This is a genomic window from Aureivirga marina (assembly GCF_015767265.1).
GTDB classification, from domain to species: Bacteria; Bacteroidota; Bacteroidia; order Flavobacteriales; family Flavobacteriaceae; genus Aureivirga; species Aureivirga marina.
Genome location: NZ_JADPIB010000003.1, coordinates 346,028 through 461,370, shown reverse-complemented (window position 1 = coordinate 461,370; position 115,343 = coordinate 346,028). Strand labels below are relative to the sequence as shown.

The window sequence follows — 115,343 nt, the reverse complement described above, 5'->3', positions numbered from 1 at the left end:
ATATTAAAGTTTATCAAAACACAAATTTTAATATTCAAAAAGAAGCACATGGAGAATCGATTGTTTATTTGAATTCTTATTCTGGAAATATTGGAACACACGTTGAACTTTCTCCTGCGGATGTTGGATTAAATGCTCCTGAAGATTCGGATGAAGATGATAACGATGAAACAGAAAATGAGGATACCAATAATTCAGATTGTACTGGTGAACTTTCTGAATTTCAAATTTGGAAAACGAAATCTTTTAATTCTCAAACAGATAATTTTTCTGCCTCTTGTAATGTTACAATCACAGGGAATTCAGTAAAAGGAGCAATTACTCTTGCTGATGGAAATCCAACTACTTGGTCTGAAAATGCTTGTATTATTAAGTTTACAAATCAAGTAATATCTGTGTATAATGAAACTAGTTACACAGATATTGGAACTTTCGATGATGGAGATTCTTTTGATATTAAATTTGAAGTGAACGTTCCTTCAAAAACATATAATGTTTATATCGATAATGCTTTAAAAGCAAGTAATTTGAAGTTTAGAAATCAAGCTCCAACAGAAACACAAATTAATCATTGGGGATTATTTAATAATATTCAAAATGAAGGACTTTGTATTAAAAATAGATCTATTTCTGGTAATTCTAATGAGAATGATTCCGTTTTTAATGAAGAAAATGGACAAGTAGTTTTTGAAGCAGAAGATTATTTTCAAAAAAATCAAAGAGAAGATGATGTTAATTGGCAAATTAAAAATTCAATTTCAGGAGCAGTAGGAGAATATGTAGAAACAACAAATAATGCTTCATTAAACAATAGCTCTTGGGAAAATGCTTGTGAATTAACTTATAAAATAAATTTCTCGACAACTGGTAATTATAAAATCTGGTTTAGAGGTTATAGTATAAACGGTGGAAGTAATTCTGCTTATGGAAAAATTGACGGAACAAGTGAAAAAACAATCGGAACTTCTACAAATAATTCTTGGCAATGGAAAGCTGCAAGTGGTACAATAAATGTAAACAGTTCAGGTGTAAAAACATTTAGAATTCGAAGGAGAGAAGCAGGTTTTAAAATTGATAGAATTGTTATTACTAAAAATGGAAATAATCCGAATTCTTTAAATAATTAAAAAGAATCCAATAGAAAATTAAATCATTCAAATAGGTTTTAAATAAAATTAATTTTTAAAATGCTTTACAATAACGTAAAGCATTTTTTTATTTCTTTTTTATATAAAATCATTTTGAAATAATTCTAAGTAAAATGTATAAAACATCCGATGAAATATATACTTTTTTGAAGTTACTTCAAGCTAATTTTGTTTTATTAAAATGAAGATAATGAAACAAGTAGTAATTATAACAGGAGCCTCTTCTGGAATTGGTAAGGCAACTGCATTAAAATTAATTCAAAATGGATTTCAAGTTTATGGTCTAGCAAGAAGAAAGCAGAATATGAAAGAAATTGAAAAGGCTGGAGGAAAAGTTTTCGCTTTAGATATCACAAATTTTTCGGAAGTGAAATTGATAATTGAAAAAATTTTTGAACAAGAAAAACGAATTGATATTCTTATAAATAATGCAGGTTTTGCGATTTATGGCGCTGTAGAAGAAACAAGTTTTGAAGCGGCAAAAAAACAGTTTGATGTAAATCTTTTTGGTTTAGCAGAAATTACAAAAGCAGTTTTACCAATAATGCGTAAACAAGAAAAAGGAAAAATAATCAATTTATCCTCGATTGGAGGAAAAATACACAGTCCATTAGGAGCATGGTATCATGCATCGAAACACGCTGTTGAAGGTTGGAGTGATTGTTTGCGAGTAGAAGTGAAGCAGTTTGGAATTGATGTTGTGATTATTGAGCCAGGAACGATTAAAACAGAATTTGGAAAAATTCGAAATCAACATTTTATGCAAAAGAAAGATAGTCCTTATCAAAATACAATTGATTCGATGAGAGAAATAATAGGAAATGTCTATAAAGAAGGTAATTATTCTTCTCCAGAAATTGTAGCGGAAATTATTTTAAAAAGTATAAAAGCTAAAAATCCTAAAACAAGATATTTAGTTGGAAAAAAAGCAAAACAAACTTTATTTTTTAGAAAAATTTTAAGTGATAAAACTTTAGATAAAGCTATCTTTCGAATGTTAGAAAAAAATAAAAGTAATCGGAAATAATTTAAAGCAATTTAAAATGAATTCAGGATCTATTTTAGAAATAAACTCTATCACACAATTACATCAAATTCTGGGATTAAAACCTCCAAAACATCCTTTGATTTCTGTGATTTATTACAAAGATATTAAGGATATTGATTTTGATGGAATGCGAGCTATTTTGAATTTATACATGATTTCTTTAAAAGAAAATCATTCTGGCTCTTTTGGTTATGGTCGAATTTCCTATGATTTTACAGAAGGAGTAATGGTTTTTACAAAACCTAATCAGATTTTAGAAGGAAAAGGAAAACGTGTAAAGCAAGAATCTAAAAGTTGGATGCTAGTTTTTCATCCAAATTTGATAAGTCGTTCTCATTTAGCAAAAACGATTGATTCTTATTCGTATTTTTCTTATGATGTTCATGAAGCTTTGCATTTATCCGATGATGAAAAACAAACATTGAATGATTTGGTTTCAAAAATTCAGAAAGAATATAGTATGAATTTGGATAAACACAGTCAAAAATTGATTATTTCTACAATTGAATTACTTTTAGATTATTGTAATCGTTTTTATGATCGTCAGTTTTTTATTCGCACCAATCATCATCAAGAATTGGCGAGTAAATTTGAGAACATTTTAAAAGCTTATTATAACTCTGAAAAACCGATGACTTTAGGAATTCCATCTGTCAAATATTGTGCAGAAGAATTGCATATTTCTCCAAATTATTTGAGTGATTTATTAAAAAAAGAAACAGGGAAAAATGCTAAAGAACATATTTACTTTTTCTTAATTCAAAAAGCGAAAAACTTACTTTTAGGAACTTCTCTTTCTATTAGTGAAATTGCTTATGATTTAGGGTTTGAATATCCGCAACATTTTAGCAAACTTTTCAAACAGAAAATTGGAATTAGCCCCGCAAAATATCGCTCTTTGAATTGAAATTTAATATCTCTGATGAAATAACTTTGGTTTTCTTAAAAATGCACAGAAAATCGTTGCAATGACAATTAATAAAGCAACTTCATGTGGTTTTCCTTTATAGATGTGAATGCAAGTGATAAACGTCATATATAAAGCTAAAAGCGTTGTTCCAATTAAAATAGTTCTATTATATAAAAATAAAATGGAAGAAATTATAAGAAAAATTCCTGTAGCAATCATAATTCCTCTGTTTGAAACTATTTTACCAACTTGTTCTTCTTCAAAAATTTTAGATAATGCGTTTGGAATGTAAATTAACATGATTACCAAAGATGGTAACCATGTTAAAAGTGTTTTTAAAAAATTATTTCTCATTTGATATTTCTTCGATTATTTTTCTTTTTCTATTTTCTGTAATTCGTTTCACCCAGAATCCAATAATTATATCATAATCTCCTGATTTTAATTTTTCTTCTTCCGTTAATTTTAAAATTCTAACGGAAACAGGTTGATCTTTATACTCTTTTACACTATTAAAGAAAGAAGTTTTATCTGAAATAATATTTCCAGAATTTCCTTTGACAAAAATTACTTTTTTTTCAGTAAAATCATAGTTTAGATTTAAATGTGCTAGATAATTATTTAAAAAATCTGCTTCTACATTGGTTAATTTTGGATTATTATCTATTCTAATTTCTTTGATTTGTTGTGCAGAAAGATTAAATGTAAATAGAATTAAAAATGTTATTAAAATTGATTTCATGTATTTTCATCAGTTGATTTAGGAATATTATTTTCAATTGTGTTTTTAAATAAAATTTTATCGTCTACATGAATTGCTAAACTTTTATATGTTTTTTTTATTCCGTACAAACTCAATAATTGATTTTCTTTTTTTAGATGAATAATTAAATTATGACTATCCATTGCTCCAAAAATAGATAAACTTCTAATTGTTTCATCAAACTCAATATCTTTTGAAGAAATTTCGATGCTTTCAATTGAATTTATATCGATTGTCGTTTCGCTCATGATTCCATGACGAAGAAAAATTGTGTTATTTTCAATTATATAAGGTCTTTTATACATAGATTTTAAGAAACCAAAAACTTGTAAACTAGTATAGATACTTAAAAAAGTTATAATCCATGCAAGGATATAATTCCATTTTTCTAAAAGTATATGAATTGCAATTGTTTCGATGAAAATTAAAAATAGGAATGTGATTAATAAAGCTATAATTCCACTTTCTTTATGATATGAAAATTCATTTTCTTTTAATTTTCGTTTTCTCCAATAAATAAATCCATAATAAATCACAGAAATTTCCGTAACGAATGGAATTACAATTCCTTTTGGAAGAATTTTATTACAAGTTGTTTTTAAAGCAATGAAAAAATCATCTGACTCTGTTTTATTTAATTTATATTGTTTTATCAGCTTAACAATAGTATAAACAATGTAAGAGAAAACAGAAATTTCGACAATTGGCAATATCCAATATTTAAAAAAAGAAAGATATTCTTGGTGTTGTGATGGAAGAATATAAGTTCCGATTACAATTCCCAAAACAGTTAAAGGAATAACAGTTGTTTTTGGAATTTTCGTTTTTCTAATTAATAAAAAATAAATTAAAGGAGTCGTTAATAATAAATCAAAGGTAATTCCTATAGAAAGTAAATTTGGATTTGCAGCAAAAACAGAAGATTTAGAAAGTAAAATTGTACATCCGTAGAGCAAAATAGGAATCCCAAAAATGAGGGAAATTTTCTGAAGATTTAGCGTTTGATTCATAGTTAGATATTTTTAGTTAAACTTTTTTTCAAAGAAAGTTCTTAGAACTCTATCCCAACCAACATGTATAAATTAAAAGACGAAAACTTTTAATATTTCTTCCTTTAGAGTTATTTGTAAATTTCCTTTAAACTGTAAGAAATCTTACAAAAACAGATATCTCAAAGATACTTCTATTTAAAATTAAATGCAATGAAATTTGGAGTTGTTTTCATTTTCAAACACAAAAAAAAGCATATAGAAAATTATAATTCCATATGCTTTAGAAATATTCAAATATAGACTTACTATTGTTTGATTGTAAACAGTTTTGAAAGTTTATAAAGACCGATTGCTGGTAAAATAATTCGGAACATATTTAAAATTGCCCAAATTACGATTTTAGATTCTTGTGCTTCTCCAGATAAAGTTCCCATATCAATTACAGGAACGTTGATGAAAACAATCACATAAATGGTTACTAAAAAGACTGCTAAGAATAGAAATAAAGAATGTTTTACATTTTTCTTTTGCTCCACAGTTAAGATTGATTTTTTTCCTAATAACATTGCATGAGATATAATTGCAACAATTGTCAATGGAAAATAAAACATTCCTGGATCTGTTGTGTGTTTAAATTTTCTAAAATGCTCCAAATTTTCATCTACATTCCCGATTAACCAATTAGGAACAAAAACAATTTGCTCTAATAATTCCCCAAAAGTTAATGCACTAACCGTTAAAAAAGCGATTATAACAAGATTAGTATCTTTTCTTAAATTGTTCATCTTATGTTTCATTTTTAAAGCAAAGATACTTTCAGTTTATATGAAAACTGATACTAAAATTTAGGAGATATTTATCAAAAATTAGGTGTTTTGGTTTTTAAATTCCAAAGGTGTACATCCTGTTTCTTTCTTGAAGAAGTTACTAAAGTTAGAAGTTGCACTAAATCCTAAACTATCTGAGATTTCATCAATAGTTTTTAAAGATTGTATCAAAAGGGTAGAAGCTTCTAGAATTACATATTCTTTAATAATCTTTTTAGCTGTTTTTCCTGTGGTTTTTTTGACACATTCTGAAAGATAAACTGTACTGATGTTTAGTTTTTCAGCATAAAAATCAAGTGGCTTTCTTTTGTTGGAATATTTTTTTACCAAACTTTCAAAAGAAAAAGAAATTTGCTCGGAGCGAGAGGCTAAACTTGTTTTAATATTACCATCATAAAATGATTTTTTAGCTTCTAGTAGAAGAATGTTTAAATAAGAACGAATGATTTCCAAATTTTCATCAGAAAGTTCTTGAAACAAATCGTAAATTTTTCGAATGATATCTGGAAAAACTGTTTTCTTTGGATTAATAAAATAAATAGGCGAGTAGTTTTTATTGAAATATGGAAATTTCTGTTCAATCTCAAAGTTAGATTTTCCATTTTTTAAAAAACTCGATTGAAAAGCCATCATATATCCATTAGAAAGTTTCTCAACACTTTTTACATCTACGGAAAGAGTTTGCTGAGGTGCAAGAAATGAAATAAGTGTTTTGTCTTTTAATGAAAATGTTTTCGCATCAATTGTAACTTCTACATCATAATAATCGGAGAAAAAGATTTGAAAGAAATCACACTTTCTAGATTCTGTTTGAAATGGAATATCTTTTAGGTGATCATTAAATTTCAACACATGGAAATCATCACATTTTTGAAATCTCTCAACATTCATTGCCTGTAATAACGACTGTATATCTTTGATTCTATCCACCTTTTAATTTTTAAAGAAGCAATTATAAGATAAAAAGAAATTCTCTACAATTCTTTTTCTAATTATATTTTTTTATAGAGAAAAGTGATTTTAGAAGTCTGCATTTGCATAAAATCACATTGCATTCGTGTAAAACAGGTCTGCATTTGTATAAAACCATGCTGCATTCGCGTAAAACTGGTCTGCATTTGTATAAAACCACACTGCATTCGTGTAAAACTGGTCTACATTTGTATAAAACTACTCTTCATTCGTATAAATCAAAATCGCTTTTATATTTTAAAGGAGGAGTTAGAGATGGATTTTTGGGATTTTAGTTAACTAATTACTATTATTTTACCATCTCTTGTTCCTCCTTAAAAACAATTTATTTAAAAAATATTTTTGAATTTCAGAGTATTCTGCATCATTCATTTTACTCATTTCCTTTTATTTTTTAATTAGGTATTCGTGAATCTCGTACCTCGATTTGTTCTTGATAAAAAAACGAATCAAAAAAATCAAGACTTATATTTTTTAAATCAAAAACCTACAAAATTTGAAAAAGACTCAAAAAACTCGCTATCGCTCAAACAGTTTCTCGTCTATTTTTTTCAAATTTTTTGATTTTTACGATTAAAAAAATAGGTCAGTTATATTTGAACAAAACATTTATCATAATTATAAATGAAAGGTTGTTTTCCAATCAAAAAAAGTATTCTGAACATGTCAAAATACTTTTTAAATCAAAACTATATGAAACTTTCTGTAAATAGCTTTATTCCTTTTCTTTTATAGGACAGGTTTTAATTCCAAAAGGGGCATAAAGCGGACAAAAACTAATTAGACTAGTCAAAACAAAAATTCCTGCAAGTGCTAGAAGAACGATTCCAAGAGTTCCAGAAATAATATTCGTTAAATACAGAACTCCAACAATAATTGCAATGATGAATCGGATAATTCGATCAAGCGATCCCATATTTTTTTTCATTTTCAAAAAATTAATTATTACTTTTTCAAAGATAGGATTCGCTTAAATCCTATGCAGTGACTACGGTCACCACTGATTAATTATTTTTATTCCTTCTGAAGTTTGTTCTACTTTTCCTTCTGTTTCTAGCTTTTTTAAAACTCTAGAAATTACTTCTCTTGCAGTTCCTAATTCGTTTGCAATTTGGTTATGACTCATCTTAATAGAATCATTTTTAGTTAATTCCGTTTTTTTCTTTAAATGATTATACAAACGCTTATCCATTTTCTCGACTAAAAGATGTCCGATGGTGTCTAAAAGTTCTAAATAACGCAAGTTGAATTGATCGTAAAATAATTCATTAAAATTTGGATATTCTTTTAACCATTTTGGAATAAATTGCACTGGAATTAATAACAATTTCGAATTTTCTTCTGTGATTGCAAAAACTTTGCTTGGTGTATTTTTTAAAGAAGCATAGAAAGTCATAATGCAACTCTGAACAGGCTCAATATAATAGAGCAATAAATCTTTTTCTTCAAATCTTGAATAAACTTTTACCAAACCATCAATCACAATCGGTAGAACTTTTACATATTGTTCTTCTCTTAAAATTTGAGTTCCTTTCGGAATTTCTTGAATAGTCGATTCTTTCAGAATTTTATCCACTAAATCTGGTTGTAAAAAAGATAATGCTTGTTTTGCGAAATTCATTTTATTGGGGTTTGAAGTTTTGTCGAATTTACTAGAATTATTTAGTAAAAAATAGAGAATATCATGATTAATTTTGTATAATGATTTGTAGGTTAATAAACATCCTCTATAGAAGAGCTAAAGGTTTAAAAGCTTTCGATAATTTGTTAGGATTAAACACAAAAAAAATGTGACTTCGAGAACCTCAGTCACCAGTTATTATTTTGGAGATTGAGGTTCTCGAAATCGGTTTTTCATTCGAACGAAAACATTTAATAGTTATCGAATAAATCGTTAATTGAATTTAATAATTGAAACTATTTAATAAAAAGATGAATTTGATCCATCAAAATGTTTTTTGAGTGATTCAAATTCATCCAGTTATAAAAAGAATTATTAATTGATTTTTCTTCAATTTGTCCATTTTTTATTTTAAACAAATGTGGAAACCTTTGATATTCTTCGAAATTATAAAAAGCTTGCGAAATAAATTCTTTATCAAAAGAAGAATCAATTTCTTTTCCATTTAAATAAATAATTTCCACATTTTTTGGTAAAAAAGAAATCAGATTCTTTTCAATATAATTCTTAGAATCTTTCCTGTTATTATAGCAAAAGAAACTTTTTCCTTCTAACTCTTTTAAATTATTAGAATACTTTTCTACAAAAGTTTGTTGTGAATTCTGATTCGATTTAAACAAATCAATAAAATAAAAGATAATTAAAATTGGAAGAGATAAAATAATAATGAATCCAACTAAAATAATTTCAAATACAGTTTTCAACTTTCTTGTAGATTTCTAATTTTTCTTCAGCTCCTACTGTAATAGAATATACATTATTTTTTACAATATTATTAAATTGAAAGTGTTCTGAAGAAAAATGAATATGTCCAGATAGTTTTTCATAAATTGATTTAAAATATGGATAATATTCATTAATTTTTGTTACTAAATATGCATCAGTCATTTTTTTATTGTCTCGATCTTTTAGATTTCTCACTTTTTCGCCTTGTAATATTTTATTATAAAACTCTTGATCATTTCCATGTAAACTCATAGCAAATAATCTAAGACAATTGTCTATTTGTAATCTCATTAATGGAATAGCTGATTGATAATTATTAGTATTAGCTAATGTTATAAAACCTCTATTTAAATATATAGCTCGATTAACAATAGACATCATGTAATGATTAATATTTGAGATTTTTTTCTCTATTTCATGTATATTTTTTAATTCTTTAATGAATAATTTCTCTAATTGAAGTATATTATTCATAGTATGTTGTAAATCTTCTTCATTTACATTTTTATTAATTTCTTGTTTATTCATATTTTTTAAAATATTATTTTTATTATTCTCTTACAACCTCGGATCCACCATTTCACTTTCCATAGCTAAAATTCCAAAAACTCTTTCATGCGTTTTTCTTAAAGGTTGTTTTCTCACAAAATGTTGTAAAGCATCTATTCCCAAAGAAAATTCTTTTCTAGCTAAAGTTCTCTTTTTTGCTAAACCTCTATTTTTTAAACGCTTTAAGTTCTCTTGCAAATCATATTCTGGTCCATAAATGATTCTTAAATATTCTTTTCCTCTACATTTTATAGCAGGTTGCAAAAATTCATTTTTATGATAGGCGATAAAATCTAAAGGTTTTACAACAAATCCTTCTCCTTTTTTATTGGTCAAATCTCCCCACCAAGCAATAGCTTTTTCAATATCTTCTTTCTTTGTAGTATCTACAATTTGGAATTTTGTTTTCAGCATAATTTTCGAATCTGCATCACAAATTTTCGCAATAGCTTTCATATGCCACAAATGCGTTTTGTCTTCATAGGTTTTTCCTTCTGTTGCCAAAATATGAAATGGAGCCAATTTAAAATCATCCAAATAAGTTACATCCCAACAATAATTTTGATACGAAGAAATATATTTATCAATCGCTTTTGATTTATAAGAAACTTTCTCTAAAACAGCATTCAAACCTTCGATGTTTCTAGCTTTTGCTTTTTCCAATTGTTTTAAAGTTGTATTCAAAGATTGTTTTGCAGAACTTCCAACAGCCGCATATTGATTTTTCAATAAAAGTTGTGCTTTTGCCGACCAAGGCATTAATTCTGCATCCAAACAAACCCAATCAGTTTCAAATTCTTCCCAGAAATTCGCTTTTGTCAAAACTTCTGAAATTCTAAAAATAAATTGTTGCTCCAAAGTTTTATTTGAAAAGAAATTTCTACCAGTTCTGGTATAGCAAATCCCAGGATTTTTAGAATTTATTCCAAAACGTTTTTTCACTATAGAAGTATCTTTGCAAATCACTAAAATCGCTCTAGAACCCATGTGTTTTTCTTCACAAATAATTTTTGAAACACCTCTTTTTTGATAATATTGAATTGCTTCTTTTGGATGTTCTAAATATTCTTCCAAATCACTCGTTGCACAAGGCGACATGGTAGGAGGTAAATAAATCATCCAACGCGGATCAATTCCCCAACGCGTCATGGTTTCCAATGCAGGAATAGCATTTTCTTCTTTGATTAAAATATTCTTTTGTAATTCTGTATCTATGTATTTTTTACCTAAAAGATTATCAATTTCTAAAATTTCATCATTTATTTGTTGCGAAGAATTTTCCGATTCATCCACATCAAAAGGTCTTGCAGGTTTACAATACATTTTATTTGCAGAAACAGAAACCAATTTCGATTCTGGATAACGAAGCGCAGTCAATTTTCCACCAAAAACACAACCTGTATCTAAATCGATGGTATTATTAAACCATTCCGCATTTTTCACAGGTGTATGACCGTAAGCAACTTTTGCTTTTCCACGATATTCAGATGCCCAATTCAAACGAACAGGCAAACCGAATTCATCGATTTCTCCAGTAGTTTCACCATATAAACAAAAAGATCTCACTTCTCCAGAAGTTCTTCCATGCATTTCTTCTCGCAAACCAGCATGCGAAACCACCAAATTTCCATCATCAAAAATATAATGACTTGTCAAACCGTAAATAAATTCTCTGACTTGCTCTTTAAAAGCATCTGTTTCATTTTCTAATTGTTCTAAAGTTTCCTTCAGTCCATGTTTGGTTTGTACATTTCTTCCTTCCAACTTTTTCTTCAATTTTTCATCATGATTTCCAGGAACACAAAAAGCAGTTCCATTTTTTACCATGCTCATTGCAAGTTTTAAAACCGCAGGAGAATTCGGGCCTCTATCTACCAAATCTCCAAGGAAAATAACTTTTCTATTTTCAGGATGTGTAACTTTTATTCCAAAATTTTCTTCATCTTCTAGATTAAATTCTATTTGATAATTTAATTTTTCTAAAAGCGAAATCGTTTCATCATAACAACCATGAATATCTCCAATAATATCAAAAGGACCTTTGAATTCTTTTTTGTCATTATATAATTTATCTCTAAAAATCCCTTCAATTTCATTGATCTCATCTTCTGTTTTGAATTTATAGATCTTTTTAAAACCTTCTTTTTTCAAAAACTTTAAAGAATGTCTCAAATTACGTTTATGATTTCGAATCACATGATTTCCGAAATTACGGTCTTCTCTAGTTTCATTTCTTTGTATAGAAACTTCTTCTGGTAAATCCAAAACAATTGCCACAGAAAGCACATGATATTTTTTAGCAATTTTCAATAAATTCTTTCGTGAATCCGAATGAACATTTGTTGCATCAATAACAGTTAATAATCCTCTTTTCAAACGTTTTGAAACAATAAATTCTAACAATTCAAAAGTTTCTGTGTTTGCATCCATCGTGTTTTCTGCATTGGAAACCATTCCTCTGCAAACATCTGATGATACAATTTCATATTTTTCAAAATGCTTATTCGCAAAGGTACTTTTTCCAGCACCTGATGCTCCTATCAATAGGACTAAAGCATTCTTTGGTATATTTATATTTTTCATTTTTCTTTTCTTAATTTTAATTGGTGACTGTGATTTAATTTACGGTGACTGAGCGGAGCCGAAGCCACGTCCGATTTCGACTCCGCTCAATCTCCGTGTTTTTTTCTGGTGGCTGAGGTTCTCGAAGTCACGCCCGATTTCGGCTCCGCTCAATCTCCGAGTTTTTTTCTGGTGGCTGAGGTTCTCGAAGTCACGCCCGATTTCGACTCCGTTCAATCTCCGAGTTTGTTTTAATAATGGCTGAATAATTTCGATTGGTGGCTGAGCGGAGCCGAAGTCACACTTTTATTCAACCAAACTAAAAATTCCCATTTGAGAAGAAGCTCCAACTTTCTCATCAATTTCTCCGATTGGAGAAAACTCTACATTATAATTATTGTTTTTAGCAACTTTTTTTGCCCAATTTTCAAATTCATTTCTTGTCCATTCAAAACGATGATCATTGTGTCTGAACTTTCCATTTTCCAAACCTTCATATTTGATGTTATATTCTTTATTAGGTGTAGTAAGGAAAACTTTCTTTGGTTTTGCATGTTTGAAAATTGCTTTTTCAAAATGTCCCAAACGATTTTCTTCTAAGTGTTCTATAACTTCTACGATTGCAGCAGCATCATAACCAGAAAAACGAATGTCTTTATATAAAAGAGAACTTTGAAAAAGAGAAATTCTTTCCAATTGTCTGGAATTTAATTTATCAAAATAGATTCTTTCTTTAGTAATAGAAAGTGCGTTGAAAGAAACATCTGTTCCAGTGATTTTTTTGAATTGTGGTTCTTTGATTAATTTCTTTAATAACTTTCCTTCACCACATCCTAAATCAATGACGCTTGAAACATTGCTTTCTTTCATTTTTCTTAAAACAACATCCAGTCTTTCTTGGTGTAAAGTCTTTTTACGAATTTTTTCTTCTTTCGAAATTTCCTCTTTTTCTTCTTCCGATTCTTCTTCTAAAATCTGATACATTTTATTTTGTAAGGATTTAAAACCAAGAAAATATCTATTTGAAATTAAATCTTTTAAAGGATGATTTGGAAGCCATTTTTTTCCTTTTTCTAAAAGTTTTTTCACTTCTGCTTCACCAACATAATAATGCTTGTCAAAATCTAAAACAGGAATTAAAATATAAAGATGTATCAACAAATCTTGAACTGTAATTTCATTTTTTAAAATCACAGAATAATATTTGCTTTCTCCCCAATTGGTGAATTTTTTATCTAAAATATGTCGTTCGATTTCTAGAGAATAACCAAGAGGTTCAAACAAATCACGAATCAATTTTTCGCCACCTTTTGGAGCAGAAACCACAGAAATAGAAACTTCAAAATTGTATTTTTTTGAAACTAACTCGGGTTTATTATTACATTTTCCATTCAGAGCTGTAGAAAACATTTTAATAATTGCTGAGCTTAAAAAAGAGGAAGCGATATAAGGTTTATCGTTTACATATTGTTGAAGCGAGAAACCTTTTCCGGAAAGATTTCTTTTTCCACGAACCATTTCAATTGGATCAATATCCAACATTAAAGCGATTGTAGTTTGTTTTTTACTTACTTCAGGATAAAAAACATGCGTTTTTCCAACAGTGATTTCCGAAGTTTGAAATTTATCAGGATGTTTATGAAATAAAAAACTTATTTCTTTTGTATTTTCATCTTTAGCTGTTATTGTTAATAACATAATTCTTTATTTTTTGACAAAGCTAAAGACGAAGTATGCAGTGTTTTTGCGTAGTGAAATTTAAATTATTTTAAAACTCAAAATCATATCCAATTTCAAGTAAATCTATTTTTAACTGTTTTAAATCTTTATAATTTGGATTTATTTGAAAAATTAAATCTTTTGTGATTTTTTCTCCATTATAAATCTTTTGAACAAATTCTAATCTTAATTCAAAATCTTCAAATTCATCTTCATAATATTCTTCAGCCCACTCTTTGAAAGTAAACGCATTTCCATCTAAAAGAAATAGAAGTTCATCTGAAAAATCATTTTCTTTGGATAAATTTTCTGCACAAATCCAATTTTTATTTTTCTCTAATTGCCAAAAACAAAAAGTAGTTCCAATAGTTTTTATTGGTTCACCAAAAATAAATTCATGGAAAATTTCAGGTAATTTTTTTAGATTAGCTTTTGCAGAACTTTCAGAAGAAAAACCATTGATACATATGTTTTTATCTTTAAATAAAATCAATAAATGATTTCCTTCTCCATTTCGCATTTCGCAAAATTCCTCATTTTCGCTCCAATTTTTTTGATATGAAAAATATCGATATTCCCATTCAGGACAAATAATTGCTTCCAAAGTCGAAATAGCTTTACAAAGATTTTGTAGTTTTTCTTGTTTTGGTAGATTCTTTAAATGTTTTGTTGAAAGTAAATTCATTTTCATTCTAATTAAATTTGCCAAAAATAGTTTTTTAATTACTATAAAATTTCATTTTCTATCATTTTTCATAATCCAATTTTCTAAATAATTCTTCAGAAATATTATGTTTTTTAATTCAAAATAAAATTGAAAATCTATAATATTGCTTTTCAAATAAAAGAGAAGAATCACTAATTAAATTAAAAATTGTAAAAATGACAATACATCATAAAGAAATTGAAAATGTTTTAAAATTAAGTCCATTTGAGAGATATAAATATTTTATTAAAAAAGTTGCTGATATAGAAGAACTGTGGACAATAGTTGATGAAAATAATAAGTTTTCAATTGCTGAAATTGATAATAAAAAACTTATTTCTTTTTGGTCAGCAAAAGAATATATTAAAAGTAATTTAGAAGAATCATGGGAAAATGAAATTCCTTTTAAGATGAATCTTGATTATTTTGAGTCAAAAATAATTCCATTAATTGAAGAAAAAGAACTATTAATAAATGTATTTTCTATAAATGGTAAATCAGGTTTTGTAGTTTCTTTACGAGAGTTTATAAGGGATTTAAATGAAGAATTAGAATTATATTATTAGAACAATTTATTCCAAAACTTCTACTTGTTCAATTTTTACTGCATTTTTATTTGGTTCAATTTGATATCCCATTCTTTTGGAAAGAACTTCGACAAAAGCTGCTCCAAGAAAAATAATTTGAGAAGTATAATAAACCCAAATCATAATTAAAGCTAAAACACTTGCAGTTCCAAAAGTAGAAGAAATATGACTATGACCAACATAAACTCCAATTCCGATTTTTCCAATCATAAAAAGGAATGCAGTGAAAATTCCACCATAAATAACAGGTTTCCAATGAATAATTGCATCGCCTAAATATTTAAACATGATTGAGAAAATGATGATTAAAACAAAAAGTGAAGTAATGTGTTCATAAATAAAAAGTCCACGATAATTAAAATTTAAAGAAGAAATATTAGAAGTTAAAAAACTACTGATAAAAGTACTTAAAATGATAATTGAGAATAAACCAATTAAAATAACAATGGAACCAAAATGAAGAATAAAATAATTCAGAATACTATTTTTAGGTTTAGATTGTAAACTCCAAATACTATTAAAAGCTTTGTGAAGTTGGCTAAACAATCCAGAAGCACTAAAAGCTAAAGTAATAAATCCGATAATTGCTGTCCAAATACTGTTATGACTAGTTTTTTGATTTCGAATAAAATTTTGAATTTGCAAAGAAGCCTGATCACCTAAAGTACTTTTTAATTGGTCATGAATTTCACCAGAAACAGCTTCTTTTCCGAAGAAAATTCCTAAAACAGAAGAAATAATCATAATCATTGGAATCAATGAAAAAACGGAATAATAAGCTAAAGCAGCTCCTTTTTGAAATGTATTATTTTTAAAAAAATGCTTAAAAACATCTTTAAATAATTTTATCATGGGGAATTGAATTTAAATCAAAATTAGTTTTACGAAAATACGTTTTTTGAAATAAAGAAAATAAGAGATTTATATTTAATGTGATAAAAATATGTTTGAAGTCGATTAAAAAGGTTTAAGAATAATGAGTAGGAGAAGTTTTGGTTTTAAAATTAACTATAAAATTTAAATATTTTTAAAATATCAATAATAAAATTACATTGTATCTAATGACTTTCGAGAGTGAATTTTCATATTCGTAATTTAAAAAAGAAAAACTCTCAATTTTATGAGAGTTTTTTATATTTTATCTTAAAATAAATCCATTTTTCATTGGATCATTTGGATCAATAACAAAAGTTTGCATTCCAGTAATATGCGCAGTTCCTTCCACTTCTGGAATAACAGCTTCAAACGGTCCGAAATCTATTTTTTCAACAATAGAACCAAAAAACACACTTTCAGTGATGCTTTCAATTTTCATTTTTGGACTTCCAACTTCCATTTCATTTCTAGCTTCATGAATTGCCATTCTTCCAGAAACTCCTGAGCCAGTTGGACAACGATCAACTTCTCCTTCTGCGAAAATGCAAACATTTTTACTGTCAATTCCCTCATTATTTGATTTATCAATAAAAATAGTTCCATAAAGGAAACTCAAATCGTTTTCAAAAGGATGTAAAATTTCATTGTCATTTTTCATGACAGCATGTTTAATATCCATTCCTTTTTGGATTAAAGTTCTATAATTTTCAGTTGTTAAATCGATTTTAAAATCATTTCTAGAAAAATCAACATAAGCATAAAAAGCACCTCCATAAGCTAAATCATAACGAACTTTTCCAATTCCATCGATTTCAACTTCTCTATCTAATCCAACAACAAAGGAAGGAACACAATGAAAACGAACGCCAGTTACTTTTCCATTTTTCACATTTGTATAAGAAACAATTCTACCACATGGTGCATCAATTTTTAAAATATTATCACCTTCTTTTACTTCAATCCATTCCATTTCAATAGCCAAAGTTGAAATTGCAATAATAGCATGACCACACATAGTAGAATAGCCTTCATTATGAAGAAATAAAATTCCAAAATCCGCTTCCTCATCATTTGGAGGAAGTAAAATACAACCATACATATCTGCATGTCCTCTTGGCTCAAACATTAAAGAAGTTCGAAGAAAATCGTAGTTTTCTTTTACATAACGACGATATTCCAAGACATTATTTCCTTTTAATTCAGGAAAACCATCTATAATTACTCGAAGCGGTTCTCCGCCAGTATGCATATCAATTGTTTTGATTTGCAACCAATCTTTAGGAACTTGAAATTCTTTTCTATCTATGATGTTTTGATATGTTGTTTTTCGCATCGTTGAAGTTGTCATAATGTTTTTGTTTTAAATTAAAAATAGTAGATAAAAGCTAGATATTTTAATGCAAATCGTTTTCCGAAAGTAGTTTTGAAGCAAGTTTACTCATGTATTTATCATAAAAATATGAAGCAGCTGTCAAGTCTTCTAGAGCGTGACCAACAGATTTAAAAACAGTGATTTCTTCATCAGAAATTCTACCAGGTTTTTCTCCAGAGCAAAGTTGACGCAAAGCACCTTTTATGTCTTTTTCTGTAATTACTTTTTCTTCAAGAGGAATAATTAAATCGCCACTTTCTTTTGTTGCACCTTCAAAAGTGTCTACAAAAATGGAGCTGATTTTCATTGTTTCATTATCAGCCTCGCGCATATTTTTTTTATAGGAACCTACTAAATCAATATGTTGTCCTTTTTTTAAATCTTTTCCATGAATTAAATACTCTACAGATAATGTAGCGCAAGATACGATATCAACTTGAGAAATTACGTCTGTAATTTCTTTTACAAAATGCATGTTAAAAGATTCATTTTCTAAGGATTTGCATATTTTTTGTGCCTTTCGAATATCTCGACCATAAACATATACATCTTTAATTGGACGAACACTAGCATGCGCTAAAATTAAATTCTTAGACAAAGCGCCAGTTCCTATCATTAAAAGAGAACTAGCATCTTTTTTTGATAAATATTTAGAAGCTAAAGCAGAAGCAGCAGCAGTTCTTTTGGAAGTTAAAGATTTTCCATCCATAATTGCTTTTACAGTTCCTTTATGTGCATCTAAATAAATATATGTTCCGTGAATAGAAGGTAAATTATAATTGGAATTATTTGGATTTACAGTTACAATTTTTACTCCAGCTTCTTCACTTGGAATGCAAGCAGGCATTAATAAAAGTGTAGAAGTTGTATCTGCTTTTGGGTTTGGAAAATCATGATGATGACGCATTGGAACTAAAGCAGAAAATTTTGCAAAAGCTTTTTCTAGATGGTTAATAAGTTCTGTAAAATTGGTTGTTGATTCAATAAAATTCTCATCAATTAATTGAACATTTTCCATGGTTGAGGTTTTAGCTTTAAAAAAGTTGTTCTCTAAATTAAAGAAAACAATTAGAAAAAAATGAAAATCAATTACACTTGCTAATTTCGTATTGGTTCTTGTTAAAATACTATAAGAAATAGAACATTTTAGCCGTTAAATTTACGCAGAGGTAAACAAAAACATTATAAACATGAACTTCAAAAAGCTATATATTCCATTTTTATTCGTTTCATTATTTTTTCTTGTAACATGTAAATCTACAGGTGTTTCTGAGGAAAAACAAGAGGAATTAACATTACAAGAACAGATTTTAAAACAATTTCCTACTGCAAAAATTACGCCTTTAAAGATTGATTCTCTATCTCATTTTGTAGAAAAATATGAAGTTTATATAGCGCAGCCTTTAACACATGAAAATATAGAAGAAGGAACATTTCAACATCGATTTATTGTTTCACATGCAGATTATGAAAAGCCGACTTTATTAGAAACTTCGGGTTATTGGATTTATGATAAAGATAGAGAATTGGCGAAAATTACGAAAGGAAATCAGATTGTTGTTGAATATCGTTTTTATGGTGGTTCTAGACCAGAAAATGTAGCTTGGAAATATTTACACAATAAAGAAGCAATTGAAGATTACCATAATATTGTATCAAAATTTAAAAATATTTATAAAGGAAAATGGATATCTTCAGGAGTTAGCAAAGGAGGAGAAAATACATTAATTTATAGAACAAAATATCCAAATGATATTGATGTTTATGTTCCATATGTTGCACCATTAATTCATACAACAGAAGATAAAAGAACAGATAATCATATTAATACAATTGGAACAGAAATTTGCAGAAAAAAAGTTAGAGATTTTCAACGAATGACTTTACAAGGATCCATTCGTGATTCTCTTTTAATCAGAGCAAAGAAATTAGTGAAAAAGAAAAAATGGACATTTAAAACGATGCCAATTGAAGAAGCATTTGAATATGCAGTATTAGAATATTCTTTTTCTTTTTGGCAATGGTCTACAGAATGTGAGAAAATTCCAGAAACTTCTGAAAATATAGAAGCTGTTTTTAATCATTTAATGGATGTTTCAGGTTTGTATTTTTATAGCGATCAAGGAATTCATTCGTATTTACCTTCTAATTATGAACATCAAACAGTTTATGGATATTATAAATTGGATGTTTCACCAGTAAAAGATTTATTGAAATATGCGCATAATCCAAGTTTTATGAAATTTATTCCAGAAGAAATTGAAGTGAAATTTGAACCAAATTATATTAAAAATGTTAGAGATTATATAGAAAATAAAGGTGATAGAGTTTTATATATTTATGGAGAATATGATACTTGGTATTCTTGTGCGCCGAATCCAAAAAAACATGTAGATGCATTAAAAATGGTTTTAAAAGGAGCACATCATGGAACAAGAATTAAAGATTTTTCAGAAAAAGACAAACAAAAAATTTACGCAAAATTACAAGAATGGTTAGGGAAAGATGTAAGAATTTTTCCTTTGAAATAAAAATTCTTTTAAGTGACACAATAATTTAAATTGCATAAACCGAAAAAATAATTAGAATTTAATTGAAAAAAAATATATTTTTAAGAAATAATTAGAAAATACGATTAAGAAGATTCAACAGATAGTAGCGTGATATGAAGAAAATCAAATGGATAATTATTTCTTTTTTATTATTTTCTTTAATTGCTTGTGAGGAAAAGAGAGACGAAGAAAGAGACAATGTGATATTGAATTCTTTCTTGCAAAAAATTAAAAACTCAAAAGAAGCATTAAAAGACAGTTTAGCACATTATAATGATACGAGCTTACGGTTGACAAAAACAGTTTTTGGTTGGCATCCGTCATGGCTTGGTGATTCGTATAAATATTATCATTATGATTTGCTTTCTTCTCTAGCATATTTTTCTTGTACTATTGATAAAACAGACGAAGATTTAATTTTTTATTATTTAAATGGATGGGATCAAGAAAGAGCTTCTGATTTGATTCGTTTGGCGCATAAAAAAGATTGCGAAGTACTTCTTGCTGTAAAATTTGAAACAATAAGTACGATGAATTATGTTTTAAAAGAAGAGCAAGATGCTGTTGTTGCGAAGCTAAATTCGTTGGTGACAAGTACACAAGATGCAGATGGAATTAATTTGATTATTTCTATTATTTCAGATTCGAATAGATTGTATTTTCAAGAGTTTGTGCAAAAATTAGCAACAGTTTTAAAGAAAAATAATAAGAAATTGACGCTTACAATTTCTGCGACGCCACATTTAAATTCGGTTGATTTTCAAAATTTAGATGCTTATGTTGAAAGCTATATCATGCAAGGATATAATTACCATTATATTGATAGTGAAGATGAAGGTCCGGTTGCACCATTATATTCTGGAAAAAAATGGAAAGAAAAGCGAAATATTAATAATTCGGTTACAGATTACTTAAATAGAGGAATAGCCAAAGAAAAATTGGTTTTAGCGCTTCCATATTATGGTGTTTTATGGGAAAAAGACACAGCTACAAATGTCTCGATGTATGTTCGAGCTTTTCGAATTAATGAAATTTTGGCTTCTAGTTATTATGAGCAAATACAATATGATACAATTTCTCACACAGCTTTTTATGAATATTATGAAGATGAGACACAATATATCTGTTATTTTGATGATACAAAAACATTGAATTATAAATATGATTGGATTAAAGAAAAAGGTTTAAAAGGAGTTGGGATTTGGGCTTTAGGTTATGATGAAGGTTATGAAATTTTGTGGAATTTATTAAAAAAAGATTTTACAGAACAGCCAGAAAAGAAAACATTAAAAGAAGAAGAGCAGACCATTTTAGCAGATATAAAAGCAAGTTTAAAAAAAATTATTTCTCAAAAATATTCCATTATTACAGCAATTGTTTTGTTTGTTTTTTTACTTTGTTTAGCAATAGTTGGAACTTTTGCTTCTTGGGTAATTAAACAAAAAATTGAATATGATAGTTGGTTCCGTTATATTTTTTCTTTAGTGATTTTATATTTATTATATCTCGCTTGTTATGGCGTAATCAATGCTGCTTTTTATGAAACTTATGATGCAATAATTTATTTACGATATATTTATTTGCTATCATTTTTGCTTCTTTCTACTTTATTCTTTTTACAGAAAATTCGTATAAATCAAGATAAACCATAATGTTAGATAAATTAAAGAAATTAATCGCAAAAGGATTTTTGAATTTTATCATCAATGTTATCCTTTCTTTTTTGCTAGGAATTATTTGTTTAATGATGTTAAATGACATTACTTTAGATCCAATAGATTATTTGAAAAACATACAAAATGCTACAGTTATTTTATATTTACTTTATGTTGTAGTAAGTTTTATTTGTATCATAATAATTCGATTAATATTATCTTCTGTAATTGTTTTATTAGAAAAAGAGTTCATAAGTAAAAAGAAAGCTTGATATTTTACAAAAAGTTAAAAGTTGTTAAAAAAATATATTAACTAAAAATTTTTAACAAAAAAAGAATAGTATAGTTGTATTTTGAGCTTATTTTTAGTTTCTTTATAAATCTAAAAAAAGATGCGATTTGTTAAACGATGTCATAAATATTATAACAGAAGAACTCAATCAATTCATTCGTCTTCAAAATAACCTGACAGAAAAGAAGGTTATTGCAACTACTATCAGTTCCCAAAATGGTTCTATTGCTATCAAAGAAGAGAATAAAATATTGCTAACATTGGTTGATATAAATAAAGAAACGGTTGTTGGAAATCAACGAGAATATATACGAACAGAAAATGGAGGATTTCGACCAAAAAGAAGAGATTTACATTTAAATTTGACTATACTTTTTTCTGCCTATTTTAATGAAACTAACTATTTAGAAGCATTAAAATATTTGTCAAATGTGATTTCTTTTTTTCATGCAAAACCAGTTTTTACTACAGAAAATACTTCACGAATGGCAAATACTTCCATTCAAAAACTAACATTTCATTTGCATCATTCTGATTCAAATACAAAAAATAATATGTGGTCGAATTTAGGGGCAAAATACATGCCTTCTGTGTTATATAAAGTGAGTATGGCAATCTTTGAAGATACAACAATTCGAGCTGAAATTCCTGAAATTAAAGATGTTAATGTTGATAAAGAAGTTTCTTCCTCATGAGTGTGAACGAAAAATATCAAACGATTTTAACAATTGAAATATCTCATGAATATTTCCAAGAACTTCCTGCGAATTTTATCTTTTGGTTTGTTTCTGATCAAACAAAAAAACGTTTGAAAAAACAGCATGTAATTTTTAAGCAAATTGGAAATAAATTACAATTAATTGCAAAAAAGGAAAATATTTCACTAGAAAATATCGTTTTTTATTTTAGAATTAATGATCGATTTTGGCAAAATTATACTTCACCAAAACTTTTTAATCATCAAAAACTTGGGTTTTTAGAAAGTGATGAAGAAAAAGATAATTTTGAATCTAAATTAGAAGCGGAAATTTTAAATGTTATTGGAAAAGAAGATGTAGAAAAAGAGCAAACATTTGAAAAAAATGAGAATTTTAACCAATTATATAAAAAAGAAGAGCAATTTTATTTACTAAATCAAACAAACAATTTTGATGGAATTTGTTTTTTGTCAAAAATTGATTTTTCTAAGGAAAAGCATTATAAAATTAACTTAGAAGAAAGAGCGATTTATTGGAAATATTTTATTCCTGAAAAATTGGTAAATAACTATGAATTTATAAATATAGTTGCGCAAAAAGAAACGGTTTTATTTGAACAATCACAAACGGAAATACCAAATATGATGTGTTTTGTTTCAAAAGAAAAAATTAAAAATTCAGAAATACAAAAAGAGATATTCCATTTAAAAAGAAATGTAAATCATACAAATAGACCATCAGGAATTATAATGGAATACTTGCCAACCCCAAATAGAGAAACAATCCGAAAAAAAGATACAGAAAATAACGAGTATATTGATATTTATGTTCAATTTTAATAAAACTGATTTATGGCACAAATGAAAACACCAGGGGTGTATATTGTCGAGAAAGATGCCTTTGGAAATGGTGTTGTTGAAGTAGCAACGGCAGTTCCTGCTTTTATCGGTCATACGGAAAAAGCAATGAATGGAGATAAGTCTTTATTAGGAAAACCTATGAGAATTTCTTCTTTAGCAGAATACATGAAATTCTTTGGAGGAACTCCAAAATATGAATTTGATGTAACACAAGGGCAGACAGATAATACTGCAAAAAAAGCAGATGATAAAGGGGATGCAGCTGAAGGTGATGCAACAAAACCAGCAGCGGATGCAGGAGCAAGTTCAGATGTTATTTCTATTTCTTTAAAAGGAGAAAGTTATAATCTTTTTAATTCGATGCGTTTATTTTTCCAAAATGGAGGTGGACCATGTTATATCGTTTCTATTGGAAGTTATTCTGATGAGTACGATCCAACAAAATTTGAAGGAGGAATCACACCATTATTAAAAGAAGATGAGCCAACAATGATTGTAATTCCAGAGGCTGTTAATTTAAAAGCGGAAGATTGTATTTCTTTACAACAAGCGGTTTTAATGCATTGTGGAAAAATGCAAAGTCGTGTTGGAATCTTAGATATTTATGATGGATATAAAGATCGACAAGACCCAAGTGGAGATGTAATTACAAATTTTAGAAGTGCTGTTGGTGTAAATAATTTAAGTTATGGTGTTTCTTATTATCCATGGTTACATACAAGTATTGTAGTTGATAATGAACTTGGAGTACAAAATGTTTCTTCGGATAGTGTTGCAGCTTTGCAAGGAATTATTATGAAGGAATTAAATATTCCTGAGCAAGCAGCAGATAATGAAGATGTAACAATTACGGATTTACGTAAAATGCTTCAGAATCTAGCAAATATAAATAGAGATGATTATGATAGTGGAACTGATGATGTTCCGTCCATTACTGAATACAATAAAATTCTTACTGCTAATTCTAAAAAATTCAATTCAATTATCAAAAATATTCGTGAGAAATTGAATTTATTACCTCCAAGTGCAGCAATGGCAGGAGTTTACACATTTGTTGATAGCAATCGTGGAGTTTGGAAAGCGCCAGCAAATGTTTCTTTAAATAGTGTTGTAAGTCCAGCTGTAAACGTTAGTCATGATGAGCAAATGGACTTAAATGTTTCTTTAACAGGAAAATCAATTAATGCAATTCGTCCTTTTATTGGTGAAGGTGTTTTAGTTTGGGGTGCAAGAACTTTAGATGGAAATAGTAAAGATTGGAGATATATTAATGTAAGAAGAACGTTAATTATGTTAGAGCAATCAATTAAACATGCTGCAAAAGCTTATGTATTTGAACCAAATGATGCGAATACTTGGACAACTATGAAAAGTATGATTGACAGTTTTTTAATTGGTCAATGGAAACAAGGAGCTTTAGTTGGAGCAACGCCACAAGAAGCTTTTAGTGTAGCAGTCGGTTTAGGACAAACAATGACAGGAGATGATATCTTAGAAGGAATTTTAAGAATAACAATATTAGTTGCTGTATCAAGACCAGCAGAATTTATCGAAATTACTTTCCAACAACAAATGCAAAAATCTTAAAAAATATAACTTATGGCAGATGATGGATCAAAACAATCGGCAACGATATGGCCTTTACCAAAATTTTATTTTAAAGTAAAATGGGACGATAAGGAATTATCTTTTCAGGAAGTTTCTGGGTTAGAAACAGAAACGCAAGTAATTGAGTATAGACATGGAAATAGTCCTGTTTTTTCAACAATTAAAATGCCTGGAATTGCTAAAACTGGAAATGTAACGATGAAAAAAGGTGTATTTACAGGAGATAATAATTTCTGGGATTGGTATAGTCAAATTAAGATGAATACAATCAAAAGAAAAACAGTGGTTGTAAGTTTATGTGATGAAGATGGAAAACCACAAATGACATGGACTTTATCAAATTGTTGGCCAACAAAAATTACTGGAACTGATTTAAAATCAGATGCAAATGAAGTGGCAATTGAAACAATTGAAATCGCTCATGAAGGAATTACTATAGCAACATAAAAATGAATATTAATACTTGGTATCCAGCAACTGGCTTCTTTTTTCAAGTAGAAGTTGCTGGATTTGAAAAAGATTCAGATTTACTATTTAAAGAAGTGACAGGTCTAAATGTAGAAGTCGGCTCTGAAGACTTGGTCGAAGGAGGAGAAAATACATTTACATGGTCTTTACCAAAACAACCAAAATCTGGAACTTTTTCTTTAAAAAGAGGTATGTATGCTGGAAGTTCCAATTTTACACAATGGGTTTTAGATACAATTCATACAAATTATACAGAGCCAATTACTCTAAGAGAAATTAAAATTAAGTTATTGGATATGACAGGGATTTCTTATGATAATTATAGTGTGGATTATATAAAACCAATTGTAATTTGGACTATAAGTAATGCTAGACCTACAAAATATAATGTTTCAGATTTAGATTCTATGAAAAATGAAGTTTTGTGGGAATCAATAGAATTTACTTATACAAATTATAGAAAAGAAATATGCCAATAGAAATTAGAGAATTACATATTAAAGTGAATATTAATTCTTCCAAAGATAAAATACAAGAATCTAAAGAAACTAGTAATGTTGAATTAAATAGTTCACTTAAGAAAAGTGTACAGAAATATTGCAAAAATTATATTGATAAAAAATTAAGAGAAGAAAGACGAAGATAAATTTTGGAAAAACTTAAAATAATTTCATACAAAGACGATTCTTATGATACTTCAGGGAAAAATGGTGAATTTACAGTAATGGTAAATCCATCTAGTTATAAACATAATTATACAGTTTCCTATTCTAAAGAAAGTGAAACATCAGGTGCATTATATGTCACTAAAAAGTTTTCTAATCTTGGAGAAGAAGAAATTTCTTTCGATTTCATGCTTGATGATACAGGAGTAATTCCGCGAAATGTTGAAAATGAAGGAAAAAGCGTGGATGATATGGTGGAAGAATTGAAACAATGTGTGTATTCTGTTGATGAAACTGAAAAAGAAATCAGTTATTTAGAATTGAATTGGGGAACCTTAAGTTTAAGATGTCGTTTGAAATCGTTAAGTGTGGATTATTTAATGTTTCGTCCTTCAGGAGAAGCAATTCGTGCAAAAGTGAATATTTCCTTCATGGGACAAACAGATCAAGATCAAAAGGTCGAAAGTTCCAGTAATTCTGGTAATATGACAAAAATTGTAACGATTGAAGAAGGAGATAATTTACCAATGCTTTGCTTCAAAATGTATAATAATAGTGGAATGTATGTGCAAGTTGCAGCTGCAAATGGATTATCCAGTTTGAGTGATTTAAAGGTTGGAGCGAGTTTAGTTTTTCCACCAATTATTTAATTTTTTACGAAAAGAATGGCAGCAGAATCACCAATTACAAAAGATATTGGAATTGTTACTTATGAAATCACTTCTAATGGAAGTGCAATTGATGAAAGTTATGAAGTAACATATATTGAAATAGAAAATGAAGTTAATAAAATACCAAAAGCCACTTTAAAACTTTTTTATACCGCAGAACGACAAGAACAATTTTCAATTTCAAATGCAGATACTTTTGTTTTAGGAAATGAAGTTGAAATTAAAGTTGGGTATAGAGAACAAAATAATTTACTTTTTTCAGGAGTTATTGTAAAACATGGAATGAGTTTTAATGATGAGGATTTCCCAACTCTAGAAATTTTTTTACAAGATAAATCAGTTAATCTATCAATAGGTAGAGTAAATAAATATTATGCAGAAAAAAAAGACTCTGAAATTATTGAAGAAATAATTTCTTCAGCAAGTTTGACTGCAGATGTAGAAGCGACAGATACGCAATATCAAATGCTTGTACAACATTATTGTTCTAATTGGGATTTTATGTTGTTAAGAGCAGATTTAAACGGAAAAATTGTTACCATTTCTAACGGAACAGTTTCTGTAAAAGCACCAAATATTTCTGATGATGCTAAACTTCTTCTTACTTATGGCGTTGATATAGTTAGCTTTAATTTAGAAATTAATTCAGAAACACAATACCCCAAAAGTCAAGGTTTTGGATGGGATTTAAGCACGCAAGAAATTATTCAAACTGAAAGTTCAAATCCAGATGTTAATGAACAAGGAAATATAACTTCTTCCACAATTTCCAGCGATTTAGGAACACAATCAGAAACTTTACAAACGTATGCAGAAGTTGAAGAAGCTACTTTAAAAAGTTGGGCAGACGCTGGACTTCAAAAATCATGGATGAATCGAATTACTGGAACCATTTCTTTTCAAGGAAGTACAAAAGTTGTAGCTGGAGATTTAATAGAATTAAGTGGAGTTGGAGACCGTTTTGAAGGTAAAGCTTTTATTTCAAAAGTTGAACAAATGATTGATAACGGTGATTGGATTACAACAGTTACTATTGGGCTTTCTGAAGAATGGTATGCGGAGAAAAATAAAGTAGAAGCTCCAAATACTTCTGGATTATTGTCTGGAGTTCAGGGTTTAATGATTGGTAAAGTAAAACAATTAGAACAAGATCCTAAAGAATATTATAGAATTTTAGTCACTTTTCCTTTAATGCAAGATGATACAAATGGAGTTTGGGCAAGATTATCCAATTTTTATGCAACCGATACAGCAGGAATCTTTTTCTTACCAGAAATTGATGATGAGGTTGTTGTTGGGTTTTTAAATAATGATCCTACTTCTCCTATAATTTTAGGTTCACTTTATAGTTCTAAATTAAAACCTGGAAATGATTATAATGGAGATGCTTATACAATGGAAAATACAAATTATACAAAAGCAATTCTGACGAAAGCGAATAATAGAGTAGAATTTGATGATGAAAATAAAATAATTACGATTGCTACACTATCTAAAAATGAAGTGATTTTAGATGAAAAAAATAAAGGAATTACAATTCAAGATATGAATAGTAATAAAATACTTTTAAATGAAGATGGAATTACAATTCAAGATAAAAATGACAATCAAATTGTGATGTCAAGTAGTGGAATCGAAATTAAAAGTAATAATGATATAAGTATTAGCGGACAGAATATTTCAGAAAAAGCTTCAGTTGGACTTTCGATGGAAGGCTCAAGTTCTGTTTCAACAAAAGGAGCGCAAATTTCAAATGAAGCTGATGCAGCATTTTCTGCAAAAGGAAATGCAAGTGTTGAAGTTAGTTCTTCTGGAACAACAACAGTGAAAGGAACATTAGTAATGATAAATTAAAAGAATATGATGGCAGCAAGATTAACAGATATGCATACTTGTCCGATGCAAACACCAGGAGTTCCACCAATTCCTCATGTTGGAGGACCTGTAATTGGTCCAGGAGTTCCAACTGTTTTAATTGGAGGATTACCAGCTTCTGTAGTTGGAGATAGTTGTACTTGTGTAGGTCCACCAGATTCGATTGTTAAAGGTTCATCTTCTGTGATGATTGGAGGAGTTCCTGCAGCAAGAGTTGGTGATACAACTGCTCATGGAGGATCAATTATAATGGGATGTGCAACAGTAATGATTGGAGGATAAGATGGATGATAATTCTTTTTTAGGAAAAGGATGGGCATTTCCACCAAACTTTGAAGAAGTAAATAAAACTAATGAAATGGTTGAAAAAGAAGTAGACATTCATCAAAGTTTAATCATTCTTTTAGGAACAGTTCCTGGTGAACGAATTATGCATTTTGAGTATGGATGTAATTTAAAACAATTTCTTTTTGAAAGTATTTCTCCTTCTTTATTTGCAAGAATGCGTATGGTAATTACAGATTCTATCGTGCGATTTGAAGCGAGGATAAAACTTGAAAAAATAGATTTTAAGTTTGAAGATTCTGTTTTATATATCACAATTAATTATAAAATTAGACAAACAAATGTAAGTCGAAATCTAGTGTATCCATTTTATATTATGGAAGGAGGAAATTTGTAATTAAGAATTAAGATAAAAAATGAAAAGATTTAATTTATTAAAAGGAACAAGTCAATTAACTAGAAATCTTACTTATTTGAATCCAAATTCGATTAAAATAAGTGAGCTTTCAGAAGAGGAATTGTTCTATTTTTTATCTGAATATGCAAAGAGAATTATTTTCTTTGGAAAGAATAAAACTTCTGATTGGAGTGATTTTTTTGAGGGTGATAATTTTATTCTTTTAATACGAATTGCACGTTTTGATGAATTTGATTTCGAAACAAATGTATTGCCAATTTTGGATAGAATTTCCATTTTAAATAATGAAGAAACAAATCAGAATTTAGTTCAGAATTTCGCAGAAGATATTGCAAATACTTCACTGATTATAAACGGAATTCGAAAGAAATTAGTGCGAGATTTTGAAACTTCTGAAATTATTAATGAGATTACAAATTCTATTGATACTAAACTTAAAAGTAGGCTCAGAATATTATATAGTTATAAATATTCTTGGTCAAAAGAATTAGATGATAAATTTCAAATTTTACTAAAAGATTGGAATGTAAATCCTGATATTGATTTTATGTTTTCAGAAGCTTTCTTAATGAATCAAAGACAAATTGATATTCTAAAGGAAGTTTACAATAGTTACTACAATTTAATTCACTTTTTTTCTACAAAAGCGAGAAAAATGTTGATTAAAAGTATGTCGCATTTTAAAACCAAAAAAACACATATTGGTTTAATGATGGCTTTTTTAAAATTGTACAATGAAAATCAAAATCAATTAAATACATTAACTAAGAAACATTTAGATTATTATTATAAAGATATTTTACAACAAAAAATAGCTTCTGCTGTTGTAGACGAAACTTTTTTAGTTCTTTCTTTAAAAGAAAAATTTCAAGAATTAAAACTTCGACAAGGAACTTTTTTTCAAGGAGCAAAAAATGAAAATAATCTTCCGATTTTATTTCAAACTAAAAGAAATGTTTCAATTGGAAATTATCGTGTAGAACGTGCCTATTTATTAGAAAAAACTAAAAATAATATTTATAATCAATCTTTAGATAATCAAATCATTACAGGTTTTTTTGTTTCTTCTTTCATTAGACCTAAAAAATCCGAATCTCTTTCTTTACAATTCAAAGAAAATATTCAAGCAATTACTGGATATTCTGTGATTTCAAAATTGTTGAAAATTGAGCCTGGAAATAATAAAATTTCTGCTGAAATTATTTTTTCTGAAGAAGCTTTTACATCTTTTTTGAATTATTTAAATATCTATGAAGAAGCGAATAAACAAAATAAAGATTATAGTTTATATGTGATTTTTCAAACGGCTTTTCATATTACTTATTTTGAAGGGAAAGAATTTTTATCTATTGAAAATTATGGTTTTTCTATAAATAATGAACGAAATTCGTGGATTTTTGATTTTGAAATTGCTTCAACAGATTTACTTCCTAATAAGAATATTACAAAAAAAGTATCGACGGATGAACCACAATTAGTTTTCGAATTAAAACAGGAAAGCGCTTTGTATTTATATTCAATTATGCAAGAAATGGATATTATTGATTATGTAATTTTTACAAATCGCCCAAAAGTGCAAAATATTCTTGCGAAAAATAATTATGGAGCAATTGAAATTGATAAACCTTTTGAGGTTTTTGGAACAATTCCGAAAAATCAAGATTACCTGATTATAAATGGAATTGATTTATTTGAAAAACCAATTACTAAATTGAATATCACATTTCATTGGCGAGAATTTCCTTTTCAAAGAACAGATTTTCAGACTTATTTTAAAGATTATGAATTATTGGAAGATGTTTCATTTACAGATGATTTCACGAATCAATATTATATAATTCCAAGTTTATATTATGAAAATGAATTGTTGAAAGAATTTAAAGATTTAAAAAATAATATTTTCTTGAATGATACTAATTTTTGCAGTTTTGATTTTCCAGATTTGACTTATTTTTTAAGAGATTTAGAGCCTGAAAAATGTTATTTTAAATTCGATTTATACATGCCAATTTTTGGTTTAGGTCATGAAAAATATACAGAAGTTGTTTCTTTAATTACACAAAAAAATGCTTTTGATCGTAAAAAAGAAAATCCACAACCTTTGCCAAATAAACCATTTTCATTATTCATTGATTACTTAAATATTTCAGTAGATTCTAATCAGAAATATTCTCAATTAACCAGAAAACACAAGGAATTTGAATTGATGCAATTTGTAGAAATCATGCCTTTTGGATATTTAAATCATCATATTGGAGCAAAGAAAAACTTGAAATCTCAATATGAAATGACGACAGAAATGTCAAGTTTAATGTTAGGAATAAATACAATTCCAGATTCAGGAATTATTTCTTTACTTTTTTTAATTGATGAAAATTTTGGAGATGGATATTTTACACAAGAAGAAAATTTAGGATGGTGGTATTTAGAGAATAATAAATGGGTGAAAATCGCAAAAGAAAATGTAAAAAACGATACGACAAATGGTTTGATAAATAATGGTGTTGTGATTTTAAAAATTCCAACGAAAATCAATAAAGAAAATACTATTTTACCAAAAGATTTTTATTGGATTAAAATTACTTCTGAAAGAGAATTTTGCTTTGATCGAATTACAGATATTTATGAAAATGCGATTGAAGTTGTTCGTGATTCTTATAGTGATGTTTCATTTCAAAATGGAATTTTGCCTCAAGGAACAATTCATAAAGCATTGGATTTTTATCCAGAATTAGAAACTGTTTTTCAGCCAATTCATTCTTTTAGAGGAAAACAAGAAGAATCAGAAACTTCTTTTTATCAAAGAGTTAGTGAACGTTTACATCATAAAAATAGAGCTATAAATGGTGTGGATTATGAGAAAATTATTTTAGAACAATTTCCGATAGTTTATAAAGTAAAATGTTTTTCTCCACAAATTTTTTCTGAAGAAGAACGAAAAAAATACCAAAAAGTAATTATTGATCCAGGTTGTGTGAAAATTGTATTAATTCCTGATGTTTTTAAAGCTGATAGTAAACGATTTCCAAGACTTCCAGTAGATAAATTATTAGAAATTAAAAAATATATTTCACAAAAAACATCTCCTTTTGTGCGCTTGGAAGTTTCAAATGCATATTATGAAGAAGTAAAAGTTTTTTGTAAAGTAAAATTTTATGAAAGCTTTGAAGATGTGAATCAAATTGAAAAATTAAATCAAGATATAATTGATTTTATAGAACCAACTCTTTCTGAAATAGATGAAGAAGAGTTTGGAAGAACAATTTACAAATCAGAGGTTTTGGCTTTTATTCAGAGTTTGTCTTATGTTAGATTTGTGACATCTTTCTCAATGATTAAAGTGTATGAAGATGTAAATAAAAGCTTTACGTTATTAGATACAGCTCGACAAGAAGTCGGAGAAGAAGAAATACATTCTGCTTTCCCATGGTCTGTGATGTTGTCAGTTCGTGAACATGAAATTGAAACACATGATCATTTAAATTATTTAAATGCAGAACCAAGAGGAATTGGAAATATGAATATAGAATCAGATTTTATAATAGGCTAAATTAGTTGAGATATGGCAATGCGTGACAGAAAAACACTGAAAACATTATTTCAAAAAGGAAGCATGCCTTCTGAAGAAAGTTTTGCAGATGTTATAGATTCTACAATAAATAAAATTGACGATGGTTTTTCAAAATCTTTGGAAGATGGCTTAATGCTTTCTCCAATTGGAAAATCGAATAAAGTTTTATCTATTTTTAAGAAAATTACAAATAAAGTAGCAGATTGGTCTTTTAGCCTTCAAACAAAAGAAGAAAAAGAAGATGTACTGCACATCCAAAATAAAAATCAAGAAATTCCTTCCATGACTTTTACAGAAAAAGGAAATGTAGGAATTCAAACAATTACTCCAAATACAGCTTTAGATGTAAATGGTTTTGTTAGTTCAAAAGGAAGAGTTGGAAATCTTACAGAAGTTTCAACAGTTCCAGCAGATGGAAGTTGGCACACAATTTTAGATGAATTAAATCATTGTACAGCTTTTGAAATTATGGCTAGAACAGGAGTCTATCATACAGGAATTCATGTTGTAATGCATGCAATTGCTTTAAGTTCTTATGGAAATTCTTTTGCAAGAATTCGTAAAACAAATGCAATGTATAGTTTTTGGAAACCGATTCGAATTCGTTTGCGTTGGGTTGGGACAACATATGATTATAAATTACAAATGAAAACAACTCGAAATCTTGGTGTAAATACAGTAATAAAATATCATATTACTCAGCTTTGGGATGATGAAATAATGGGAGATGAAAGTCATTATACAAATTCAAAAACTTCTTAAATGGAATCAAAATTTATTCGTAAAAATGAAGAACTTCTTGAAACACTTGATTTTAATAAATTAAGAGAAAAAGGAATTTCGTATTTACAAGAATTTGTTGGGGAAGTTTGGACAGATTATAATGTACATGATCCTGGAGTTACGATTTTAGAGCAACTTATTTTTTCTCTAACAGAATTAGCTTATAAAACAGAATTTGATTTCAAAGATTTGTTAGCTTCTCAAAAAAATGAAAAACTAAAAAATACCTTTTATTCAATTCCGGATATCATGACTTCAAATCCAATAACAATCAACGATTTTCGCAAGATTATTGTTGATCAAGTTGAAGGAATTGCAAATATTTGGATTTATCCTTTAAATAGTTTTTCTAATAAAAAAAATATAAAAGGATTATACATCGCATTTGTAGAAAGAAATACTTATAATGATGGAGTTTCTAATGAAGCATTAGGCTTAAAAGTAAAAAAAGTTCTAAATTTTTATTCTAATTTGAGTGAAGCTTTTGAAGAAATTATTGTTTTAGAAAAACAAGAAATTTATATTCAATCAGATATAGAAGTTGCCAAAAATTATATGGCAGAACAAATTCATGCGGAAATTTTATTTCATATTGAAAGAAAAATCAAAAGAGCAATTAGTTTTTATTCACTAAAAGAAATGCAACAACAAGGATATTCAATTTCTGAGATTTTTGAAGGTCCAAGATTAATGCATGGTTTTGTTCATGAAAAAGAATTAAAAGAAAAAGATGGTATTTTTTTTAATAATCAATTGATTCGAGAAATTAAAAAAGTAGATGGTGTAAAAGCAATTAAATCTTTCAATATTCTTGTGAAAAATGATGTAGATGGGAAAATAACTTATGAAAATTATTTTGATGTTTTAGGTCAAAAAAAAGTAAGAGATTTTGTGATTATCAAATGGAATTCGTATCCATGTTTAGGACAGGAAATGTTTAAAAATGTGAATAATGAAAATTTTATCCGATATTATGCAGAAGATGTTAGAATCTCTTTATTTCAAAAAGATGTAATGAGATTGTATAATAAATTGAATGCAAAAATTCGATTACGCTATAATTATTCAATGGAACAGGAAACAAGTTTGAATGTTCCAAAAGGAATTCGAAAACCAATTCAAGAATATTATTCTTTACAAAGATTTTTTCCGAAAATATATGGTTTAACAAGAAGAAATTTGTCCGATAATTTAAATAAATCTCAAAATAGAATGGTTCTTCAATTAAAAGGATTTCTTTTATTTTTTGAGCAGATTATAAATAATTATATCGCACAATTATTTCGTTTTACAGAATTATATAGCTTAGATAATTCTGTCAATGTTTCTTATTTTACGCAAATTCCATGGGATGTTCCTGAGATACATTTGCTTTTAAAAAAACATGAAGATGAAGATTTTTTATTGATTTTTGAAAAATCGGTAAAGAAAATTATTGCACAAATTGATGATTTTGAAACAAGAAGGCAAAAGTTTTTAGAACACTTATTAAATAGATTTGGAGATGATTCTTATGCTTTCTTTATTGATAAATTTAACTATTATTATAAAGAGAAATCGCATGAAAAATTCGGAATCTCAAAGAAGATAAAATTACTAGAAAATTATTCTTGGATAAGTGCGCATAAATCAAGAGGATTTGATATTTCGAAAGGATTTTGGAAAGAAGAATCTAATATAAATGATTATACAAATCTTTCTGTTGTTGAAAAGAAAATTAGAATTCTTTTGGGAATGGAAGTTGAAGTTGAAAAAAAAGCAACAATTTTAAGTCCAAAAGTAGATTTTAAAACAAAAGTTCACGCACATGATATTGTACATGTTCGAATTGATGTTTCCAATGAATCTGTAAAAGGTTTTTGGGAAGCGGATAAAGAAAAAATGGAACAAAATGAAGATCTGATCAAAGATATCAAAATTGATGAAGAATTATTTAAAAGAGGAATTTGGGAAGAAAACTTTGGTGTTGTTAAATGTGTTCATGAAGAAAAAAATCAATATAAATTATTATTTGAATTAAAAGTTATTCCAAAAGAAAAAGAGCTAATTCATGAAGTTTTAGATGATGAAAGAACAAAAGAGCAAATTATTAAATACAAAAAAAATAAACACACAAAACCTTTATCGTATTTAGAATTTCGTTTGGATGATAAATTTATGTATTATATGGTTTTTTCAAACCAAAATCCAGACGACACAAATCCATTACGAATTTGGAAAGAAATTGCAAGTTATGAAAGCGAAGAAAAAGCTTTTAATGCATTAAAATTAATGCAAGAGAAATTGATAAAATTAAATTTAGATAGTGAAACATTTTATCTTGTGGATCATTTGCAATTACGACCAAAACAAAATGAAAATTTCCTGAATATTTTATTGACAGATCCTGATTCTGATTGGACTTTTCGATTTAGAAATGGATTTAAAATAGGCGAGTTACATCAAGAAATTGCAAAAGAAGTTGCAATTATTCGTGAGCATAAATTACGTGTTGAAAAAACTTATGGAAAATGGAGGATTGTTGCAAAAAGCGCTCATGAAAAACTTGGAGAAATAGATCAAGAATATGATAATAAGGAAATTGCAGAAGCAAAAAAAGAAGAGGTTCAGCAGTTTTTCGATACTTTATCAGATGTAGATGTGCAAAATTCTAATAAGATTAAATTCAAAAGAACTTTTAAAAATATTCCACATTTATATGAAGATTATTCTTTTATAATTACCATTTTTCTGAGCTCTTGGACAGCAAGATTTTCAGATTTAGAGTTTAGACATTTGTTGCATAATTTGTTTAGAAGAAATATTCCAGCACATATTTGTATTCAATTGAAATGGATTTCTTTGGAAGATATGTGTGAGTTTGAAAAATTATATTCAAAATGGTTAATTGAGCATCGAAAAGAATCGAAAGATTTTAAAATTTTAAATTCGTATTCTAAAGAAATTATGTCATTTGCAAAAAAGGTTTAAATGCAGAATTCTAGGCATAAAATAGATAAATTAAAATTTCATGTTTCTTATGATAATGAACGAAAATCTAAAGAAATTGGTGATAAAATTAGTCGAAGTTTTCATGAGCGAATTTCAACTATTTTAGAAGAAGTTTTAAACGAATTTGATGATGAATTTGCAACATTTAAATTTGAAAGTTTAGAATTAGATTTACCACAAATTCAAGAAAATAAACTAGAAAATTTATTACCAGAAAAGATAAAAGAAACGCTTCGTGAACTTTTACAAGAAAAATTTAATTCACTGAAAAAAAATAGTGATGCAATTGAAGTTGAAAGTGAAGAAAAAAGAAACTTATACTTAGTACAATTTTATTTAAAAAATGGATTTTTACCTTGGTGGGCAAATTCTTTGAGTAAACAAAAGTTTTTTACAATTTTAGAAAAAGTAATTGAAAATCATTTTCAAAAATTTGTAGAAATTTTGAGAGAAAATATTCGAAATTCTGTTTTTGTAGAACGATTAATTATCACTGCGAAAATTCCGAAAATCGAACGAATTATCAAGAAATTATCGCCAAATGAAGCAACTTTTATTTTACAAGCGATTCAAACAACAAAGAAAGTTCAACGAAAAAAACAATTATTTAAAATTGCATTTTCTCGTTTTGAAATAGAGATTTATAAGATTGTTTTACAGTATTTGCTTTTAGAAAGAGGTTCTATTTTTAATACAAAAGATTTCGTTCGACATTTATTTTTTGAATTAGCTTCCAATTATAATGAAAATCAGATTTCATTTTTTATAAAAATGCATCAAACCATTTTAGAAACAGGTTTTTCTTCGAATTTGCCTTCTGATTTTATTTCTGTTTTACAATTGATTTATAAAGATTTACAATTAGAAATTAAAAACAAGAATAAGATTTCAGAACAAAAAAAAGCTTTTTTATTGCCAGAAGAAATAACGGAAGAAAGTTTAAAAAAATGGAATGAAGAAATTCAAAAACGAATTGCAATTGATTCTATATTTTTAAAAGAATTATTAGAGAAAAAAGAATTAGTTGAATCTTATTTTTCAGAAGAAACAAAGAGGAAAATAAATAAAATTGAAATTCAAGAAATTAAAGAAAAAGAAGAATTTTCAAGTTTATTATTATATCTAAAAACAGGAAGTTTAGAAGTAATTCAGAATTTTACTTTTCAAGAAATTCTTAAGATTTACAAAAAAAATATTCGTAGAAAATCAAAAGAAATTGTTCTCTTTTTTAAACAAGAAGGAAAAAAAGAAACAGTTCAGAAAAAAATTGTTCAATTACTGAATACAGCACAAATAAAACAATTAATTCAACTTTTAGAACCTTCTAATTACGAAGCAATTTCTGATTTTTCAGAGAAAATAGACATTTTATCAGACAAAAGAAAAGAGATAACAAATCAAACGAGTTTTAGAAAAAAGAAATGGGAATTTATTCTGATTTCAATTTTGACAGAAAAAGGTTCTGTTTTTAATTTTCGGGAATTTATTAAACGAACTTTACAATTGATTTCTAAAAGTTATTCGATTTCCTATAGAGAATTATTACAAGAATTAATGCACGATTTTTCTAGGATAAAAGCTTTTGGAAAGTTTGGTTTTTTGAAAGAAATCCTTGAGGGTTTACATGTTGAAGAATCGACAAAAGAGAAGAAAAAACAGAAAGAGAAACAATATAAATCGCTTTTTGGAATTGTAGATTTTTTAAGTTTAGAAGAAAAAAGAGAAGTTTTACAGTTGTTTCAATTTATTCAAGAAGAATCAGATTTGAGTTTGTTTTTAGTACGATATGAAGAAGCAATTAAAAAGCGAATTTTAGAAAAAAGTATAATTGTAGAAAATGTGATTTTTTTCCTATTAGAAGGATTTTTACAATTTTCTGCAAAGAAAAATGAAACCACAATATTTCAAACAATTATTGCTTTTGAAAGAAAAAAGACTTTTCAAGATGGTGTTTTAAAACAGACTTTACAAGAAATTAAAAATTCGTATGAAACGAAAAATGAAGAGTTAGTTTACTATTGGAATTGGTTGGAATATTTTTTAATAAAAAGAGAAAATCCTTGGTGGGAAAAAAAAGAAAATTCATTTGAAAAGATATTTTATTTTTTATTTCAGAAAGACAAAATCAAATTAAAAAAACTATTGGAATCTAATTTTTTGGATAAGAATACTTTGTATTTTATTTCAAAATATACAGATAGAAAACTTCAAAAAGAGATTTTAAAATTATTATTTCCTACAAATGAAAATCAATTAATACAATATTTTGATTTAATAATTTCAATATATAAAATGTTTAAAATTATTAATATAAATGAAGAAAAAGGAGTTGTTTGGATTGATTTTGTAAAGATTTTATTAGAAAATAAAACGTACAAATTTGAAAATTTCCTTCGAATTCATTTTCAATATTTAGGAAAAAAATATTTGGTTTCTTATAATGAAATTATTCATGTTTTTTACCAAGTAATTATAAAAGAAAATATTTCTTCTTTTGAGAAAATATATTTAGTTATTCAGAAAATAGAAAAAGAATTAGAACAACAAAAAGAGAAATCAGAGTTTGATACATTAGATAAAAAAGAGCAATTTGTTTTTCAAAATTTATCGATTAAATCTACTAGAAAAGTGGAAATTTATTTGATTTTAATGTTGTCGAAGTTTAAGAAAACAGGAAATGTTTTTGAACTTTTAAAAATAGAAGAATGGTTTTGGAAATATAAAAATATTATTGATGAAAATATATTTTTAGAACTTTTCAAATTATTGGAGTTTTCAGAAAATGAGATTTCAAATGTTCTACAAAATTTATCTAAAAAAGCGAGAAAAGAAGTTTTTATTCAAAATAAAAAAAGCGAGAAGTGGAAAGTGTTTATTGAAAAATGGCAAAAAATATTAAATAAGAATGAATTGCAATTCACCAATGAAATTCAATTGTTTTTAGAACAAAAAATACTAATGTTCTTACTTTATAAATCGAGTCAAAATTTAGATGAATTTATAGCAAGTTTTTGGAATAAATTTGAAAAAGAATTTATTTTAAATAAAAAGAAAAAAGAACTTGTATTTCTAGATTTTCAACAAGAATTTAAAACAGAAAAAAGAGATTTTGAATCAAAAAAAACAGAAGATTCAAAGAAAATAAATGAAAAGTTGCATATCTTGTATAAAGAAGAAAAAGAAGAGGAATTAGTTTTTGAAAATGTTACAATTTTTAATGCAGGATTAATTCTTTTTTGGCCATTTATAACACAGCTTTTTCAGATGTTGGAATTATTAAATGGGAATAAATTTAAAGATACAAATTCGCAAGTTCGAGCAATTTTTTTATTACATTATTTGGTTTATAAAGAAGAAAGTTGTGCGGAGTTTGAAGTGTATTTAAATAAACTTTTATGTGGATTTCCGTTAAATTCTCCTATAGAAACAGATTTTACTTTGGAAGAAAAAGAAAAGGAAATTTTAGGGAGTTTGTTACAAGGAATTAAAGCAAATTGGTCGCCAATGAAAACGAGTTCTGATGAAGCTTTAAAAGAAACATTTTTACAAAGAGAAGGTGTTCTAATTCACAAAGAAAATGAGATAGAATTGCATATTGAAAAGAAAACAGTAGATATTTTATTAGAAAAATTAAGTTGGAGTTTTACAAATATTAAATTACCATGGATGGAAAAAGTTTTGATAGTGAAATGGATTTAATGATTAGAAATAATCATGTGAATACAAATACGATTTTAGAAGAAATTTTATGGTTTGAGAAAATTTTAGAAGTTCGTTTTAACTTATATTTTAATAATGAAACAGCTTTTAGTTCCATCAATGAAATTCTTGCACCAAATTTATCTGAAAACACTTCATTTTATGCAAGTTTTGTGAAATCTTTAAACTTAAATTTTCATGAAAGATTGGTTTTTATTTTAGCTTTAATTCCACATATAAAACCTGCTGTTTTAGATATTTTATTCACTAAAAATGAAAGATTTGACAAAGCTTTTACAGAATTTGGTGGAGCAAATAGCGATTCGCATAAAGGTTTTATTCCAACAATTGAAACTGCTTTGTTTTTATTGGCTGGAAATAATTTAGGAAAACGAATAGAATTTTTATCTTATTTTGAAACAAATCATATTTTTTCAGAACGCAAAATTTTTGAGAATTTTGAAGAAAATACACAATTTTTTAAAGCAAATAATCCATTAAAATTAACTTTAGAAACATTGAAATTTATTTTTTCTGGAGAGAAATTAACGCTGACATATTCTGCAAATTTTCCAGCAAAAAGAATAACAACAAAATTGAAATGGGAAGATTTGGTTTTGCAAGATTTTGTTTATGATGAATTAGATGATATTGTTACTTGGGTGAATTATAGTCAAGAAATTTTGATGGATTGGGATTTGCATAAAAAAGTAAAAAATGGTTTTCGAGCTTTGTTTTATGGACCTCCAGGAACAGGAAAAACTTTGACAGCAACTTTGATTGGAAAATTGACAGATTTAGATGTTTATCGAATAGATTTGTCTATGTTGGTTTCAAAATATATTGGAGAAACAGAGAAAAATTTAGCAAAAGTATTTGATGTTGCAGAACATAAAAATTGGATTTTATTTTTTGATGAAGCAGATGCTCTTTTTGGAAAACGAACGATGACATCATCTTCAAACGATCGACATGCAAATCAAGAAATTGCATATTTATTACAACGAATTGAAGATTATAATGGAATAATAATTTTGGCGAGTAATTTAAAAGGAAATTTAGATGAAGCTTTTTCAAGACGATTTCAATCGATGATTTATTTTCCGATTCCTGAAGCAGATGAAAGGTATTTGTTGTGGAAAAAAGCTTTTGGAGATAAATTAGCTTTAGATAAAGATGTTGATTTGTTTGAAATTTCCAAAAAATATGAAATTGCAGGAGGAGCAATTAGTAATATTTTACGTTATTGCGCAATTAAAGCAAAACAACGAAATACAAACATTGTTTTGCTTTCAGATATAGAAAAAGGTATTCGAAAGGAATTAAAAAAAGTAGGAAAGGAATAAAGGACTACTTTTTCAAATTATAATTCAAATTGACTTTTCATCATAGTTAAATAAGTGGAATCATCCATTTGTTTTCTAGCTTCCACTAATTGCTCTGCATCTTTTCCAACAACAAAACGAATTTGATCAGATTTATCTATAGCTGCATTATAAATTGTTTCTGCAACCAATTCTGCTTCGGAACTTATCGTTCCCATATTTCCAAAAGCGGTTAAAATCTTCTGTGTAAATTTTTGATATTCCTCTAAATTTTCATTTAGATTTAAATCGAAAGAACTTGTTGCAAAATTTGTGTTTATCACACCTGGTTCGATTAATTTCACTTTAACACCAATTGCTTCTAATTCATAAGAAAGTGCTTCAGACATTCCTTCTACAGCAAATTTAGATCCGTGATAAAGTGTTCCAAGCGGGAATGTTATTTTTCCTCCCATTGAAGAAACATTTAAAATAATTCCAGCTTTATTTTTTCTAAAATGAGGAAGTAATTCTTTGATAACCATTAAAGGTCCAATTACATTTACTTCCATTTGTCTTCTAATTTTTTCTTCTGAAGTTGCTTCTAATAAACCATACGAACCGTATCCTGCATTATTTAGTAAAACATCAATTTTTCCAAATTTTTCAATTCCAGTTTTCACTGTTTTTTGAATCGTTTCTTGTTTGGTAACATCTAATTCTGAAACTAAAACATTTTTTAAATTATATAATTCTGTATCTTCTACTGGATTTGTTCTAATTGTAGCAATCACATTCCAACCTTTTTCTTGAAAATATTTAGCCGTTGCGCGACCAATTCCACTGCTACATCCTGTGATTAAAATTGTTTTATTCATTTGTGTAAATTTTTTAATTTGTTATTGATAAGGCAAAATTAAAGCAGTAAAAAAGGAGGGAAGAACACAAAATACGGAAAGAAGAACACAAATTAATTTTCTAAGCATTTTTGAATTAAAACATAAACAAACCTTTAACGAAACAGCATTTGTTTTATGAGTAACTTTAATAGAAACCAACGAAATCAACATGCCAAAAAAGAATTCACATAGGTTTATAAGTTTCTTTGCAATTACTATTTGTTTGTATGGATATTTATCAATAAACATCGGACTTCCAGCTTATCCATCTTTGACAGAATATTTTGGAACATCCAAAAGTTTTGTGAAAATGTCGATTACAATTCTTCTATTAGGATTTGGTTTTTCACAGTTTATTTGGGGAACGTTATCCGAAAAATTTGGAAGACGTTCTATCATCATTATTGCAACAATAATTGCTGTTTTTGGAAGTGTTTTAACTTCATTTTCAACTTCTATTATTTTTTTTACAATCGCAAGATTTATCGAAGGATTTGGAGCAGGATATGCTTCTGTTTTATCAAGATCCATTATTGCAGATTCTTCTGATGAAGAAAGATTACACAAAACAATGTCGCATTTAGTTGCGATTGTTGCATTTGCTCCAGCAATTTCACCAATTATTGGAGGAGAAATATTTCATGCAACTTCTTGGCGAATGATATATGTCGTTTTAGCTGTTGTCGGAGGAATTTTATTGTTAAGTTCTGTTTTTAATTTAAAAGAAACACATAAATCCGCAGATCTAAAATTAGATTTAAAATCCTGTTTTATTGTTGTGAAAAAAGCTTTTTTACACCGAAAATTTATGGGATATTTTTTGCCTTATAGCATTTTATTTAGTGGATTAATTACATTTTATACCATTTCACCATATATTTTTATTGAGCAATTTGATTTTACTGAAAACACATACAGTTACTTACTTTTAGTGATTGGAGCTTTTTATGCTTTTGGTTCATTTTTATCCAGAAAATTAGTCAAATTGATTGAAACTAGAAATGTATTAAAAATTGGATATTCATTGGCTTTTACAAGTGTTGCTTTTTCATTTTTGTTTTCTTTTTTAGGTTTATTTGATTTTTATGTTGTTTTAGTTACGATGAATATTTATGCAGTAAGCTGTGGAATTATTAGCCCAATTTGTAATACAAAAGCAATTATAGCATTGGATAAAGAGGAAAATGCAAGAGGAAATAAAGGAATTACTTCCTCGCTTTTAGGAGGTGGAAATATGATTTTTTCTAGTTTACTTTCCTTTTCAATTACAAATATTCTTTTTGATGATATGTTTAAACTTAGTTTTTATATTTCAGGAATTATCATTGTTAGTTTTTCACTTTATTGGGTTTTAATTCAAAGATTAGAATTAGAAACTATTGAGTGATTTTAAATTAATTCACTTCTCGATATTTATTTGGTGAAATACCTGTTTTTGTTTTGAAAAGTCTACTGAAATAATGAGGATAATTAAAACCTAACAAATAAGCAATTTCAGATACAGAATCTTCAGTAGAAAGTAAAAGATGTTTTGCTTTATCAATTAAGAAATCGTTGATATGATCTTTAGCACTTTTTCCTGTTTCTTTCTTTAATAAATCGCTTAAATAATTATCCGAAAGATTTACTTTATCTGCTAAATAATGAATAGAAGGAATTCCATTTTCCGCCAATAAACCAGATTTATAATAATTTTTTAAAATAGATTCTACTTCTGAAACAGTTGATTTATTTTGTGTTGCTCTTGTATGAAATTGACGTTCATAAAATCGTAAACAATAATTTAATAAGAGCTCTAAAGAAGAAACAATAACACGTTGACTATGATTATCAATTCGTTCATTATATTCTTCTTTAATATTCTCTACGCAATCTGTCAGAATTTGCTTTTCTTTATCTGATAAATGTAAAGCTTCATTGGCTTCATAAGAGAAAAATGAATATTCATCAATTTGATTTCCTAAATGTGTTCCATGAATTAAATCAGGATGAAAATATAACATCCATCCATTTTCTTGATCAAATTCCATTTCAGATTTTGCTGAAACAACTTGTCCTGGAGAAGTGAAGACCAAAACACCTTCTTCAAAATCGTAATTTCCTCTACCGTATTGAATGCCGCAAGAAGCACTTTTTAAACCGATATAATAAAGATCTAAAGTTACTTTTACATTAATCATTTCTTTGGTGATTTTCAATTTTGAAACATCAATTACAGTAATTAATGGATGTTTTGGTTTTTCATAACCAAAGATTTCATGCATCTGTGTAATAGAATCGATTTTTAAAATTTCATTTGACATAAATATTCGTTTTATTCATTGTACAAAATTCGAAACTTTCAAACAAATGAAAGAACACAAATTCCATTTTGTATGACACAAATTACTGAAAAATTGTTTTTAGAAACTCTAAATGTTTTTTTAAATTTGGTACACTTAATATAAAAAATGTAGTTATGAATTGGTATGTAAAAGCCTTAAAACAATACACAGATTTTGAATCAAGAGCAAGTAGAGAAGCGTATTGGACATTCATTTTAATGAATTCTACAATTTCCATTATACTTTTAATTCTTGATTTTGCGATTGGAAGTATCGTTCCAATGATGGGATTAGGAATTTTAAGCGGACTTTATTCATTAGCAGTTTTTGTTCCCTCTTTAGCAATTGCTGTTAGAAGATTACATGATGTTGGAAAAAGTGGATGGTTTGTTCTTTTAGTATTTCTACCAATAATTGGTGGAATTTGGTTAGTAATTTTACTTTTAATGAAAAGTAAAGAAGAAGTAAATGAATATGGAGAAAACCCTAAAGTTGCTCTTTTTCAAAATTCTTCCTTTGCAGAAATTGAAAAAGAAGAAATAAAAGAAAGAGATATTTTATTAATAACATTGATTATTATAATTTTTTTACAAGGAATTATTTGGCCAATTGCGATTTCACAACAATGGTATGATCATATTTTTTATACGTCTTGGGGAGGAATTTCAAGTATTGTTACAGCTCTAATTTTTGTATTATTAATAAAACAAATCAAAAATTTGAAACTACGTAATTTAGGTTTAGTTTTCGCTATTCTAATTTACTTAATGCGATACATTGAACTTATTGGTGGAATATTAAATGAAGGTTTTTATTTATCAAGTCTTTTCATAAAAAGTTAAACAGAAAGAAAACTAGTCATTTGGCTAGTTTTTTTACTATAAAACCTAAAATAATTTTTTCTCATAAAGATTATAATTAGAAAGTAGAAGTTTTTTCTCACCAACTTTTTGAAAATCTAAATTCTCATAAAATTTACAAAGTTTAGGATTTTTAGAATCGGAATCTAATCTTAAGAATTTACAATTTTCTTCTTTTGCTAATTTTTCGATATTTTCTATAATTAATTGACCAAATCCTTTTCCATTAAATGCTTCTTTGATTACAAAAGAATGGATATATTTTGCTTTATCTTTTTGTTTTCCCCAATACAGCAAATCTTGATTCATAATCCGAATCATTCCAATATTTTCATTTGTTTCATTATAAATAAAGAAAAACTCTTTTAATGAAATTCCTTCCTTTACCCAATTTATTTTTTCAATTGGAGGATTTTTCCAATATTGCCAATGATTAATATTTTTCTTATCAATTTTTTCAGCAGATTTTTTAAATAATTCTAAAACTAAATTTAGCTGTTCTTTTTTGATTTGTTTAAAAGTAAAATTCATTTGCTAAAGATATTTGTTATTTCATTTGAAACAAAAGAAGTTTCTATTTTATAGAAAATGATTAAATTAATTAGGGAAAATAAAGAAGAAGAATTGAAAATAATTTCGCAAATTATAAATTTAGATAGACAAAATATGTCGTTGAAAAAATCTTTCTGAGAATAAAACTAAAATTTTCATTTTTAGTGAGTTTTACTAGGTTTTTCGGTGTTAAAACTTATGAGAATTCATCGTTTTTTCTTAAATTTGTAGAAAAATTAGCATTAAAAATCTTAAATAAACAACAAATGAAAAGTTGGGATAATAAGTGATATTTTACTATATTCATTATAGGAGATTTATAGTATAAATAATATCTTTGCAATCCTTCACTAAATGCCGAATAAGTATGACTAAAGAAACAAATTATACTGAGGATAATATACGTTCTCTAGATTGGAAAGAACACATTCGAATGCGTCCGGGAATGTACATCGGAAAGCTAGGAGATGGTTCTTCTCCTGATGATGGAATTTATATACTTTTAAAAGAAGTAATAGATAATTCCATTGATGAATTTGTAATGGGTGCTGGAAAAACAATTGAGATCAGTGTAAAAGAAAGTCTTGTTACAGTTAGAGATTATGGTCGTGGAATTCCTCTTGGAAAAACTATAGATGTAGTTTCAAAAATGAATACAGGTGGAAAATACGATACAAAAGCGTTTAAAAAATCTGTAGGATTAAATGGAGTAGGAACAAAAGCTGTAAATGCGCTTTCTACATACTTTAGAGTGCAAGCAGTGAGAGATGGAGAAACGAAAGTTGCAGAATTTTCAAAAGGAGAATTGACGGAAGATTTTCCAATTGAAAAAACAACAATTAGAAAAGGAACTAAAATTTCTTTTACTCCTGATACAAGTATTTTTGTCAATTTTAAGTATCGACAAGAATATGTGGTGAAAATGATTAAAAACTATGTGTATTTAAATCCAGGTTTAACAATCATTTTTAATGGAGAAAAATTTGTTTCTGAAAATGGATTGAAAGATTTATTGGAAGAAAATATTTCTGAAAATGCAAAATTATATCCTATTATTCATCTAAAAGGAAATGATATTGAAATTGCAATTACGCATAGTAAAGAACAATATAGTGAAGAATATCATTCGTTTGTAAATGGACAACATACAACACAAGGTGGAACACATCAAGCAGCTTTTCGAGAAGCAATTGTAAAAACACTTCGTGAATATTATAAGAAAAATTATGATGCATCAGATATTCGTAAATCTATTGTAGCTGCAATCAGTATCAAAGTAATGGAGCCAGTTTTTGAAAGTCAAACAAAAACAAAACTAGGTTCTACGGAAATGGGAGATGATTTACCAACAGTTCGTACGTATATCAATGATTTTGTAAAAAATAAATTAGATAATTATTTACATAGAAATAACGAAACTGCTGAGCTAATTCAAAAGAAAATTCTACAAGCAGAAAGAGAAAGAAAAGAACTTTCTGGAATTCGAAAATTAGCTAAAGATAGAGCGAAAAAAGCAAGTTTGCACAACAAAAAACTTCGTGATTGTAGAGTTCATCTGACAGATATTAAGAAAGAAAGAAATTTAGAAAGTACTCTTTTTATTACCGAGGGAGATTCTGCAAGTGGATCGATTACGAAATCTCGTGATGTAAATACACAAGCTGTTTTCAGTTTAAAGGGAAAACCTTTGAACAGTTATGGAATGACAAAGAAAATTGTTTATGAAAATGAAGAATTTAATTTGTTGCAAGCAGCTTTAAATATTGAAGAAGGATTAGAAACATTGCGTTATAATAACATTGTAATTGCAACCGATGCCGATGTGGATGGAATGCATATTCGTTTGTTATTAATCACATTTTTCTTACAATTTTTCCCTGAATTAATTAAAGAAGGTCATTTATATATTTTAGAAACGCCGCTTTTTAGAGTTCGAAATAAAAAAGAAACAATTTATTGTTATTCGGAAGAAGAAAAACAAAATGCGATTCAAAAATTAAAAGGAAAACCAGAAATTACACGATTTAAAGGACTAGGTGAGATTTCGCCTGATGAATTTAAACATTTCATTGGAGATAACATTCGTTTGGATCCTGTAATGCTTGATAAAGAAATGTCTATTGATCAATTATTAAAATTTTATATGGGGAAAAATACTCCAGATAGACAGAAATTTATTATTGAAAATTTAAAAGTTGAACTAGATTTAGTAGAAGAATTATAATGCAAGATTTAAACGAATTTGAAAACCAAAATAATGCAGAAAGTCAAGAAACCATTACTAAGGTTACAGGAATGTATAAAGAATGGTTTTTGGATTATGCATCCTATGTAATTTTAGAAAGAGCTGTTCCAGCAATTGATGATGGTTTTAAACCTGTTCAACGTCGTATCATGCAAGCGATGAAAGATTTGGATGATGGACGTTATAATAAAGTTGCAAACATTGTAGGACACACGATGCAATATCATCCTCATGGTGATGCTTCCATTGCTGATGCAATGGTGCAAATTGGACAAAAAGAATTGTTGATTGATATGCAAGGAAACTGGGGAAATGTCTTGACAGGAGACAGAGCTGCTGCTTCTCGTTATATTGAAGCACGTTTATCCAAATTTGCTTTAGATGTTGTATTTAATCCAAAAACAACGAATTGGCAAGCTTCTTATGATGGTAGAAAGAAAGAACCAATTAATCTTCCTGTGAAATTTCCAATGCTTTTAGCACAAGGAGCAGAAGGAATTGCTGTTGGACTTTCGACAAAAATTATGCCTCATAATTTCAATGAATTAATCGATGCTTCTATTCAATATTTAAAAGGAAGAAGTTTTAAGATTTATCCTGATTTTATCACTGGTGGAGCAATGGATGTTTCACAATATAATGATGGAAAAAGAGGAGGAAAGATTCGTGTTAGAGCTAAAATCACAAATCCGACTAAAAATCAATTATTGATTACAGAAATTCCTTTTGGAACAACTACTTCTAGTTTGATTGATTCGATTTTAAAAGCCAATGAAAAAGGTAAGATTAAAATCAAGAGAATTGAAGATAATACTGCCGAAAATGTAGAGATTGTAATTCATTTGGCAAACGGAATTTCTCCTGATAAAACGATTGATGCTCTATACGCTTTTACAAATTGTGAAAATTCGATTTCGCCTCTTTGTTGTGTAATTGAAGATAACAATCGTCCTTCGTTTATTGGAGTTTCTGAATTATTGAAAATTTCTACAACTAAAACAGTGGATTTACTGAAAAAAGAGTTGAAAATTGAATTAGATGAATTAAATGAACAATGGCATTTTGCTTCTTTAGAACGAATTTTTATTGAAAATAGAATTTATCGTGATATTGAAGAGGTTGCTACTTGGGAAGGTGTGATTAAAGCAATTGATAAAGGTTTAAAACCACATATAAAACATTTAAAAAGAGAAGTAAAAGAAGAAGATATTGTAAAACTTACGGAAATTCGAATTAAGAAAATTTCAAAGTTTGATATCGATAAAGCAAAACAATTTATTGAATCTTTAGAAGAAAAAATAGAGAAAGTAAAATTCAATTTAGATAATCTAATTGATTTTGCAATCGCTTATTTTAAAGATTTAAAAGCAAAATATGGTAAAGAAAAAGAGCGTAAAACAGAAATTCAGCTTTTTGATGATATTGTAGCAACAAAAGTTGTGATTCGTAACTCGAAACTTTATGCAAATTTTGAGGAAGGTTTTGTTGGAACTTCTTTAAAGAAAGATACTTTTATTGGAGATTGTTCAGATATTGATGATGTGATTTGTTTCCGAAAAGATGGTACGATGACAATCACAAAAGTTGCTGAAAAAACATTTATCGGAAAAGATATAATTCATGCTGCAATCTTTAAGAAAAACGATAAAAGAACGATTTATAATATGATTTATCGTGATGGTCGTGGTGGAACTTCTTACATGAAACGTTTTTATGTAACTGGAGTAACTCGTGATAAAATTTACGATTTAACAGTTGGAACAAAAGGTTCATCTGTTCTTTATTTTTCAGCAAATCCAAATGGAGAAGCTGAGGTTGTTTCGATTTATTTAAGAGCGATAAAAGGATTGAAAAAACTTCGTTGGGACATTGATTTTTCAGAATTATTAATTAAAGGAAGAAGTTCTAAAGGAAATGTAGTAACGAAAAATGCAGTGAAGAAAATTGAATTAAAATCTGCTGGAATTTCTACATTAAAACCTAGAAAAATTTGGTTTGATGATTCTGTAAAACGATTAAATGTTGATGAAAGAGGAGAACTTTTAGGAGAATTTAGAGCGGAAGATCGAATTTTAATTATTGATTCAAAAGGTTATTTAAAAGCTGTGACTCCAGAACTTTCACTTCATTTTGATAATAATATTGAAGTGTTGGAGAAAGTAAATCCGATTAAGCCAATTTCTGTTTTATACTATGATGGAGAGCGTGAAAGATACTATGTGAAACGTTTCTTGGTGGATATTAATGTAAAAGAAGAATTGATTATTACTGAGCATCCGAAGTCGCAACTTTTAGCTGTTTTAACAGATTATCGTCCACAAGTTGAAGTTATATTTTCAAAACGTTCATTAGAAAATCAGGTTTTAGATTTTGAAAGTTTTATCGCGATAAAAGGAGTTAAAGCAATCGGGAATCTTTATACAAAGGAAAAGATAAGAACAGTTAATACGCTTGAACCGTTACCTTATGAAGAGCCAGTTGTAGATGAAATTGAAGTTGTGGATGAAGAACCAATTGATGGTGAAGTTGAAACTACTGAAATTTCAGAAAATCCGACTTCGGAAGATTTAAAATCAGATGAAGATGGACAAATTGAAATGTTTTAAATTTTTCAATTAAAAAATATAATAGAAAGGCAATTTTTTATAGATTGCCTTTTTTTGTGAAAAAGAGTTTATGGGAAAATAAAAAACTGCAAGAAACAAAATTCTCAATTTGTTGAAAAATTAAGAAAAGAAGAATAAAATCTAATTAATCTCATATCCAGCTAAACCAAGATAAATTTCATCAGAACTTGTTTTGCCAATAGAACTAGGAATTTGATAAGGAGATTTTGAAAGTTCAGTTAAAACTCCATTGGAACTTAAATAAAACATGGAAATTTTATGATCGTCAATTGCAGAAATTACATAAACATAATTTCCTAAATTGATGATATCTTTTAATTCATCTGTTCCTAAATTTTTAGCTTCAACTCTTCCATTTTCAATTTCTGAAATCGCATCATTTTCTCCAATATTATAAGAAATAATAGCATTTTCGCCCAAATTTACAGCAAAGAAAGTTTTTTTGTCTAAACTAATATTTGACCAACAAGTTCCTGGTTCAAATCCTGTTCCTGCTTTAAAATGTTCCGCAATTTCATAAGTTGAAGTATTTAAACTATAAACATCATAATCAATCAATTCTTCAACTAAATTAAAACTTGCAACATAAGATCGAGTTCCGTTTGGTGACCAAATTGCAGCTGTAGTTCCTCCAATTCCAATTTTAGAAAAAGAAAAAGTTTGTGTTGCTGTTCCATTATTAAAATCATAAAAATAAACATAGCTTGGTTTGATGATATTTGGATTAGGAAAAGGAACATCGAAATGGTAAATTCCTAAAGTTGTTACCGAAAATCGATTTCCATTTGGATGAAAATCAACACTTGAAATTCCACCAATATTTGCATCATAATAAGCATCTAAAATACTTTCAAAGTTTAAAATTCCTGTATTTTTATCTAAAGTAAAAAGAACAATATTTCTTTTATCAGAATTGATAAATTCTCCTTCTGGTATTTCATTTTCTCCTTGATAACCAAAAGAAGAATGCTGATTCCCAACTAAAACCCAAATTTTTTCATTTTGCTCTGAAATAGCTATGGTTACAGGACGAATTCCTTTACTATCAATATTTACAGTAGTATTGTCATTTGGCGTTTGATCAATTAAAGATAAATTTCCAGTTGGTTTGTCGATTTTAAAAACTGAAATAGAACCATTTTCTGGGTTTTTTCCTGCATTTACAACTAAAAGTAAATCATCTATGATTCGGATAGAAAATTGCGCATCAAAATCGCCTTGTTCTGTTGCTCCCAAATCTTGTGTGTTAAAAGGAGAATTTTCTAATTCTTGAATCGTTCCGTCAGCAAATTGTTTAAAACCTAAAACAGCATTTTCACCATTTGCATTTGTAGAAGTATAAAGAAATCCGGTTGCTTCTTTGATAGGATCTATATTTTCACCATTATCATCATTTTTACAAGAGATTAAAAATAAAATGCTTACAACGAAAAAAACAAACTTTTTATTCATGATAGATTTACTTTTTAGTTCTATTAAATTTAATCTTTTCTTTCTGAATATTAAATAGTTAAATGTTTTTTATTTAAGTTTTAATTTAATTGTTTTTCAGAATTTTAAATAAAAAAATCCTGGCTTTTAAAACTAGGATTTGCATATTTAATTTTAGATATTTTATTTAAATCTGAGTAATTATTTCTTTTTGTAAGAAAATTATTTCACCATATTTCTTCTGATTTTACTCAATGCTTCTGGTGTAATTCCTAAATAAGATGCAATTAATTTTTGAGGAACTCTTTGTGAAATATTTGGATATGTTTTTAAAAATTCTTGATAACGTTCAAGTGCAGTTGCGCTCATTAACATTAATAATCGATGTTGTAAAACTCCAGCTCTTCGAGTTAATAATTTCGTTTGTTTTAATAAAGCTTCTCTTGGCATATCCTCCACAAGATCTTGTTTTTTAAAATCAACAATTTCAATTACAGAATCTTCCAAAGCATCGATAAATAACTGTGATGGAGTATCAAAAGTGTACGATTCAAAATCACCAAGAATCCAACCTTCAGGAGCAAAAAGAAAAACATGTTCTTTTCCTTTAGAATCAATTGTATAACTGCGTAAAAGCCCAAAACAAACAAAATAACTCAAATTTTTTTCATCGCCTTTTATCTGTAATAAAGTTCCTTTTTTGACCTTAATTTTTCGAATAGTTCCGAAAATTTCTTTTTCTTTTTCTGGTGGAATTCCAGCAGATAATAATAATTCTTTCATTGATTTCATTAGATAAAAGTACAATTTTAATCAGGAGAAAAATAAGAACAGAATGAAAAATAAAAGATAAATTGCAAGAATTAATTTATAGAAAAGAATAAACATTTAAAAACGATGGTTTTACTATTTTGCGACAGTGTTTTCGATAGAAAAATAATCGAACCAGATTATGAAAAAGAACAACAAATTGCTAAGAAATATGGTTTTCAAACGTATTTAATTAGTCATGAAGAATTAACAGATAATCATTTAAAAAACGCTTTAAGATTTATTCCAACTTTAGAAGAAAAAGAAATTGGAATGTTTAGAGGTTGGATGTTGACACCAAATCAATATGAGAAATTATACAATAGATTATTGGAGAAAAATATTCAGTTAATTAATTCGCCTAAAGAATATAAGCATGCACATTATTTACCAGAATCCTTCGAATTAATTAAAGAAAAATCACCTTTTTCGATTTGGTTTTCTAAGGAAGAATTTAAAGATTTTGAAACTATTTTTGAAAGATTAAAAGTCTTTGAAAATGAAGCTGTAATTATAAAAGATTTTGTGAAATCTGAAAAACATGCTTGGAAAGAAGCTTGCTTTATTCCGAATTTTTCGGATAAAGAAAATGTTAGACAGATTGTATCAAAATTTATCGAATTACGTGGAAATTATCTTAATGAAGGATTAGTTTTTCGAAAATTTGAACATTTAAAGTTTTTGAAAAATCATTCCAAAAGTAACATGCCTTTGACAAAAGAATTTCGTGTGTTTTTTTATAAAAATCAAATAGTTCAAATTGCGAAATATTGGGATGAAGGAATTTATGGAGAAGAAAATCTTGATTTCAGTTCTTTTATAGAAATTGCAAATCGAATTGAAAGTAATTTTTTTTCAATGGATATTGCACAAAAAGAAAATGGAGAATGGATTATTATGGAAATTGGTGATGGTCAAGTGTCAGGTTTTCCAGATAATTTAGACAAAGTAAACTTCTATAAAAACATCAAAAAAATACAAGATGGAATTCAAATTTGATATTGATAAAATTGTCAATCATTTACAGAAATATGCAGAAAACTTAGAAGATTTTTATCAATGGTCTGTAAGTTTAAAATCGTTAGAAAAATTAAGCAATTTAGGAATTATTTCAAAAGAAAAAGCTTTAGAGTTAAATGATTTAAAACCATATGATAAAGAGATTCAATTAAAATCGATTGTGCAACCAAAATTATTGGATTTTTATGAAAATGACTTTTCAGCTTTTGTAAAATTGAGTATGTGGATTGTTCGTGATTGGGGAGGGGTTAGAGCAGCAAAACAAGAAGATACAATTCAAACAATAAAAGATGTTATAGAGAATGAAAAAACGCCTTTTAAAAGAGTTGCAAGTTATTCCAAAGTTTGTGCATTTATGTTTCCAGAGAAATATTTAATTTATGATTCACGAGTTGCGTATTCTTTGAATTGGATTTTACTTTCACAAGATGCAGGAGAAATTTATTTTCCAATTCCAGAGGGAAGAAATTCTAAAATGTCAGCTTTTGATATGCGAGTTTTGATTCGTTTAAAACATAAAGAAAATTATCAAGTAAATTCTGTCTCGGAAATTGATAAACGATTTATTTTAAATAGAGATAAATCTTTATTTATTCCTCAAAATATTGCTTATAAAAAATTAAGTGAATTAGTAAAGGAAATCAGTAAAAAGCTTTGGAAATCAGCGCAAGCAGAAAAATTATATTTTACAGAAATGCTTTTATTTTCAATTGCAGATTCTTTCGTAATTGAAGAAATTGTGAATCAAATTAGTTTGAAATAAGCTTGTTATGAAAAATTAACAAAGTTCAACCGGTATTAAGAAAACATTACAATTTTTAAATGATTATAGTTAATGATTGTATCATATGAGTTAAAGAATTCATTTTTTAATTAAGAAATTTAAATTTCAATAATTCGTATAATCTAAAACTTTAAAAATGAGCAATACTGGAAATACAATCTTAGGTGTTTTAGTCGGTGGAGCAATTGGTGCAACTTTAGGAATTCTATTCGCCCCAGAGAAAGGATCTAAAACTAGACAAATGATTAAGGATGAAGTAAACCATTCAAAAGATGATATTTTGAATAAGGTTTCTCATTTAAAAGAAACAATCGAAGAAAAAGTGTTTCATAAAAATGGAACTTTAGGAAGTAAAATTGAAGAAATTATTACAGAATCTTCTATTGGAACAAACGATGCGATTACTGCTTTAGAGAAAAAGCTGGAAGAATTAAGAAAAAGAAATAAAAAGACTGTATAATGAATATCTTGAACTCATTAGATAAATTGTCTTCAAAAGTAATTGACCTTGGAAATGATTATGTAAATAATTCAACAGAATATTTTAAGTTGAAAATTTTCTATCATCTCACAAAGTCATTTACTTTTGGGATTAAGCTGATCATTTTACTTGGATTATCATTTTTTGCATTGGTTTTTTTATCTGTTGCATTGGTAGTTTGGATAGGAGATGTCATCGGAAGCTTCGCATTAGCTTGTGTTTTAGTTGCCGTTCTTTTCCTTTTGATTGGTTTTTTGATTTATTTATTGAGAAAAAATATTGATAGAAAAGTAATTCAAAGCTTTTCAGAGGATTATTTTGATGAATCTATTTAAAATTTAAAATGATGAGAAAAAAATATAATTCCTTTGAAGAAATAGAAGAAGATTTAAGAAGATGGAAATTAAAAAGTGAAATTTCTAAAGAGCAAATTAAGTTGATTAATAACGAATTTGTTCATGAATTTAAATCGTATAAATGGATTATAGATGTTTTTGCACAAATGAAAAAATATGGACTTTTACTTTTGATTGAAAGATATATTTTTAAAAAGTGGAATAAATAATATTAATCAAAATCTGAAGATTCTCTTACCTTTTTATATTCAATTGGTGTAATGTTATATTTTTCTTTAAAGATTTTAGAAAAATAACTTCTACTGCTAAATCCAATTGAATAAACAATTTCTGAAATCGATAATTCTGTGTTTTTAATCAATTCTTTAGACTTCTCTAAACGAACATCTCTGATAAATTCAGTTACCGTTCTTTTGTATAAAAACTTAAAACCTTCCTGAAGTTTTGCTTGCGAAATATTCGTTTCTTTCGATAAAAGCTCTAAAGTATAATTCTCCGAAATATTCATAGAAATAGTTTCTGCTAAATCTTGAATCACTTTAAGATTTTTATGAGCTACAAAGAAAATTTCCTTTTGATTTCTATTTTCCTTTTCTACTTGTTCTAAAATTTCTGCTAAAAATTGAAAAATAATTCCTTCGATTTTTAAAATATCAAATTTAGATGAAATCGTAATTTTCTCTATTTCTTGTATATAATTTGCTAAAAGAATATTTGTTGTGCTAAAGTTTTTTTCAAAAATAGAATTTAAAGAAAGTAACGAATTTATTTTCTGATGAATAAAACTATTTTCATCAATTTCTAGTAAAATAATTTGCACTTTTTTATTTAAAGAAAAGGTGTAAGTAAACTCATTTTTAGAAAGAAGAAACTGAAAAGGACTTAAAGTTTTACTTGAAGTATGAATTCCTTTAAAATCAATGCTTTCAGATGAGCAAAAATGAATAAAATTCTTATTTTGTTGTGGAAAAATAAAAGTTGTTTCTTGAAAAAAAGCAATATCAAAAAGCCAAAAGTGAAAACCATTTTTGGAAGTGATTTTTTGAATCTTTCCATTTGCAAAAGCTGAGTTAATAGAAAGTGTTTGTTCTTGAAAATTTTTAGAAATTACACCATGAATTTTCTCTTGAATTTGTTTTAAAAAACAAGATTTATCTTTTGTAGAAAGCTGTATATGTAAAGAATTTGAAAAAAACATTTTAGTTCATTTTTATTCTCTTTTTAAAATTAAGCAATCAAAAAATAAAATTATTTTAAAAAAAAACTAAATATGAAAAATATTACTGGAAAATTTAGTTAATATTTTGTAAGTTAGATAGTTATGTAATTTGAAATAAAATGGCTTCAAACAGTTTTAAGACAATTCAACCAAGTATTATAAAGCAATTATTCACATTGTTGATTCTCTTTTTATTAGGAAGATTAATCATTGTGGAAATTCTTCCGTATTTGTCTGGTTTTCTTGGAGCGCTAACACTTTATATTTTACTAAAAAATCCGATGCGAAAATTGGTTGCAAAAAAATGGAAACCACCAATTGCGGCGGCTTTGCTATTGATTTTTTCCATTGTTTGTATTTTATTTCCAATTTCACTTGTCATTCTTTTATTAAAGAAAAAAACAATTTTATTTATTAAAAAATTACATCATGTTTTAAATGTGATAAAAAGACAAATCAGTTTCATTGAAGATTATTTTGGCTATGAAGTTTCTACAGGATTTGATGCTGATTCTATTTCACAATGGCTTTCCAAACATTTGAAGACGTTTGCTGGAAGTTCTTTACATACAGTGCTTTCGATAGTTTTGATGTATTTTTTGCTTTATTTTATGTTGTTAAATGGAAAAAAACTTTTTGATTCATTACTTCGATATGTTCCATTAAACAAAGAAAATATTAACTATATCAGTGAAGAAAGTGAGAAAATTATCAAATCAAATGCAATTGGGATTCCTTTAGTCGCTTTAGTGCAAGGTTGTGTCGCTTTTGTAGGTTTTTTAATTTTTAAAATTCACAATCCATTTTTTTGGGCAATTCTTGTAACGCTTGGTTCTACGATTCCTTTTTTAGGATTGTTAATAGGAATTATTCCTGTTTTTATTTTAAAAATCTCTAGTGGATATAATTTTCAAGCTTATGGAATTTTACTTTATGGATTGATTGTTCTTGGTTTATCGGATAGTTTAGCGCGTCTTTTAATTTTGAAAAAAATGCAAGATGTTCATCCTGTTGTTACACTTCTTGGAATCTTAGTAGGATTCCCACTTTTCGGTTATATTGGATTAATTTTCGGACCGCTTTTAATTAATTTATTTTTAATGTTTGTTCGAATTTATAAATCAGAATATGAGATTCGTTAAGAGTTATTTCTAAAAAGAGAAAAATTATTCCAAAAAAGAATCAAAAATATCTTGAAATTTTCAGGTTCCAAGACTTGAAACTACTATAGGTTTTATTATCTTTGCGAATCGAAAAATAAAAAATATAGAATGAAAATATCATACAATTGGTTAAAGCAATTTTTACAAGTTGATTTAGACGCTGAAAAAACAGGGGAACTTCTTACAGATTTAGGTCTGGAAGTAGAAGGAATCGAAGTTGTGGAATCTATCAAAGGTAGTTTGAAAGGAGTTGTTGTAGGAGAAGTTCTTACTCGTGAGCAACACCCAAATGCAGATAGATTAAGTGTTACGACTGTAAATATTGGAGAAGAAGAACCAGTACAAATTGTTTGTGGAGCTCCGAATGTAGCTGTAGGTCAAAAAGTGCCTGTTGCAACTGTAGGAACTACATTGTATGATCCAAACGGAGAAGCCTTTAAAATTAAAAAAGGAAAAATAAGAGGAGAAGTGAGTTTAGGAATGATTTGCGCTGAAGACGAATTAGGTTTAGGTTCAGGTCATGACGGAATTATGGTTTTAGAAGAAAATTTAGTTCCAGGAACTCCAGCTTCTGAAGTATTCAATATCGAAATTGATCATGTGTTTGAAATTGGTTTAACGCCAAATAGAGCAGATGCAATGAGTCATTTAGGAACAGCTCGTGATTTAAGAGCTGGATTAATCCAACAAGGAAATATGGTTTCAGGATTAATTACTCCTTCTGTGAGTGCTTTCCATGTTGATGAAAGAGTGTTAAAGACAGATATTGAAATTGAAAATAAAGAATTAGTTCCAAGGTATGCAGGAGTTACAATTACAGATGTAAAAGTGCAAGATTCTCCTGAATGGATTCAAAATAGATTAAAAGCAATTGGATTAGCGCCAATTAATAATGTAGTAGATATCACAAATTATGTATTACATGAATTAGGGCAACCACTTCACGCATTTGATGCTACAAAAATTAGAGGAAATAAAGTTATTGTTAAAAACTTACCAACTGGTACTAAGTTTACAACTTTAGACGGTGTTGAAAGAGAATTACATGAAGATGATATCATGATTTGTGATGGAGAATCAAACCCATTATGTATTGCTGGTGTTTTTGGAGGAGAAAATTCTGGAGTTTCAGAAGGAACAACTTCTATCTTCTTAGAAAGTGCTTATTTTAATCCTGTTTCAATTCGTAAAACTGCAAAAAGACACGGATTAAATACAGATGCATCTTTCCGTTTCGAAAGAGGAATTGATCCAAATATTACGAAATATGCTTTAAAAAGAGCAGCTTTATTGATTGAGGAAATTGCTGGAGGAAAAATTTCTTCTGATGTAGAAGATTATTATCCAGAAAAAATAGAAGATTTCCAAGTGGTTGTTTCTTATGAGAATATTTACCGTTTAATTGGACAAGAAATTCCAAAAGACACAATCAAAAATATTTTAGCTTCTTTAGAGATTAAAGTAATCAATGAAACAGCTGGAGGTTTAGGATTAATTATTCCTGCTTACCGAGTAGATGTTCAGAGAGAAGCAGATGTTATCGAAGAAATTTTAAGAGTTTACGGATATAACAATATTGAATTTTCTCATAAATTAAATGCATCTATTTCATTTGATAAATTTGATGAAGTTAAATTTGAAAATAAAGTTGCAGATTCTTTAGTAAGTTTAGGTTTCCATGAAGCAATGGCAAATTCTTTAACGAAGCCTGAATATGCTGAAAAATCAGAGAGACTAAATTCAGAACATAACGTAACGATGTTAAATCCTTTAAGTAATGATTTAGCTGTAATGCGCCAATCGTTATTATTCTCAGGATTAGAATCTGTTGCTTATAATATTAATAGAAAAAACAATTCATTAAAGCTTTTCGAGTTTGGAAAAACATATCATAAATTTGAAAGTGGATATAATGAACATAAACATTTAACGCTTTTCGTAACAGGAAATAGAACAAAAGACACTTGGACGAATCCAGCGAAAACATCTGATTTCTTCTATTTAAAAGGAATTGTAAGTTCTATTTTAGGAAAATTAGGATTTGGAAAATTAAAAGTTTCTCCAACTAAAAATTCTGATTTCTCAGAAGGAATTACTTTAAGCTTAGGAAAAACTAAATTAGTAGATTTAGGAGTTGTAAAGAAAGCAATTTTAAAAGATTTCGGAATTAAACAAGAAGTTTTATTTGCTGATTTTGATTGGAAAAATATTCTAGAATTAATCAACAGAAAAAACCGAAAAGTAGTTGCTTTACCAAAATTCCCAGCTGTAAAACGTGATTTAGCTTTATTAATTGACTCGGAAGTTACTTTCAATGAAATTTATAATTTAGCTTTCCAAGCAGAAAGAAAATTATTAAAAGAAGTTGATTTATTTGATGTTTACGAAGGAGATAAATTACCAGAAAATAAAAAGTCTTATGCAGTAAGTTTCTTATTACAGGATGAGAACAAAACGCTTAACGATAAACAAATCGATAAGATTATGCAACGACTACAAACAACTTTTGAAAAGAATGTGGGAGCCACGTTAAGATAAATTATTTGAGAGCCTTTAGATTTAATTCTAAAGGCTTTTTTTTAAAACTAAAAAGATGCAAATAGATTTTACAAATTTGAATTATTTAAAAAATGGAAATCCAAAACAAAAAAGGGTTTATCAAATTTTAAATCAATATCAAATATTTGAAAAATTAAATTCATATCATCCTATTTTAGTTGGAACGATTCCAATTCAAATTGATACAGAAAATAGTGATTTAGATATTATTTGTGAATTTCAAAATGAAATAATTTTTAAAGAGATAATTGAAAAACTTTTTGGAAATCTGAATAATTTTAAAATAAAAGAAAGTAATAAATTTTTTGAAAAAGCAATTATTTCAAATTTTGAATTGGAAAATTTTCAGTTTGAAATTTTTGGACAAAAAATTCCGACTAACAAACAATATGGATATTTGCATATGCTTACAGAAGCAAGAATTTTAGAAGAAAAAGGAGAAGAATTTCGACTTAAAATTATTGATTTAAAGAAAAAAGGATTTAAAACAGAACCTGCATTTGCAAAATTATTAAACATAAAAGGAGATCCTTTTCAAGAACTTTTAAAGTATTAAATAAAACACACAACTAAACTATAACACAATGTACAAATCTCTAATTAGACCAATTTTATTTTCATTTGACCCAGAGAAAATTCATCATTTTACATTTTCATTTATCAAAACAACTTCTAAAATCCCTGGAGTTTCAGCTTGTTTACGTTCGAGATATCAAGTAAATGATAAAAGATTAGAAAGAGAATTATTTGGTTTAAAATTTAAAAATCCTGTTGGACTTGCTGCTGGTTTTGATAAAAATGCAGTTTTATATAATGAATTGGCAGATTTCGGATTTGGGTTTGTAGAAATTGGAACTGTAACGCCAAAAGCACAAGTTGGAAATCCTAAAAAACGATTATTTCGTTTAAAAGATGATCAAGGATTGATTAATCGAATGGGGTTTAATAATGAAGGAGTAAAAGCAGCAATTGAGCAATTAAAAAAGAATAAAGGAAAAATTATCATTGGTGGAAATATTGGAAAAAATACTGCAACTCCACAAAATTTAGTGATTGAAGATTATAAACTAACATTTAAAGAATTACATCCTTATGTAGATTATTTTGTAGTAAATGTAAGTTGTCCGAATGTTGGAAGTATGGCAAAACTTCAAGATAAAGATTATCAAGAAGAATTACTTACAGAGCTTCAAAAGATTAATAAAAGTTTTGATAAACAAAAACCAATTCTATTAAAAATTGCTCCAGATTTAAATACAATTCAATTAGATGAAATTATAGAATTAGTTGCAATTACAAAAATTGATGGAGTTATTGCTTCAAATACGAGCGTAAACCGTGAAGGTTTAAAAGCTTCAGAAGATATGTTACAAAATATAGGAAATGGGGGATTAAGCGGAAAACCAGTTAAAGATAGAAGTACAAAAGTGATTAAATATTTAGCAGAAAAATCGAATAAGGCTTTTCCAATTATTGGAGTTGGAGGAATTCATTCTGCGGAAGACGCTTTAGAAAAAATAGAAGCTGGAGCAGATTTAGTTCAAGTGTATACAGGATTTATTTATGAAGGACCACGCTTAATTAAAAATATTAATCGTGCTTTATTAAACAAATAATATTAAATTGTTAAATAATAGATGTAATTTTTAATTATTTTGTTAAAAAATAATAGATTTAGTCAGTAAAACTAAAAAATGAAACTATATGATTAAAAAAATTACTTCAATTATTGCATTTTCTTTAATGTGTACACAGCTAACACAAGCACAAGAAACTTATTTTTCAGATAATTTTGATAGTGAAGATACTGTTGATAAATGGGGAGTGACAGACAGAGATGGAGATGGAGAAAACTGGGGAATTGTTGATATGTTAGGATATCAAAATAACACAACAGCTTCAGAATTCGGTTCTCAATCTTTAGTTTCCTTTTCTTGGAAAGCACCAGCAGAAGGTGAAACAGGAGATGGAACATCATTAGATCCAGATAATTTGATTACTTCTATTGGAATTGATCTTACAAATGCGACTGGTACAATTGTTTTAAAATTTGATTATGGAACAATTGAAGAATCAGAGCCACAATATGTTGATGATCATTTTGGCGTTTATTTAACAACAACAAATGATCCAAATGAGATTGTAAACGAAACACCTATTTTTGAAAAAACATTTGAAGATTATGGTCTTCAAACAGAAGTTATGGATATTTCTTCTCATGCAGGAGGAATGGTTTATTTAACTTTTAGACATTTCGATTCTGCGGATAATTTTACTGTAGTAATTGATAATGTTGAGGTTCGTCAAGCAGAAGAAGGAGAATTAAGTAATGATGAGTTTACTTTTGAAAGTTTTAATGTGTTCCCAAATCCTGTACATGAAAACTTAAATATTACTTTTAATGAAAGAGGAACTTATAAAGTAATTCTAACAGATATTTTAGGAAAAGTTGTAAAACAATTAGAAGTATCTAATAAGAATTCCATCAATATTCCTGTTACTGATTTAAATTCTGGAAACTATATTTTAAATGTAAATTCAGACAAAAAATCTTACAGTAAAAAGGTTGTAATACAATAATAAAAAACTTAATATTACTTAAAACCTCCCATATTTTGTGGGAGGTTTTTTTATTTCTTATAAATGTTTTAGATTAGGAACTGCAAGAAGAACATGAACTACACGAACTGCAAGAGCTACAAGAAGAGCATGAACTGCAAGAAGAACCTGAATCAGAAGAATCAGAGCTATCAGACGAAGAAAATGAATCAAACCAGCTTCCTCCACTTTCTACAGTTGAATATTCTTCTCCAGAACTATCAGAAGAAGAATTGTCAAAACCACTAAAAGTACTTTCATCATTGCAATTTTCATCGACAGATTCCGAATCGCTAAAAAATGAAGAAGAACTGTCTATACTTTCTCCATAACCTAATACTTCACCAGTTTCATTTTCAAAATGTGTATCTGTAAATTCGTAAGAATGTTCATGATTAAAAGAAGACCAAGCCATTGTGTAAAAAAGAAAAGAATCAAATCCATGATATGAATAATAAGAAGGATAATAATCATAATCATAGATATCACTTTCAAATTCCATTTTCGAATTGTACTTCTTTTTAGGAACCACAACTTTTGATAAAATATTTGATTCAACTGCATCAACATGCATGTTTCTATTAATACTATATTTAAACTCATTAATAAAAGTTTCAAATAAAGAATGTTTTTCCATTTTAAATTGATTTAAAGCTTCTTGAGAAGAAAATCGATTTTGGAATTTTTCTTTAATTTCTTCACTTGTTTCTTGAGAAGCTTTAAAATCTTTTAAAAAAGCGTTGATTTTAATTTCAATTGGATGTGCACCGACTTTGTGATTTTTGAAAATATTGAAATCTAATAAATATTTAAATGTAGCATCCTCATGTTCTAAAACCATCGATAGTTTTTTGAAATATTCAGACATCGATAGATCGATTGATAAATCATAATGACTTAAGGCGTCTTTTAAATCATCTTTTTTTCCTTCTGTATCATTGTAAAAATCAATGTCATCATGTGAAAGACGAATAATATTGTTGATATTTTGGTGCTTACAAACTTTAAAAAGTTGCTGTAAAATAGAAACTGCTGTAAAAGTTTCTTGTTCTTCTTGTTCACTACTTTTTCCTGCTGTAAGGAAATAAAGTATTTTTTTAAAAGCTTTTGTAGGTTTGACTCTTTCAATTTTTGTCATTTGTGAAGGGTCAATTGTTATAATTGCTTCAAAGTACATAGTTTTTTTAGTTTGCTTCGCAAGAACCACATTGTGCAGAATTCCATTCAGAAATTGCATAATTTCCCCAAATTTCCGCATTTGGTTCTCCGAAAGTTAATATATATAATTGTATAGTTTTCTTGAAATTGTTTGCATTTGACTGTTTATTCTCATCTGGATTATGATGAATAAAACGATTAAATTTTTCTCTACAAAAAGAATCGTACAGTTTTGTGAATAAAATAAACTCATGCCAAGCATAATCAATAGCTAAAGTTGGGGTTAATTTTGCATCATAGGTTCCAACAAGAGCTAAAAATTTCAATAATTCATCAAATAGACCTTTGGTGTTTTCTGTATATTCTTTTGTAGCATTATAAATTCTTTTTTCTAGAAAAGGAAATTCTTCAAAAAGTTGATTTCTCCAAGATTTTATCTCGTTTAAGGATATGCGTTCCATGTGCTTTTTCTCTAATTTTTCGCAATGTAATTAATTTTTTTTCAATGACTATTTTTAGGTGTTTAAATTAAAAGTCCTTTTATAATAAGGGTTGTGAAAGAACTGATAGAAAATTAACATAATAAAATGGTAAAAAAGTATAATTAATTGGTTGAAAAATAGAAGTTTTATTGGAAATTATTTGTTTACTTAGGGTTACAAAATTTTGGTAAAGATAATAATCGATTATTGTTAAAAAACGTCAATTATAAATTAACTGATGTTAAAACAAGTATATATAACAAAAAAATATACTTTATTTATTAATTAACAATCAAACAAAAATTAAAAAAATGAAAAATTTAGTATTCAGCTTTTTCGCAATTTTCTTAGTATCAACTATTTCATCTAACGCTCAAATTTCAATAGGTGATGACTTAGGTTGTTGTGATTGTGGAGAAATTGGAATTCCAGAATATTCTTGCCAATTTGTAAACGGTTCTTTTGCTTATGGAGAAATTACTGTTTATTATAATTTAAAAGTTACAGTAGATGTTATCAATGAAAAATTTATTGGATTTAGTGGACATTATTCTTATACAACAGGAGATATTAGTTTACCAGCAGAATTTCCAATTGCAGGAACTTTCATTGATGGAGGAGGAGTAATTGTTGGAATTAACTATTCTGGAAATGTGTTTGGAATTGCACAACAAAAATGGTTTCAGTTAGGATTAATGAAAAGTTTAAATAGTAAAATTACTTTAGGAGATAAAAAAACTTGGTAAAACACTGATTCAATTCTAAATGAAAAATTTATTATTAAGCTTTATAACAATCTTTCTAGTTGGAACTTTTTCAAGCTTTGCACAACTAGACAATTCAGATGATATTATTACGCCTCCTGGAATGGAATTTATCAATATCTCTGATACATTTTGCTACGATAATACTTGTATCGAATATGGAATGCAAATAAGCTACTATATGGATTTAGGTACTTTGACTAGCTTCGAAGGTTATTATACATTTCCTACAAAATTTGGTTTTGCTCCAAGTTATTTAATTAAAGGAAAAATAAAAACCGATTCTAAAGGTAAAATTGTAGCTATCAAATATACAAATACACCGCCTGCCTTGGCTTATACAACAGGTTTTATTTCAAATTTAATCAATAGTATGAATCAGCAAATTCTTTATGGATTGCCGATGCCTCCGCAGTAATTTTAAATAAATTAATCTCCCTAGAAGGCTATTTCTTATTTTGAAATAGCCTTTTTTTTAGAATTAAATTTCGACTTAAATTTAATGTATAAACAAAAAAAACAGAATCATTTTTGATTACTGTTTCTTTATTTATATTATTTTAAAAACTATCCGTGAACAGTTTCTTTTTTTCCTAAATCTTTCATGATTTCTGCTTCAAAAACTAGTAAATCTTCCCATTTTTTATCTACTTCTTCACGATTACCATATTGTCTAGCAAATTTTAAAAACATCGTATAATGATTTGCTTCTGAAATCATTAAATCTCTATAAAATTTAGCTAAATCTTTATCTTCTAATTTTTCAGATAATAATCGAAATCTTTCACAGCTTCTAGCTTCAATTAAAGCTGCATACAATAATCTATGAACTAATTGATCTGTTCTGCTTCCACCTTTTGGAAAGAAAGTTACTAATTTTAAAACATATTCATCTTTTCGATCTCTACCTAATGGAATTCCCATTTTGATTAATCGATCATGAACCATTTTAAAATGTCCCATTTCTTCACGAGTTAAAGCAACCATTTCAGTTACTAATTCTGTATATTCTGGGAAACTTACAATTAAAGAAATTGCTGTAGATGCAGCTTTTTGCTCACAAAATGCATGATCAATTAATATTTCTTCAATATTTTTTTCGGCAATATTTGCCCATCTTGGATCTGTTGGTAATTTTAAACCTAACATTTTTAATTCTCAAATTTTAATTTAACAGCTTCTAAACTTTCCTTTGCTCCAACAAGTGTCATAATATCACCAATTCGAAGCCTTGTGTATCCATGAGATACAATTAATTGATTATTTCTTTTAACAGATAAAACCAAAATATCTGTAGGAAGACGTAATTCTCGTAAACGCATACCATGAATATCATTGTTGCGAATTTCAATATCCATAGAATCCTGACCTTCATCCATTCCTAAAAGAAGTGATGCAGCATTTGGAGAACGAACAAAATGGTCTAATAAACTAACCATTGCTGTTGTAGGTTCAATAATAATTGCACCAAGTTTATGGAATTTGTCAAAGTTATCTCTTTTATTTAATCTGACAATGATATCTTTTGTACCAATGTTCTCATAAATCAATTCTGCAAGTTTATAATTTTGGGAATCGGATAACATTAAAACAACAACTTCAGTTTTATCTAATTTTAATTTATTTAGAGTTTCTAAACTTATTTCATCTATTTTTTTGATTTCATAAGCTTCATTTTCCGAAATTTCTTTACTAGAATCTAACGTTGCAATTCTTGCTGACCATTTATTTTTGACTAATTGTTGTGCAAGCGCAATAGATTGACTTTCTAAACCAAAAATTAATGCGTCACGGTTTCCATCAAATTCTGGAACTTTTGCTCTTAGATGGCTTTCTTTTACGAAATTCAAAGACCATTTGAATAGAGGAGGACCTAATAATTGATTAATTACAATAATTGCAATAATAATTGTTTCAAATTCATGTCCCCAAGTTGGAAATTCATGCGAAATAATGGTAGCTAAACCTAAAGCAACTCCAGCTTGTGTTAAATAAGGCATCCAAGCAATAAATCGATATTCTTTTGGATCTTTTGCTAAATAAACTCCAAAGATTCCTGCGATAAACATTGTTCCTAATCTTACTAAGAATAAAACAACTGCGATACCAAAAACGTTTAATAATGTTTTTATTTCAAGTGAAGCTCCAGTTAATGTGAAGAAAACAATATAAATAATTGGGCTAATTTCTTCTATAATTTCTGCGAATTCTATTCTATGTTTACTATAATTTGTAAGTACAAAACTTCCAATAATACAAACTAAAAGAGGTTCTAAAACAAATCCATGTTCGAAATATTGTTCTGTCGTATCTTTTATAAAATGACTAAAAACATAAACTCCATAACCTAGAATTGTAATGATAACTGCTTTTACTTTATTATTAATTTTTAAAGAAAAAGGAATTTGAAGAATTTTTCCAAGAACAATTCCAAAAGCAAAAGAAACTAGAAGTTCTAGAAGTAAAATTACCATAAATAAGAATCCAATCTCATCGCCATTAATAAAAGCTTTTGCAATAGAAAAACAGATAGCGAAAAGAATAATTACAAGAACATCTTTTACAACAGTTACTCCCATTACAGTTTTAGTAAAAGGACCATTGGCTCGCATTTCATTTATAACGGCAACAGCAGATGAAGGAGAACGCGCCACGAAAATGGTTCCAAATAAAATCGCAACTGCAATTTTTGATAGCGTATTCATATCTTGCATAAATGGAATATATTCGGTGAGCATATAAATTGCAATCGAACTCAAGACAAATGTAATCACAAGTTGTCCAATAGTCATCCATTTAATACTATTTATTCGACTTCTTAAATCATCCAAATAAAGTTCGGATCCAGCAGAAAATGCAATAATTGCTAAAGCGATTTCATTTAAGAAGTTTAAACGATTTACAGTAGTTGTAGTAATAAAATTTAACATCGAAGAACCTGCAATGATTCCTGAGATGATTAAACCTGTTATAATAGGAAATTTTATTTTTTGAAAGTATTTTGAAATTTGGTTTGCTGAAATAGCAATTATCAAAAACCCAATAAGAGAGAGAATAAAATTATTTATATCCAAATTATTGTTTTTTTAGTTATTAGTATTAGGGTAAATATAAAAAAATGTTTATTAATTTTTAGTCTTATAAATCTAAGTCAAATTTTGTTCTTAATAAATCCAAAACACTATTTTTTTCTCGTAACTTTTTATATTTCTCTAAAGGTGTGTATGCGAACTTTTTAACTACTTGTTCGTTCACATTTACATCCAAATCAATATGATAATTATTTAATTTTTCTTTTAAAAATGCTAAAAGTTTTGGTCTATGACGAAGCATTTCTGCTTTCATCATGTCATTTGGAAGTGTAATTTTAATTAATGAATTTTCTACAGTTGGTGTATCTGCATTAATAATCGAAGCGATAATTTTTTCTCCTCTTTTCATTAATTGCTCTACATAAAGTCTCCAAAAATGTTGTAATTCAGCATCTGAAAATTCTGTTTTTGGCATTGTAGAAACATCTTCCATGATAGAAACATCTTCTTTTTTAGTAGAAGCTACCGTTTCCACTTGTAAGCTCTTTAAAGATAATCCAGAGTTTCGTCTTCTTCTTGTTGCAACAGAAGCATCCGCAGGTTTAGAAACTTCTACAGGTGGCGTTTTAGGTTTGTCTATACTAATTTTTTCCACTTGTGGAGGTGTTTCCACTTGTTTTTGTTGAATTCTTTCTTTTGGTTGTTGTGAAAATAATTTATCCGCAACTTGTTTAAAATAAGAAGAAGGAATTATGAATTGCTTATTTTTTTTTTTCGCCTCCAAAATTAATTGAGGCTAGCTGCATCAAACAAAGTTCGACCAACAATCGTTGATTTTTACTGTTTTTATAATTCAATTCACATTTTGTAGCTAAATCGATTGCTTGTAACAAAAACGAAGTATCACATTTCTGCGCTTGTTCTTTATATTTCTCTTTCGTGTTTTCTCCAACTTCTAATAATTGAAGTGTTACCGCATCTTTAGCAACTAATAAATCTCTAAAATGAGAAGCCAAACCAGAAATAAAATGATTTCCTTCAAAACCTTTACTTAAAACTGTATTATATTCTACTAAAAGTTCAGGGATTTTATGTTCTAAAATTTTCTCCGTAATTGAAAAATAAACAGCGTAATCTAAAACATTTAAACTTTCGGAAGCTGCTTCTCTTGTTAAGTTATTTCCAGAAAAACTAACAACTCTATCATAAATAGAAAGTGCATCACGCATTGCTCCATCTGCTTTTTGAGCAATGATATGTAAAGCATCATCTTCTGCGGAAACTCCTTCTTTTTCTGCAATAGATTTTAAATAATTCTTTGCATCTGCAATTCCGATTCGTTTAAAATCGAAAATTTGACATCTAGAAAGAATTGTAGGAATAATTTTATGTTTTTCTGTTGTAGCTAAAATAAAAATCGCGTGTGCTGGCGGTTCTTCTAATGTTTTTAAGAAGGCATTAAAAGCAGCTTGCGATAACATATGAACCTCGTCAATAATATACACTTTATATTTTCCAACTTGTGGTGGAATTCGAACTTGATCTGTCAAATTACGAATATCATCCACTGAATTGTTCGAAGCAGCATCTAATTCAAAAATATTGAAAGTAAAATCTTCATCAGTATCTGTACTTGATTGTTCGTTAATTCTCTTTGCTAAAATTCTAGCGCAAGTAGTTTTTCCAACTCCACGAGGTCCTGTAAATAATAAAGCTTGTGCTAAATGGTTGTTTTTTATAGAATTTTCTAGTGTATTTGTAATTGCTTGTTGCCCCACAACATCTTCAAAAGTTTGAGGTCTATATTTACGTGCAGATACTATAAAATGTTCCATTTAATCTTTAATTATTTAGTTCGCAAATGTATGATTTTCGTTAGTGAAAACCAAATGACTTTCTTCTTAAGAATTTTACGATAAACATAACATTCTTTTCTATTCTAATTTAGTAAATTAGGTAGAATAATGAAGAAATTTTTCAAAAAAATGTTATTTGAATTGTATTTTTTCGACTATTGAAAAAGAACATTAAATTTAAGATTTATGAAGTTGAATAATAAATATTGGATATTAACAATTTTAATCATATTAAGTGGAACTGTTTTTGGAAAAAAGCTTTTATTAAAAACAACAGAAAGAGATACACCAGTAAATACTGAAATAACTGAAGTTAAAAAAGGAGAAACTGTTGCTTATTTTGCTGCTGGTTGTTTTTGGTGTGTGGAAGCTGTGTTTGAAAGTGTAGATGGTGTGAAAGAAGCTTATGCTGGATATTCTGGAGGAACAAAATCGAATCCAACATATCAGCAAGTAGGAGCAGGTTTGACAGATTATGCTGAGGCAGTTGAGGTTGTGTATGATCCAACTGTTGTGAGTTTTGAAACTTTAGTTCGAGTTTTCTTTGGTTCACAAGATCCAACAACTTTAAATCGTCAAGGACCAGATATCGGAAAACAATATCGTTCTATCGCTTTTTATGAAAATCCAAAACAAAAGCAAATCATTGAAAAAGTGATTAAAGAATTGAATAGAACTACTTATCATGGGAAAATCGTAACGGAAGTAGAACCTTTTGAAAAGTTTTATAAAGCTGAAGCATATCACCAAAATTATGTGGTGAATCATCCAGATAATCCATATGTAAGAAGAGTTTCAATTCCAAGATTAAATGAATTTAAAGCAAAATTTCCTCAATATTTGAAGAAATAAGATTAATTATTTGATATAAAAATATGAAGCAGATAAGAAATAATCTTATCTGCTTTTCTTTTTTAGATAATTAAATTTTTATGTTTAATTCAATGAAATGAAATAAATCAATAATTATTGAAGTCTTTTCTTTTTTATTTATATCGAAGTGAGAACGAAATATCTAAAAAATATACAAATATTTAAATTTAAATTCGTTTGAATTTGTAAAATGTTAATATATTTGCTAAAAAATAATGAATATTTGTAAAATGTTGCTTTTTTAATTTTAAACAACACCTATTAAAAAAATTAAAATTAAATCATAGAATTAAAAATATTTTTAATTCAAAAATAGAAGGAAATCAGGAAGTTATTTTTTATAAATTTTATTTTTTTAAAAAAAGGAATTAAGATTCAAATTATGGAATGCAAATTGCTAAATTCCATTTCAATTAACGAATTAAAATACCGAAGTTTTAAACTTCAATATAAACTAACCCAAATTAACCGAGAAAGGTTGCCTACTTGATAGTGGCAACCTTTTTTATTTTTAGTTAAAATATATTCTTGCAATAAATTGAAATTAGAAACTTTAACATTTGTTCGTTGAATTATTTTAAATGTTAAAATAATTTTAATTTCTTCAAAAAATAAACTTAAAATTCAAAGTTTTTTATTTCTGTAAATTTATTTTGAGATTTTTATAATGGCTTAATTTAATCTGATTCTAGATACTGTAATTCTTGAAAAAATATTTAAAAAGTGAAAATTATGGAACGCAAGTTGCTAAATAGAATGCGTAACCAAATTGAGAGATTTAGAAGATTAGACTTTAAATCAACTAACTAAATTTTAACCAAAAAAAGGTTGTCATTTTTCGTGACAACCTTTTTATTTTTTTATCTTTTTAAAGTAAAATTCCCTCTATATTTTTTTCCTTCTTTTTCAAATAAAAACCAATAATCAGAAGCTGGAAGTGGAATACCATTTTTTGTTCCATCCCAACCTTTTCCTCTTGGATATATTTTTTCAATTAATTTTCCGAAGCGATCATAAATATAAAGATTACATTTCTTTAATTCTTTATTATTATAAATTTGCCAAAAATCATGAATACCATCGCCATTTGGCGTAAAATAAGATGGATAAAAAATTAAAAAAACTTCATCAGAAATAAGTCCACAACCATTTTTATCTCTTACATAAATTGTATAATCATCTACCAATAAATCTGAAAATTCATTATCGTCATAAAAATTTTCTCCATCAATAGAATATTCATAATTTCCATTTCCAGAAACTAAAATTTCTATACTATTTTTATTAATTGACCAATCCTGTGTTTTGATTTCTTGAAGTTTCGCATATTCAGAATGAATTACTTCAAATGTTTTAGTAGTTTCACACTTTTCATCAAAAGAAATGTCATTCCAAACTGAAACTGTATAAGTTCCTTCTTCTGTAATTTCAATTGTATTTTCTGTACTTCCAGTTGACCAAAGATAATTATCATATACATCAGGAATTTCTAAATTTAAAGTATCATTATTACAAATGATATAAGAATCTTCCATTTCTAAAATAGGCTTTTCATTTGCTTCCACAAAGAAATAGGAAATAGAAAAACAATTTGGATTTTCTATATTTTCAGCTCTAACAAATAACATTTGAGAATTTTCTGTTGTTGTAAAATTTGAAGGCAGATTTCCAGTTGCTGTTTCAGCATTTTGAAGAGTTAAATGATAAGTTATTTGCATATTAGAAATATCTTCATTTTCAAGTAAAGAATTATTTAAATTATGTAATTCAAAATTTATAAGACCATCTAAATCATCATCACAAAATTCAAATATTACATCTTCTTTTAAAATTGGTGATTCATAAGTTTTTATTAAAAAAGAAGTAATAACAAAACAATTAGATATGGTATTTTCAATTCGAATATAAACTGCTTGTTCTTGATTTACATGAATAATAGGAGAAATGTTTCCTATATTATTTAATGCATTTTCAGGATTTAAAAAATAACTTATTTCAAAAGGATTTTCAAAATAAGAGTTTAAATAAGGTTCTATGTAATCTACTATATCAAACTCAATAAGTTCATTATTTGTGATGCATAAATCCATATTAGGTATCGATTCAATACTAGGATTTTCATAAGATATTAATTCAAAAGAAGTTTCTGAAGAACATTTTTCATTTAAATTATTATATAAAATTGCAGTAATTGTTTGGGTTTCAGATTCAAAAGGATTTGGAAGTGGTGAAGGTAATTGATTTCCTTCTTCATCGAAATAAGAGATTGTGATATTTTCTTGTCCATTTAAAAGTGCTAATTCAATTTCTGAAGTGTAAAAAAAGCTAGCTTCATTTTTATTCACACAAATTTCAATATCCTCGATTTCTGTAATCTCGGGAGTTTCATAAATAATTATGTCTTTAGTATATGTATAAGGAAGTCCTTGAATTGTAAATGAAACTTTTACTTGATATGTTCCTGGATTACTAAAAGTATGGATTGGATTTTCTTCTGTAGAAAAATTAGTTGGGGAACTTGGATCACCAAAATCCCATTGATGATTTTCAGTATCATAAATATATTCAATCCAAAAATTAGCTTCCTCTTCAAAGCAATAATTGTCTAATTCAATCATTGGTAATTCAAAATAAGATTGAATAAAAGAAGGGAGTCCACTTGAACAAATTTTCCCACCTAAATTTATTGCATTTAATTGAAAATCAGAATTGATTCCTGTTTGATTTGGATTATTTATAACATCTAAATATTCAGAATTATCACTTGCAATATAAATTTTTTGATCTGGACCTAATTGTAAACATGCAAAATGATGTGTAGTTCCCATTGCAATAGTTTCTCTTGAATCTAAAATTTGTTCTTGTGTGTTTAAAGAAACATTAAATTGATCAATTCCTTGATTATTCCAATAAGAAACATATAAAAGTTTACTGTTTGGAGAAAATTCTAATCCATAAGGCATAATAAAAAAAGAAACATTCGGAATTGTAATTTCGTCAGATAATACTCCTGTATCTCTATCAAAATCAAATAATTTAATTCCATCCACACCTAAAGTCATTGCAACTTTTTTACTATTTGGAGCAATTTTCAAATATCCTACAGACTGATTAAAAGACTCCATTAATGTACTACAAATACTCTCAACAGGTGTCATATTTACTCCAGTATTACTAATATTATATACTAAAATTTTATTTGAATATCTTTGAGGGGAAATAACCCAATATTCATTTTTATCAGGATTATAAATTGCAGTAATTTTCTCCATTGCATTTTCATTCAAAAGAACATTTTTTTCACTCGGATTTACATCTCCTAAACCTCCATCTAAAGTCATATCAATAAGAGAATATCTCAATCCTTCTGTAGTGGAAGCCGGAACAGTAAATACATAAAATAAATTTAAAGATGTTGGGTGTGGAATAATAATCGCAGATTGTGAACTAGAAGCATCTCCCATTAAGCCAGTTCCATGAGGCATTACAGTATGACTTTTATTGTAAATTGTCGAACCATCTGTATAGAACAATAAATTTCCAGAAATATCAGAAATACTTGCACATCCTTCCCAAGTATCTAATTGACCATCTGTCAAAGCAGAGGGAGGATTTGTATTAAATGTGATTCCAGCATTTTTTCCAAAATACCAATTATTCGTTTGTTTTTGAGCAATGATGCTTAAAGGAAATAAGATAAAAATTATAAACAATTGAGATTGCTTAATAGACTTTTTCATGGATCTAAAAAATAAATTTCGCATAAAAATAAACATAAAATTAACATATAAAAGACTTTAAGTGTAATTAATTAACGCTTAAAATATGTATTTTATAAATTAAGATGCTTTTTTTATGATTTGTGTGTTGTTGTGATTGAATTTAAGCTGCCAAAATTAAATTTTTTAATCTTTATTCATAGAAAAAATTACGCTTTTCATTGAATTTTATTGTTACTCGCTGTTTTTCAATGGATTTTCGCATTAAATATTGAAATAATCATAAAATAAAATATCTATGCGAAACTTTTTTTTAATTCTATCGCTTCTTCTAGTCATTTTTTCATGTAAAAAAGATGAAGATTCCTTTTATATCGATTCTACAGACACAGTTGTTTTTAAGAATAATCTTTCAGATTATGGAATTTATACAGATCAAATGAATTTATTAATTCCAACTGAAGAGTATCAATTATACGAAATTGCCTCACCACTTTTTACAAATTATGCTAAAAAACAACGATTGATAAAGTTACCTCCAAATACTAAAATGACAAAAATTGATGATGATAATCCTGAATTTCCAGAAGAAACAATCATTGTTAAAACGTTTTATTATTATTTAGATAATCGAAATCCTGATTTAGGAACTAATATTATTGAAACAAGAGTATTGATTAAAAAAGAGGGGCAGTGGAATGCGGCGACATATGTTTGGAATGATGCTCAAACAGATGCTGTTTTAGAAAATAATGGCGCAAATAAATATGTAGAATGGGTTGATGCAAATGGAAATATAAAAAGTGTAACATACGAGGTTCCAACAAAGCAAGAGTGTACAATTTGTCATCAAATTGCAAATGAAATTGAACCAATTGGGCCAAAATTAAGAAATATGAATGTAGATGTAATTCGTGATAACGAAATTGTAAATCAACTTACTTATTTTCAATCAATGGGATTATTAGAAAATTTTGATCATAATATAATTGGGAAAATTCCAGATTATTTTGATACGACAATGCCGCTTGAAGATAGAGGTAGAGCTTATCTTGAGATGAATTGTGCACATTGTCATAATCCGAGTGGTTTGCCAAAAGCTGCAAATATTGGATTTGATTTCCGTTATGCAACTCCTTTTTCACAAACTAGAATTTTAGAATATAATACAAAAATTGACCGTGTAATAAAAGATGTTTACATGCCTTGGATTGGAACGACAATTCTTGATGAAGAAGGATATAGTGTAGTAAGTGAATATTTAAATAGTTTATAAAATGAAGAATAGTATTAAAATTTCTTTGATACTTTTATTTGCATCATGTTCAAATTCAGAACAATATGAAGCTGTTAATGGAAAGTGGATTAAAGGTGATGGAGAAGAAAAAATGAAAATTATTGAAAGACAATTTCGTGGTTTAGATAAAGCGATGGTTGAAATTGGTTATCGTTATCAAGAATTGTATTGGGGAGGACAAGATGCAAATTGGGAATATGCAAATTATCAGTTGAGTAAAATAAAAAAAGCATTAAAATTAGGTTTGCAAAGAAGACCACAAAGAGAAGAGTCTGCAACTTTTTTCTTAGAAGAAGTAATTCCACAAATGAAAAATGCTATTAAATCACAAGATCAAAAAGTGTTTAATGAGAAGTTTGAATTAATGCGAACAAGTTGTACAGCTTGTCATGCGACTCCTGGACATGAAAGCTATCCAAGTTTTAAAGTTGGAATTCCAACAGATAGACAATCACCAATTCGATAATTAAAAATAGATGTTTGGTTTTTACTAAACATCTATTTTTTTGTCCATTTTTCAAAGAATTCTTTGCGATAAGATTCACTGATAGGAATAAATTGATTTCCAATTGAAATTCGATTTCCTTCTACAAAATCAATAAAATTTAAATTAATAATATAAGAACGATGCACCCGAATAAAGTTTGATTTTGAAATCATTTGCAATGCATCTTTTAAAGTTCCATAAACTAAAAGTTTTTGATTTTCATTCATAAAATAAGTCAAATATTCATTTTCAGATTTGATAAATTGAATATTTCCTATAGCAATTCGATATTGTTTTTTACTTGATTTTAAATGAATAAATTTTTCTGAATTATCTATTGTGATTTTTTTTGCAGGAATTTGCTGAATTTCTTTTTTTGCTTTATTTACAGCTTTTAAAAATCGAAAAAACTCAATTGGTTTTAAAAGATAATCTGTTGCATCCAGTTCAAAACCTTCAATTGCATAATCACGATAAGCTGTTGTAAAAATAATTTTAGTTTGTTTTCTTTGAATTACTTTAAGAAAATCAATTCCTGTTAAATCTGGCATTTGAATATCTAAAAAAATAATATCTACAGTTTCTTTTTCCATAAATAAAATAGCATCCATCGCAGATTTAAAACTTTGTAAAACATTTAAATCTTCTATTTTAGTACAATAACTTTCCAATAATTTTCTCGCAGGTTGCTCGTCATCAATGATGATACAATTATATTTCATTTTTCTTTTATTTTAAGTGTCACTTCAAAAACATTTTCTTTTTTTGAAATATCTAATTTGTGTGCATTTGGATAAAGTAATTCTAATCTCCTAGAAACATTTGTAATTCCAATTCCACCAATTCGATCTACTTTTTTTCCTTCCACAAAAGTATTTTTACAAATAAATTCGAGTTCTTTAGTTGTTGTTTTTAAAGATATTTCAATTTTTCCATTCGAAATATTTTCAATGTTTCCATGTTTAAAAGCATTTTCAATAAAAGGTAATAAAAGCATTGGAGCAATTTTAAAATCAGGATTTACATGTTTATAATTAAAAGCAATATTCTTAATTTCTTCATCTTTAAGTTTAAATAAATGAATGAAATTTTGAATATAAAAAATCTCTTTCTGTAAGTTTACTTTTTCCGTTTTATTTCCATATAAAGAATAATCCAACATTTTTGAAAGTTGTAAAATTGCTTCCGAACCTTTCGGATTATTTTCCATTGTTAAAGAATAAATATTATTCAATGTATTGAATAAAAAATGTGGATTTATCTGCTGAATTAGGAAATTTTTCTCCGATTTAACCAATTCCAATTCTTTTTGTTCTTGCTGTAATCTTTTATAATAAGTGTATAAAATAAAAGCAACAAAAATTGCAATTACAGATGGTAAAGCGTGTGCATAAAGCGATTCTAAATGAATTTCAAAAGCGCTATTTTCATATTTATGTTCGGTTAGATTTTCAATAAATGTGTTGGAAAATGTTCCGAAGCAAATCAATAAAATATTTAAAATACTAAACAAAAAATATTTTTTCTTTTCGAAGAGCTTTGGTAGAAAAAGAAAATGATTTAAATAAAAAGCAAAAATCTGATTTCCAACAAACGAAAATGTATGCGTTAAAGCTGTAGAAGTTTTGGTTCCAAATTCATAAAATGAAAATAAAAGCAATGTATAAACAATCCAGATAATTATATGTTTTTTGAAAACTTTCATGATGTTTTAAAATTACTCTTATAAAGCTAATCAAAAGATTTTTTTAAGTGAAATTGGTTTATTTTTCAGTGAATCGCTTTAAAATGTCTTTGTTTAAGGATTCTTTCAAGTTATTTAGAATTCGATTTCATTGATTGATTTTCTTGTTTAATGATTAAAAATTGCTTTTCATTTGTGAAACAATTTAAAAAATCGTGAATTTCAATTCTTACATTTTATAATTAAGACTTTAAAGAACATTTTCCGTAAGATTGAAATGAAAAAACCGCATTTTGAAGTGCGGTTTTTGTTTTATTTATACTTTTCTTTAAAATTTCTTTTTTCCCAAGAGTCAATTTGTGCACTGATTTCTTCATGGTAAAGATTGAACTCTTCGTTTATTTTCTCTTTATAATTCATTAAATTTTCACTTAAATCTTTTATGGAGATTACTTTACCATTTTTTATTTCTAATTCTAAAACAGTTTGATAATCCCAAATAGGATGATGCCATTTGAGAAGAGAAGATGTATTTTCTGAAATATCTTTGCCGATTAAAATAAATCCAGAATAATCTAGATTTAAATTTAATTTTTTATAATATAAACGTGCAGGTAATTTTTGAAAAGAACCATCAGAAGTTCGAACTTTATCTTTATAGATTTTTGGAAGAATACCGTTTATTTCTTTAATTTCTTCATGAGGAGCTAAATGCAGAAATAATTCAGATAATTTTAATTTTGACTTTTTAGTTATTTTAAATTCTGTAATAAATCCTTTCAAACAAAAAGAGCCAGGTCTTCTAATTTTAATTCCAAAATGTTTTGGTATTGGTAAACCTTCCGTATTTTGGATTAAATAGTATTTTTCTTTATTAAATTTTAGAGTATTCCCAATTTGTTTTGTCATTTTTTTGTTTCAAATATATTAAAACAAAAAGGTAAATCAACAATGAATTTCCTGTGTAATTCTCGCGCATCTTTCTTCTCCTAAATAAAGTGGATTTCCATATTCTTCTGACCAAAATCCGTCTAGAATATCTTTCGTAATACAACGATAAACAACAGTTCCTTTATAAATCAGTAAATCTTCTCCGTAATAATGGAAGTTAATCACCAAAATATTATTCTTAAAAAAACCTTCTCCGAATTGTTCTTGTTCTTCATTTATAATCCAATGCGCTTGAATTCGATTATTTTCATCCAATTTTAAAGTAAGTTTTCCTTTGTAAGTATGCGTTGCTGCATCTTGGTTACTTCCTTCTATAATATATTCACCTTCAAGTTCTTCTAAAGTCATGTTTCTATTCTGAATTTTTGCAAATATAGGAAACTATGGTTGATTCTGTCTTTTTTCAAATTTATCTTGAATCAAGAAAAGAGTTTTTGTGTTTTTACCATCTACATTTGTATAAAACATGTCTACATTCGTGTAAAGTTGGTCTGTTTTTGTGTTTTTACTATCTGCATTTGTATAAAACATATCTGCATTCGTATAAAGTTGGTCTGCTTTTGCGTTTTTACCATCTGCATTTGTATAAAACATATCTACATTCGTATAAAGTTGGTCTGCATTTGTGTAAAACATGTTTGTATTTGTATAAAACACTATAAAAAAACGTTTAATTTTTTTGATTCTTTACGGATTACCGTAAGATTTTGTTTTTAGAGTTTTTTATCTTCGGTGGGAATTTTAAAAAATTAGATATGAAGTTAGTAGCAATAAACTATAAAGGACATATGTCATATACTGAAAGCGATGATAATGAAATAGAAATTAATCCTCATTATTTTTTAGAAAGAGAGAAAGAAATTTTAATTAATCTTGGAAGTGAAAATATTTATAAAAAAGATGAATCAAGGACTTTAATAAAAGAACCAAATAAACATTTTATTCCTTCTTTTTATTCAAAAACTGATACAATAGTGAATGTAACTGCTGTAGTTGGATCTAATGGAAGTGGTAAAACAACTTTTTTGAAAAACATCATTAATTCTATTTATAAATATGATTTTTCATGCTCTATAATTTATGAAAAAAACGATAATTATTATAGTACTCAAGGTAGTTCATTTTCTTTAAATCAAGAAGGATTTATTCTTAGGCCTTTAAAAAATCAAGACGAAAAAGAGGTTGAAACAATTTATTATTCTCCATTTTTAGATTTTAGTAATCGAGTGAATGGAATTGATTTAAGTATGGAATTTTTTATTGAACAGGATTCATCAAATTTGGATAACATATTTCAAAATACACAAAAAACAAATTTTTATAGAGCTATAAAATTCAAAAATACATTACGATTTTTGCATTTTCAAAATTCTAAGTTTTTTAAAATTGATAAAATGAATTTACCTTTTCCAAGTCTGAATAAAAATTTACTTTCTTTTACAAGAAATACAATTAAAATAATTAATGGTAATGAAATTGATTTTCAAAATCATTTTAATAATGTACCAAAGGAATTGCATTTTTCATTTAATAAATTATATAATTTAATTAAAAAAAATGTGAGAATAAATTATAAAAGTTCAAATTATGTGAAAGAGCTATTTAAAGATTATATATTAATATATACATCTTCCTTTATTTTAAATTTTTTAAATGAGAAAAATATAAATTTAAAAGGATATAAAATTAGTAATGAAATAATTCAAAGTAAAGAACCTATAAATTATTTTATTGACATACTTAGAAGTTTTAATTATAAAATAAATAAGCTTTATAAAGAAGAAAATACTAAAAATTTACCTTTTGAGGAAGTAAATGAATTTTTGGAGTATTTGTATATGTTGGTAGATGATATAAATTATAATTTAATATTAAAAAATGAAAGAACTCTTGAATTATCTTTAGAACAATCTTTAAAAATTTTAGAATTACATGAAAAAATTATTTTAAAATTATATTCATATTATCCAAATTTTCAAGGTTCTCAAATATTAGATAGAGGTATTATAAATTTTGATTCAAAGAAGAAACTGAGCTCAGGAGAAACAGCATTACTAAATCTATATTCTCGAATTTATGATTATTTTAAAAGAAATGTAATTGATAAAAAAGTTGATGTTTCAGGGAAATTATATCTATTATGTTTAGATGAACCAGATATGGGATTTCATCCACAATGGAAAAAAGAATTTGTAAAATCAATTGTAGAATATTTTGATTATTTTTTTAAAAAACTTGGAGCAAAAGTTCAAATTATTTTTACTACTCATGACCCATTAACACTTTCAGATATTCCAAATTATAATGTTATTTATTTAGAAAAAGATACAAATGGATTTACAACAATAGCAGAGAAACCTAAAAAATCTTTTGGGGCAAATATTACAGATTTATTAGCTGATTCCTTTTTTGTAAAAGACGGTTTGATGGGAAGTTTTGCAAAGGAGAAGATTAATGAAACTATTAAATGGTTAAATAATGATGGAAAACCTTTAGATAAAAAAGAATATCATTTAAAACTAATTGAGAATATTGATGAACCAATTTTAAAATCAAAATTGAAAGAAATGTATCATAATATTTTTCCTATTGATGAAGACGAATTGGAATTAAAATTATTAAATATTAAAAGAGAAGAGCTTTTAAAAAGAATTGAATCTAAACAGAATAAAAATTAGTTATGATTTATATTAATCCAAATCAACAGCATATTCAGGAAGCTAAAGATGCTCATTATAATGGGATGATTTCAAAAATTAAAAAAAAGCTTAATAAAGAAAGAGTTAGAGGTACGAAACCTTTATTTGATAAAATTGAAAGTAATTTGAAAGAGATTTTAATTGGAGAACCAAAACAATTAGAAGAGATTCATTTAGATATTATAAATCAGCCAAGTTATAACAGATTTATAAAAAGAATAAGAAGAATATTTAATTATAATATATATTTTGTTTCTAAAGAAAATGAATATGGAGCATATGAAATGTCAAAGAAAATAAATATCAATTCTTGCACCTATTGTAATAGAATGTATACGAAAACTGTTTTAAATGATGAAGAGATTGAACAGAAAAATAAAAAAATTACTCGTCCTGAATTTGATCATTGGTTTTCTCAAAAAGATCATCCAATATTATCATTGTCTTTTTTTAATTTAATACCTAGTTGTACAATTTGTAATTCGGTTATTAAAAGAGATATAGAATTTAAATTAGGTAAATACATTCACCCATATATTGATTCTGAAATAAATTTTAAGTTTAGTTACAAATTGAATTCTTTATCAGAATATGAGTTTAAAATAAAAAATAAAAATAATTGCGTAAAAACTGACAATACTGTCAAAGCTTTTAAACTAAAAGAAATCTATGAAACTCATGAAGATGAATTAATAGATTTAATCAAAATACAAGAAAAATATACAGATAGATATCTAGAAATTTTAGATAATACTTTTCCTAATATTCATATTTCCAAGGAAGAGGCATATCGTTTGGCTTTTGGAACTTTTCCAAATGAAGAAGATTTTCATAAAAGACCTTTAAGTAGAATGAAACGTGATATTTTAAAAGAATTAGGAGTTTTAAAAGAATAATATTCAAACCAAAGGTTCTCCAAAAAGAGAACCTTTGTCATCAAATAATCTGTAAAGTCATTAAGGATTTACTTAACAACTATTTTTTCTGTTTTTACACCAATATCTGATGTGATTTGTAGAATATATATTCCACTTCCTATCGTATTTGTTTTAATTGTTAAAGCAGAAGCTGAATTATTTAAAGAAGAATCAAACATTGTTTTTCCTGTTACATCAAGCAATGTTACTTTTTGAATCTTTACATTTTGATTCCAAGAAATTTGTAAAACATCTGTTGCTGGATTTGGGTAAATAGCAACATCTTTCCAAAATTCATCTTTTACATCTAAACTTTGTTCCACAACTGTGATTACACCTTGATATGGTTGATGATTTTGTTTTGTAGCAGTAATAGTAAGAGGCTTGTCAGAAGATAACATTGGAAAAGTAATTGTTGAGGTTCCATCAAAAGTGTAGTTTTTACTAACAATTTGTTCCTCTTGATAAATTGTTATTAAAGCGTTGTCAATTTCACAATCTACTGTAATAGAAGTTACGTCTGAAGAAATATCTTCTGGATGAGAAACATATAAATCCATCGTTTTTTTATTTCTAAAAATTGTAGATGGATCTCCAAACATCACCCAGGTTTGCATCACTTCAATTGCTGTTGGTCCATTATTATAAGTTTCTAACATACTCATTTGAGAATTGTAAAATAATCCTCCTAAAGTAGTTTTTCGATTGTTTGGATATGCTTCCGAAATTAAATCTGCCATTTCATCTTGTGTTTGCATAGGTTGTGCCCAAGCCATTAAAATTGTCGAACCACAAGCAGCAATTGCTCCAGAAGGTTTATCTTCATTTGTTGCTTGAACCCAAGCTTCAGATATACAAGTTCCCTCTGTAAATGTTCCATTATTACAAGCAACAGAAATCACAAAAGGATATTTTCCATTATTTACAGCAGAATTAATATGCGCTGAACTATAATTTCCAGTAACACAAACATTTTGCGCACCATGTCCTGTATAATTTACCAAACCAACTCCAGCATCAACAGCTTCTCCAATCATTTGTGGATTTGGATTTCCTGGTGCATCTTCGCCACCTTGCGTTCCATCATAAAATTCATAAACTTGTGTGTAACCATAATTCATAAGTTTCTCTCGATTATTACGAGCATGAAGCCAATCTGCCTCTTCATCATCACCATAACCATCACCTTCATTGGAAGCAATTCCGATTGCTTTTTCCATCCAATCACCATCAAACGGATTTTTTTCATATTCTAAAATTCGATCCACTTGTGTTTTAATATGTTCTGGAGTAGTTCCAGAAATTCGACCAACAAATAATTCAGGATAAAAATCATCTTCATCACCAACTAATTGACCATAATAAGAATCGCTCCAAAGTTGTTCGTAACCTGCATATCCATATGAATGTGAAGGAACTTGTGCATGATCACCAACTAATGTTACAAAAACTAAATCTAGATTATCATTATAAAAATCTTTAATATACGATTTGATTTCTGTATCATTCGAACCAACTTCAGAAAGAGGAACTAAAGTTGTTCGAACACCAGATTGATTTTTCCATTCAATTAAAGGAGTAATTTCTGATATAAATTCTTCTGGACAAATTACTAGCATATTTCCAACTTCTCTTTGTGGAGTATAACGTTCTAAAACATTGTCAGGATTTAAATAATGGTTTTGATACACATGTTGGAAAACATCATTTCGATTCGATTTAGTTGCTAATTCATTAATTCCTTTTTCATTTTTATCCATATGAACTTTCACTCGAATATTTTTATACACACGAAGTTTTTTTGTTACAGGATTGTATTGATAAGGAGAAAATTGGACAGTAATTCCACGTGTATTTCTAAGATTATAAGGTTTACTCAATGTTGCAATTTCTGCTGGAAAAAACGAATTTGTTGTATATTCTTCTCCAAATTGGTATGGAATTTCCGCAGGATTTACATTTCGTTTTAAATTTCCTTTGGAAGGAGAAATATAAATATTAGAAAATTCTTCAAATCCATCGTGTTCAATAGTTAGAGAAGTTTTTCCAAAATCAGAAATGATTAATGATTCTGTAAAATAAGGTAGAGCAGGAGCTCCTTTTTTTTGAAAATTAACTTTATACGTTTTGTCAAAATTCCAATAAGTTATACCATCGATTTTAGTTTCTTTTGGTGTAAGTTCTTGAAATACGTGTTCCATCGTAAGAATTTCATCCGAAGATGCTAAAAGAGAAAAACGCTGTGCTGAGGCGAGTGTTGTAAATAAACAAACAACCACGAAAATAGATAGATTTTTCATAAGTTAGAATTTGGTTAAATGATTAGGTTTGTTATTACAATACTAATTAAAAATATTTATTATTGCAAGATTCGTAATATTAAGTGTTTGTAAATAACGAAAATATAATATTTTAAGAAAGGCGTTTTTTGAAGCAAATTGTGATTTAACGTAAGTAGTGATTGCAAATGTTATTTTTTCTGTAGTGTTTTAATTTTTTTAAATGAAAATATGTTGTAATCCTATATTTAATTATTTATTAAAATTAAAGATGAGTTTTGGTAAGGAATTTTTATTTTCGAGCATATTTTAAAAAATGAAAAAAAGAAATATTAAAAGAAAAAAATATGGGATTAAATATTAAAGTTTTTAGTTTGTCAAATATAAATTATGATGAAAATTCTGATAGAAATTTTATTTCAAATAAGAATGTAAAAGCATTTGAAAATTTTGATTCTTCTAAAAAATCAGGAGATGAAGATTTTATTTTTTCAGAAGCTATTTTTTGGGATGAAGTAATTCATGAAGAAGATTTAGAAGAAGATGAATTTTTATTAGAAGTTATTTACCAACGTCCTGAAGATATTCTAGAAGCAAAAGAATGGATTCAAAAAAATATTCAAAAAGAACATCAAAAACGACTTCTAGATTTGATGGATTATTTAGAAAAAGATGAAAGTTTGTATTTGTTGGCGGTTTAGAGTTTGATGGTAATTTTGGGCTTCGACTTCGACTCCGCTCAGCCACCTATGTTTAATTTCACAAGGATTTCAGGTCATTGAGCGTAGTCGAAGTCAAATTTTATAAATTCAGAATTTAACTAATTTAAAATTCGATTAATAAATTCTTGAACATTATTTAACCCTACTTTTGATGGTATAATTCCAATTTTTGGTTTGAAAAAATCGTTACCATAAATTGTTTTTTCATTTTCTCCTGGATAAATTAAAATTAATTCTTCTATTTTTTTTGATGGAGAATCAGTTATTCCTATATCAAGAATATATTTATTTATACATTCTGGTAAATGGGATGATTTTATTCTAGGTTCTGTTGAATATTTAGAATCTAAAATATAAAATTTTGTTTCATTATTTTTTTCTAATTTAATGATATGATCAGGTTTGTAGCTTTTCTTAGCAGGTTTGATTCTTTGTAATCCTATTTTATTCTTTTGATTACCAATAGAAATATCATAAAATAGAGAAATTTTGAAATTTTGAAATTCAAAATAAATTTCTTGACTTATGTTGTCTTCTGTTTTATTTTCTAAATTTGTAGTAATAGGTTTGTGTTCTTTAAATGAGTTTATTAAAACATAAGTATTATATATTTCATATAGTTTACTTATTTTTTTTAGATTTAATAAACTGAATTCACCATCTAAATTTATGTTTATATTTCGAATTTGTTTTATTTTTTGATATGCTTCCGTATAATGACGTTTATTAGCAAAAACAGATGTTAATTTAGGAAAAGAATTTTTATGTTTTGTATTAACGAAAATGATTTTATATCTATTCTTCAAAAGGTTTAATTTACTTTCAATTTTTTCCAAATCATCACGAAGCCTTAAAAAAGGAATAACTTTAAATTGATTGATACTGAAATAATCTTTTTCGTAATAATGATTAGTAGATACTTGTTGTTTTATGGTGTTTTTAATCTTCATTATTTCGATTAATACAAAATCAAAAGAACCTAAAATAATTTGATTTTCATAAGTATTGAAATCATTAATTTTCTCTTCAGTTAAAATTTTTTCTACAATACCATAACTATTTTTAATTTGAATTGAGTTTTCAATATTTTTATAAGAATAATCAATATTTAACTCATCTAAATTATGAATTAACCAATCTATAGAATTATTTGAAATATCAGCAGTTTCGTAATCTGAAACAATGTTTTGACTTCTTATTACAGAATGTGGTAGCGATTTGAAATTGTAAAATTTGTTTTTAAAAAAAGAATAATATTCTTCAAAAATATTTACAAATTTAGAACTATAATTAAAATCATTAATTTCTGTTGCAAGTTTTGATTTTAAAGTGCTTTTGGAAAAAAAATTATCAAAAACAATTGAATTTTGATTCCATAGATACAGAAGTATTTTTTCTAATTCAGGAACTTTTACTTTTTCTATTCGAACTTCAAAATTAAATTTGATTTGATCAAATTTCAAAGTAACATAACCAAATAAATCTTCAAATATTCTTTTTTTTCTATTACAGGAAACACCTTTGTTAGTAAAATTAATTATTTCATTTTTAGGGTCAAAGATTTCATCTTCTAAATAAATTAACTGATTTTTAATGATTTGGTTAAATGTAAATTTGTAATGAAACAATTCATATACAATGTAAACACCATTCTTCTCAGGAAGAATTTCTTTTTCATTATTTTGATTGTCAATTGCGAATAGCTTAAACATTTGATAAAGTTAGGAAGTAATTAAAATTGTCTTGATAAATACTCTGTTCATCTGAACCTGTTTTAATAATTTGATTTAAAATTTTAACAGATATATCACAATCTTTTTCTTGAAGTAAATCTTTTAATACATCTAGTTTTTGTTTATAATTAGCTCCATGTAAATTAATAAGTGGAAGAAGTCTTTGAGCAACACAGTAATCCAAAGGTTTATTTTTATGTTTCATATGTGGATTTGCGATTGTAATATATTTTTTAATACTTATTTTTACTCTAGGACTAATTAATATATTTAGTTTTTTAAATTGATTTTCTATTTGATTGAAATCTTTTAAAATTAAATCTTCATTTTCAGTATTTACATCATTAGATTTTAAATCAAAAAAATCGATACATTTTTGAAAAGATATTTTTAAAGTCTCGATCTCTGTATTTGAAATAGAATTGAAATTAAAATCTTGATCTTTATTTTCTAATTGAATAATATTGATTCGATCTAAAACTCTTGGAGATAATTCTTCAGTAGTATGATCATAATTAATTGTACCAATAAAGCGAAGATTATTAGGGAATTTAACCTTTTCTTGATGTCCTAAACTCAATTCAAGCATTCCTGTAGAATCGGTTAAATTGTAAAAAGAAGACCAATAATGTTCTAAAGGACTTAAATTTGCTTCATCTAAAATAATAAATGACATTGGTGAGTTCAGATATTCTTGTTCATTATTAGCCTCATAATCCATTTGTTTTAATAAAGAATAAACATCTGTAGAGGATGAGTGAAATTTTTTGGTTAAAGGATTCATAAACCCAACAAAATCTTTTTGAGAAGTCCATCCTCTATTCACAGAAACTTCTCTTATTTTTTCCTTTGGAGCTAATAATTTAGTTATAAAGCGAGCTAAAGTAGTTTTTCCTGAACCTGGAACACCAGCAAAAACAGTTAATGTATTTTGAAAAATGGAAATTAATAAATTATCTATAAAATGTGAATCAAAATTTCGATTATTTTGCTTTAAAATTCGAATGATTTCTTTTTTAAGGTCTTTATATTCTTCAAATTGATTTATAACTTTAAAATCTAAATATTCTTTAGTTTTATTTTCTTGCTCAGATAGATCTCTACCACTTATAAAATCAAAGTGAACTTTAGATTTTATTAAATTTTGAAGTGTATTATGAGCCTTATTTTGTTCATTTTTAAAATCTTCTCTTAATCCTTCAATATGAATAATTAATTCATTTTTACTTCTATCATAAAATTCAATATCTTTTTTTGTTTCAGCTAAGTTTTTATCTAATTTTTCTTTTTCCTTTTGAATTTCAAGATTTAAATTGTTTTTCTGTTTTTCTAACTCTTTAATATCATTATCTAAATTATTTTTTTGTTTTTCTAATTCTTCAGCTTTTGTTTCTTCTATTTTTTTTATTTCATTATTTAATTCAATTTTTAAATTTTCTAATTTATGGATTTTATTTTTTTCTTCTTCTAACTTATTTTGAGCTTCAAAAATAGATTCATTTAATTCACTTTCTTTAGTTTTAAGTTCTTTAACCTTTGGGATGTAATTAAATAATTTTATATCTTCTTCAATAACTTGAATACCTTTATCTATTAATTTTTTTAACCTATCATTGTTATCATATTTAATTTTGAAGTTGTCAATTTCTAGTGTTTTTTTAAGAATTGATAATGTGTTTTCTAAATTTTCTTTGTTAAAATAAGCTAAATTATTTTTTATATCTGAGTTAAATTCCGATATAAGATCATCATTACTTGTGAAATCAAAAATATTTTTAAAATTTAATTCTAAATCTTTACATTTCTTTATGAAAATTTTTCTATTTACTCGATTTACTTCAAATTCTAGATAGGATTTATCATTATAATAATATTCCCCAAATTTGAATTCTTTTCCATTTGTTTTTATTTTAAATTGTAAATCGTCATAAACTTCAATAATTTTAAAAGGTCCTAATAATTGATTATTATTTATAATAAAAAAAGATTCTTCGGATTCTTTAATATGATCTTTTATTAATTCATATTTAGTATTACTTGTTGGTTTAAATAATGATTTCTCAATATTTAATTCTCCTTCAAAAAATTCAAAAATCTTATTTGTAACTATTGGATTTATATTTTCATTATAAGTCTTAATTTTTGGTTTTCTTTCATTTTCATTATAATCTTGAATTAAGTTTCCATAATTAAGAGCAATTAATTGATTTGGAACAAATCTTTTAAGAGGCTTATCTACTTTACTATGGTTTGTAACAGTTTTGATTTTATTGTCAAAATCATCAGGATATAATTCAATAAGTTTATTGTTTTTATTAAAAATAATTGGAATAATGTTTCTTTCATGATAGGGGTCAATAACAGAAATAATATATTCTTGATCACTAAACCATGATTGATCATCGTACTTTAAAGTATCTTTTAAATCTAAAGTGATTTTATTTACTTTCATAAATTTTATTTTTTAAAATTATATAAAAATACTTTATTATTTGTTAATATTTAATGATATATAGTAGGTTTTAAAATAAAATATAAGAAATATGTAAAAATCATCTGCATTTAAATTTAAACAGTAAATATAAAACCAAAAAAACCCGAGCTAAAACTCGGGTTTTTCAATATATATAAGTACAAAATTATTGTTTATCCTCTAACCAAACTCTTGCGTTTACAAAAGCTTCTAACCAAGGAGTAACTTCATCTGTGTTGTTTGGATAGTAACCCCAGTTCCAAGAGAAAGTAGAACGTTCTAAGTGTGGCATCATCACAAGGTGACGACCATCTTTTGAGTTTAACATTGCTGCGTTATAATCAGATCCGTTAGGGTTTGCAGGGTAACCTTCAAAACCATATTTTGCAGGAATCTGATATTCGCTTTCCTCTTTTGGTAAATGGAATTTCCCTTCACCGTGTGCTGCCCAAATTCCAAGTTTTGAACCAGCTAAAGAATGAAGCATCACAGAATTATTTTCAGCAATTTCTACAGAAGTAAAGATACTTTCGAATTTGTGTGAATCATTGTGTAACATCTTAGGTTTTTCATCATGTTCTGGATTGATTAAACCTAATTCTACAAACAATTGACATCCGTTACAAACTCCTAAAGAAAGTGTATCCTCACGTTTGAAGAAATTATCTAAAGCAGTTTTTGCTTTTTCATTGTATAAGAAAGCTCCAGCCCAACCTTTAGCAGAACCTAAAACATCCGAGTTAGAGAATCCTCCAACTGCTGCGATAAATTGAATATCTTCTAAAGTTTCTCTACCAGAAATTAAATCTGTCATGTGCACGTCTTTTACATCAAAACCTGCCATGTACATTGCATTTGCCATTTCTCTTTCTGAGTTAGAACCTTTTTCGCGGATAATTGCTGCTTTGATTCTTGGCTTTGTAGCATCAATTTCAGGACGTTTTCCTGTAAAGTTCGCTGGGAATTTATATTCTAATGCTTGGTTTTTATAATTTTCAAAACGTTCTGTAGCTTTTTGCTCTCCAGATTGCATTTTATCTAATAAATAAGAAGTTTCATACCATTCATCACGCATTGCAGAAACTGAAAAGTCTAAAGTAGTTTCTCCTTTTACAATTGATAATTTATCAGCAGCAACTACTTTACCAATTGAATAGAAATCTACATTGTTTGCTTCTAAAACAGAAGAAACATAAGCAGTATCTGTGGTTTGAATTAAGATTCCGCTATTTTCAGCAAATAAGATTTTTACTAAATCTTCTTCTTTTATTCCGTTTAAGTTGATTTCAGCTCCAAGTTCTGTATTTGCAAAACACATTTCTAATAAAGCAGTAATCATACCTCCAGCAGAAATATCATGTCCAGCAGTTAATTTTCCTTCTTTGATTAATTGTTGAATCGTATTGAAAGTAGAAGCGAAGTAAGAAGCGTCTTTGATTGTAGGAACTTCATTTCCTAATTTATTTAAGATTTGACCGAAAGAAGAACCACCTAATTTGAATGTATCTTTAGAGAAATCAATATAGAAAATCTCGTTATTTTCTTCTTTAGAAAGAACAGGCTCTACGACTTTAGAAATATCGCTACATTCTCCAACAGTTGAAATAATAACCGTTCCTGGTGCAAGCACTGTTTCACCTTTATATTTTTGTGCCATTGAAAGTGAATCTTTTCCTGTTGGAATATTAATTCCTAATTCAATTGCAAAATCAGAAACACTCTTTACAGCTTTGTATAATCTTGCATCTTCACCTTCGTTTTTACAAGGCCACATCCAGTTTGCACTTAAAGAAACAGATTTTAAGTTTTCTTCTAAAGGCGCCCAAACAAGATTTGTCAATGCTTCTGCGATAGAGTTTTTAGAACCAGCTTCTGGATTAATTAAAGCACTTACAGGAGCGTGACCAATAGAAGTAGCAACTCCTTTTTGACCTAAATAATCTAAAGCCATTACACCAACATTGTTTAATGGTAATTGTAATGGTCCAGCATTTTGTTGTTTTGCAACTCTACCAGTTACACAACGGTCCACTTTGTTTGTTAACCAGTCTTTGCAAGCAACAGCTTCTAATTTTAAAACTTGCGAAATGTATTCTTCGATTTTTGAAGTATCATAAGAAACTTCTGCAAAGTTTTTCTTTATAGTTACATCATTCATGATAGTTTTAGGAGAACTTCCGAACATATCTTCTAAATCTAAATCCATTGGTTTTGCACCAGTTTTTTCAGATTCAAAAGTAAATTTATGATCATCTGTTACATTTCCTACATCATAGAAAGGAGCTCTTTCTCTGTCTGCAACTCTGTGTAAAGTATCAATGTCTTTTTTATTGATAACTAATCCCATTCTTTCTTGAGATTCGTTACCAATTAATTCTTTAGCAGAAAGTGTTGGGTCTCCAACAGGAAGATTGTCCATATTGATTTTTCCTCCAGTTTCTTCTACTAATTCTGATAAACAGTTTAAGTGTCCACCAGCTCCGTGATCGTGAATAGAAACAATAGGATTTTCATCACTTTCTACCATTGCACGAATAGCGTTTGCAGCACGCTTTTGCATTTCAGGATTCGAACGTTGGATTGCATTTAATTCAATTGCATTACTGAATTCTCCTGTATCCGCAGAAGAAACAGCAGCTCCACCCATTCCAATTCTATAGTTATCTCCACCTAAGATTACGATACTATCATCTTTCTTTGGTGTATCTTTTAAACTTTCCTGTTTTTTACCATAACCAATTCCTCCAGCTTGCATGATTACTTTATCGTAACCAATTTTCTTTGCATCTTCTTCATGTTCGAAAGTAAGTACAGAACCAGTAATTAATGGTTGCCCAAATTTATTTCCAAAATCAGATGCTCCATTAGAAGCTTTGATTAAGATATCCATTGGAGTTTGGTATAACCATTCTCTTTCATCCATTGCTTTTTCCCAAGGACGATTTTCTTTTAAACGAGAATAAGAAGTCATATAAACCGCTGTTCCAGCTAAAGGAAGCGAACCTTTTCCACCTGCAAGTCTATCTCTAATTTCTCCACCAGAACCTGTTGCAGCTCCGTTAAAAGGCTCTACAGTTGTAGGGAAGTTATGTGTTTCTGCTTTTAAAGAAAGAACAGAATCGATTTCTTTAGTTTGATAGAAATCTGGTTTGTCAGCGCTTTTAGGGGCAAATTGTTGAATTTTTGGTCCTTTAACAAAAGCAACATTATCTTTATATGCAGAAACAATTCCGTTTGGATGTTGTTTTGAAGTTTCTTTGATTAATTTGAATAAAGAAGTTGGCATTTCTTCACCATCAATCACAAAAGTTCCATTGAAAATTTTGTGACGACAATGTTCAGAATTTACTTGTGAAAATCCAAAAACTTCAGAATCGGTTAATTTTCTTCCAATTTTTTCACTTAAAGATTCTAAATATTCAATCTCTTCTTGGCTTAAAGCTAAACCTTCTTGCTCATTATAAGCAGCGATATCATCAATTTCTAAAATAGGTTCAGGAGTTACATTTACTGTAAAAATCTCTTGATTAAGATTGTGATATTTAGCTTCTAACATCGGATCGAAATCCGCATTTTCTTCAACAATTTTATACTCTTCAATTCTTTCAATTCCATGAATGTCCATATTCTGTGTAATTTCCACAGCGTTTGTACTCCAAGGAGTAATCATTTCTTTTCTAGGACCAACAAAAAAACCTTCTAATGAAGGTTCTGTAATATATGTTGCGTTTCCGAAAAGCCAAGATAATTTCTGAATTGTGTCGTTGTTGATTTCTGCTTTAGATTCTAAAGCATAGATAGAATTGTTATTTGATTTAAAAAAAACAATCATTTTTTATTTTAGTTGTGTTGGTTATTAAACGCCAAATTTAAAGAAATAATTAGAAAATTAGGTATAGAAGAATGAATAATATTTTTACAATTATTTTGTGGAAAACTTCTAGGAATATTCCTATTTTTGCTTGCTTTTTTAAATAGAAAATAGAAAAGAATTTACATGAAATATAAAATATTAAACAATACTCAATTCAAACCTTTTGAAAAAGAATTTCAACAGTTTTTGAAAAAACAAGAAATTAAAAATCTTTCTTGGGAGGATGCAACGCAAGAAAATATAGAAATTGCTGCAAAATTTAGTGATTTGATTTGGGATAAAATTTTAGATAATACTTTTTATTTAGAACATTTAGGAGAAAAAACGATTAATGTGTTTTTTTGCGATGAAGATGTGTTGTCTAGAATTATGATTCAGGTGAAAGAAGCTGAGGTGAATCTTTTAGAGCCAGAAGGAGTGAAGTGGTTATTTTTAAATATACAGGATAAAGAAAAAGTTACTGTTTTACAAGGAAAGAAAAAATATGATTCTGAAAGAAATCAAGAATTGTTTCAAATGCTTCAAGCTGGTTGTGAAATCACGAAAGGAAAGCTGTTTAAGCAAATTTGTAAAATGATATAAAAGGAAAGGCTGTTTTTTAATCAAACAGCCTTTTATTTTTTAGATATTATATTGTTCTTTAGCAACTTTTTTTAATGCTTTTGCAGTAACATTATTTTTAGAGTCTACTAAAATTGCTTCTTCAGAACTATGTGGAAAATGAATTAATAATTCATAATATTCATCTGTAAGTTTTGATCTTATTAGTTTAAAATCTGTTTTAAATATTTTCTGAAATTGTTGTCCATCAAACTTATAAGAATAAGTTAGTTTATAAGTTGGATTATCAGGAATATCATAGTTCACTTCAATATTCGTAATTTGTTTTGTGTTAGGTAAATTATCCGTTTTTAAAGTTTCTCCTAATTGTTCAAAAATTTGTTTTAATTCTGGGAAATCATTTTCAATTGTATCTTCTTTTAAAAAAGCTTTTACAAAAAAACCTTTTTGAATTTTCTTATAGAATCGGAATCCAGATCTAAGATTTAAAAGAAAGAAAATAATAAATAAAAGTAAAATTCCGCTATAAATTGAAAAAGAAAATATTCCTGGAGAATTTGTGAAATTAGTAATTCGACTAAATTCAGGATGGTTTATATTATATTCAATTTCAACAATATCTCCAACTTTTAAACGGTTTAGATTATAAGAGTATGAAGTCCAACGATATAATTTATTATCGACTTCATAAACATATTCATATCCAAAAAATTCACGTGTAGCTAAGGAGGTAGATTCTTCGGAATTATTGATATGAGTTATTGTAGTTAGCTGATATTTATCGGTATTAAAAACATCGATAATTTCTCCTTTAGCAGTTTTAGTATTAAAATTTAAATAATAAGCACTTTTAAAGTCAACATTATTAGATTTTAGAATTACTACAATACTTAAAATTAAAATAATTAAAAGTAAATAATAAGAAAGATCATTTTTTAAATAGATGAAAACTCGATTTTTAAAAGAAAGTTTTCCAATTGGTTTTTCATAAAACATAATTAAATGTGTTTGATTTTCAGTTTAATGCAATTTTTGATAAATGTTTTTACAAAATAATTTTAAAAATTCAATAGATTATACTATATATGCTATGAACTAAATATAAAATTAAATAAATATTATGAAAAAATTGGTATTATTTGTCTTGTTTTTAACTTCATTTGTTTCATTTTCTCAAGAAACTCAAAATCAGCAAAGAACTATTAGAGTAACTGGAAGTGCAAAAATGGAAATCATTCCAGATGAAGTAAATTTAAAGATAGAATTAAAAGAGTTTTATAAAGAAGAATATGAAGGGAAAAAGGTAAAACGTTACAAAACAAAAATTACAATTGAAACGTTGGAAAATGAATTGTTTCAAAACCTAAAAAAACATGGAATTAAAAATGAAAATATTACAATTTCAGAGATTCAAGATTTTGATTATTATAAAGGAAAAGAGTCACTTTTAGGAAAAACATATATTATTAAATTAGATAGTTTTGGTAAAGCAAATGAATTGATTAAATTTTTGAATTTTAAAGGTTTAGAAGATGTTGGGATTCATAGTTATAACCATTCAAAAATTACAGAATTTAGAAAACAAACAAAAATCAATGCGATAGTTGCTGCAAGAGATAAAGCGAAATATTTATTAGAAGCAATTGGAAGTATATTAGGAAAACCAATTGAAATTAGAGAAAATGATTATTCGTTTCCTTCTTATAATAATAGTAGTTTAAATTCTTTAACTGCAAATGTACTTTCCAGATCTAATAGTAAAACACTTGATTTTGAGAATTCAAAAAAGATTATTTTGAGATATGAAATTCATGCACTTTTTGAAATAGAATAATTGAAAAAATCGGTGTTTTAATTAATACCGATTTTTATTTAAAATATATATTTATTCTGATCTCATTCGAAGATTTTTTAAAGAAAGATTATTTAATTCTAAATAATAAATTACATTTATTAAATCAATTAATTAAAAAAAACATTATGAGTCAGAGTAAAATTTATGAAACAGAACGTTTAATTCTACGTGCTTCTAATTTATCCGATGTAGATTTGGTTATAAATTTATTAAATACACCAAAATATATCGAATTTATCGGTAATAGAAACATAAATACTACAGAACAAGCAGAAGAACATATTAAAGAAAGAATGCTACATTCCTATGAAAATTTTGGCACTGGAAATTTTACAATTATCCGAAAAGAAGATCAAAAGAAAATTGGTTCTTGTGGAATGTATGATAGAGAAGGTGTAGACGGTTTAGACATTGGTTTTGCTTTCTTGCCAGAATTTGAAGGAAAAGGATATGCTTTTGAAAGTGCTTATAAATTAAAAGAAATTTTTGTAGAAAAAGGTTTAGATAAAATAAGTGCGATTACTTTAAAAGAGAATTTAAGTTCGAGAAAACTTTTAGAAAAATTAGATTTAGAATTTCAAGAAATAATTAAAATACCAAATGATGATGCAGACTTAATGTTGTACGTTTGGGAAAAATAAAAAGAATAAAAAAATCGATGAAAATTATAAAGAGAATTTTAATAGGATTCCTATTAATTCCAGTTCTTTATGGAATAATTTCTTTAATTACAACTTATATAACAATTCACCCGAAAGAACTTTCAGAAGAAAAAAATAAAATTATTTATTTAGCTACAAATGGTGTGCATTTGGATATTGTTTTACCCGTTTCCGAAATGAATTCCACTCTAAAAAATGGACTACATTTTTCAAACAATTCAAAATATATTGCTTTTGGTTGGGGAGATAAAGATTTTTATTTAAATACGCCTTCTTGGAGTGATTTAACTTTTAAAAATGCAATGAAAGCTCTTTTTTATAAAAGTGAAACTTTAATGCATTTGACAGAGTTTTATAGACAAGAATCGGATTGGGTTAAAATAGCTGTTTCTGATGTGGAATTAAAAAAAATGAATACATATCTTGAAAACGCATTTCAAATAGAAAATGATAAAAAAGTATTACTTCTAAATGAAGGATATGGTTATGATGACCAATTTTATAAAGCAAATGGAAGTTATTCTTGTTTTAAAACTTGTAATTCTTGGGTGAATAATGCTTTTAAATATGTAGGTTTAAAGCATAGTTTATGGACTCCATATAGTTTTCGTTTGATAGATTTGTATAAAGAATAAAATAATATTAGAATAGGTTAAAATGTTATCAGTTAGTTTATTGTCAATGTTTTATATTTGATTTATTACAAATTGTAAAGAATGAAAAAGTTATTAGTTTTAATTTTTGCATGTTCACTAACATCATGTTTAAGTTTAGAAGAAAAAAAAGCAAAAGCGGAAGAAGAAGGTAATTCTTTAGTAGCAATTAAATCTAAATTAATCAAAGGAGCAGGAGATGCATTAAAAAGCGACGGAAAAGAAGCAGCAGAATCTGCGAGTGAAGGTTTAGGAGAAGTGATTAAAGGAACAAGTTCTGGTTTTGATAAAAGTTTATCTCGAGTAAATGTTCAAACAGATTCTATTTTTTCAAACTATTTTGAATTAGGAAGAACTGCAAGAGAATCAGAAAAAGATTCTTCAAAAGTTGTTGTGTATTTAATTGCAAATAAGAATTTTGATGGGAAATTGAAACTAAAAGCATTTGATAATACAAATAAAGAAATGGGAAGAACTACAATCGCTGTAAATCTAAAAGAAGATGATGCAACTTATGTAGATTTCTTTTTTAATAAACGAACACCTTTAACACAAGTAGATTTTTATAAAATCGAAATAAAATAAACGAAACTTACATCTAAATTACTTACTTTAATAAAAGTCAAAACCAGAAAGAATTTTCTTTCTGGTTTTTTCTTTTGAGATTAATTCTATTTTTGAATTCATTTTTTTAAATTGATAAAATGAAAAAACAAAAACACGAATTTTCAGAGGAAATAATTAATGAATTTAAAGAAATTGGAACTTTAAAGAACTTTAAAAGTCATGAAGTTTTAATTAATCATGGAGAAAAAGTAAATAAACTATATTTAATTTTAGAAGGAGGAATGGTTTTACTTTTTATTCATCCAAAAACTGGCGCTGAAAAAGCAATTAATTTTTTTATTCCTTCTTTTCATCCTTTAGCTACAATCGCGGAATCCTATTATCATGGAAGTAAATCTATTTACCAATTAAAAACTTATACAAATACAACTGTTTTAGAAATTGATAAAAGAGATTTTGAATATTTTCTTGAAAATTCTAAAAATGGACGATTTATTTACGATTATGGTTTAAAATCACTTCTTCAAAAAAATACAATTCGAACATTATTGACGAATCTTACAAGTGAAGAAATGTTAGTTTATTTAAAAGATAATTTTCCGCAAATTATTCAAAATATTCCATCAAAATATATTGCAGATTTCTTAGGAATTACACCACAATGGTTAAGTAAATTAAAACATAAACTCTGATTTCTGAAATTAGTTTCAGAAATGGTAGTATCTTAATATAGAACTTTGCAAAAAACAAATCACAATGAAAAATAAAAATTGGGATACTACGAAAATGCCTAATCAAAAAGGCAAAAATGTCATTATTACTGGTGGAAATACAGGTTTAGGTTTTCAAATGAGTTTGGAATTTGCAAAGAAAGGCGCAAATGTGATTATTGCATGTAGAAATGAAGAAAAAGGTTGGAAAGCTGTTGAAAGAATAAAAAATGAAATTCAAAATTCCGATACAACTTTACATGTGATTCCTTTAGATTTAACGGATTTTAATTCTATTGAAAAATTTGCAAATGAATTTATCTTAAAATATACACATTTAGACGTTTTAATCAATAATGCTGGAGTTGTGAATTTAAAAGAAAAAGGAACAACTGCTTCAGGTTTAGAAATGCACATGACAACCAATCATTTTGGACATTTTGCTTTAACAGGAAGATTATTTCCTCTGATTAAAAAAACAAAAAATGCTCGTGTTGTAACTATGAGTAGTGGAGGTTATCGTTGGGGAATTATTGATTTTGATGATTTAAATTGGGAAAAACGACCTTATGACCGAGTGAAATCTTATGGAGATAGTAAACTTGCTAATATGATTTTCATGCGAAGTTTACAGTTGAAATTTGAAAAGGAAAATATCGATGCTATTTCTATAGCTGCGCATCCGGGTTTATCTGCTACAGAAAGACAACAAACAATTGGAATCGGAGGAAAGTTGACTAAAATTTTAGCACAACCAGTTTATAAAGGAGCTTTACCTGCATTAAAAGCTGCAACAGATCCAGAAGTGAAAGGAATGGAATTTTACGGACCAAGATTTGGAATGTTTGGTTATCCAAAACTTGTGAAAATAAAACCAATGGTTTTTGATGATGTTGTAGCGAAAAAATTATGGAAAGTTTCAGAGAAAACAACAAATGTAAAATTTTAAATTATGAAATATAAAGCAGTTGTTATTGGTGCGACAGGTTTGGTTGGTGGACATTTAGTTCAATATCTAATTGATGATGAAAATTGTACAGAACTGCGGTTGATTGTACGAAGAAAAACTAAATTTGAACATATAAAGATTAAAGAATTTCAAATAGATTTTGAAGATTTTAATGATTATTTAAAATACATAAAAGGGGATGTTTTATTTTCTTGTTTAGGAACTACAAAAAGTCAAGCAGGAAGTAAGGAAAATCAATATAAAGTGGATTATATTTTTCAGTTTTACGCTGCGAAAAGTGCAAAACAAAATAGTATAAAAACGTATGCTTTGGTTTCTTCTCCTTGGCAAGATATAAATTCTTCAAATTATTATAGAAATATGAAAGCAGAATTGGAAGTTTCTATAAAAGATTTACATTTTGATAAAACGATTATTTTACGTCCAAATGGTTTGGTTGGAAAACGAGAATTAGAAAGAAAATGGGAAGGAACTGTAAGTAAAGTTTTTGATTTTTTAGGTTTGATTATTTCTCCTTTGCGAAAATTAAAATCTATAAAAGGAAAGAAAGTTGCAGAAGTTTTATGGAAGTTGAATTATAAAATTCAAAAAACGGATGAAAATTTGATTATTTTGAGTAGGAATGAATTATTAACAGTTTGAGATTTATCATGCTGTTTTTTATTTATTTTTGTGAAAAATCAAAAATGAAAACGTTAGAAAATTTAATTAAAAAATATACTTTCGAAGAAAAAGTTCCCACTTTAAATGAATTGTTTTCTTTTATTAAAGAGAATGATGATAAAATAGAAAAAGAAATTTTGATAGACACATATGATTCAGAATTTTGTCAAAGTCATTATGATTATATGTGTGGAAAATTCAACGAATTAGATTGGATTTTTGATTTACTTAAAACGGTAGAAAATATTAAAATACTTTCTCCAGATTTTGATCAATATTTGTATTACAAAGCACATATTTATGAAATGCTTTCGAGTGTTTCAAAGCAAAAGCAAGAAAAATTAGAATATAATCAACTTTGTTTGGATTATTTAAATCAATATTTAAAAGAAAATAAGGAAAGTGTTACTACTTTAAATGATATTGCACAAAATATATTTGTTCGATGCCAACTTCAAAATGATTTTCCCAAAAAGAATTTGAATAAAATAAAAGAATTGCTTTTAGAAGCTATTATTATTGAAAGAAAAGAAGAAAATCAAAGAGGTTTTTTTGCTTTTAATGGTATGGCAATTCATTCTTTTTTAGATAGACAATATAGTTTTTTAGGTTTAAAATTTGAAAATTATCAATTTTATTTTAAAGATTTTCAGACAGATTTTAAAAAAATAATCCTTCCATTTGCTGAAAAAGATCCAATAATTTATTTTCATTGGATAGAAACATTATCAAGAATTACGGAATGGATTAAATATCCAAGTGAAGAAACTTGTAGAATTTCTCAGGAAGACGTTGCATTAATTTGGAAAGAAATTAAAAAACTTTCTAAACATATAAGGAATTTAAAATTAGAAGATGAACATTTTTTGACTTCTATTGGCCATCTTTTTCATAAAATAGCAAAACATGAATTGGATTTAGAGTTTTTTGAAATAGCATTAAATTATTATCAAAATGCAATTATTGTAAATCCAAAAACTTGGACAAATCCTCATTATGCAAGTGAAACATTAAAAGATATGGCTTTTATTCATTTAAAAAAGGGAAGAAAAGAAACTGCGAAAAAGTTATTTTTACAAGGAAATACTATTTATGAAAATGCTGAAAAAGAAATAAATGATTTTCAGTTATATATTCATTATGCTGACTTTTTGATGGAATATGCTAAGTGTTTTGAAAACTACACGAATAAAGAAACATTTTTAGAATGTAAAAAGTTATATGAAAAAAGTAAAGCTTTAGGTAAAAATTTTTATACAGGTCCTTTTTATGGTTTGGCAAAAACAAATTTATTATTAGGAAATAAAGATACTTGTTTAGAGATTTTAAATGAATGTTGTGATATATTTTCTAATGAATATCATACACATAATTTTGATGATATTTTAAATGATGAAGATTTTGTTGAGGTTAAAAATGAAATTTTGAGAATAAGAGAAGAATTTAAATTAAAAAAAGACTAATATTTTAATTAGTCTTTATAATATATCATTCCTAATTGCTCTTTTAGGTTTTTTAAAATCATAATTCCTTTAGAATCAATTTCTGTGATTAAGATAGAGCTTGGATTATTCATTTTATCATTAAAAAAAATATTTGCATGTTTTTCGTATAAATGTATTGCTTTAATTTTTTCAAATGGAATTTTAAATTGTTCTCCATATTCTTTTTTAAATGTAATATCAATGACATAAATAAGAGATATTAAACCTAAAAAGATAGAACCATTTAAAATAAGATTACCTTCTTTAAAAAAATATGTTATTAGTAGAAAAACAGCAAATAATATTAAAATAAAAGAGAAGCCTGTTTTTTTATTCTTTTTTCTGGAGGTGTAAATAGATTTTTCATCTAATTTACGAGTTTCATGCCAGTTGCCAGTATTCGTTAAATATATATTTTTAGTGTCAATATTTACATAACCAAACTCATAGTCAAACCATTCTTTTTCAATTTTAATAGTTGATTTTTTTCTATGTTTTTTTAAGAGCTGCTCAACACCTTTTCCATTTTTAACTAGTTTTTTCGCTAATTCAAAATTCCAACTAATTTCTGGCCTAATGTGTGGCCCTTCATGCCAAGAATCATGTGTAACTTTATTTCCAAAAGCTTCAATTAATTGAACTAAACTTTCCGTTCCACCAAATGGAATACCATGTTGTTCAATAGTAAGTTTCCCTTTATTGTAATGTTTTTCAATAGAGATTAAATCATACTCACCCTCGAAAATTGTGCTTATTGTTCCATCAAAACTCCAATTATCATTTGTGTTAAACATCGGGTGATGAATTCTTATTTGTGGATCCGTTAAATGCCAAAGTTTATTATAGATTTTTTGTTCTTCAGAATCAAGAATTAGTTCTCTTTTATTAAAATATTGAATTGCATTTTCATCTAAATAATGATTCCAATCTTCCAATTTATCTGAAGGTTCGATATTTGTTTTGAAATAAGTTTCTTTTTCTCTTTTTATTTTTAGAAAGATATTTTTTAGTAAATGAAATCTTTCTTCATTTTCAATTTCAAACTCTAAGTATTCTTGCATTTTTTATTAGATTTAAATAATAACAATTTCTTTTTCAAAGCAAATTTATAAAAAAAAGAAAATAGAATAGAAATAAAAAATCTGCTAAAATTAAGATTAATTTCAACTGATTTCTTTTTTATTTTGAAAGCTTATTATAAATACTTAAAGTAAGACTAATGATGAAAAACTAAAAGAAAATGTTTTGTTTATAAAAACAGTTTTTGTTATTTAGGGGGATTGTCCTAAAACCATTTTTATATCATCAATATTTTTAAAATAATTGTCGCTTTTTAATTTATTTTTTTGATATAATTCCTCATTAAAACAACTTATAAATCCATTTACAAAAGCATTATATGAAGCTTTCCACCAATTACAAGTCGGATGAAAACCAATATTAGTGATTTCAAAAGTTAGATTAATATCAATTCCTTTTATTGCAGCAACATAATTTTTCAATTTTAAACAAGTATTGCTAAGAATTCTTAATTGATTTTGTTCTACTATATAAGGAAATAAATCATCAGAAATATTCCATTTAATATAACCGTTTTGTTCTTCGGATTTATATATTTTAAATTCAACATGTGCATAAATATCATGACCTCTAAAAAAACCAATTCCTTTGACTTCTTCAAAATTCCATTTTAAAATTTGTTCCCTTACTGAAAATAATTTTTGAAAAGAACTATCATTGTTAATTTTTATTTGTTTATTCATTTGTTTCTAATGAATTTATATAGTTTATTAAAACTAAAATCATTATCACTTATTTGTTCAATATCTCCATTTTTATGAACGATATGTGCTTTTGTAATTTTGAGTGTAAATTTTCTTAAAAGCTGTTGTTCTGCTGGATGAAGATCAGTAAATATATTAGATAGATAAATATTAACATATTCTTTGTTCTCAACTTTAAGTGTCAGTTCGTTAGGTTTTGTTCTTGCCCATCTTCGATTCCATTGACTATTGCTGATAAATAAAGGAGTTCGTTTAAAATATCTTTTAAATACAAGCTCAGTTATAATGATTTTAGTGTTAGGATTATTCGTAGGAATATGTATTTCTAAAATATCTGGTTTAGAAAATTTAGAGACAGGTTTTATTTTAATTTTATTGAGGGTGAATTCTGGGGAATAAATTCTGTTTTGTGATATGCCATGAAAATTGAATATTACAATGAAAATAATAAAAATATTCAATTTAAAAGGTATTCTTTTTCTGTATCTAGTTTCCATGTTTTTAATATTGATTTTCTACATGCTTGTGTTAAGTTTAATGCTTTTTGTTGAAGTTCATCACTATCAATTATTTTAGATTCAAATTCTTCCAAACTTTTATAATAATTAATTAAAGCTTCTTCAACTCTTTTATCAGAAACCATATTAACTGTACCATAATAACAAATTCGAAATTCATTTTTTAGTTTTGTAAAAGAGCTAGTTTTAACTGAATCAGGGTCTATTATGCTAAGTTTTGCAGTAATTTCAGTTAGTTTTTTATACTGTTCTAATTGTGTACTATAAAATCCTCTTTTAAATTCTAAAATACTATTTTCAGAATATTGGTAAATACCGATTATGATAACAATAATTGTAAGTAATGCAGAGAATATTTTTGTAGTAATATCCCATTTATTGTAAGACTTATCTTCCATTTTTAATAATTATTTATATTAATAGCAAAATATGTGTTAAATTAATGTAAAATAATTTAGTTTTACGAATTATTTTAGATATTTATTGAGTTATTAAAATTGATCTATGAAAAAGTTTTTAATTGGGACAGGAATTGTACTTGTTTCTATTTATTTAATTATTTGTGTTTTATTATATTTTTTTCAAGAAAAAATAATTTTTATTCCAACAAAACTTTCAAAAAATCATTCATATCAATTCATTAATAATTTCGAAGAAATTTTCGTTGAAGTAAGAGATGAAGTATCTTTAAATGGGTTATTATTTAAAGTAGAAAATCCAAAAGGAATTATTTTTTATATGCATGGGAATGCAGGGAATTTAGATTCTTGGGGAAATGTAGCTGAAGTATATAATACTTTAAATTATGATGTTTTTGTCTATGATTATCGAGGTTATGGGAAAAGTGATGGAAAGATAACAAGTGAAGAACAAGTTTTTTAAAGACAATCAAATAGTTTATGATTTTATCAAGAAAAAATATCCAGAAAATCAAATTACAATTTTAGGTTATTCAATAGGTTCTGGAATGGCTTCGAAACTTACTTCAGAGAATAATCCAAAGCAATTAATTTTACAAACACCATATTTTAGTTTGACAGATATTATGGAGCAAAATTTTTCTTGGATTCCTAAAAGTATTTTAAAATATAAATTTGATTCTAATGAATATTTAAAACAAAATAAATTACCAATAACGATTTTTCATGGAATTTCTGATAGAGTGATTCCTTTTAATTCTTCATTAAAACTGAAAAAAAATCATCCACAAATTAATTTAATTTCCATAGAAAATTTTGGTCATAATGGAATGACTTTTAACGAATTTTATTTAAAGAAAATTAAAGAAGTTTTATAAAAAACAAATGCCATCCAATCGGATGGCATTTGAGTAACATTAATAATTCAAGAAAATTATTTAATGAATAACTTTTTAGTTAAGCTTTTTTGACCATCACTTACTTTGATTAAATACATTCCAGTATTTAAATCTTGTACATTCACAGGTCTGTTTGAAACTTTTCCAGCTTTAACTATTTGCCCAAATAAATTAGTAATTGTAAATTCTGTATTTCCTCTTTCTCCAGAGTAAATTGTAATTTCTCCAGAAGTTACAGGGTTTGGATAAACCTCTAATGTAAAGTTAGGAGATGTTTCATATCCAATTGTAGAATAAGGAACAGAATCAGCAGTTAAACCAACTGAAGAAGAAGTTCCAATATTTACTGTATAATCTTCAACTTCTCCGAAACTAAATGTTCCACATGGGTTTACTGTTGGGTTTCCATTACCATACATCATTACAACTCTCATTCTTGTATTTCCTAATATAGCAGAGTTAGGAATTGTAAATGTTTCAGTTAAGTTTCCAGAACTTGTCGAAGCACCAGAAGAAATTAGTTCACCAGATTCAAAACTTCCATCTTGATCAAAATCAATCCAAATTCTCCAGTTTTCCATATAAGCACTTCCTGAGAATCCAGCACTTACAGTTAATACGTAAGTTCCTCCTCTTGAAACATTAGCAGTTTTGTTTGTGAAGTTTCCATATCCACCATTACTTCCAGTAACATTGCTCATGTTTGCTAATTTTACATAATCAATCCACTCATCGCTTGTGCTATTTCCACTTGCTGTACAATAAGAAACAGTATTTGATAAAGTTGTTACACTAACAGTATTACTAAATCCAGAAATATTGTTTGCAGCATCTTTTGCTTTAACTCTGAAAGTATAAGTAGTACTTGGAGATAAATCTGAAATTTCAACATTAGTTCCTGTTGAAGAACCAATTTTGTTTGATCCAATATAAATATCATAACCAGTAACACCAACATTATCAGATGAAGCATTCCAAGTTAAGTTTGTTGTTGTTTTTGTAGTTCCAGAAGCAGCTAAACTTGTTGGAGCAGAAGGAGCTTGTGTATCAGCCGTACTTCCTCCAATATTTACAGTATAATCTTCTACTTCACCATAAGTAAATGTTTCACAAGCAGTAGAAACTTTATTATATTGCATAGTAACTCTCATTCTAGTTTCTCCAGTCGCAGCTGATGTTGGGATAGTGAAAGTTCCAGTTACAGAAGTATCTTTAGAAGGAGATTTTGACCAAACTAATTCTCCAGCATCTTCGAAATCTAAATCGTTGTTATAATCAATCCAAACAGCATATCCTTCGCTAAAAGCATCTCCAGTCCATCCTGGTGTAATTGTAATTGAATACGATTGTCCTTTACTAACATTTGTTGACATTGAAGTGAAATCAGCATAACCTCCGTTTGATCCGCTTGTATTATTAATTGTTCCTAATTGAACTCTATTAATATATTCATCACTTACATTAGTTCCTTTAGAATCACAATATTTAGGTGTTCCATCATCATATTCTTCACCAATACCTACAGCATAAAAAGCATTTGTAGTAGCGATAACTTCAGTAGAATTTGCTCCATATAAATCTTCAGCAGATTGAATTCCATAAGTTCTCGCATCAGCATAAGTAGAATTTGATGTTAAATAAACACTTTCTAAACGGTAAGCAATACGAGCTGCTTTGTCCATAGTGATTCCTGTTACATTATAACTATCACCTTTGTCATTTGTTCCTGCTTTACCAACAGTTAAAATATAGAACCAGTGATTTAAAACCCCACTGTTTGTGTGAACTCCACAATAATCATTGTTTAATGTAGGTACACCACAATTTACATTTTTCCAATATGTTCCTTCATAAGTATCAGGTTGTCCTTTAGCTTTAGGGTTACTCATTGAACGTAGAGCAATAGAACCACTTCTTCGATCGATTTCTTCTCCTAATAACCATTCGTCTTTATCTGAATCTGTAGCTCCAGAAAATACTTCTACAGCAGCAGCCCAAATATCAGAGAATCCTTCATTCATCGCTCCTGATTCTCTTTGATAAGCAAGTTCTGCCGTATAATCACAAATAGCATGTCCAATTTCATGGGCTGCAATATCAACACTTGTTAAAATGTCAAAATTTCCATGTCCTTCGTTTCCGTTTGAACTTCCATCTCCGTAAGACATTACAGATCCATTCCAGAATGCATTGTCATAATTTGTTGAAACGTGAACATAATTTCTAATTTGCGTTCCGTTTCCATCAAAACTATTTCTATTGTGTTTGTCTTCGAAATAGTCATATGTTTTCATCGCTCCCCAGTGTGCATCTAAAGCTCCATTGTCTTTACCTGCACTATGCTCAGAAGTTGTCCAATTGTTATTATTATCCGTAAATTGCGTATAATTATTTACATAAGGATATGTATTTCCAATTGGAGCAATGTTTTTAGCATCTCTTGTATAAATTTTTCTTCCAGAATCACTTAAAATATAACTCCCACCACTATAAGCTGTCTCAATTGTTTGCGTTCCGCTATATCTTGTTTGTGCAGTTCCAGAAGCAACAGCCATAGGAGTAGCTTCAGAAGCTACAGATCCATAATTAGGAACCATTGAAACTTCGTGATTATGACTATCTTCTCCCGTGTGTCCTAAATTTCCGGCATGCTTGATGATGGCATTGTAGAATAAAACTTCTCCTGTTTGCGCATCCACATAAACATCACCACGGCTAAGCGGGCTAGTTGCATAAATATCAAATTTATACACAAGTTTTACATTGTTTTCTAAATCTTTTCCTCTATCAAGAGATTCGTAGTTTGGAATAATAACTAATTCTCCTTCAGGTTTTTCATAGTTATCCATTGCTTTCGCACTTTCTGGATAATCCCATAAATATTTTGAAGCTCCAATGTGTTTTAAAGCATAATCAAAAGCTTGTTGTGCTGAAAGAGTAGGAGTTGTGTTTAGATTTTTTATTCTATACATTTCTCCATTAATTGAGTTCAATTTACCACTCTTATAGTGCGCTAAATATGTAGCAAATTCAACTTTAATTCCCTTATAATATTGCTGATATTTTTCATGAATAAAACCAAAGTCATCATTAAATTGTTTGATTTTAATAAATGAATCTTCAGGGTTTAATTCTAAATAATCAGTAAAAGCTGACTGTATATTTTTTTGAGATAAATTCGAGTTTTCTTTAAAGTTGATGAATTTTGGGGCTCCAAAAGCATCAGTGTGCTGGTTTTTAACGGCGTCCGTTTTTTGTGCTGACATCGATAATGAAAATGCACAAAAAAGTGAAAAAACTAATGGACTTACGTAGTTTTTCTTCATGTGTTTTTTAAAAAAATTTGAATGTTAAACAAATAAACTATCTCATTCTATTCTTTGAATTTCACACTCTAGCTAGCTGTAATGTTTTGAAATGATTTCTCTAATTGGATCCTTTGTACGTAATTATTGAAATATATTTCAAGAAAATGTGTGTAATAAATTCAAAAATAAAATTTGATTTTAACGAAATACCGGAATAATAATAGCTGTAATGTTGTGTGTTTTGGTATTTTATTAAAAATAATTCTATGAAAAAGAATTCTCTCAATCTTATTGAATGTGATAGAACTTGGAAAATTTTTAGAAAATTTTCAAAAAACTTAAATTGATGTCGCAATATAAAATCATCAATAAAAGCAACTTTTTCACTTTTTCACTATCAATATGTTTTTCTGTTGAATATTGTTTAATTCATTTGAAAAACGAATATTTATTGTTAATTATGTATCTTATTATTTTAATTATTGTTGTTTTTAGAATCGATGTAAAAGTATAATAAAGAATTTTAATCTTAACTATAGTTTAACCGTTATGTTTTATTTTTATTGAAAATAAATTAAAATATTTTTTTAGTTAAATAATATTTATAAAAAAACATAAAAAAATATAGATATGTTAAAATTTTAAGATTTGTTTTTTGTGAATATTTAAAAATTTTACAAAAAATTAAAGGATTTAAAGAGCTTTTTCTCTTAAAAAAGCGTAACTTATATAAAGTTATAATTTTTTTTGATAAAAATCTAAAAAATGAAAATCATAAATAAAGAGAATTGGAAGCGGAAGGAATATTTTAATTTTTTTAGAAATACAACAAATCCAAGAATAGGAGTAACAGTCGATTTGGACATTACAAATGGATATCATTTTTGTAAAGAAAACAAAAAATCTCTTCACCATTATTATCACTTTCAAGCACATAAAGCATTAAATTCTGTAGAAGAATTAACTTATAGAATTCAAGGAGATGATATTGTAATTTATGACAATTTAGATGTTGTAACTGTTCTTTTACATGAAAATAAAACGTTTAAATTAGCTAGGTGTAATTATTTTAATGATTTTGAAATCTTTACTAATCATGCTTCAAAAGAGTTTGATAAAGCTTTGTCTCAGAAGGATATGGGAATGGAAGTTTTAACACCTACGCATAATTTTGTTTTATATTCTACAGTTCCAAAATTGAAATTTATCAGTTTGCGATTTTCTCTTTTTGATCCACATGTTACTTTTCCAAAAGTTGGATTCGGAAAAATTAATCAAGATGGAACAAAATTTTTGATGCCTATGCATATTGAAGTGCATCACGGTTTGGCTGATGGTTATCATCTTGGACTTTTTGTAGATAAATTTCAAGAATTATTAGATAATGTTATTTAAAAGTAACGCCATAATCTACTTTTTCTAAAATATATGGTTCATTGGAATCGATTTTTGGATGAAATAAATCTCTGTTTACAGTAAAATAAGAAACATTTTTTTCAGAATAAGGCATTTTAATCATTTCTAAAATGTCGTTTTTAGATTGATTTTCATCCAACCATTTTTTTTCAGTTGCTTTAGATAAAAGAACAGGCTGACGCTTTTTTGTATTATGAATTTTAGAAAATAGAGGAGAAGCTTCCTTTGTCAAAACAGAAAAAGTAACTTTTTTTCCAACTATAGAATAAATTCCTGCAAGCGAAAATGTACTTTCATCTTTTGGTGAAACATATACAGGATATTTTTGTTTTTCAAATTCATGAGGTTCAAAAAAACCAGTTACTGGAATAATACATCGTCGTGTAAAAATTGATTCTTTGTAAAGAAAATGTTTAAATAATTTTTCTGATTGCGCATTCAATCCTCCTCCGAATTTAATTGCTTCTTTATAATAATTATCTAATGAATCTGGATGTACATTTTTAGGAGCAATTCCCCAAATTCCTGGAAATAAAACCGATTTTTTTTCTTGTGGAATTACTAACATATTCGGATGAGAAAATCCATTAATATGAAATTGTGGAACATCAAAATATGGTCGATTTACTTTTTCAGATAATTTTACATTATATCGACTTTCTAATTCTTGGACTTTTTTTGTTTGCGAACTATGAAAACACATATCTATTTCTTTTTATCTTTTTTCACATTGATATTAATTATCTCATGAATATTTGTCGAATATCTCGGAGATAATTTTTCTTGTTTCATTTTCCATTGTTTATCCAAAGATTGACTTCCAAATTTGACTTTATTATTTCCATAGGAAAAGTTCAAACGATCTACAATTTTCATTAAATTTTCGTGTTTTGGATTTTCTTCAGAAAACAAACTAAACTGTTTTTGATTATTTGGCGTTAATCCCATAACAATCACACCAGCTTTTTTATATTGATATCCTTCTTGAAAAATATTTCTTAAACCTTTTGTCGCATATTTTACCAAATCAATACTAGAATTTGTAGGAAATTCTGTATTTATAACAATGTTTTTTCCATATTGAGGTAAATCTTTTCGAAAACCATTTGTATGTAAAAAAATCATAAGCAAATTACATTGAGAATTTTGTTTTCGGAGTTTTTCGCCACAAGAAATTGCAAAAGTTGCTATTCGTTCCCGAATATCTTCATAATCAGAAAGCATTCGATCAAAAGAACGAGTTGTAGCAATCATTTTTTTGGAAGCTGGTTGTTCTAAATCCAAAGTTGGTTTTCCTTGTAAATCATGTTTTAATCGCAATCCGACAATAGTCATATTTTTTCGAACCCAATCATCTGGAAGCTCTGTAAATTGAAAAGCAGTTTTAACTTGAATATTTCGCAATCTTTTTGCATGTCGTCTTCCAATTCCCCAAATATCTTCAATAGGAAGCCATTTCAAAGCTTTTAATCGTTTTTCTTCAGAATCAATAATATAAATTCCATTCGTTTTTTCTGAAAATTTCTTGGCAATTCTATTTGCAACTTTCGCTAAAGCCTTTGTTGGTGCAATTCCTATGCTTATTGGAATTCCAGTTCCTTTTGTAACTTTTTGTTTCATTTGAAAAGCAATTTTTTCTAAATCAAAAAGCTCAAAACCATCAAATTTTAAAAATGCTTCATCAATACTATAAATTTCAATTTCTGGAGTAAATTCAGAAAGTAAATTCATTACACGACTGCTCATATCACCATAAAGAGCATAATTAGAAGAAAAAATATGAATATTATGTTTTTCAAAAGTAGAAGCAAATTTAAATGCAGGAGCTCCCATTGGAATTCCAAGTTTTTTCGCTTCATTAGAACGAGCAATTACACAACCATCATTATTGGAAAGTACAACAACAGGTTGGTGATTTAATGCTGGATTAAAAACACGTTCACAAGAAGCATAAAAATTATTACAATCGATTAAAGCAAACATTAAAAACTCTTAATTACATTGGTTACAATTCCCCAAATGATAAAGTCATTTTCTTTAGTAACTTTGATTGGTGCATAAGCATCATTTTCAGCAATTAACCAAATAATATCCTTTTCTATTTGAATTCTTTTTACTGTAAATTCTCCATCGATAAAACAAACTGCAATTTTATTATCTCCTGGTTCTAAACTTTTATCAATAATTAATAAATCTCCATTACTGATTCCTGCATTAATCATAGAATCTCCTCGAACTCTTCCATAAAAAGTAGTGCTAGGATTTTTAATTAAATGTTTGTTTAAATCTATATTAATATCTAAAAAATCATCTGCGGGAGAAGGAAATCCAGCGCTAATTCCACTGGAAACAAAAGGTAAGTTTATTTCTGTAGAAGTATCTACATTATAAAATTCAATAGTTTTGGCATTATATATTTTTCGTAACTTCATCATTTCTTTCTAACATTCTTAATTGCCTGTTACAAAGGTATTAAAGTTTTAAGTTTTGACAAAAAAGTGAAAAAAGAAACCTTAAATGAAAACATAAAAAAAGCTACCCAAAATGAGTAGCTTCTTATTTAGAATTATACAACAAAATTTAATCAATTTGATTAAACACAACAGCATTTGGAATGATTCCTACTTCTAAAGATTTTTCTTCTGTGAAAGAGTTTAAATCATAAACTTTTACTTCACCATAAGAAATATAATCTTTAGCGTCCGTTACAAATACCTTGTCTTTTCCTACTTTTAAACCATAAGCATTTAATTCAGATAATTTTGCTTCTGTTGGAATTGTTTCAATAGAAGAATCAAAAGAATATAAACTTCCATTTAATACATAATAAAACGTATTATTATAAAAGTTTAATAACCCTGGATGCTCAGAAGTTTCAAAGTTTATAGTTTTTTCAATTTCTAAAGTAGCCGTATTAATTTTTGTGATTGAACCTGCTGATTCGCTTCCTGTCCAAGCTGCTTTTCCAGCTCCTAAAACCCAAAGGTTTCCTTGAATATCCAAAGCTCCAGAACTAGGAATATCTCCAACAGTAATTACTTTTGTTACAGAATCGTCATTTGTATTAATTACGGAAACTTTATTGTTTTGTCCCCAAGCTCCTTGATGTAAAACGAAAACTTTATCGTCAACATTAAAGATTTTTTCTGGACCTAATTCTACAGGAATTTTTTCAGTAACTGTGTTTGAATTTAAATCTAAAACAGCAATATAATCATCTGTTTCATCTGCTGTATCTCCCCAGTTCGTAACATAAGCTTTTGTTCCAAAAACAGTCATAAATCTTGGATTATCTAATCCTTGATCAATTGTAGCTTCTTTTTCAAAAGTATAGCGATTTACAACTTGAATTACATGTGAATCATTCACAACGATATAAGCTCGGCTTTTATTGGTAATCATTGATTGCGCTAAACTTCCTAAATCCTCACCATTTACAGTTTTGAAAACATTTTTCTTTACCTCAGAAAGATCGTAAGGGATAAAAGAAATAGTTCCAGAAGTATTTCCGAAACTTCCTTCGTTTACTACAAATAATCCGTTATCATAATCTCCTAATGGAGCTGAAGAACTATCATCATCATTACTACATGATGCAAAAAATAAACTCACAGATGCTAATAAAGCAACAGATATTTTTTTAAAATTCATGGTCTAAAATTTATATGTAAGTGTTAATTGAAAATTTCTATTTGGCATCGGTCGATTATAAACAACCGTATAAGGTGTATTGTAAATATTATCCATTTCAAGTCCAATGTCTAAACTGTTTTTTTGAAGCAAGAAGTTATAAAAAAATGAGATATTAGAGACATTAAAACTATCAATTTTTTGATCACTATTTGTAAGATTTTTTACTGAATCAGTCCATAAAAACTGGTAATTAAAACTGAAAGATTTATAAGAATAAGTAAAAGATTCTGTTGTTTTAAATAATGGAACATACATTAGTTGTGTATCTAATTCAGCATCTTTTGAAACGGTATAACTAAAGTTTGTATTCAATTTAAATTGATGATTTCCAAATGTATATTTATACATTCCTGAAAACTGAATTCCATGACCTTTCATTTCAGCAACATTAATTGGTTTCCAAACATTTCCTGTAGGTTT

General features: G+C 27.2%; 102 protein-coding genes and 1 pseudogene (2 of these 103 running past the window's edge). 56 read left to right on the top strand and 47 right to left on the bottom strand.

Annotated elements, in window-relative coordinates; genetic code table 11:
* From I1A51_RS08815 to I1A51_RS08805, 3 genes are all read left to right on the top strand, one after another.
* A protein-coding gene (locus tag I1A51_RS08815) for a hypothetical protein (protein WP_196893099.1) crosses the window boundary here: on the top strand, positions 1–1,127 show its 3' portion. The gene continues 1,111 nt to the left of window position 1, outside the view; 1,127 of the gene's 2,238 nt are visible here — the last part of the coding sequence; its start codon lies beyond the left edge, outside the window; the stop codon is at positions 1,125–1,127.
* Positions 1,128–1,338: 211 nt separating this feature from the next.
* Positions 1,339–2,175 (top strand): oxidoreductase, encoded by an 837-nt coding sequence (locus I1A51_RS08810; protein WP_196893097.1) that lies wholly within the window; start codon positions 1,339–1,341, stop codon positions 2,173–2,175.
* A 16-nt stretch (positions 2,176–2,191) separates the two neighbouring features.
* Positions 2,192–3,103, top strand: a complete 912-nt coding sequence (locus I1A51_RS08805) for a helix-turn-helix domain-containing protein (RefSeq protein WP_196893095.1) — start codon at positions 2,192–2,194, stop codon at positions 3,101–3,103.
* A gap of 3 nt (positions 3,104–3,106) precedes the next feature.
* Here I1A51_RS08805 and I1A51_RS08800 read toward each other — a convergent pair whose 3' ends face one another.
* The 12 genes from I1A51_RS08800 to I1A51_RS08745 all read right to left on the bottom strand — a co-directional run bounded on the left by I1A51_RS08800 (position 3,107) and on the right by I1A51_RS08745 (position 14,588).
* A complete protein-coding gene (locus tag I1A51_RS08800) occupies positions 3,107–3,460 on the bottom strand; it encodes a hypothetical protein (protein ID WP_196893093.1) in 354 nt (117 codons plus the stop codon).
* On the bottom strand, positions 3,450–3,848 hold the full coding sequence (locus tag I1A51_RS08795) for a hypothetical protein (RefSeq protein ID WP_196893091.1): 399 nt from the start codon (positions 3,846–3,848) through the stop codon (positions 3,450–3,452). The genes I1A51_RS08800 and I1A51_RS08795 overlap by 11 nt, the downstream gene beginning before the upstream one ends.
* Entirely contained in the window at positions 3,845–4,879 is a 1,035-nt protein-coding gene (locus I1A51_RS08790; RefSeq protein ID WP_196893090.1) for a hypothetical protein, read from the bottom strand. Before I1A51_RS08790 ends, I1A51_RS08795 begins: the two co-directional genes overlap by 4 nt.
* Positions 4,880–5,166: 287 nt before the next feature.
* Positions 5,167–5,646 (bottom strand): hypothetical protein, encoded by a 480-nt coding sequence (locus tag I1A51_RS08785; RefSeq protein ID WP_196893089.1) that lies wholly within the window; start codon positions 5,644–5,646, stop codon positions 5,167–5,169.
* Positions 5,647–5,727: 81 nt separating this feature from the next.
* Entirely contained in the window at positions 5,728–6,618 is an 891-nt protein-coding gene (locus tag I1A51_RS08780) for a helix-turn-helix domain-containing protein (protein WP_196893088.1), read from the bottom strand.
* Positions 6,619–7,375: 757 nt separating this feature from the next.
* Complete coding sequence (locus I1A51_RS08775) at positions 7,376–7,588, bottom strand: YgaP family membrane protein (protein ID WP_196893087.1); 213 nt, start codon at positions 7,586–7,588, stop codon at positions 7,376–7,378.
* A gap of 66 nt (positions 7,589–7,654) precedes the next feature.
* Positions 7,655–8,281, bottom strand: a complete 627-nt coding sequence (locus I1A51_RS08770) for a Crp/Fnr family transcriptional regulator (RefSeq protein ID WP_196893086.1) — start codon at positions 8,279–8,281, stop codon at positions 7,655–7,657.
* Between the two features lie 296 nt (positions 8,282–8,577).
* Positions 8,578–9,045 carry a hypothetical protein gene (locus I1A51_RS08765; protein ID WP_196893085.1) on the bottom strand — a complete coding sequence of 156 codons (468 nt, stop codon included), beginning with the start codon at positions 9,043–9,045 and terminating at the stop codon, positions 8,578–8,580.
* Positions 9,029–9,595 carry a hypothetical protein gene (locus I1A51_RS08760; protein WP_196893084.1) on the bottom strand — a complete coding sequence of 189 codons (567 nt, stop codon included), beginning with the start codon at positions 9,593–9,595 and terminating at the stop codon, positions 9,029–9,031. Before I1A51_RS08760 ends, I1A51_RS08765 begins: the two co-directional genes overlap by 17 nt.
* Before the next feature lie 30 nt (positions 9,596–9,625).
* Complete coding sequence (locus I1A51_RS08755) at positions 9,626–12,199, bottom strand: polynucleotide kinase-phosphatase (RefSeq protein ID WP_196893082.1); 2,574 nt, start codon at positions 12,197–12,199, stop codon at positions 9,626–9,628.
* A 285-nt stretch (positions 12,200–12,484) separates the two neighbouring features.
* A complete protein-coding gene (locus I1A51_RS08750; protein ID WP_196893080.1) occupies positions 12,485–13,876 on the bottom strand; it encodes a 3' terminal RNA ribose 2'-O-methyltransferase Hen1 in 1,392 nt (463 codons plus the stop codon).
* A 70-nt stretch (positions 13,877–13,946) separates the two neighbouring features.
* The gene (locus I1A51_RS08745) at positions 13,947–14,588 is read right to left on the bottom strand and encodes a C-type lectin-like domain-containing protein (RefSeq protein WP_196893078.1); all 642 of its coding nucleotides are present in this window, start codon (positions 14,586–14,588) and stop codon (positions 13,947–13,949) included.
* A gap of 191 nt (positions 14,589–14,779) precedes the next feature.
* Between I1A51_RS08745 and I1A51_RS08740 the strand changes: the two genes are divergently transcribed.
* On the top strand, positions 14,780–15,169 hold the full coding sequence (locus tag I1A51_RS08740; RefSeq protein ID WP_196893076.1) for a DUF2750 domain-containing protein: 390 nt from the start codon (positions 14,780–14,782) through the stop codon (positions 15,167–15,169).
* Between the two features lie 6 nt (positions 15,170–15,175).
* Here the strand turns inward: I1A51_RS08740 and I1A51_RS08735 are convergent, their stop codons facing one another.
* From I1A51_RS08735 to I1A51_RS08725, 3 genes are all read right to left on the bottom strand, one after another.
* Positions 15,176–16,042, bottom strand: coding sequence for a YihY/virulence factor BrkB family protein (locus I1A51_RS08735; RefSeq protein ID WP_196893074.1), 867 nt, complete (start codon positions 16,040–16,042; stop codon positions 15,176–15,178).
* A 286-nt stretch (positions 16,043–16,328) separates the two neighbouring features.
* On the bottom strand, positions 16,329–17,414 hold the full coding sequence (locus tag I1A51_RS08730) for a proline racemase family protein (RefSeq protein WP_231373997.1): 1,086 nt from the start codon (positions 17,412–17,414) through the stop codon (positions 16,329–16,331).
* A 46-nt stretch (positions 17,415–17,460) separates the two neighbouring features.
* Complete coding sequence (locus tag I1A51_RS08725; RefSeq protein ID WP_196893073.1) at positions 17,461–18,456, bottom strand: ornithine cyclodeaminase family protein; 996 nt, start codon at positions 18,454–18,456, stop codon at positions 17,461–17,463.
* A gap of 172 nt (positions 18,457–18,628) precedes the next feature.
* On the opposite strand from I1A51_RS08725, the gene I1A51_RS08720 reads away from it, so the two are divergent.
* From I1A51_RS08720 to I1A51_RS08635, 18 genes are all read left to right on the top strand, one after another.
* Positions 18,629–19,969: a S28 family serine protease gene (locus I1A51_RS08720; protein WP_196893071.1), complete on the top strand. Its 1,341-nt coding sequence runs from the start codon at positions 18,629–18,631 to the stop codon at positions 19,967–19,969.
* A 134-nt stretch (positions 19,970–20,103) separates the two neighbouring features.
* Positions 20,104–21,642: a glycosyl hydrolase family 18 protein gene (locus I1A51_RS08715; protein ID WP_196893069.1), complete on the top strand. Its 1,539-nt coding sequence runs from the start codon at positions 20,104–20,106 to the stop codon at positions 21,640–21,642.
* Positions 21,642–21,917: a hypothetical protein gene (locus tag I1A51_RS08710; protein ID WP_196893067.1), complete on the top strand. Its 276-nt coding sequence runs from the start codon at positions 21,642–21,644 to the stop codon at positions 21,915–21,917. The genes I1A51_RS08715 and I1A51_RS08710 overlap by 1 nt, the downstream gene beginning before the upstream one ends.
* 127 nt (positions 21,918–22,044) lie before the next feature.
* The gene (locus I1A51_RS08705; RefSeq protein ID WP_196893065.1) at positions 22,045–22,632 is read left to right on the top strand and encodes a DUF4255 domain-containing protein; all 588 of its coding nucleotides are present in this window, start codon (positions 22,045–22,047) and stop codon (positions 22,630–22,632) included.
* Positions 22,629–23,474 (top strand): hypothetical protein, encoded by an 846-nt coding sequence (locus I1A51_RS08700; RefSeq protein ID WP_196893063.1) that lies wholly within the window; start codon positions 22,629–22,631, stop codon positions 23,472–23,474. Before I1A51_RS08705 ends, I1A51_RS08700 begins: the two co-directional genes overlap by 4 nt.
* Positions 23,475–23,486: 12 nt before the next feature.
* Positions 23,487–25,082 carry a phage tail sheath family protein gene (locus I1A51_RS08695; protein WP_196893061.1) on the top strand — a complete coding sequence of 532 codons (1,596 nt, stop codon included), beginning with the start codon at positions 23,487–23,489 and terminating at the stop codon, positions 25,080–25,082.
* Positions 25,083–25,094: 12 nt separating this feature from the next.
* Positions 25,095–25,550, top strand: coding sequence for a phage tail protein (locus I1A51_RS08690; protein WP_196893059.1), 456 nt, complete (start codon positions 25,095–25,097; stop codon positions 25,548–25,550).
* A gap of 2 nt (positions 25,551–25,552) precedes the next feature.
* Complete coding sequence (locus I1A51_RS08685) at positions 25,553–26,050, top strand: phage tail protein (RefSeq protein WP_196893057.1); 498 nt, start codon at positions 25,553–25,555, stop codon at positions 26,048–26,050.
* The gene (locus I1A51_RS08680) at positions 26,041–26,217 is read left to right on the top strand and encodes a DUF5908 family protein (RefSeq protein WP_196893055.1); all 177 of its coding nucleotides are present in this window, start codon (positions 26,041–26,043) and stop codon (positions 26,215–26,217) included. The genes I1A51_RS08685 and I1A51_RS08680 overlap by 10 nt, the downstream gene beginning before the upstream one ends.
* 3 nt (positions 26,218–26,220) lie before the next feature.
* Positions 26,221–26,886, top strand: a complete 666-nt coding sequence (locus I1A51_RS08675; RefSeq protein ID WP_196893053.1) for a CIS tube protein — start codon at positions 26,221–26,223, stop codon at positions 26,884–26,886.
* A 15-nt stretch (positions 26,887–26,901) separates the two neighbouring features.
* Complete coding sequence (vgrG, locus tag I1A51_RS08670; RefSeq protein WP_196893051.1) at positions 26,902–28,761, top strand: type VI secretion system tip protein VgrG; 1,860 nt, start codon at positions 26,902–26,904, stop codon at positions 28,759–28,761.
* A 9-nt stretch (positions 28,762–28,770) separates the two neighbouring features.
* Positions 28,771–29,064 carry a PAAR domain-containing protein gene (locus tag I1A51_RS08665; protein ID WP_231373996.1) on the top strand — a complete coding sequence of 98 codons (294 nt, stop codon included), beginning with the start codon at positions 28,771–28,773 and terminating at the stop codon, positions 29,062–29,064.
* Entirely contained in the window at positions 29,054–29,464 is a 411-nt protein-coding gene (locus tag I1A51_RS08660) for a GPW/gp25 family protein (RefSeq protein WP_196893048.1), read from the top strand. The genes I1A51_RS08665 and I1A51_RS08660 overlap by 11 nt, the downstream gene beginning before the upstream one ends.
* A gap of 19 nt (positions 29,465–29,483) precedes the next feature.
* Complete coding sequence (locus I1A51_RS08655) at positions 29,484–33,035, top strand: baseplate J/gp47 family protein (protein ID WP_196893046.1); 3,552 nt, start codon at positions 29,484–29,486, stop codon at positions 33,033–33,035.
* Positions 33,036–33,047: 12 nt separating this feature from the next.
* Positions 33,048–33,818, top strand: coding sequence for a hypothetical protein (locus I1A51_RS08650; RefSeq protein ID WP_196893044.1), 771 nt, complete (start codon positions 33,048–33,050; stop codon positions 33,816–33,818).
* Positions 33,819–36,809, top strand: coding sequence for a hypothetical protein (locus I1A51_RS08645; RefSeq protein ID WP_196893043.1), 2,991 nt, complete (start codon positions 33,819–33,821; stop codon positions 36,807–36,809).
* On the top strand, positions 36,810–40,529 hold the full coding sequence (locus I1A51_RS08640; RefSeq protein WP_196893041.1) for a contractile injection system tape measure protein: 3,720 nt from the start codon (positions 36,810–36,812) through the stop codon (positions 40,527–40,529). It abuts the gene before it with no gap.
* Positions 40,493–41,875, top strand: coding sequence for an ATP-binding protein (locus I1A51_RS08635; protein ID WP_231373995.1), 1,383 nt, complete (start codon positions 40,493–40,495; stop codon positions 41,873–41,875). Before I1A51_RS08640 ends, I1A51_RS08635 begins: the two co-directional genes overlap by 37 nt.
* Positions 41,876–41,892: 17 nt before the next feature.
* Here the strand turns inward: I1A51_RS08635 and I1A51_RS08630 are convergent, their stop codons facing one another.
* On the bottom strand, positions 41,893–42,711 hold the full coding sequence (locus I1A51_RS08630; protein WP_196893039.1) for an SDR family oxidoreductase: 819 nt from the start codon (positions 42,709–42,711) through the stop codon (positions 41,893–41,895).
* A gap of 190 nt (positions 42,712–42,901) precedes the next feature.
* On the opposite strand from I1A51_RS08630, the gene I1A51_RS08625 reads away from it, so the two are divergent.
* Positions 42,902–44,119: a multidrug effflux MFS transporter gene (locus tag I1A51_RS08625; protein ID WP_196893037.1), complete on the top strand. Its 1,218-nt coding sequence runs from the start codon at positions 42,902–42,904 to the stop codon at positions 44,117–44,119.
* Between the two features lie 7 nt (positions 44,120–44,126).
* Here the strand turns inward: I1A51_RS08625 and I1A51_RS08620 are convergent, their stop codons facing one another.
* Entirely contained in the window at positions 44,127–45,035 is a 909-nt protein-coding gene (locus I1A51_RS08620) for a helix-turn-helix domain-containing protein (protein ID WP_196893035.1), read from the bottom strand.
* Positions 45,036–45,190: 155 nt separating this feature from the next.
* Between I1A51_RS08620 and I1A51_RS08615 the strand changes: the two genes are divergently transcribed.
* Entirely contained in the window at positions 45,191–45,898 is a 708-nt protein-coding gene (locus tag I1A51_RS08615) for a DUF805 domain-containing protein (RefSeq protein ID WP_196893033.1), read from the top strand.
* A gap of 45 nt (positions 45,899–45,943) precedes the next feature.
* On the opposite strand, the gene I1A51_RS08610 is transcribed toward I1A51_RS08615, so the two are convergent.
* On the bottom strand, positions 45,944–46,447 hold the full coding sequence (locus I1A51_RS08610; RefSeq protein WP_196893031.1) for a GNAT family N-acetyltransferase: 504 nt from the start codon (positions 46,445–46,447) through the stop codon (positions 45,944–45,946).
* Between the two features lie 388 nt (positions 46,448–46,835).
* On the opposite strand from I1A51_RS08610, the gene I1A51_RS08605 reads away from it, so the two are divergent.
* Both I1A51_RS08605 and I1A51_RS08600 read left to right on the top strand, forming a co-directional pair.
* Positions 46,836–48,692 carry a DNA topoisomerase IV subunit B gene (locus tag I1A51_RS08605; RefSeq protein WP_196893030.1) on the top strand — a complete coding sequence of 619 codons (1,857 nt, stop codon included), beginning with the start codon at positions 46,836–46,838 and terminating at the stop codon, positions 48,690–48,692.
* Complete coding sequence (locus tag I1A51_RS08600) at positions 48,692–51,319, top strand: DNA gyrase/topoisomerase IV subunit A (protein ID WP_196893028.1); 2,628 nt, start codon at positions 48,692–48,694, stop codon at positions 51,317–51,319. Before I1A51_RS08605 ends, I1A51_RS08600 begins: the two co-directional genes overlap by 1 nt.
* A 141-nt stretch (positions 51,320–51,460) precedes the next feature.
* Here I1A51_RS08600 and I1A51_RS08595 read toward each other — a convergent pair whose 3' ends face one another.
* Together I1A51_RS08595 and I1A51_RS08590 are read right to left on the bottom strand one after the other, a co-directional pair.
* Positions 51,461–52,792, bottom strand: coding sequence for a lactonase family protein (locus I1A51_RS08595; protein ID WP_196893026.1), 1,332 nt, complete (start codon positions 52,790–52,792; stop codon positions 51,461–51,463).
* Positions 52,793–52,993: 201 nt separating this feature from the next.
* Positions 52,994–53,554 carry a Crp/Fnr family transcriptional regulator gene (locus I1A51_RS08590; protein WP_231373994.1) on the bottom strand — a complete coding sequence of 187 codons (561 nt, stop codon included), beginning with the start codon at positions 53,552–53,554 and terminating at the stop codon, positions 52,994–52,996.
* 114 nt (positions 53,555–53,668) lie between these two features.
* Between I1A51_RS08590 and I1A51_RS08585 the strand changes: the two genes are divergently transcribed.
* The 5 genes from I1A51_RS08585 (at position 53,669) to I1A51_RS08565 (ending at position 56,431) form a co-directional block, all read left to right on the top strand.
* Entirely contained in the window at positions 53,669–54,580 is a 912-nt protein-coding gene (locus I1A51_RS08585; RefSeq protein WP_196893025.1) for an ATP-grasp domain-containing protein, read from the top strand.
* Positions 54,564–55,364 (top strand): hypothetical protein, encoded by an 801-nt coding sequence (locus I1A51_RS08580; RefSeq protein ID WP_196893023.1) that lies wholly within the window; start codon positions 54,564–54,566, stop codon positions 55,362–55,364. The genes I1A51_RS08585 and I1A51_RS08580 overlap by 17 nt, the downstream gene beginning before the upstream one ends.
* Before the next feature lie 157 nt (positions 55,365–55,521).
* Positions 55,522–55,845: a YtxH domain-containing protein gene (locus I1A51_RS08575; protein ID WP_196893021.1), complete on the top strand. Its 324-nt coding sequence runs from the start codon at positions 55,522–55,524 to the stop codon at positions 55,843–55,845.
* Complete coding sequence (locus I1A51_RS08570; protein WP_196893020.1) at positions 55,845–56,201, top strand: phage holin family protein; 357 nt, start codon at positions 55,845–55,847, stop codon at positions 56,199–56,201. The genes I1A51_RS08575 and I1A51_RS08570 overlap by 1 nt, the downstream gene beginning before the upstream one ends.
* Before the next feature lie 11 nt (positions 56,202–56,212).
* Entirely contained in the window at positions 56,213–56,431 is a 219-nt protein-coding gene (locus I1A51_RS08565; protein WP_196893018.1) for a hypothetical protein, read from the top strand.
* 2 nt (positions 56,432–56,433) lie between these two features.
* Here the strand turns inward: I1A51_RS08565 and I1A51_RS08560 are convergent, their stop codons facing one another.
* Positions 56,434–57,420 carry a helix-turn-helix transcriptional regulator gene (locus tag I1A51_RS08560; protein WP_196893016.1) on the bottom strand — a complete coding sequence of 329 codons (987 nt, stop codon included), beginning with the start codon at positions 57,418–57,420 and terminating at the stop codon, positions 56,434–56,436.
* A 140-nt stretch (positions 57,421–57,560) separates the two neighbouring features.
* On the opposite strand from I1A51_RS08560, the gene I1A51_RS08555 reads away from it, so the two are divergent.
* The 5 genes from I1A51_RS08555 to I1A51_RS08535 all read left to right on the top strand — a co-directional run bounded on the left by I1A51_RS08555 (position 57,561) and on the right by I1A51_RS08535 (position 63,743).
* Positions 57,561–58,583, top strand: a complete 1,023-nt coding sequence (locus I1A51_RS08555) for an AI-2E family transporter (RefSeq protein WP_196893014.1) — start codon at positions 57,561–57,563, stop codon at positions 58,581–58,583.
* A 129-nt stretch (positions 58,584–58,712) separates the two neighbouring features.
* Complete coding sequence (gene pheT, locus I1A51_RS08550; RefSeq protein WP_196893012.1) at positions 58,713–61,142, top strand: phenylalanine--tRNA ligase subunit beta; 2,430 nt, start codon at positions 58,713–58,715, stop codon at positions 61,140–61,142.
* A 55-nt stretch (positions 61,143–61,197) separates the two neighbouring features.
* Positions 61,198–61,719 carry a DUF4269 domain-containing protein gene (locus tag I1A51_RS08545; protein ID WP_196893010.1) on the top strand — a complete coding sequence of 174 codons (522 nt, stop codon included), beginning with the start codon at positions 61,198–61,200 and terminating at the stop codon, positions 61,717–61,719.
* A 28-nt stretch (positions 61,720–61,747) separates the two neighbouring features.
* Complete coding sequence (locus I1A51_RS08540) at positions 61,748–62,779, top strand: quinone-dependent dihydroorotate dehydrogenase (protein WP_196893009.1); 1,032 nt, start codon at positions 61,748–61,750, stop codon at positions 62,777–62,779.
* Between the two features lie 88 nt (positions 62,780–62,867).
* Positions 62,868–63,743 carry a T9SS-dependent choice-of-anchor J family protein gene (locus I1A51_RS08535; RefSeq protein WP_196893007.1) on the top strand — a complete coding sequence of 292 codons (876 nt, stop codon included), beginning with the start codon at positions 62,868–62,870 and terminating at the stop codon, positions 63,741–63,743.
* Positions 63,744–63,816: 73 nt separating this feature from the next.
* Here the strand turns inward: I1A51_RS08535 and I1A51_RS08530 are convergent, their stop codons facing one another.
* Together I1A51_RS08530 and I1A51_RS08525 are read right to left on the bottom strand one after the other, a co-directional pair.
* Positions 63,817–64,938, bottom strand: a complete 1,122-nt coding sequence (locus I1A51_RS08530; RefSeq protein ID WP_196893005.1) for a hypothetical protein — start codon at positions 64,936–64,938, stop codon at positions 63,817–63,819.
* Between the two features lie 7 nt (positions 64,939–64,945).
* The gene (locus I1A51_RS08525) at positions 64,946–65,380 is read right to left on the bottom strand and encodes a glycine-rich domain-containing protein (protein WP_196893003.1); all 435 of its coding nucleotides are present in this window, start codon (positions 65,378–65,380) and stop codon (positions 64,946–64,948) included.
* Positions 65,381–65,712: 332 nt separating this feature from the next.
* Between I1A51_RS08525 and I1A51_RS08520 the strand changes: the two genes are divergently transcribed.
* Both I1A51_RS08520 and I1A51_RS08515 read left to right on the top strand, forming a co-directional pair.
* The gene (locus I1A51_RS08520; protein WP_196893001.1) at positions 65,713–66,147 is read left to right on the top strand and encodes a hypothetical protein; all 435 of its coding nucleotides are present in this window, start codon (positions 65,713–65,715) and stop codon (positions 66,145–66,147) included.
* A 19-nt stretch (positions 66,148–66,166) separates the two neighbouring features.
* On the top strand, positions 66,167–66,583 hold the full coding sequence (locus tag I1A51_RS08515) for a hypothetical protein (protein WP_196893000.1): 417 nt from the start codon (positions 66,167–66,169) through the stop codon (positions 66,581–66,583).
* 149 nt (positions 66,584–66,732) lie between these two features.
* On the opposite strand, the gene miaE is transcribed toward I1A51_RS08515, so the two are convergent.
* The 3 genes and pseudogenes from miaE to I1A51_RS08500 form a co-directional block, all read right to left on the bottom strand.
* Positions 66,733–67,314 (bottom strand): tRNA-(ms[2]io[6]A)-hydroxylase, encoded by a 582-nt coding sequence (miaE, locus tag I1A51_RS08510; protein ID WP_196892998.1) that lies wholly within the window; start codon positions 67,312–67,314, stop codon positions 66,733–66,735.
* A 2-nt stretch (positions 67,315–67,316) separates the two neighbouring features.
* Positions 67,317–69,239 (bottom strand): cation:proton antiporter domain-containing protein, encoded by a 1,923-nt coding sequence (locus I1A51_RS08505; protein WP_196892996.1) that lies wholly within the window; start codon positions 69,237–69,239, stop codon positions 67,317–67,319.
* Between the two features lie 64 nt (positions 69,240–69,303).
* A pseudogene (locus tag I1A51_RS08500) lies at positions 69,304–71,032 on the bottom strand (DNA polymerase III subunit gamma/tau).
* Positions 71,033–71,239: 207 nt separating this feature from the next.
* Between I1A51_RS08500 and msrA the strand changes: the two are divergent.
* The gene (gene msrA, locus I1A51_RS08495) at positions 71,240–71,905 is read left to right on the top strand and encodes a peptide-methionine (S)-S-oxide reductase MsrA (protein WP_196892995.1); all 666 of its coding nucleotides are present in this window, start codon (positions 71,240–71,242) and stop codon (positions 71,903–71,905) included.
* Positions 71,906–72,786: 881 nt separating this feature from the next.
* Here msrA and I1A51_RS08490 read toward each other — a convergent pair.
* Complete coding sequence (locus I1A51_RS08490; protein ID WP_196892993.1) at positions 72,787–75,666, bottom strand: T9SS type B sorting domain-containing protein; 2,880 nt, start codon at positions 75,664–75,666, stop codon at positions 72,787–72,789.
* Positions 75,667–75,943: 277 nt separating this feature from the next.
* Between I1A51_RS08490 and I1A51_RS08485 the strand changes: the two genes are divergently transcribed.
* Both I1A51_RS08485 and I1A51_RS08480 read left to right on the top strand, forming a co-directional pair.
* Positions 75,944–76,921: a hypothetical protein gene (locus I1A51_RS08485; protein WP_196892991.1), complete on the top strand. Its 978-nt coding sequence runs from the start codon at positions 75,944–75,946 to the stop codon at positions 76,919–76,921.
* 1 nt (position 76,922) lies between these two features.
* The gene (locus tag I1A51_RS08480) at positions 76,923–77,408 is read left to right on the top strand and encodes a hypothetical protein (protein WP_196892989.1); all 486 of its coding nucleotides are present in this window, start codon (positions 76,923–76,925) and stop codon (positions 77,406–77,408) included.
* 32 nt (positions 77,409–77,440) lie between these two features.
* Here I1A51_RS08480 and I1A51_RS08475 read toward each other — a convergent pair whose 3' ends face one another.
* From I1A51_RS08475 to I1A51_RS08455, 5 genes are all read right to left on the bottom strand, one after another.
* Positions 77,441–78,151: a LytR/AlgR family response regulator transcription factor gene (locus tag I1A51_RS08475; RefSeq protein WP_196892988.1), complete on the bottom strand. Its 711-nt coding sequence runs from the start codon at positions 78,149–78,151 to the stop codon at positions 77,441–77,443.
* Positions 78,148–79,134, bottom strand: coding sequence for a sensor histidine kinase (locus I1A51_RS08470; protein ID WP_196892986.1), 987 nt, complete (start codon positions 79,132–79,134; stop codon positions 78,148–78,150). The genes I1A51_RS08475 and I1A51_RS08470 overlap by 4 nt, the downstream gene beginning before the upstream one ends.
* Before the next feature lie 291 nt (positions 79,135–79,425).
* Entirely contained in the window at positions 79,426–80,022 is a 597-nt protein-coding gene (locus tag I1A51_RS08465; protein WP_196892984.1) for a hypothetical protein, read from the bottom strand.
* Between the two features lie 36 nt (positions 80,023–80,058).
* A complete protein-coding gene (locus I1A51_RS08460) occupies positions 80,059–80,412 on the bottom strand; it encodes a hypothetical protein (protein WP_196892982.1) in 354 nt (117 codons plus the stop codon).
* A gap of 33 nt (positions 80,413–80,445) precedes the next feature.
* The gene (locus I1A51_RS08455; RefSeq protein ID WP_196892981.1) at positions 80,446–80,700 is read right to left on the bottom strand and encodes a hypothetical protein; all 255 of its coding nucleotides are present in this window, start codon (positions 80,698–80,700) and stop codon (positions 80,446–80,448) included.
* Between the two features lie 119 nt (positions 80,701–80,819).
* Here I1A51_RS08455 and I1A51_RS08450 point away from each other — a divergent pair, with 119 nt between their 5' ends.
* Both I1A51_RS08450 and I1A51_RS08445 read left to right on the top strand, forming a co-directional pair.
* Complete coding sequence (locus tag I1A51_RS08450; protein WP_196892979.1) at positions 80,820–82,742, top strand: AAA family ATPase; 1,923 nt, start codon at positions 80,820–80,822, stop codon at positions 82,740–82,742.
* Positions 82,743–82,744: 2 nt separating this feature from the next.
* Complete coding sequence (locus tag I1A51_RS08445; protein ID WP_196892978.1) at positions 82,745–83,659, top strand: hypothetical protein; 915 nt, start codon at positions 82,745–82,747, stop codon at positions 83,657–83,659.
* Between the two features lie 68 nt (positions 83,660–83,727).
* Here I1A51_RS08445 and I1A51_RS08440 read toward each other — a convergent pair whose 3' ends face one another.
* Positions 83,728–85,980: a C25 family cysteine peptidase gene (locus I1A51_RS08440; RefSeq protein WP_196892976.1), complete on the bottom strand. Its 2,253-nt coding sequence runs from the start codon at positions 85,978–85,980 to the stop codon at positions 83,728–83,730.
* A gap of 326 nt (positions 85,981–86,306) precedes the next feature.
* Between I1A51_RS08440 and I1A51_RS08435 the strand changes: the two genes are divergently transcribed.
* On the top strand, positions 86,307–86,660 hold the full coding sequence (locus I1A51_RS08435) for a hypothetical protein (RefSeq protein WP_196892975.1): 354 nt from the start codon (positions 86,307–86,309) through the stop codon (positions 86,658–86,660).
* A 119-nt stretch (positions 86,661–86,779) separates the two neighbouring features.
* On the opposite strand, the gene I1A51_RS08430 is transcribed toward I1A51_RS08435, so the two are convergent.
* The 3 genes from I1A51_RS08430 to purL all read right to left on the bottom strand — a co-directional run bounded on the left by I1A51_RS08430 (position 86,780) and on the right by purL (position 94,719).
* A complete protein-coding gene (locus I1A51_RS08430) occupies positions 86,780–88,393 on the bottom strand; it encodes a hypothetical protein (protein WP_196892973.1) in 1,614 nt (537 codons plus the stop codon).
* Positions 88,386–90,866 carry an AAA family ATPase gene (locus tag I1A51_RS08425; protein WP_196892971.1) on the bottom strand — a complete coding sequence of 827 codons (2,481 nt, stop codon included), beginning with the start codon at positions 90,864–90,866 and terminating at the stop codon, positions 88,386–88,388. The genes I1A51_RS08430 and I1A51_RS08425 overlap by 8 nt, the downstream gene beginning before the upstream one ends.
* A gap of 187 nt (positions 90,867–91,053) precedes the next feature.
* Positions 91,054–94,719 carry a phosphoribosylformylglycinamidine synthase gene (gene purL / locus I1A51_RS08420; protein WP_196892969.1) on the bottom strand — a complete coding sequence of 1,222 codons (3,666 nt, stop codon included), beginning with the start codon at positions 94,717–94,719 and terminating at the stop codon, positions 91,054–91,056.
* A 165-nt stretch (positions 94,720–94,884) separates the two neighbouring features.
* Between purL and I1A51_RS08415 the strand changes: the two genes are divergently transcribed.
* Positions 94,885–95,343 (top strand): DUF6495 family protein, encoded by a 459-nt coding sequence (locus tag I1A51_RS08415; protein ID WP_196892967.1) that lies wholly within the window; start codon positions 94,885–94,887, stop codon positions 95,341–95,343.
* Positions 95,344–95,382: 39 nt separating this feature from the next.
* Here I1A51_RS08415 and I1A51_RS08410 read toward each other — a convergent pair whose 3' ends face one another.
* Complete coding sequence (locus tag I1A51_RS08410; RefSeq protein ID WP_196892965.1) at positions 95,383–96,318, bottom strand: DUF3592 domain-containing protein; 936 nt, start codon at positions 96,316–96,318, stop codon at positions 95,383–95,385.
* 124 nt (positions 96,319–96,442) lie between these two features.
* Here I1A51_RS08410 and I1A51_RS08405 point away from each other — a divergent pair, with 124 nt between their 5' ends.
* From I1A51_RS08405 to I1A51_RS08370, 8 genes are all read left to right on the top strand, one after another.
* Positions 96,443–97,156, top strand: coding sequence for an SIMPL domain-containing protein (locus I1A51_RS08405; protein ID WP_196892963.1), 714 nt, complete (start codon positions 96,443–96,445; stop codon positions 97,154–97,156).
* A gap of 146 nt (positions 97,157–97,302) precedes the next feature.
* Positions 97,303–97,818: a GNAT family N-acetyltransferase gene (locus I1A51_RS08400; protein ID WP_196892961.1), complete on the top strand. Its 516-nt coding sequence runs from the start codon at positions 97,303–97,305 to the stop codon at positions 97,816–97,818.
* Between the two features lie 17 nt (positions 97,819–97,835).
* Positions 97,836–98,474: a DUF2459 domain-containing protein gene (locus I1A51_RS08395; protein ID WP_196892960.1), complete on the top strand. Its 639-nt coding sequence runs from the start codon at positions 97,836–97,838 to the stop codon at positions 98,472–98,474.
* 81 nt (positions 98,475–98,555) lie between these two features.
* On the top strand, positions 98,556–99,077 hold the full coding sequence (locus tag I1A51_RS08390) for a hypothetical protein (protein WP_196892958.1): 522 nt from the start codon (positions 98,556–98,558) through the stop codon (positions 99,075–99,077).
* 119 nt (positions 99,078–99,196) lie between these two features.
* The gene (locus I1A51_RS08385) at positions 99,197–99,751 is read left to right on the top strand and encodes a Crp/Fnr family transcriptional regulator (protein WP_196892956.1); all 555 of its coding nucleotides are present in this window, start codon (positions 99,197–99,199) and stop codon (positions 99,749–99,751) included.
* Between the two features lie 64 nt (positions 99,752–99,815).
* Positions 99,816–100,718, top strand: a complete 903-nt coding sequence (locus I1A51_RS08380) for an oxidoreductase (protein ID WP_196892954.1) — start codon at positions 99,816–99,818, stop codon at positions 100,716–100,718.
* Between the two features lie 3 nt (positions 100,719–100,721).
* Positions 100,722–101,381 carry an NAD(P)H-binding protein gene (locus tag I1A51_RS08375; protein WP_196892953.1) on the top strand — a complete coding sequence of 220 codons (660 nt, stop codon included), beginning with the start codon at positions 100,722–100,724 and terminating at the stop codon, positions 101,379–101,381.
* A 44-nt stretch (positions 101,382–101,425) separates the two neighbouring features.
* Positions 101,426–102,865: a hypothetical protein gene (locus I1A51_RS08370; RefSeq protein ID WP_196892951.1), complete on the top strand. Its 1,440-nt coding sequence runs from the start codon at positions 101,426–101,428 to the stop codon at positions 102,863–102,865.
* Between the two features lie 8 nt (positions 102,866–102,873).
* On the opposite strand, the gene I1A51_RS08365 is transcribed toward I1A51_RS08370, so the two are convergent.
* The 4 genes from I1A51_RS08365 to I1A51_RS08350 all read right to left on the bottom strand — a co-directional run bounded on the left by I1A51_RS08365 (position 102,874) and on the right by I1A51_RS08350 (position 105,586).
* On the bottom strand, positions 102,874–103,947 hold the full coding sequence (locus tag I1A51_RS08365; protein WP_196892949.1) for a hypothetical protein: 1,074 nt from the start codon (positions 103,945–103,947) through the stop codon (positions 102,874–102,876).
* 210 nt (positions 103,948–104,157) lie between these two features.
* Complete coding sequence (locus tag I1A51_RS08360) at positions 104,158–104,649, bottom strand: hypothetical protein (RefSeq protein ID WP_196892948.1); 492 nt, start codon at positions 104,647–104,649, stop codon at positions 104,158–104,160.
* Entirely contained in the window at positions 104,646–105,167 is a 522-nt protein-coding gene (locus I1A51_RS08355) for a hypothetical protein (protein WP_196892946.1), read from the bottom strand. The genes I1A51_RS08360 and I1A51_RS08355 overlap by 4 nt, the downstream gene beginning before the upstream one ends.
* Positions 105,128–105,586, bottom strand: a complete 459-nt coding sequence (locus I1A51_RS08350) for a hypothetical protein (protein WP_196892944.1) — start codon at positions 105,584–105,586, stop codon at positions 105,128–105,130. Before I1A51_RS08350 ends, I1A51_RS08355 begins: the two co-directional genes overlap by 40 nt.
* Positions 105,587–105,692: 106 nt before the next feature.
* Between I1A51_RS08350 and I1A51_RS17635 the strand changes: the two genes are divergently transcribed.
* Both I1A51_RS17635 and I1A51_RS17630 read left to right on the top strand, forming a co-directional pair.
* On the top strand, positions 105,693–106,070 hold the full coding sequence (locus I1A51_RS17635; protein ID WP_231373993.1) for an alpha/beta fold hydrolase: 378 nt from the start codon (positions 105,693–105,695) through the stop codon (positions 106,068–106,070).
* Entirely contained in the window at positions 106,051–106,485 is a 435-nt protein-coding gene (locus I1A51_RS17630; RefSeq protein WP_231373992.1) for an alpha/beta hydrolase, read from the top strand. Before I1A51_RS17635 ends, I1A51_RS17630 begins: the two co-directional genes overlap by 20 nt.
* 56 nt (positions 106,486–106,541) lie before the next feature.
* Here I1A51_RS17630 and I1A51_RS08340 read toward each other — a convergent pair whose 3' ends face one another.
* Positions 106,542–109,832 carry a M4 family metallopeptidase gene (locus tag I1A51_RS08340; RefSeq protein WP_196892943.1) on the bottom strand — a complete coding sequence of 1,097 codons (3,291 nt, stop codon included), beginning with the start codon at positions 109,830–109,832 and terminating at the stop codon, positions 106,542–106,544.
* A gap of 747 nt (positions 109,833–110,579) precedes the next feature.
* Here I1A51_RS08340 and I1A51_RS08335 point away from each other — a divergent pair.
* Positions 110,580–111,209 carry a CatA-like O-acetyltransferase gene (locus I1A51_RS08335; protein ID WP_196892941.1) on the top strand — a complete coding sequence of 210 codons (630 nt, stop codon included), beginning with the start codon at positions 110,580–110,582 and terminating at the stop codon, positions 111,207–111,209.
* Here the strand turns inward: I1A51_RS08335 and I1A51_RS08330 are convergent.
* From I1A51_RS08330 to I1A51_RS08310, 5 genes are all read right to left on the bottom strand, one after another.
* Complete coding sequence (locus I1A51_RS08330) at positions 111,202–111,933, bottom strand: SOS response-associated peptidase (protein ID WP_196892940.1); 732 nt, start codon at positions 111,931–111,933, stop codon at positions 111,202–111,204. The two genes, I1A51_RS08335 and I1A51_RS08330, sit on opposite strands and share 8 nt — an antisense overlap.
* A 2-nt stretch (positions 111,934–111,935) precedes the next feature.
* A complete protein-coding gene (locus tag I1A51_RS08325) occupies positions 111,936–113,213 on the bottom strand; it encodes a Y-family DNA polymerase (RefSeq protein ID WP_196892938.1) in 1,278 nt (425 codons plus the stop codon).
* The gene (locus tag I1A51_RS08320; protein ID WP_196893182.1) at positions 113,213–113,662 is read right to left on the bottom strand and encodes a LexA family protein; all 450 of its coding nucleotides are present in this window, start codon (positions 113,660–113,662) and stop codon (positions 113,213–113,215) included. Before I1A51_RS08320 ends, I1A51_RS08325 begins: the two co-directional genes overlap by 1 nt.
* A 148-nt stretch (positions 113,663–113,810) precedes the next feature.
* A complete protein-coding gene (locus tag I1A51_RS08315) occupies positions 113,811–114,881 on the bottom strand; it encodes a DUF5074 domain-containing protein (RefSeq protein ID WP_196892936.1) in 1,071 nt (356 codons plus the stop codon).
* 3 nt (positions 114,882–114,884) lie between these two features.
* A protein-coding gene (locus I1A51_RS08310) for a TonB-dependent receptor plug domain-containing protein (RefSeq protein ID WP_196892934.1) crosses the window boundary here: on the bottom strand, positions 114,885–115,343 show its 3' portion. 1,383 nt of this gene lie beyond the right edge of the window; only the last 459 of its 1,842 coding nucleotides appear in the window; its start codon lies beyond the right edge, outside the window; its stop codon occupies positions 114,885–114,887.

Excerpts from the sequence above, each read along its gene's own strand:
- I1A51_RS08810 (WP_196893097.1), top strand. The coding sequence starts at position 1,339 with ATGAAACAAGTAGTAATTATAACAGGAGCCTCTTCTGGAATTGGTAAG.
- I1A51_RS08805 (WP_196893095.1), top strand. The coding sequence starts at position 2,192 with ATGAATTCAGGATCTATTTTAGAAATAAACTCTATCACACAATTACAT.
- I1A51_RS08800 (WP_196893093.1), bottom strand. The coding sequence starts at position 3,460 with ATGAGAAATAATTTTTTAAAAACACTTTTAACATGGTTACCATCTTTG.
- I1A51_RS08795 (WP_196893091.1), bottom strand. The coding sequence starts at position 3,848 with ATGAAATCAATTTTAATAACATTTTTAATTCTATTTACATTTAATCTT.
- I1A51_RS08790 (WP_196893090.1), bottom strand. The coding sequence starts at position 4,879 with ATGAATCAAACGCTAAATCTTCAGAAAATTTCCCTCATTTTTGGGATT.
- I1A51_RS08785 (WP_196893089.1), bottom strand. The coding sequence starts at position 5,646 with ATGAACAATTTAAGAAAAGATACTAATCTTGTTATAATCGCTTTTTTA.
- I1A51_RS08775 (WP_196893087.1), bottom strand. The coding sequence starts at position 7,588 with ATGAAAAAAAATATGGGATCGCTTGATCGAATTATCCGATTCATCATT.
- I1A51_RS08770 (WP_196893086.1), bottom strand. The coding sequence starts at position 8,281 with ATGAATTTCGCAAAACAAGCATTATCTTTTTTACAACCAGATTTAGTG.
- I1A51_RS08760 (WP_196893084.1), bottom strand. The coding sequence starts at position 9,595 with ATGAATAAACAAGAAATTAATAAAAATGTAAATGAAGAAGATTTACAA.
- I1A51_RS08755 (WP_196893082.1), bottom strand. The coding sequence starts at position 12,199 with ATGAAAAATATAAATATACCAAAGAATGCTTTAGTCCTATTGATAGGA.
- I1A51_RS08750 (WP_196893080.1), bottom strand. The coding sequence starts at position 13,876 with ATGTTATTAACAATAACAGCTAAAGATGAAAATACAAAAGAAATAAGT.
- I1A51_RS08745 (WP_196893078.1), bottom strand. The coding sequence starts at position 14,588 with ATGAAAATGAATTTACTTTCAACAAAACATTTAAAGAATCTACCAAAA.
- I1A51_RS08740 (WP_196893076.1), top strand. The coding sequence starts at position 14,780 with ATGACAATACATCATAAAGAAATTGAAAATGTTTTAAAATTAAGTCCA.
- I1A51_RS08735 (WP_196893074.1), bottom strand. The coding sequence starts at position 16,042 with ATGATAAAATTATTTAAAGATGTTTTTAAGCATTTTTTTAAAAATAAT.
- I1A51_RS08730 (WP_231373997.1), bottom strand. The coding sequence starts at position 17,414 with ATGACAACTTCAACGATGCGAAAAACAACATATCAAAACATCATAGAT.
- I1A51_RS08725 (WP_196893073.1), bottom strand. The coding sequence starts at position 18,456 with ATGGAAAATGTTCAATTAATTGATGAGAATTTTATTGAATCAACAACC.
- I1A51_RS08720 (WP_196893071.1), top strand. The coding sequence starts at position 18,629 with ATGAACTTCAAAAAGCTATATATTCCATTTTTATTCGTTTCATTATTT.
- I1A51_RS08715 (WP_196893069.1), top strand. The coding sequence starts at position 20,104 with ATGAAGAAAATCAAATGGATAATTATTTCTTTTTTATTATTTTCTTTA.
- I1A51_RS08710 (WP_196893067.1), top strand. The coding sequence starts at position 21,642 with ATGTTAGATAAATTAAAGAAATTAATCGCAAAAGGATTTTTGAATTTT.
- I1A51_RS08700 (WP_196893063.1), top strand. The coding sequence starts at position 22,629 with ATGAGTGTGAACGAAAAATATCAAACGATTTTAACAATTGAAATATCT.
- I1A51_RS08695 (WP_196893061.1), top strand. The coding sequence starts at position 23,487 with ATGGCACAAATGAAAACACCAGGGGTGTATATTGTCGAGAAAGATGCC.
- I1A51_RS08690 (WP_196893059.1), top strand. The coding sequence starts at position 25,095 with ATGGCAGATGATGGATCAAAACAATCGGCAACGATATGGCCTTTACCA.
- I1A51_RS08685 (WP_196893057.1), top strand. The coding sequence starts at position 25,553 with ATGAATATTAATACTTGGTATCCAGCAACTGGCTTCTTTTTTCAAGTA.
- I1A51_RS08680 (WP_196893055.1), top strand. The coding sequence starts at position 26,041 with ATGCCAATAGAAATTAGAGAATTACATATTAAAGTGAATATTAATTCT.
- vgrG (WP_196893051.1), top strand. The coding sequence starts at position 26,902 with ATGGCAGCAGAATCACCAATTACAAAAGATATTGGAATTGTTACTTAT.
- I1A51_RS08665 (WP_231373996.1), top strand. The coding sequence starts at position 28,771 with ATGGCAGCAAGATTAACAGATATGCATACTTGTCCGATGCAAACACCA.
- I1A51_RS08655 (WP_196893046.1), top strand. The coding sequence starts at position 29,484 with ATGAAAAGATTTAATTTATTAAAAGGAACAAGTCAATTAACTAGAAAT.
- I1A51_RS08650 (WP_196893044.1), top strand. The coding sequence starts at position 33,048 with ATGGCAATGCGTGACAGAAAAACACTGAAAACATTATTTCAAAAAGGA.
- I1A51_RS08645 (WP_196893043.1), top strand. The coding sequence starts at position 33,819 with ATGGAATCAAAATTTATTCGTAAAAATGAAGAACTTCTTGAAACACTT.
- I1A51_RS08640 (WP_196893041.1), top strand. The coding sequence starts at position 36,810 with ATGCAGAATTCTAGGCATAAAATAGATAAATTAAAATTTCATGTTTCT.
- I1A51_RS08635 (WP_231373995.1), top strand. The coding sequence starts at position 40,493 with ATGGATGGAAAAAGTTTTGATAGTGAAATGGATTTAATGATTAGAAAT.
- I1A51_RS08630 (WP_196893039.1), bottom strand. The coding sequence starts at position 42,711 with ATGAATAAAACAATTTTAATCACAGGATGTAGCAGTGGAATTGGTCGC.
- I1A51_RS08625 (WP_196893037.1), top strand. The coding sequence starts at position 42,902 with ATGCCAAAAAAGAATTCACATAGGTTTATAAGTTTCTTTGCAATTACT.
- I1A51_RS08620 (WP_196893035.1), bottom strand. The coding sequence starts at position 45,035 with ATGTCAAATGAAATTTTAAAAATCGATTCTATTACACAGATGCATGAA.
- I1A51_RS08615 (WP_196893033.1), top strand. The coding sequence starts at position 45,191 with ATGAATTGGTATGTAAAAGCCTTAAAACAATACACAGATTTTGAATCA.
- I1A51_RS08610 (WP_196893031.1), bottom strand. The coding sequence starts at position 46,447 with ATGAATTTTACTTTTAAACAAATCAAAAAAGAACAGCTAAATTTAGTT.
- I1A51_RS08605 (WP_196893030.1), top strand. The coding sequence starts at position 46,836 with ATGACTAAAGAAACAAATTATACTGAGGATAATATACGTTCTCTAGAT.
- I1A51_RS08600 (WP_196893028.1), top strand. The coding sequence starts at position 48,692 with ATGCAAGATTTAAACGAATTTGAAAACCAAAATAATGCAGAAAGTCAA.
- I1A51_RS08595 (WP_196893026.1), bottom strand. The coding sequence starts at position 52,792 with ATGAATAAAAAGTTTGTTTTTTTCGTTGTAAGCATTTTATTTTTAATC.
- I1A51_RS08590 (WP_231373994.1), bottom strand. The coding sequence starts at position 53,554 with ATGAAAGAATTATTATTATCTGCTGGAATTCCACCAGAAAAAGAAAAA.
- I1A51_RS08585 (WP_196893025.1), top strand. The coding sequence starts at position 53,669 with ATGGTTTTACTATTTTGCGACAGTGTTTTCGATAGAAAAATAATCGAA.
- I1A51_RS08580 (WP_196893023.1), top strand. The coding sequence starts at position 54,564 with ATGGAATTCAAATTTGATATTGATAAAATTGTCAATCATTTACAGAAA.
- I1A51_RS08575 (WP_196893021.1), top strand. The coding sequence starts at position 55,522 with ATGAGCAATACTGGAAATACAATCTTAGGTGTTTTAGTCGGTGGAGCA.
- I1A51_RS08570 (WP_196893020.1), top strand. The coding sequence starts at position 55,845 with ATGAATATCTTGAACTCATTAGATAAATTGTCTTCAAAAGTAATTGAC.
- I1A51_RS08565 (WP_196893018.1), top strand. The coding sequence starts at position 56,213 with ATGAGAAAAAAATATAATTCCTTTGAAGAAATAGAAGAAGATTTAAGA.
- I1A51_RS08560 (WP_196893016.1), bottom strand. The coding sequence starts at position 57,420 with ATGTTTTTTTCAAATTCTTTACATATACAGCTTTCTACAAAAGATAAA.
- I1A51_RS08555 (WP_196893014.1), top strand. The coding sequence starts at position 57,561 with ATGGCTTCAAACAGTTTTAAGACAATTCAACCAAGTATTATAAAGCAA.
- pheT (WP_196893012.1), top strand. The coding sequence starts at position 58,713 with ATGAAAATATCATACAATTGGTTAAAGCAATTTTTACAAGTTGATTTA.
- I1A51_RS08545 (WP_196893010.1), top strand. The coding sequence starts at position 61,198 with ATGCAAATAGATTTTACAAATTTGAATTATTTAAAAAATGGAAATCCA.
- I1A51_RS08540 (WP_196893009.1), top strand. The coding sequence starts at position 61,748 with ATGTACAAATCTCTAATTAGACCAATTTTATTTTCATTTGACCCAGAG.
- I1A51_RS08535 (WP_196893007.1), top strand. The coding sequence starts at position 62,868 with ATGATTAAAAAAATTACTTCAATTATTGCATTTTCTTTAATGTGTACA.
- I1A51_RS08530 (WP_196893005.1), bottom strand. The coding sequence starts at position 64,938 with ATGTACTTTGAAGCAATTATAACAATTGACCCTTCACAAATGACAAAA.
- I1A51_RS08525 (WP_196893003.1), bottom strand. The coding sequence starts at position 65,380 with ATGGAACGCATATCCTTAAACGAGATAAAATCTTGGAGAAATCAACTT.
- I1A51_RS08520 (WP_196893001.1), top strand. The coding sequence starts at position 65,713 with ATGAAAAATTTAGTATTCAGCTTTTTCGCAATTTTCTTAGTATCAACT.
- I1A51_RS08515 (WP_196893000.1), top strand. The coding sequence starts at position 66,167 with ATGAAAAATTTATTATTAAGCTTTATAACAATCTTTCTAGTTGGAACT.
- miaE (WP_196892998.1), bottom strand. The coding sequence starts at position 67,314 with ATGTTAGGTTTAAAATTACCAACAGATCCAAGATGGGCAAATATTGCC.
- msrA (WP_196892995.1), top strand. The coding sequence starts at position 71,240 with ATGAAGTTGAATAATAAATATTGGATATTAACAATTTTAATCATATTA.
- I1A51_RS08490 (WP_196892993.1), bottom strand. The coding sequence starts at position 75,666 with ATGAAAAAGTCTATTAAGCAATCTCAATTGTTTATAATTTTTATCTTA.
- I1A51_RS08485 (WP_196892991.1), top strand. The coding sequence starts at position 75,944 with ATGCGAAACTTTTTTTTAATTCTATCGCTTCTTCTAGTCATTTTTTCA.
- I1A51_RS08480 (WP_196892989.1), top strand. The coding sequence starts at position 76,923 with ATGAAGAATAGTATTAAAATTTCTTTGATACTTTTATTTGCATCATGT.
- I1A51_RS08475 (WP_196892988.1), bottom strand. The coding sequence starts at position 78,151 with ATGAAATATAATTGTATCATCATTGATGACGAGCAACCTGCGAGAAAA.
- I1A51_RS08470 (WP_196892986.1), bottom strand. The coding sequence starts at position 79,134 with ATGAAAGTTTTCAAAAAACATATAATTATCTGGATTGTTTATACATTG.
- I1A51_RS08465 (WP_196892984.1), bottom strand. The coding sequence starts at position 80,022 with ATGACAAAACAAATTGGGAATACTCTAAAATTTAATAAAGAAAAATAC.
- I1A51_RS08460 (WP_196892982.1), bottom strand. The coding sequence starts at position 80,412 with ATGACTTTAGAAGAACTTGAAGGTGAATATATTATAGAAGGAAGTAAC.
- I1A51_RS08455 (WP_196892981.1), bottom strand. The coding sequence starts at position 80,700 with ATGTTTTACACAAATGCAGACCAACTTTATACGAATGTAGATATGTTT.
- I1A51_RS08450 (WP_196892979.1), top strand. The coding sequence starts at position 80,820 with ATGAAGTTAGTAGCAATAAACTATAAAGGACATATGTCATATACTGAA.
- I1A51_RS08445 (WP_196892978.1), top strand. The coding sequence starts at position 82,745 with ATGATTTATATTAATCCAAATCAACAGCATATTCAGGAAGCTAAAGAT.
- I1A51_RS08440 (WP_196892976.1), bottom strand. The coding sequence starts at position 85,980 with ATGAAAAATCTATCTATTTTCGTGGTTGTTTGTTTATTTACAACACTC.
- I1A51_RS08435 (WP_196892975.1), top strand. The coding sequence starts at position 86,307 with ATGGGATTAAATATTAAAGTTTTTAGTTTGTCAAATATAAATTATGAT.
- I1A51_RS08430 (WP_196892973.1), bottom strand. The coding sequence starts at position 88,393 with ATGTTTAAGCTATTCGCAATTGACAATCAAAATAATGAAAAAGAAATT.
- I1A51_RS08425 (WP_196892971.1), bottom strand. The coding sequence starts at position 90,866 with ATGAAAGTAAATAAAATCACTTTAGATTTAAAAGATACTTTAAAGTAC.
- purL (WP_196892969.1), bottom strand. The coding sequence starts at position 94,719 with ATGATTGTTTTTTTTAAATCAAATAACAATTCTATCTATGCTTTAGAA.
- I1A51_RS08415 (WP_196892967.1), top strand. The coding sequence starts at position 94,885 with ATGAAATATAAAATATTAAACAATACTCAATTCAAACCTTTTGAAAAA.
- I1A51_RS08410 (WP_196892965.1), bottom strand. The coding sequence starts at position 96,318 with ATGTTTTATGAAAAACCAATTGGAAAACTTTCTTTTAAAAATCGAGTT.
- I1A51_RS08405 (WP_196892963.1), top strand. The coding sequence starts at position 96,443 with ATGAAAAAATTGGTATTATTTGTCTTGTTTTTAACTTCATTTGTTTCA.
- I1A51_RS08400 (WP_196892961.1), top strand. The coding sequence starts at position 97,303 with ATGAGTCAGAGTAAAATTTATGAAACAGAACGTTTAATTCTACGTGCT.
- I1A51_RS08395 (WP_196892960.1), top strand. The coding sequence starts at position 97,836 with ATGAAAATTATAAAGAGAATTTTAATAGGATTCCTATTAATTCCAGTT.
- I1A51_RS08390 (WP_196892958.1), top strand. The coding sequence starts at position 98,556 with ATGAAAAAGTTATTAGTTTTAATTTTTGCATGTTCACTAACATCATGT.
- I1A51_RS08385 (WP_196892956.1), top strand. The coding sequence starts at position 99,197 with ATGAAAAAACAAAAACACGAATTTTCAGAGGAAATAATTAATGAATTT.
- I1A51_RS08380 (WP_196892954.1), top strand. The coding sequence starts at position 99,816 with ATGAAAAATAAAAATTGGGATACTACGAAAATGCCTAATCAAAAAGGC.
- I1A51_RS08375 (WP_196892953.1), top strand. The coding sequence starts at position 100,722 with ATGAAATATAAAGCAGTTGTTATTGGTGCGACAGGTTTGGTTGGTGGA.
- I1A51_RS08370 (WP_196892951.1), top strand. The coding sequence starts at position 101,426 with ATGAAAACGTTAGAAAATTTAATTAAAAAATATACTTTCGAAGAAAAA.
- I1A51_RS08365 (WP_196892949.1), bottom strand. The coding sequence starts at position 103,947 with ATGCAAGAATACTTAGAGTTTGAAATTGAAAATGAAGAAAGATTTCAT.
- I1A51_RS08360 (WP_196892948.1), bottom strand. The coding sequence starts at position 104,649 with ATGAATAAACAAATAAAAATTAACAATGATAGTTCTTTTCAAAAATTA.
- I1A51_RS08355 (WP_196892946.1), bottom strand. The coding sequence starts at position 105,167 with ATGGAAACTAGATACAGAAAAAGAATACCTTTTAAATTGAATATTTTT.
- I1A51_RS08350 (WP_196892944.1), bottom strand. The coding sequence starts at position 105,586 with ATGGAAGATAAGTCTTACAATAAATGGGATATTACTACAAAAATATTC.
- I1A51_RS17635 (WP_231373993.1), top strand. The coding sequence starts at position 105,693 with ATGAAAAAGTTTTTAATTGGGACAGGAATTGTACTTGTTTCTATTTAT.
- I1A51_RS08340 (WP_196892943.1), bottom strand. The coding sequence starts at position 109,832 with ATGAAGAAAAACTACGTAAGTCCATTAGTTTTTTCACTTTTTTGTGCA.
- I1A51_RS08335 (WP_196892941.1), top strand. The coding sequence starts at position 110,580 with ATGAAAATCATAAATAAAGAGAATTGGAAGCGGAAGGAATATTTTAAT.
- I1A51_RS08330 (WP_196892940.1), bottom strand. The coding sequence starts at position 111,933 with ATGTGTTTTCATAGTTCGCAAACAAAAAAAGTCCAAGAATTAGAAAGT.
- I1A51_RS08325 (WP_196892938.1), bottom strand. The coding sequence starts at position 113,213 with ATGTTTGCTTTAATCGATTGTAATAATTTTTATGCTTCTTGTGAACGT.
- I1A51_RS08320 (WP_196893182.1), bottom strand. The coding sequence starts at position 113,662 with ATGAAGTTACGAAAAATATATAATGCCAAAACTATTGAATTTTATAAT.
- I1A51_RS08315 (WP_196892936.1), bottom strand. The coding sequence starts at position 114,881 with ATGAATTTTAAAAAAATATCTGTTGCTTTATTAGCATCTGTGAGTTTA.